The organism is Variovorax sp. 22077, from assembly GCF_052044195.1.
GTDB lineage: Bacteria > Pseudomonadota > Gammaproteobacteria > Burkholderiales > Burkholderiaceae_C > Variovorax > Variovorax atrisoli.
In genome coordinates this window covers 1-109,297 of the sequence record NZ_JBQEQC010000017.1, presented here as the reverse complement: position 1 = coordinate 109,297, position 109,297 = coordinate 1, and the positions used below count along the sequence as shown (strand labels likewise).

Genomic DNA, 109,297 nt, shown 5'->3' with positions numbered 1-109,297 from the left:
GGCGTTGGACGACAAGCTCCAGCAGTTGAACGACCACTACAGCGGCAAGAACCCCCTGCCGCCCGAACAGTCTCTGGAGCTGAAAAGACGGACATCCTTCCTGCAGGATGTGTATATGCCCGGGCCGCGCTGGGAGAACAGCACTTCCGGCGCAGAGAGCGCCTGGCTGAGCGAACAGAACCTGCGCTTCGGCAACTCGCTGGGCATCGCCTTGCTGGGCCCTCTCTTCGGTGCCCCTGGCGCCGCCACGCGTGTGCTCGGCGGGTCGGAACAGCAGGTTGCAGCGGCCAATCAGTTCGGGGCCAGCGCGTTCGACATGGCAACCGCGCATGTGGGCCTCGGCGGTGGCAAGCGCGCGCCCGAGCCACTCCCGCGGCCTGGCGAATCGATGCGCGGGGCGCCGCTGGAGCCGGTCAGCCGAACTGTGGAGGGCAAGCCGCGCGGGCCCGTGCAAGAGCCCGTGCCGAGCAAGACCTCGGGCGCGCGCGAAGGCACAGTGGTCACGCGTCGTCCCATGTCTCCGCAGGAGCGCGCACAAAGACTGGAAGAGCTGGCCAAGGACCCCGCACAAGGAGGCAAGGCCACAGCCAAGACACGCCGGGAAGCGGAGGTTGGACTTTCAATGGAAGAGCAAGGCAAGCTGCCAGGCCCCATCACGCGCGACCCCACCGGGGCATCGGAGTTCATCGACGCCTCGGGCCAAAAGTGGGATGTGAAGGGCTGGAACTCCCAATACGCCCCGCGTGGCTACAACACACCCGATGCGATGGCGCTGATCCAGAAAGAAATGGGCGTCGGCGAGAACGTCATCGTCGACACGCTGAAGATGTCACCACAACACATCGGCGAACTGCAGACTGCGGTGGGTAATGCAGGCCTCAACAATCGAGTTATCTTCCACTAATCATGCAAGAGAAAGTCTCCCAAGCGGAAGTCATCGCGAACCTGGCCGCCCAGGCAGAAGGCGAGAGCGTTGATCTAAGTCATTCAGATCTGTCCGCCATCACGTGGGAGGGCCTCGATGCTTCGGGCGCGACCATAGCGATGTCTCTGTTTCGGGGCGCCCGCTTTGCAGCGCCCCAGGCGCTGAATGGCTGCACTTGGATCGGTGATCGCTTGGAGAACTGCCGTTTCGAGTCCGTCGACATGACGAAGGCCGAATTGCTGGACTGCGAGTTCGAAAACTGCTTCCTTAAATCGCCTCGCCTGTTCAGGGTCGATCTCTCGGGCACGGTGTTCTCGGCTTGCCATCTCATCGACGTCGATTTTTCGCAGGCGGCCATGATTCGGACCCGCTTCACACAGTGCACCTTCACCAACGTGCGGCTGACCGATGATCTTGTGGTTTCCGGCAGCGGCAACTTCGAGTTCGGGCCCGACGGCACCGCTCTTTCCTCGCCACCCCCAGAATGGACAGTAGATGCTCGCACTTGAGGCTGGCTCGGCCGACAGCTTCGCTTTTGAGCGCGAGTCGAGATTCGAGAGTCTGGTAGGCAATTGACCGTCCGGCTGAGCGATTTTCCGGAAGAGCCGATGTACACGCTCCTGCTAGATGCGCAGCCGCTCACAAGCTTCGACGACTGGCCCCCTGGAGAGTGGGCTGAACAATCCGGACGGCCTCAGGCACTCCTGTCCGGATCCGGATAGACCAACGGCCCCAGCACCCCGCGATTGAACGGTTTCCACTGCCCCTCCGGCTGCGCCAGCCGGTCGGCCACCGCATAGAGCACCGCCGGATGCGCGCCCAGCCCCAGGTGGCTGGCGATGACTTCGATGTTCTCCGACTGCGGGCCGGTCTTCTCGATGCTGCAGCGCCATGCGACGACGCCATCTGTGCGGCTGAAGATCGAGGTGGTGGGCACGGGCGGCGTGGGCTGCACGAACTTCATGCGGCGCGGGTCGTGCGAACTCTGGCCGCTCACGCCTTCGTACACGCGCCATGCGTTGGTGGCGCGCGGGCTGCCCGAGAAGGGGCTGCCCAGGGTGATGACGTCGCGGATCATGTGCGAGTAGGACGAGGCCAGCATGCGTGCATACACGCCGCCGAGGCTCCAGCCGATGATGCTGACCTTCTGGCCGCTCTCGTCGTGCAGCTTCTTCAGCAACTCGACCATGCCCTGCTCCACGCCGTCGCGCGGGCCGAAGTTGCGTCCCTGGCCCCATCCGTGGGCGTCGTAGCCGCGGCTGCACAGGTAGCGGCGCAGCAGCAGCGTGGAGCCGTCGCCGGCCACCAGGCCCGGCAGCACCAGCACCGGGTGCCCGTCGCCGCGCGGCGTGAGCTGCAGCAGCGGCCACATGGCGATGCCTGCACCCGTCTCCCACAGCGCGCGGCCCTCGGCCAGCAGCAGCAGGCGCGACGGCGGGGTGAGGTCTTCCTTGGCGTAGGTGGCGGTTGCGCTGGTCATGTCGGATGGCTCCTTTGTGCTTCTTGTATCTGCTTCAGAACGAGGGTGAGGCCTGCAGGGCGAATGGCCCGTCGGACGTCACCGGCATTTATCCGAGGTATTTGGCCCGCAGGTAATCGAGGTAAGCCCTCGATTCGCCGGAAACATAGGGGGAAACCAGCGTGAGCGTGTAGAAAGCCGCAAGGCCGGGGTCGGCCTGCGCCAGCGCCTCGCGCCCCGGCACCAGCCGCTCGAAGGAGAGCCAGCAGGTGGTGGTGAAGACCATCTGCAGCGCCAGGATGCGGGCCTGCTCGGCGCTGGTCTCGATCACGCCCGAGGCCACGAGGCTCTCGCACAGGGTCTGCGCGGCCAGCAGATTCTGCGCGGTGAGGGCCTGCGCACGCTGTCCCAGCGAGGGGTACTCGCTGGCCAGGAAGGCCATGTCGCGGTAGATGAATCGATATTCGTCGATGGCCTCGAAGCGCAGGTGCAGCGCCAGCCAGAGGTCGTCGATGGCCGCGATGGAGGCCGATGAGCCGTTCAGGGCCTCCAGCCGCTGCTCGAAGCGCCTGAACAGCCATTCGACGATCAGCTGCTTGGCCTTGAAGTGGTAGTGCAGGTTGCCCGGGCTGATCCCCAGTTCCGCGGCGATCTTGTGGGTCGACACGGCCGCGAGGCCTTGCGCGTTGAACAGCGCGAGGCTGGCCTGCAGGATGCGGTCGCGCGTGGTGTTGGAGCTGGCCACAAGCGGCTTGCTGCGTTGCCTGCCGTTCAGCGCTTGCCGCGCCCGCGGGATGTGCCTGCGCCTGCGCCGGCTTCGAGCTGCGCCACGCGCTCGCGCAGCTGCGCCACTTCGTCGCGCAGGGCCTGCACCTCGGCGGCGTCGGGCATGCCCAGGCGCTGCAGCGCGGTGGCAACGCGCTGGTCGAACACGTCCTCGAACTTGCGGATGCCGAAGCTGTCGAGGCCCAGGCCCGGCACCTTGCCCTGGCCGATGCCGAGCAGGCCTTCGATCACGTTGGCCTGGCGCTTGGCGACGTCGTTGCGCACGTTGTCCAGCGCCTTGAGGCCGGCGCGCAGCAGGCCTTCGGCCTTGCCGGTCCGCTCCTCGGGTTCGTGCTGCCCCCTGGGCGCGGCCTTGCGGGCCGCAGTCTTCTTCGCGGCTGCGGGAGCCTTGGCCTTCCTTGCTGCAGGCGCCGCCCTCTTCTTCGACTTTGCGGTTTCGTCAGGACGGGTGGCCATTCGGTGGTGCTCCAGATGCCGGAAGAGAAATGAAAAGGGGCGCCATGCGCCCCGGGGATCAGACCGCCTTGCGGGCGGCAGGGCGGCGAACCGGCTTCTTGGCGGTGGCGGCGGCCTTGGCCTTCACCGTGCGCACCGGCTTGGCGGCTTCTTCTTCGCTGCCGCTCACGCGGGCTTCGATCTGCTTCGTGCCGGCGGCGATGCGGTCGGCGATCTGCACCGACACGGTGGCCAGCGGCTGGTTCAGGGCGCCCAGGGCGTTGATCACCGAGGTGGCGACCGGCGATTCGACGCGGGCCACGCGGTCGGCGACGGCTTCGATGCCGCTGGTGGTGCCGGCGGCGACGCGGTCCATCACCGAGACGATGCGGCCGGTGTCGATATCCACGCGGTTGGCCAGGAAGCCGTTGATCTTCTCCTGCGCGCCGATCAGGTTGGCCTTGACCTGCTCGCTCACCAGCGGGAGCTTGCGGCTACCGAGGAAGTCGCTGTAGCGCGAAGCGGCGCCGCCCAGCAGGCGGTGAACGCCGGCGCGGTAGGCGCCGACCAGGGTCTTGCCCGCGTCGTTGTACTGGCCGACGACGTGGACGGCTGCGGAAGCGATGGAGGTTTGCGTGGACATGATGGAGATTTCCTTGAAGTTGATGGGCTTCGCGAAGGAAACAGGAGCTGGATCAGTCGCGATGGGCCTATCTTCTTCCAGGGGGCCTAGGCCTGGAAAACTAGAACGGTCGGAAAACTAGTCCAACTGCCCCAATTTTCTTTCCGGGCCCGCCCCCTTGTGCGGGTCAGGCCGCCGCGGCCCTGGGCGAGGCGCTCGAGGACCGCTTGGCCGGGGCGGCCTTGCGGGCCGGGGCCTTTGGCGCGGCTTTCCTTGCGGCGGTTTTCGCGGGTGCCTTGGCCGCCACCTTCGCGGCGGCCTTCACCGGCGCTTTCGCTGCAGCCTTCTTCGCAGCGACCTTGACCGGAGCCTTCTTGCGCGCTGCCGGCTTCTTCCTCGCGACTGCCGCAGGCTTCGCTTCGGTTTCGGTTTCGGTTTCGGTTTCGGTTTCGGCTTCGGCCTCGTCCGAAGGCTCCGCCACCGTCTTCGGCGGCACCGGAGCGGGTGCGGCGCCGGCGACGGCCGGATGCTTCTGCGTCAGCTCCATCAGCAGCTTGTGCTCGGCCAGCATGTAGTCGCCGATCTCGGTGATGTCGGGCACGGCGCGGCGGCAGGCGATCAGGCCGTAGTCCATGCGGCCGTTGTAGCTCTGCACCGTCACGTTGAGGGCGGTGCCGTGGCTGGCGATGGACACCGGGTAGTAGCAGGTGACCAGTGCACCCGCGAAGTACATCGGGAAGGGCGCGCCCGCCACGTTGGAGATGGCGACGTTGGCCGCCGGCGGCAGCAGGTTGACGATGCCCGAGCGCCCCACCATCGAGGCGATGCCCGACACCAGCCAGGGCGCCGCGAAGGTCGGGAAGTCATCGAGGATCACCGCCTTGAAGCGGTTCATCGTCGACTTGGAGCTGGTCGACGAGGCGTTGATGGCCTTCAGCCGCTGGACCGGGTCGGTGATGTCGCTGGCCAGGCTCACGAGGATCATGCTGGCCTGGTTGTTCGCCGTGTCGTCGCCCGCCTCGCGCAGGCTCACCGGCACGCCGGCCACCAGGGGCTTGGCCGGCAGCTCGTTGTTGTCGGCCAGGTAGTGGCGCAGCGCGCCCGACACAGTGGCCAGCACCACGTCGTTGAGCGACACGCCGAAGTGCTTGGCGATGTACTTGGTCTCGGCCAGCGAGATGGTGCGCCCGGCAAAGGTGCGCTGGTTGGTGATCGACACGTTGAGCGAGGTGCGCGGCGCGAAGAGGTTGAACTTCTTCGGCGCGGCGGCCGCGTCCTTCTCGGCCGCCTTCTCGTCGGGCCTGGCGATGCCGCTGATGGCCCGCGCGATGGCCGGCGCCATCTTGAAGAGCTTCACGTACTGCTGCGCGGTGTTGCGCAGCGCCGCCGTCGCAAGCTCGGCCATGCCCAGCTGGTAGTTGTTGCCGCGCGGGCGCGAGCGCGGCGGCTTCACCACGCGGCCGGTGGGCTCCAGGTCGAAGATGGCCTTGCCCACTTCCACCCCGGCCTGCCCGTCGATGCCCGCGTGGTGCACCTTGGTGTAGAGCGCCACCTGGCCGCTCTTGAGGCCGTCGATGATGTAGAACTCCCACATCGGGCGGCTGCGGTCGATCAGCGACGAATGCAGCCGCGCCACGTACTGCTGCAACTGCCGGTTGGTTCCGGGCTTGGGCAGCGTGATGTGTCGCACGTGGTAGTCGAGGTCGATGTCGTTGTCTTCCACCCAGACCGGGTTGGTCATGTCGAAGGGCATCAGCGCGAGCTTGCGCGTGAACACGTCGGCCAGGTGGATGCGGCTGGCCATGAACTTCTTGGCGTCCTCGTAGAAGTCGCCCGCGTAGCCCTTCGGAAGGTCGAGCACGTTGAGCGAACCCACGTGCATCGGCATTTCCGGCGTTTCCAGGTGCAGGAAGGTGGCATCAAGACCGCTCAGGTGTTTCATGTGTAGTGTCTCCTCGGTGGGGCATGAGCCGTCTGGCAGGATACCGTGGGCATCGCGTTCCCGGGCCCTCGCTTATTCAGTGTTTCCACCGAGGCAGGGCGCCGGCGCGACAGGGGTTTGCCCCAGTAATCCGAAAGTGCGGCATCCCAAAGCCCCCGCAACAACTGCTCACATGGCGCCATGTCCTTCCATGTCTTTCATGGGGCCTCCGTACACTGGGGCCATGACATCCAGCCTCCCCATGCAACAGGACGACGACAACCTCTGGCTAGAGGACATCGACGGAGAGAAACAACTGGCCTGGGCGCGCGCCGAGAACGCCGTCACCGTGCAGGCGTACGCGCAGTCGCCCGCGTTCGAGGCGCTCCAGCAGGGCATCCTCGAGGTGCTCGACTCCGACGAGCGCATTCCGATGGTCTACAAGATCGGCCCGCGCTTCTTCTACAACTTCTGGCGCGACAAGGCGCATCCGAAGGGCGTCTGGCGGCGCACCACGCTCGACGAGTACCGCAAGCCGCAGCCCGAATGGGAGACCGTGCTCGACCTCGACGCGCTGGCCGCGGCCGACGGCGAGAACTGGGTCTGGCACGGCGCCGACTGCCTGCAGCCCGAGTACAGGCGCTGCCTGATCTCGCTGTCGCGCGGCGGCGCCGACGCCGACGTGGTGCGCGAGTTCGACCTGGAGACGAAGCAGTTCGTCAAGGGCGGCTTCTCGCTCCCGGAGGCCAAGAACCACGTGGGCTGGAAGGACATCGACCACCTCTACGTGGCCACCGACTTCGGCCCTGGCTCCATGACCAGCTCCAGCTACCCGCGCATCGTCAAGCAGTGGCGGCGCGGCACGCCGCTGGAGAGTGCGGTGACGGTGTACGAGGGCCTGCACGAGGACATGTCCGTGAGCGCCTGGCGCGACAACACGCCCGGCTTCGAGCGCGACTTCGTCTCGCGGCAGATGGACTTCTACGAGAGCGAGACCTGGCTGCGCGGCGCCGACGGCAAGCTGGTGAAGATCGACGTGCCCGACGACTGCGACACCGACATCACGCGCGAGTGGCTGCTCGTCGAGCCGCGCGAGGACTGGACCGTGGGCGGCACCACCACCTACAGGGCGGGCTCGCTGCTGGCCGCGAAGTTCGACGACTACATGGCCGGCAGCCGCACGCTCACGGTGCTGTTCGAGCCCGACGACACCACCGCGCTCGACGACTACTCGTGGACGCGCAACCACCTGATCGTCAACGTGATGCACGACGTGGTGAACCGCCTCGAGGTGCTCACGCCGCCCGCCGACGGCAAGGGCCCATGGAAGCGCGAGGGCCTGGGCGGCGCGCCCGAGCTCTCGACCATCGCGGCCGGCGGCATCGACGAGGACGAGAACGACGACTACTTCCTCACGGTCAGCGGCTTCCTGCAGCCGACCACGCTCTACATCGGCACCGTCGGGCAGGGAGAGCCACAGGTGCTGAAGGACAGCCCCTCGTTCTTCGACGCCTCGCGCCATCGCGTGAGCCAGCACTTCGCCACCTCGAAGGACGGCACGCGCGTGCCCTACTTCGAGATCGCCCCCAAGGACCTGAAAGCCGACGGCACCAACCCCACGCTGCAGTACGCCTACGGCGGCTTCGAGGTGCCCTTGCAGCCTGCCTACAGCGGCAGCATCGGCCGCGCATGGCTGGACCAGGGCGGCGTGTACGTCGTCGCCAACATCCGCGGCGGCGGCGAGTACGGCCCGCGCTGGCACCAGGCCGCGCTGCAGGAGAACCGGCTGCGCACCTGCGAGGACTTCGCGGCGGTCTCCGAGGACCTGATCGCGCGCAAGCTCACCTCGCCCGCGCACCTGGGCGCCATGGGCGGCAGCAACGGCGGGCTGCTGATGGGCAACATGCTCACGCTGTACCCGCACCTGTACGGCGCCATCGTGAGCGAGGTCGCGCTGCTGGACATGCGCCGCTACACGCACCTGTCGGCCGGCGCCTCGTGGATCGCGGAATACGGCGACCCCGACCAGCCGCAGGAGTGGGAGTTCATCCGCACCTTCTCGCCCTACGAGAACGCGAAGCCGGGGCTGGCCTGTCCGCCCGTGCTCTTCACCACCTCCACCCGCGACGACCGCGTGGGGCCGGTGCATGCGCGCAAGATGCACGCGAAGATGAAGGCACTGGGCTACGACAGCAGCTTCTACGAGAACCTGGAAGGCGGCCACAGCGCGGCCACCGACAACAGGGAGTCGGCCTTCATGGATGCGCTGGGCTACGCCTACCTGTGGCGGCACCTGAGGAGTTGAGATGAGCAATGCCAACGTCACCCTCGAACTGATCGGCGCACCCACCGACGTCGGCGCCAGCGTCCGCGGTGCGGGCATGGGCCCCGACGCGCTGCGCGTGGCGGGGCTGCCGGAGGCGCTCGCGCGGCAGGGCTATGCGGTCGTCGACCGGGGCAACCTCGCGGGGCCGGCCACGCCCTGGACGCAGCCGCCGAGCGGGCTGCGTCATCTCGACGAGGTGATCGCCTGGAACCGCTCGGTCTACGAGGCCATCGACACGGCGCTGGGTGCCGGCCGCGTGCCGCTGATGATGGGCGGCGACCACTGCCTGGCCATCGGCTCGATCAGCGCGGTGGCATGGCATGCGCGCAAGCGGGGCAAGAAGCTGCGCGTGCTGTGGCTCGATGCGCACTCCGACGTCAACACCGAGGCCTCCAGCCCCAGCGGCAACCTGCACGGCATGCCGGTGTCGTGCCTGCTGGGGCACGGACCCTCGGCGCTCACCGGCTGGAGCGGCGAGCGCGCGGCGCTGCAGCACGACGCGATCCGCTTCATCGGCATCCGCAGCGTGGACGGCGACGAGAAGGAAGCCATCCGCACGCTGGGCCTGAACGTGTTCGACATGCGCCACATCGACGAGCACGGCATGCGCACCACCATGACCGAGGCGCTGCAGGATGTCGACGAAGACACCCACCTGCACGTGAGCTTCGACCTCGACTGCCTCGACCCCGCCGACGCGCCCGGCGTGGGCACCGGCGTGCGCGGCGGCCCCACCTACCGCGAGATGCAGCTGTGCATGGAAATGATCGCCGACACCCGCCGGCTCGGCTCGCTCGACGTGGTGGAGCTGAACCCGGCGCTCGACGTGCGCAACCAGACCGCCGAGGTGGCCGTGGAACTCATCGAGAGCCTGTTCGGCAAGTCGACGCTGGTGAGGTAGGAAGAACTCCCCCAGGCTTCGCGCACTTCGGGTCGTTTGTCCTTCCCCTCGCCGGGGGCGACACCCGCGGACCGGCAGAACCGGTTGCGCGGTGTCTCGCTAACGCGCTCTCCCGAGCCCAGGGGAAATCGATCAGGGCCGCTCGACCTGCGCCGCCTTGGCGCGCGTGCTGTAGCCCTGGTAGGCCGGCAGCGCGATGGCCGCGAGGATGCCGAGCACGGTGATCACCGGCAGCAGCCACGCGCCGATCAGCACGCCGATGCCGTTGGGCGGCGGCGGCGCGCCGAAGCGGTTGCGGCCCTTGGTGCCGGGCTTGAAGACCCAGATCAGCGCGACGAAGGGGATCAGCGCCAGGAACAGCATCCAGCCCGACCAGTCCATGTCGTGCGAACGCTGGATGCCGGTCAGCACGTAGAAGACCAGGTACGGGATGGCGAGCACGAAGGTCAGCCCGCCGATCACGCCCTCGGAGCGCGCAAGGCCGGTGAAGCCGAGCACGCCACCCATCACGGCTGCCGCGATGATGAAGATGATGTACGAATAAAGCGTGTACGCCAGGAAGCGCGCCCGGCCGATGCGGCCCTTGGCGGACCACAGCTTGACGGGCTGCACGGCGCCGGATTCGCCCTCGTACACGTCGGCCACCGCGGAGCGCGGCGCGGCGTAAGGATTGGGGTTGGTGAAATCTGTCGTCATGTGTTTCTCTCTCCTCTGCTTTGATTTGTGAAGCGCCCATTGTGGGCAAAGACCTTTACAAAAGGCCAGCCCTTTTGACGGCGTGGTAGCGATTCACCAGCGCCACCGCGAGGTCGGCCGGCTCCACGTCGACCGACAGCGGATCGTTGCCCACCACGCGCGCGAAGGCGTCGCGGCGCGACTGATCGAACAGGTGCGCCGCGGCCACGTCGACCGCGTCGCGCGCATGCACCAGCGGCTGGCTGGCGATGCGCCCGATCACCCGCTCGCGCAGGCTCGCGACCAGCACGAGGTGCTTGCGGCGCAGCAGCTTGATGGCAGGGCGCAGCTCGGCGGCGTCTTCGTCGCGGAAGTTGGTCAGCACGATGACCAGCGCGCGCCGCTTCTGCACGCGCAGCAGTTCCTGCGCGGCCAGGAGGTAGTCGGAATGGGTGGCGCCGGGCTGGATGTCGTGCAGCCGGTTCATCAGCGCGTTGAGCGTGGCGCTGCCCTTGCGAGGGGCGAAGTCGCGCCGCTCTTGCGGCGGGCAGCCGAAGGTCATGGCGCCGACCTCGTCGCCCTCCTTCAGCGCGACGTAGCTCAGCAGCATCAGCGCGTTGAGGGCCTCGTCGAAGTGGCTGGTGCCGACGTTGCCGTCGGCGCCGCCGGCCTGCTGCGCCGGCGCGCCCTCGTCGGCGCGCATGCGGCGGCCGCAGTCGAGCAGGAACAGCACGCACTGGTCGCGGTCGTCCTGGAACTCGCGCACGATGGGCCGGCGCTGGCGCTGGGTCGCCTTCCAGTCGATGTGGCGCAGCGAGTCGCCGGTCTTGTAGTCGGCGAGCTGGCGGAAGTCGGTGCCCAGCCCGCGCTGCGCATAGGTCTTGATGCCGATCTGCGCGAGCCGCCGGTCGCCCGAGAGCCACGCGTAGCGTGCCAGCGCCGCGAAGTTGGGATACACCCGCAGCCGGCGCGGCTCGCCGAGCGTCTGCCGCACCTCGAAGCAGCCGAGGCGGGTGCGCCAGCGCAGCTGGGTGGCCCCGAACCGAGCCACGCCGCGCTGCGTGGCGGTGGCCGTGTAGCGGATCGCGACGCGCGAGAGCGCCGGCACCGTGTGCTCCTGCGGCAGGCCCTCGAAGGCGAAGTGCGTGTCGAGCTCGTCGAACACCGACACCCGCCAGGCCTGCGCACCTTCGTTCACCAGCGTGAGGGTGAGCACCGTGGGCACGCCCAGCGAGAACGCGCCGGGCAGGTTGCGCTCGATGCGCAGCGGCGCGGCGCGCCACAGCCGCAGGCTCTGCCAGAGATCGAAGCCCGCCAGCACGAGGCCCAGCGCCAGCAGCACGCCCGCCGCGAGGGCGACGTATTCCAGCGGCGCGCCCAGCAGCAGCGCCGCCGCGGCGGCAGCGCTCAGGCCAGCCAGCGCCAGCACGGGCGCCCGCGCAGGAATTGGCAGCAGACGCATCAACAGAGCACCGTCCCTTCGGGAAACACCGCGGAACCGGCTTCGCCGGGCCGCGGGTGTCGCCGCCGGCATGGGGTTGGCGCAGGGACGCGAAGGGCGCGAAGCCTGGGGGCGAACGTCATAGCCGTGGTGCTTCGACGCTGTCGCGCGCGGCGCGCAGCAGGGTGTCGACGCTCAGGCCTTCGAGCTGCGCGTCGGGCGAGATCATCACGCGGTGCCGCAGCGCGGGCAGCGCCTGGCGCGCCACGTCGTCGGGCGTGATGAAGTCGCGCCCTGCCATCAGCGCGGCGGCGCGGGCGGCGCGCACCAGCGCCATGGTGCCGCGCGGGCCGGCGCCCGACGACAGCCCCGGCCAGTCGCGCGTGGCGCGCGCGATGCGCACCGCGTAGTCGATCACGCGCTCGTCGGCCTGCACCAGGCAGGCCAGCCGCTGCAGTTCGAGCACCTGCGCCTCGTCGAGGCAGGGGCGCACCGCCTCCAACGGGAACTGGTTGCCCGCGCGCTGCCGCGTGGTGAGCTGCACGATGGCGTTCTCCTCGCTGTGGCTCGGAAAGCCGATGTCGATCTTCAGCAGGAAGCGGTCGAGCTGCGCCTCGGGCAGCGGATAGGTGCCCTCGGTGTCGATCGGGTTCTGCGTGGCCATCACCATGAAGGGCCGCGGCAGCGCCATGGCCTTGCCTTCGAGCGTGACCTGGTACTCCTGCATGACTTCGAGCAGCGCGCTCTGCGTCTTGGCCGGCGCGCGGTTGATCTCGTCGGCCAGCAGCAGGTTGGTGAACACCGGGCCCTGGTGCACGCGCAGGGTGCCGAGGCTGCCGTCGCCGCGCGAGGCGATGTCGAGCACGGCGTGGCCGGTGACGTCCGAGGGCATCAGGTCGGGCGTGAACTGCACACGCGAATAGCGCAGCGTCATGGCCTGCGCCAGCGCCCGTGCGAGCAGGGTCTTGCCGAGCCCCGGCACGCCCTCGATCAGCACGTGGCCCGAGGCCACCAGCGCCACCAGCGTCTGGTCGACCGCCTCGAGCTGGCCGACCACGGCCTGGCCGACCTCGGCGCGCAGCGTCTGCAGCCACTGGGCAGCACGCGTCAGTTCTTCGGGTTGGATGGCTTGCATGGGCGTCTCTCGGTTCAGGATGAGGAGGAAGAAGAAGGTGACGAAGAAGAAGAGGCAGGCCGGGGCGTGAACGGCCCGTTCGCGTCGAGCCGGCGGCGCGCGGTCTCGAGCACCTCCAGGTCGATCGCCATGGCGCCGGCATGGCGGGAGCGGGCCTCGTCCATCGCGCGGGCGAGCATCGCCGCCTCCAGCCCCGTCGCCTGCGCGATGGCGGCTGCTCGCGCCACCGCGTCGCGACGCGCGTAGCCGCGCAGCTGGCGGCGGGCGGATTCGTCGAGCGCGCGCAGTTGCGCCACGTGCAGCGCAGCCGCGCCGTGCGCGTGCAGGAAGCCGGCGGTGCCGCGCACCTGCTCGGCCATGGAGCGCCGGTGCGTTCCCGCCGAAGGCGCGAGCGGCCCGAAGCGCACCGCCGCGCGCCACAGCGCAGCCGCCAGCGCCAGCAGGCCGAGCACCAGCGCCACCCAGCCTTTCTGCCAGAGCCACAGCAGGAAGGGCTCGCGCGCCTCGTCGGCGACGAACCAGATCTCGGCGCCGCCGCGCGCCTGCACGGCAGCGGCGGCGAACAGTGCGTTGTCGCCGCGCAGGATGCCGTCGTTGTGCCACACGCCCCAGGGCAGCACGGTGACGGAGCCGCGGCCGACGGCCACGCGGATCGCCTCGGTGCCGCGCGAGCCGGCCACCGTCCACAGCGCGGGGGGCTGCCTGTCGGCGGGCCGGTAGCGCGAGGGCGACCACCAGGTGCACAGCCGGTAGCCGCGCCCGCCCGCGAAGCTCGCAGGCACGGTCGCGGGTTCGGTCACGATGCGGCAGTCCGCGTCCTTGGCGGACGGATCGGGGATGCGCGGGAGGCCGGATCTCTTTTTCTTCTTCGGCTCGGACGCCTCGTCGTTCTTCGCATCGTTCTTCTCGTCGGACGCGGGCGGCTTCTCGCGCACCAATGGCAGCCAGTCCTCGAGCTGGTCTCCGCCGACGAGGTAGCCCGGCATCACGAGGTGCCCGCCCTGCTCGACCCACTGGCGCAGGCGCTTGCCGCGCTCGGGGAACATGTCCCAGTGGCTGGAGCCGAGCACCAGCCGCGCCTGCGCGGGCGGCATGGCGTCGAGGCCGTCGCGCTTGACCACCTTCATGCCGAGCTCGCGCAGCAGCACCTGCGCGCCGTAGAAGCGGTTGGTCTTGGCCTCGCCGCTCGCGGGGGTCGACACCTCGGTGTCGGCCCATTCGGTGGCGTTGACCAGCCAGAAGCCGGCCAGCGCCAGCACGAGCACCACGAGGATGCGGACCACCCAGGCGTTCATGCGGCCGCGCCCTTCATCAGGCCGTCGTCCTGCCCGGCGACGGCTGGCCTGGCGGGCAGTTGCGCGTCGAACTCGCCGCACAGCGCGAGCACCTGCGCGGTGGACGGCAGCCGGCCGCCGTAGGCCGCCAGCTGCCAGGCCTCGACCAGCCGCACGAAGAAGGCCTGCGCCTGCGGCGACAGCCGGGTCGCGGCGAGCGCCACGCATTCGCCCTCGGTGCTCGCGGCGCGCACCGGCACCGCATGCGCATGCACGAGCCGCGACAGCGCCCCGCGGTACAGCAGCGACAGCGCGGGCCGGTGCTGGCCGCGCTGCCAGAGGGCGGCGGCGGCATTGCCGATGTCGTCGGGCAGGCTTTCGGGGCGGATGTCGAGGCTGCCCACGTGGCTCGGCAGCTGAGCCTTGCCGGGCCGCGTGCCGCCGGCGCGCACGCGCACCCAGCGATGCAGGCGCACGACCAGCCAGGCCAGCGCCAGCGCGGCCAGCCCCCAGATCAGCCAGCGCGCACCCTCGGCCACCGCGCGCACGAAGTCGCGCAGCCAGCCGAGGCTGTCGGCCTTGTGCTCGGGCTCTTCCTCTTCGTCGTCACGCTCCTTGAAGCGCAGCTTCTTCTCGGTCCTGGTGCCGGGCATGTTCGGATCGGCGCGGACCTTGTCGGCCGCGGCCTTCACCTGCTCGCGCGTCAATGGTGTCTCGGCCGCGGAAACAGGCAACGACACCACGCACCCAGCCAGGAGCAGAGCAACCAGCACCCTCATTCCAGGGATACCGTGGAACCGGCTTTGCCGGGCCACAGGTATCGCCCCCTGCAAGGGGGTTGGCGAAGCGACACGAAGTGCGCGAAGCCTGGGGGTGAGCTCCAAGCCCACGCGGAACCGGCTTCGCCGGGCCGCCGGTATCGCCCCCTGCAAGGGGGTTGGCGCAGCGACACGAAGTGCGCGAAGCCTGGGGGTGTCATCGAAATCCACGACGGAACTCCTGCTCGATGTCCCAGGCTTCGAGCTCGACCCGGCGGTTGAGATACATCGCGAAACCCGCCGCCACGTAGAACGGCTCCAGCACGCCGACGACCAGCGCGTAGGCGCCGGCCGCAAGCAGGCTCTGCGCCAGCGAATCGGACTGCGTGAACCACGCGAAGAGGTCGCTGGCGCTGCCTTCGGGCGCGAACCAGAACAGCAGCGACAGCAGGCAGATGTCGAGCGCCATCTCGACGTTGGCGAACACCAGCTGCATGCCGGTGGCGGCGCCGCGCCGTCCGTACAGCAGCTGCGTGCGCCGCTTGCTCCGGGCGCTGCCGCGCTGGCCTTCGAGCTGCTCGATGGCCTGGGTGAACGAGCGCCAGGGCGAGAAGCGCCGCCACAGCAATGTGCGCAGCAGCTGTCCGCCCCACACGGCGCGGCGATTGGCCCAGAGGTCGGACCAGCGCGTCTCCTGCCCGAACACGGCGCGCGAATGGACGAACAGCAGGCTGCGGTCGAGCCAGGGCTTCAGCCAGAAGATCAGCAGGCCGGGCAGCCAGCCTGCGATCTCGACCGTGCAGAGGGCCAGCAGCACCGTGACGACGTAAACCGGCAGGAAGGTGCGCCACACCGATCGCGCATGGCTGCGCACCAGCTGCGCGCCGAGGTCGGCGGCCTCGGCCATGGGCCGCGGCCTCAGCGCGATCGCGAGGCCGTCAACCTGCATGCGCTTCTCCCGCCTCGTCGCTGGCACGCGGCCTGCCCTGCCAGCCCAGGTAGGCCAGCACCAGCAGCCAGCAGGCGCCGCCCACGCCGTACTTCACGGCCGGCGCGATCCAGCGCGCCGACGACCAGAAGGCCTCGATGGCCGCGGCGATCAGCAGCAGCCCGACCACCCCGTAGACGATCACCACCGCATGCCGCGCCGCCAGCCGCAGCGCCTCCAGCCGCGTGTGCCGTCCGGGCGCCACCCACGAATAGCCCAGCCGCAGGCCCGCCGCGCCTGCCAGCACGATCGCGGTGAGCTCGAAGGCCGAGTGCGTGACGACGAAGGACAGGAAGTTCTCGGCATGCCCCGCCGCAATGAGGTAGCCGCCCACCGCCCCGATCTGCACGCCGTTGAACAGCACCACCGCGGCGCTGCCGATGCCGGCGAAGATGCCGGCCGCGAAGCAGCGGAACCCGATGCCGATGTTGTTCATGATGTAGTAGCCGAACATCTGCCAGTCGTCGCCCGCGCTGCGCGTGCGGCCGAGCGACTCGGCACCGTCGCCGTACATGGAATCGAACTGCTGCACCGAGCTGGCGTCGAGCAGGTGCAGGATGAAGCCCGGGTCGCGCCAGGCCGCCCAGCCCGCCATCAGCAGCGGCAGCACGAACATCAGCGCCGACACCAGCAGGTAGAAGCGGTGCGCGCGCACCGCCTCGGGAAAGTCGACCAGCGCGAGCCGCGCGAAACGCGCGAGACCGTAGTCGTGGCGGCGGTAGATCAGCCGGTGCGCGCTTTGCGTGAGGCCCTCGAGGCGCTGCGTGAGGTGGATCGGATAGGCGCGCGCCTGCGCCAGCGCGAGGTGCTCGCACACGCGGCGGTACAGCGTGGCGAGCCGGGCTCCGTCGAACTTGCGCCTGGTCTCGGCCGTACGGATGACGGCCTCGAGCTCGGCCCACAGTGGCGCGTAGGCGGCTTCGAAATCGAGCGGCGTCATCGCACCGCCCTTTCCTGCGCATCGACATTGCCACCTGCGGCGGCACCGGCGCGCCGGCCCAGCACCCACTGCGCCACGCCGAGCAGGCGCTGCGAGGCCGGGGCGCCCGTGGTGTCGGGGCCCAGCACCGGCTCGGCGATGCGGGCCAGTTCGTCGAAGCGCTCGGGCGTGAGGCGCGTGGCGCGCCCGGCCCACGAGACGATGGCCATCTGCTCGCGCGCCGACAGCGGCCGCGCGGGCGCCTGCGGTTCGGCCGGCGGCAGGCTGCCATGCAGGCTCACCTGGTCGCTGAACACCACCAGCGTGCCGGCGGCCAGGTCGCCCAGGCGCTTGCTGTCGTGGCGCCACAGCATTGACACGATGCCCGCGCCGTAGAAGGAAGGAACGAAGTCGGCCGCGCGCAGCAGGTTGCGCGTGAGCGCGGCGGCGGGCGTGACGGGCAGGCCCGAATCCATCACCACGCGCAGGCCCATCACGCGCTTGCCGGGCGTGGCCGCCGCGCGCGTGAGCTCGAAGACCACCGGGTAGAACCACTCCAGGCAGAAGTAGGCGATCAGCAGGATGCCGAAGCCCATCTTGCCGAGCATGCCGACGGCGATGGAGATCGCGACGAAGATGCCGAGCCGGATCGCGAAGTCGATCAGGTAGGCCAGCCCGCGCGCGACCAGCCCGGCCGGGCGAAGCGAGAGCGCGATGCCTTCGGGGGTCTCGGCGGTGTAGAGCGTGTCGAGGCGCACTGTGGTCGCGCCGGCTCAGGCTTGCAGCACGACGGTGTCGGCGATCTGGTCGTGCAGGCAGCGGCGCGACGCGCGGAAGATGAAGAGGCAGTCGATCAGCACGTAGATCGGGCCGAGCAGCGGCCAGATGCTGGTGAAGAACAACGGGCCGTCGCGCAGCGCGAGGATGCGGCCGATCTGCGCACGCGAGCCGTCGGGCCGCGCGATGCGGATCTTGAAAAGCGCCTTGCCGATGGTCTGGCCGCGGGTGGCCAGCAGGTAGCCGTGCAGCACGAGGTAGAGGACGACGCCGGAAGCCGCGCTGGAGATGCGCGGCTCCCATATGCCGAGGCCGTCGTCTTCCCAGAGGTTGATGGGCGTGAATGTCGCCAGGAGCCAGATCGCCGCGATGGAGATGCCCGCATCGAGCATCGCCGAGAGGAAGCGCGTGCCACGCGATGCGAGTTCGCCCGACTGGCCTCCGCCCGGCTGCACCACGTCTTCCACATGGGATTGCGGAGGCGCGTAGCGCGCGTCCTGCGACTGATCGTCCATGCCCGTCCCTCTCCGAAACGAATGAATTTTCGGAAGATTCTAGGACCTTCGATGTCGGCGCCGGCCGGCGGACTACGTCGGCTGGCGTGCGGCGATGACCGCCTGCAGGCGCCGCAGGTCGTCGAGCAGCAGGTTCAGCGGCGCGGCCAGCAGCGCGTTCGACGCCTCGTGCCGCGATGAAGCCTGCGCGGCGTAGCGGGCCAGCTCGCCCAGGTCGGGCGGGGCGGACTGGCCCGCGAGCGCGTCGGCCATGCCGGCGATGGCCGCACCTGCTGCCTGGGCCGCTTCAGCTTGCGCCGCGGGGGCGAGCCGCAACACGCGGTCGAGCACCGTGGCGTCCTGGAAGATGCGCGCCGCCAGCCTGGCCTTGTCGTGATAGCGGCCGCCGGTGCCGCCGCGGCGCCACCACCGGGCCTCCAGGTCGGCGCTGCCGGCCAGCGCACTCAGGCGGCCCAGCGACGCGCGCGTGCCTGCCTGGACGCGCTCGATCTCCGCAGCGTCGCTCGGCCGCCGCGATGCGGACATGCGCCTGCCGATGCCGCGCAGCAGCGCCGCACAGCCCTCGTCGAAGCGCATGCCTGCGTGGTACTCCGACATCACCGTCGCGACCGCCAGCGCCACCCCCACGCCGATGCCGATCTGCACCATGCGCAGCATCGCCACCTGGAGCGGCGAATGGCCCGGAATGCCGCCGGCAGACAGGATGATCAGCGCCGCCACCGGCGCGCTGCGCATGCCCGGCACCGAGGCGCTGGCAAACGCGAGCAGCACGACGAAGGCCAGCGTGGTCGCAATCGGCGGTGCCCCGTGATGCTGCAGATAGACGCCTGCCATGCCGGCCAGCGCGCCGGCGGCGGTGCCGCGCACGCGGTCCCAGCCTGCATCGAGCGTGGAGCCGGCGCTCGGGCGCATGACGATCAGCACGCTCATCACGGCCCAGAAGCTCTCGGGCAGTTGCATCGCCGTGGCCACGCCCCAGGCGATGGCCACCGCCGCCGCGAGCTGCGCCCCGGGGCGCCAGCGGCCGTGGCGCCAGGGCTCGGCCAGGCGTTGCAGCGCGCGCGAGCCGCTCATGATCCGGGCAGCTTCGCGCCGCCGTCGACACCGGCGAGTCGGGCGGCGATGCCGTCGATCAGCCCGCAGGCTTCGAGCAGCAGGGCGCGCTGACGTTCATCGAGCAAGGCGCCTATGGCCTCGGCCAGCGCCGCCTCGCGCGTGCGCATGATCGCCTTCAGCCGGCGCGTGCCATCGGCGGTTAGAGACAGCAGCCACTGCCGCCCGTCGCCCGGATGCGGCGCGCGGCCGATCCAGCCCTCGGCCTCCAGTTCGGCCAGCAGCCTTGTCAGCGACTGGAGCTTGACGCGCTCCAGTCCAGCCAGCGTCGTGGGCGTGCAAGGGCCGTGCTGATGGAGCTGGCCCAGCACGCTGAGCTTGGCCACGCTGGGGCTGTCCGCCGCGGCGCTGCCGCTTCGCAGCTGGCGGGCGAGCAGCGACACCGCGCTGCGAAGGCGAGAGGCGCATTGCGCCAGGTCCGGGATGTTGGAAGCCATGCCCGGAATTGTAAGACGCGTCTTGGTATCTGGAGCTTCAGCCCCGGTTGGGGGACGAAGTCACGGGATAGGTGACGGCCGGTGCCGGATCGGAGGCAGGTGCCGTTGCCGGGGCCGTCAATGGCGCGGGCGCCGCGGCCGGAGAGGCGATCGGCGATGCGACCGGCGACTGCTCGGGCTTCGCCGCGGCCGCCTCGTCCTGCGCTTCCGGGCCTTCGAGGAAGCGGTCGAGCAGCGCGAAGAAGCGGTCGTAGAAGCGCTCGTCGGTCAGCGTCTCGCTGGCCACCTTCACCATCGCGTCGTCGCTGCTGGCGAAAGGCAGCGAGAGAGAGCCGATCGCGCCCACGCCGAGGCTCGCCGAGTTGTTCACCTTCTTGAGCCCGTAGCGGTCCTGCAGGGCGGTGGCGAAGGCCACGGTGCTCCTGCCCGCCTTGCCGCTGCGGGTGCTTTCGCGCGCGCAGACCACGCGGAACTCGACCTCCACATGCACCTCGGCGGCCGGCTGGAAGCTCTTGCGCCCGGTCACGAGGTCGGCGTTGGCCGCCGTGATCATGTAGCCCTGGCTCAACAGGGCACGACGCGCGGCCTCGCAGGTCTCGGCCTCGGTGGCCTCGTAGTCGCGGGTATGGGTGTTGGTGGAACTGAAGGCCTCGGGCTCGTAGCTGACCTGTCGGGAGGCGCTGCCGCAGCCGGCGAGCAGGAGAGCGGCGGACAACAGGCCCGCGGCGAGAACCGATGTACGGACCGAGGCAGGGACGGCGAACAGGGAATTGGAGTGCATGGACGGCATGAAGCGGCGAATGCTAACCGGCGGCCTTGCCGGCAAGCCTTCGAGCGCGCCCGTGCAGCGGCGTTCCCGCCGCGATGCCGAAATTTTCAGGACCAGGGCAGCACGTGATGGGCGCGCACCCGCGTCTGCGCGATCAGCCGCGCGTTCGGCGCGTCGGTGCTCTCCACCCAGGCGCGCGCCTCTTCGGCGCTGCGGCCGAACTGCTGGTGGCGGCGAACCAGCCGCTCCTCGCGCACCGCATCGTCGATGTCCACGTACCAGACCTCGTCGAGCATCGCCGCCGCGCCGGCCCATGGGCCGACGTCGTGCAGCAGGTAGTTGCCCTCGGTGATGACGAGCTGCGTCGACGGCAACACCGCGATCGCGCCGGCGATCGGCTCCTCGATCTCGCGGCGGAACTCGGGCGCGTAGACGATTCCGCCGTCGGGCCGCTGCTCGCGCAGCCGCCGCAGCAGCGCGACGTAGCCGGCGCTGTCGAAGGTGTCGGGCGCGCCCTTGCGTGCGGCGCGGCCGAGCCGTTGCAGTTCGACGTTGGCAAGGTGGAAGCCGTCCATCGGGACCACCTGGGCACGCTGCGCCCCCACCGCCTGCAGCAGCGCAGCCGCGAGCGTCGACTTGCCCGCGCCGGGCGCACCGACGAGCCCCAGCAGCCTGCGCTGCCCGCTGGCCATCAAGGCCTGCAGGCGGGCCGCGCTTTCGGGCGGGAGTGGAGGAAGCGGAGGAAAGGTCTGCGCGGGGGTGGTGGTCATCCCCCGAGCGTAGCTTTTCCTTGGGTCAAAAAAGCATCAGGGGTACAGGCCGCGTTCCTGGCGGGCCATCAGGATGCGCTCGCAGGCCACCGCGTACGTCGCGGTGCGCAGCGTGATCTTGTGCTTGTCGGCCGTGTCCCAGATCTGGTTGAGCGCGTTCATCATGATGCGGTCGAGGCGCACGTTGATCTCGTCCTCGTCCCAGAAGAAGGACGAGAAGTCCTGCACCCATTCGAAGTAGCTCACGGTCACGCCGCCGGCGTTGCAGATCACGTCGGGCACCACCAGCACGCCGCGCTCGGCGAGGATGTCGTCGGCCTGCGGCACGGTGGGGCCGTTGGCGCCTTCGAGCACCAGCTTGGCGGTGGTCTTCTGCGCGCGCTCGGCGGTGAGCTGGCCTTCGAGGGCGGCCGGAATGAGGATGTCGCAGGGCGTGTTCCAGAAATCCTCGTTCGGCACGATGTCGCCGCCGGCCTTGAAGCCGACCACGCCGTCGGTGCGCGAGATGGGCACGAGCTTGGCGAGGTCGAGGCCGTTGGTGTTGACGATGGTGCCGGTGTGGTCCTGCACGGCGACGATCTTGGCGCCGGCTTCGGCGAAGAGTTCGGCCGCGACGGAGCCCACGTTGCCGAAGCCCTGCACGGCGATGCGCGCACCGCGCAGGTCGATGCCGAGGCGTCGCGCGGCTTCGCGGCCGGTGACGAACACGCCGCGGCCGGTGGCCTTCACGCGGCCCAGCGAGCCGCCCAGGTGCAGGGGCTTGCCGGTGACGACGCCGGTGGCGGTGCCGCCGACGTTCATCGAGTAGGTGTCCATCATCCACGCCATGATCTGAGCGTTGGTGTTGACGTCGGGCGCGGGGATGTCGGTGTGCGGGCCGATGATGATGCCGATCTCGCTGGTGTAGCGGCGAGTGACTTTCTCGAGTTCCTGCGGCGAGAGCTTCTTCGGGTCGACGCGGATGCCGCCCTTGGCGCCGCCGTACGGCAGGTTCACGGCGGCCGTCTTGATGGTCATCCAGGCCGACAGGGCCATGACTTCCTCGAGGGTGACGTCGGGGTGGAAGCGGATGCCGCCCTTGCCCGGGCCGCGGCTCATGTTGTGCTGCACGCGGTAGCCCTCGAAGTGGGCGATGCTGCCGTCGTCCATTTCGATCGGCACGTCGACGATGAGCGCGCGCTTGGGGCGCTTGAGGGTTTCGACCCAGCGGGCCAGCGGGCCGAGGTACGGCACGACGCGATCGACCTGCGAGAGATAGGTGCCCCACGGGCTGTTGGCTGTAGGACTGACGAAGGAGAGTTGTTCGCTCATAGGGGTTCCCTTGTTGGTTTGTGAGGGTGGCCGCAACGATAGACCTCCGCCGCACGTTGCGCCATGGCTTATGCGCGCCGCGGAGGCGGTTATGCAAGAGAGGTTGGCAGGCCTGCGATGCCGACATTGCGTCGATGTCATCGCGGCGAGCGCGGGCTGACTGTTTCGCTTCCTAGATTGGCTGGGTCGGCGCCATTTCCGGCGACGGCGAACAACCGATCAGGAGATACCGACCATGCCGCATCGCACGCTTCTTGTTTCTTCCGCTCTTCTCGCAGCCGCGCTGATTCCTTTGGCAGCGTCCGCCGCCGGCGAGTACCACTTCGCGCCTACAGAGGCCGGCGTCACGCGCCACCCCGATCACGCGAGGCAGGACCCGTCGCGCGACAGGGTCGTGGCCGAGCTGGAGACGGCGCAGAAGCAACCCGCATGGAACAGCGCGAGCCGCGGCGCGCCCTGGCCCGCGGCACGCACCGGCCAGCCCGCCACGCGCGACGCGGTGGAGGCCGATGCCATCAAGGCGATGCGGGCGGGAGCGATCCCCTCGGGCGAGCGATAGGTGCGCGCCTCTTCACCGGAGATGACAGAAACGTCATCGACGGGTTATCGCCCTCACAGGTCCGCTTTTTAGAGTCGGATCACCAGGCAAACAACCAACGTCACATATCAAGGAGTCACCAAGCAATGAGCAAGCAAGCATCCGCCACCCGCTTCATCGGCACCGCCGCCCTCGCCGCGCTGCTGGGCACCATCGCAGCGCCCAGCTTCGCCGGCAACTACGCCGAGGGCGATCCGCGTCCCGTGCCGCTGGTTTCGTCGACCACGCGCGCTGCCGTGACCGCCGATGCGATGCAATGGCTGAAGACCGCGCCCACGCAGGGCTACAGCAGCAGCTACGAACAGCAGGCGGTGGCGGTCTCGGCCAACTCCCGCGCCGCAGTGGCTGCCGACACGCAGCTGTGGATCCGCTCGGGCCTGGCGGCCCAGCAGAACAGCGAGGCCGGCGCCGACACGATGAAGCCCGGCTACCGCGAGGCCGCGGCCGAGTACGCACGGCTGCGCGCGAGCCCCGCCTACGGCGCGCTGGTCGACCAGCTCAGGAACCAGCAGGCTGCCGCCCAGCCGCAGACACGGCTTCGCTGACCGAAAGGAACGCGCCGGCCCCCCTTGCGCTGCCTGGGGGCAAGCAAGGGTAGGCCGACGGCAGTTCCTTGGTTCTATCTCCTACGACCTGATGTCATAGGCCGCATCTTTTGCCACGATTCGATGCCCGAGCCGGATAATCCTCCGATGCTCGACCTGGACCGCATCGATCTCCGCCTGCTGAAAATCCTTCAGGAGGACGGCCGCATCACCAACCTCAAGCTGGCCGAAGCGGTGGCGCTCTCGCCCACTGCCGTGCTCGCGCGCGTGCAGCGGCTCACGCGCGACGGCTTCATCCAGGGCTACGAGGCGCGGCTCGATCCGCACAAGCTGGGCCGCGGCTTCACCGTCTTCGTCGAGGTGCTGCTCGACCGCACCACCCCCAACGTGTTCGACCAGTTCAAGGCCGCCGTGCAGGTGCGCGACGAGATCATGGAATGCCACATGGTCGCCGGCGGCTTCGACTACCTGCTCAAGACCCGCATGGCCGACATGGCTGCCTACCGCGAGTTCGCCGGCACGGTGCTGTGGCAGCTGCCGGGCGTGCGCGAGACGCGGACCTATGCGGTGATGGAAGAAGTGAAGAACAGCGCTCGGCTGCCGCTGGGGGTCTGAGGCAAGCCCGTCAGGCCGGCTTGGCGTAGTTGCGGCCGCCGAAGATCGCCGTGCCCACGCGCACCATCGTGCTGCCGGCGCTGATGGCTGCCTCGAGGTCCGCGCTCATGCCCAGCGACAGGGTATCGAGCGCGATGCCCGCGTCGCGGATCGACTGGTACACCGCATGCGCGCGCAGGCACAGCTCGCGCTGCGCTTCGAAGCCGGTGGCCGGCTCGGGAATCGCCATGAGCCCGCGCAGCCGGAGTTGTGGCAAAGCCGCCACAGCGCGCGCCAGCGCCAGCGCCTCTTCAGGAGGCACGCCGGACTTGTTCGCGCCGCCGTCCACATTAACCTGAAGGCATACATCCAGCGGCGGCAGGTGCGGCGGGCGCTGGGCCGAAAGACGCTCGGCGATCTTCAATCTGTCGATGCTGTGGACCCAGTCGAAGTGCTCGGCCACCGGCCGCGTCTTGTTGCTCTGCAGGGGCCCGATGCAGTGCCATTCGAGGGAGGAACGCAGGTCGGCGAGGGCTTCGATCTTGTCCAGCCCTTCCTGCACGTAGTTCTCGCCGAAGGCCGACTGGCCCGCCGCGTGCGCCTCGCGCACCGCATCCGGTCCGAAGGTCTTGGACACCGCCAGCAGGCGTACGCCGGCCGGGTCGCGGCCGGCCGTTACACATGCCTTCGCGATCCGGTCGTTTACTTGCTGGAGGTCGTCGCCAATCATCGTCATAATCGTCCAAAATCGTATCAAAACGTCACGAAACCCGAGCCGAGGAGCCCCGTGGACATCACCCAACTGCTGGCGTTCAGCGTCAAGAACAAAGCCTCCGACCTGCACCTTTCCGCGGGCCTGCCGCCGATGATCCGCGTCAACGGCGACGTGCGCCGCATCAACGTCGATGCGCTCGACCACAAGGGCGTGCACGCCATGGTGTACGACATCATGAGCGACACGCACCGCAAGCACTATGAAGAGTTCCTGGAGGTCGACTTCTCCTTCGAGATCGACGGCCTCGCGCGCTTCCGCGTGAACGCCTTCAACCAGGCGCGCGGCGCGGCCGCCGTGTTCCGGACCATTCCCTCGAAGATCCTCACGCTCGAGCAGCTCAACGCGCCCAAGATTTTCGGCGAACTGGCGCTCAAGCCGCGCGGGCTGGTGCTGGTGACGGGCCCCACGGGTTCGGGCAAGTCGACCACGCTGGCGGCGATGATCAACTACCTCAACGAGAACGAGTACGGCCACATCCTCACGGTGGAAGACCCGATCGAATTCGTGCACGAGTCGAAGAAGTGCCTGATCAACCAGCGCGAGGTGGGGCCGATGACGCTGTCGTTCTCCAACGCCCTGCGCTCCGCCCTGCGCGAAGACCCCGACGCCATCCTGGTGGGCGAGCTGCGCGACCTGGAGACCATCCGCCTGGCGATGACCGCGGCGGAGACGGGCCACCTGGTGTTCGGCACGCTGCACACCTCGTCGGCCGCCAAGACCATCGACCGGATCATCGACGTGTTCCCGGGCGAGGAGAAGGAAATGATCCGCGCCATGCTCTCGGAGTCGCTGCAGGCCGTGATCTCGCAGACGCTGTGCAAGACCAAGGACGGCCAGAGCCGCGTGGCGGCGCACGAGATCATGCTGGGCACCCCGGCCATCCGCAACCTGATCCGCGAGGCCAAGGTGGCGCAGATGTACTCCACCATCCAGACCGGCCAGGGCTCGGGCATGCAGACGCTCGACCAGAACCTGACGGAACTGGTGCGCCGCAATACCATCTCGGCAGCGGAAGCCCGCAGCAAGGCGAAGATTCCCGAGAACTTCCCCGGCTAGCCATGGGGCGCCACGGCTTTTCACTTCGCTGCGCTGCGCGCACCGCCTCCTCCCGTGGGGAAGGCGCGGCCGCCTTGGGAAGGCCCGGCGGTCGGCCGCCAGCAGGTTCTATCTAAACAGATCAAGGAGCGCTCTCATGGAACGCGATCAAGCCAGCCAGTTCATCAACGACCTGCTCAAGCTCATGGTGAGCCGCAATGGCAGCGACCTGTTCATCACGGCCGACTTTCCGCCGGCCATCAAGGTCGACGGCAAGGTCACCAAGGTCTCGCAGCAGGCGCTGGGCGCGCCGCACACGCTGGCGCTGACCCGCTCGATCATGAACGACCGCCAGACGGCCGAGTTCGAGCGCACCAAGGAATGCAACTTCGCGATCTCGCCCACCGGCATCGGCCGCTTCCGCGTGAACGCGTTCGTGCAGCAGGGCAAGGTCGGCATGGTGCTGCGGACCATTCCCGCGAAGCTGCCGACCATCGATGGCCTGGGCATGCCGCAGGTGCTGAAGGACGTCTCGATGACCAAGCGCGGCCTGTGCATCCTGGTGGGCGCCACGGGCTCGGGCAAGTCGACCACGCTGGCGGCCATGATCGACTGGCGCAACGAGAACTCCTTCGGCCACATCGTGACGGTGGAGGACCCGGTCGAGTTCGTGCATCCGCACAAGAACTGCGTGGTAACGCAGCGCGAGGTGGGCATCGACACCGACAGCTGGGAAGCCGCGCTGAAGAACACGCTGCGCCAGGCGCCCGACGTGATCCTGATGGGCGAAATCCGTGACCGCGAGACCATGGAGCACGCGGTGGCCTTCGCCGAGACCGGCCACCTGTGCATGGCCACGCTGCACGCCAACAGCGCCAACCAGGCGCTGGACCGGATCATCAACTTCTTCCCCGAAGAGCGCCGCGCCCAGCTGCTGATGGACCTGTCGCTGAACCTGCGCTCGCTGATCTCGCAGCGCCTGGTGCCGACCGAAGACGGCCTGGGCCGCGTGGCCGCGGTGGAGGTGCTGCTGAACACGCCGTTGATTTCCGACCTGATCTTCAAGGGCGAGGTGGGCGAGATCAAGGAGATCATGCGCAAGAGCCGCAACCTCGGCATGCAGACCTTCGACCAGGCGCTGTTCGACCTGTTCGAGAGCCACTCGATCAGCTTCGAGGACGCCATCCGCAACGCCGACTCGGCCAACGACCTGCGCCTGCAGATCAAGCTCAACAGCCAGCGTGCACGCAGCACCGACCTGGCTGCGGGCACGGAGCACTTCGCGATCGTCTAGGGCTGCGCGCGGTTCACGGCGCCGCCAACCGAGGACGGCGCAGGTAGCCGTAGAGCAAGGCGACCACTTCATCGACGAATTGGGGTCGCTCGAGTACTGCGGGATCGTGCGACGTCGCCTCATGGATGACCGCATGCGCGGCGACCAGCCCGATCCGGATCGCCACGCGCAAATCGGGAACGTGGCGCGCGTACGGCTCCAGAGCCTTTCGCAGTTGCTCGACCCGGTCTTCGTTGTCGATTTCACATCGCACCGACCTCGGCAACTCGTCGGCGATGGCCCGATGCACTGCGGGAGCGATCCGGTGTTCGTCGACCATGGCCTGAACGAGCAACACGAGAGCTTCGCGCAAGGTGCGCTGGGCGGGTAGCTGTACGAGGGCTTGCGCCAACTTGCTCTGGGTCTGGAGGATGTGACGCCGCTGCAGCTCCGCGACGATCGCCTCCTTGTTCGGGAAGTACTGGTAGAGCGAGCTGATGTTCACGCCGGCGCGTTCCGCGACCGCGTTCGTGGTCAGTCTCTCCCATCCGAAATTCACCAGAATGTAAGCCGCCGCTTGGGTAATGGCGTCGACGGTCAGATGCGAGCGCTGCTGGCGCGGGAGTTTCCTGGGTTCGGTGGCCTTGCGGGCGGCTCTCATCTGGCGGCTCCGGAATGCAAGTATCGAAAAACAAAGCATGAGCTTACTATTTGCTCATGAAGACGCAAAGCAGTCCGTCGCTCTGGACGGCATTTCTTGAAATCAACCACCGCCGTCGCGCCATCCGCGATTTCGACAGAACCGCGGTCCTGGCCGATGACGAAGTCCGCGAGATCCTCACGGAGGCTGCGCGTGCGCCCTCGAGCGGCAATCTGCAGCCGTACCGCTTCCACTGGGTTCGAGACCCGGACATGAGGGCGCGCCTGGCCGCCGCGTGCAACGGCCAGCGCGCCGCAGCGTCGGCTGCCGCGCTGATCGTCGTCGCCGCCAGCCCGCAGATTGCACTCAGCACGGCTTCACAGCAACTCGCCCACGTCTCGGCCGACAGCGAGTTGCCGGAGCGAGCGAAGGACTACCATCGAAAACAATTGAGGATGTTCCGCCGCGTTCTCGGAACGGGCTCCTGGGCTCCCTGGACACTTCTTACGTCGCTCGCCGCCCTGATTCGACCGGCGCTTTCTCTGCTGCCCGTGGGCCACCTGGGGGGACGCGGCTGGGTCGCGCGGAATTCCGCGTACGCAGCACAGACACTCATGCTCGCGGCCGCCGCCAAGGGCATCGATTCATGCCCCATGGAAGGGTTCTCGGCCCCGAAGGTCGTCGATCTTCTCGGTCTCCCCCGGGGGACGGTCATCCCCGTGGTCATCGCGTTGGGATACCGGGCAAGCAACGCCCGCGTCGAACAGCAATGGCGGCGGGCCTCGGCCGAGGCTGTCGTCGAGCACTGAATCCATCGCGGGGACAAACCCCGAGTACGGCGTCGGCGAGGTCGTTGTGGCCGCTAAGGCACCAGCGGCGACGATGGGAATCTAGTCGATCGTCTTCTGCCACGCAGCGAACACCCCCGCCGCCAGCGCAATCACCGCCATCGCGGTGAAGCCGTCCAGCGAGGCCATGAAGGTGGCCTGCTGTTCCAGCGTGCGCCAAAGCGTGCCCAGCGCCATCGCGTGGGCCTCGCTCGCCGATTGCCCCGCCGCGGCGAAGCCGTGGGTCAGGGAATCGAGCGCCTGCATGAAGCTCGCGTTCGCGGCATTGGCCGATTCGCTCAGCCGCACCTCGTGAAGCGCCAGCCGGTGCTGCTGGAGCGCGATCACGGTCGAGGTCGCGAACGAGATCGCGAGCTGGCGCACCAGGTTCTTCAGCCGATAGCCGTGCGCGAACTCCTCCGCGGCGAAGGGCCTGAAGGTGAGGTTGGCAACGGGCAGCACGACAAAGAGCATCAGCAACCCGCGCAGCAGCAGCGGCACCAGCAGGGCCTCGCGCCCGGCCTGCGGCGTGATGCGCGAGAGCATCCACGCCGCCAGCGCCGCGATGCCGAAACCGACGACGATGAGCCACTTCTTGCGAGCCAGCCGCGCGGAGTACTTGAGGTAGACGAAGACCAGCAGCCCCGTCGCGAACGAAGCCGCCCCGGTGAAGTAGCCGGTGTTGCCCACGGTGAAGCCGAGCCCGCCCTCCATCATGCGCGGCAGCAGGTAGCTGAAGCCGGTCGAGAGGTAGTAATAGACAACGTAGAGCGCCAGCCCCACGCGGAACGACGCGTTGCGCAATGCATGCAGGCGCACCAGCGGCGCCGGATGCCGCCACTGCTGCCAGCCGAACCACGCGAGCCCCGCCACGCCGGCGATGGCAAGTCCGACGAGAGCGGGCGAGCCGGCGAAGAGCTCGAAGTGCGAGCGCGTCAGCACCACCTGCAGCGCAGCCTGCGCGAGTGCGAACACCAGGTAGGCGAGGTAGTGCGGTTCGGTGCGCTCGTGCGGCTCGACGTCGCCGATGTCGGGCAGCGTCCACAGCACGAGCAGTCCGATGAGCGCTGCCGCCGGCGCAGTGCTTGCGAACAGCCAGCGCCAGTCGAAGTTGGCGACCAGGAAGGCACCCGCGACGGGCGCCAGCGCGCCGCCGAAGACGATCAGCACCATGAACGCCTTCAGCGCCTTGGCGCGGCGCGCGGCCGGAATGCCGATCTGGATCAGGATGCGGCAGGCGCCCAGCATCGGCCCGACGAAGTAGCCCTGCAGGGCACGCGCGAGCGTGAGCTGCATCGAGCTGTCGCACAGCGCCGCGGCCGCGCCGCCGGCAGCGAAGGCGAACATGCACACGGCGAGGTAGCGCCTGTAGCCCAGCCGCTCGATCCACGCATGCTGGTGCAGGATGCCCAGCACGGCGCCCAGCGCGTAGGCGCTGGAGGCCCACACGAGCTCGTCGGGCGACGCATTCACGCCCCCGGCGATGTAGCTGGCGAAGAAGGCGAAGAGCGCGTTGTCGAAATAGTCGATGGCCGTGACGAGGCCGATGGCCCAGGGCAGCAGCGCGACCGCGGCGGTGCTGCCGCGCGAGGGCCACGCCAGGGCCGGGGTGCTCATGGCGCGGGCCGCTCCCTGCGGCGCTGCTCGAGCGCCTCTTCGAGCGGCTCGCCCGCAAGGCGGCGCTCCACGTAGTCCAGGTCGCGCTTGAGCTGCGCCTGCAGCACCGCGGCTTCCTTGAGCTCGCGCCGAACCTGCGCCACGCGCGCATCAAGCGTCGCGAGCTGGCCCGTGAGCGTTTCGCGCAGCGTCTTGAGCGAAGCGTTCGACAACCGCGGGCGGCCGCCTTCGGCCGGCGCTTCCATCGGCTGCTGCAGCATCGCTGTGATGGCCGTGAGCGAGAAGCCCAGCGATCGCATGCGCAGCACGCGCGCGAGCTTGTCGAGGTCGGCCTGCTCGTAGAGGCGGTAGCCGCCTTCGCTGCGCATCGGCACCACGAGACCCAGCTCCTCGTAGTACTTGAGCGTACGCGGCGTGACGCCGAGCCGCGCCGCGGCATCGCGCACGGTGATGTTGCTGGCGGGGGTCTGGTCGGTCATGATGGGTCGATCCTAGCCAAACCTGTACGTTCACGTACAGGTTGGCCGGGGATCCCACCTCTCGTGGAATGGCTTTAAGCTGTGGCCCCATGAGCAGCATCAACCCCCGCACCTACGAATCCATCCCCGCGCAGACAGTGGCCTTCCTCGGCCTCGGCGTCATGGGCGGCCCGATGGCCGGCCACCTGGCCAAGGCCGGCCACCGCGTCACGGTCTACAACCGCACCGCCGCCAAGGCGCAGGCCTGGGCCGACGAATTCGGCCCGCCCGGCCGCCATGCAGCCACTCCGCGCGAAGCGGGGGATGGCGCCGACATCGTGTTCTGCTGCGTCGGCAACGACGACGACCTGCGCTCGGTGGTCCTGGGCGACGACGGCGCCTTCGCCGGCATGAAGAAGGGCGCTGTGCTGGTCGACCACACCACTGCCTCGGCCGACGTGGCGCGTGAACTCTCGAAGGCCGCGCAGGCGCTGGGCCTGCATTTCATCGACGCCCCCGTCTCGGGCGGCCAGGCCGGCGCGCAGAACGGTGCGCTCACCGTGATGTGCGGCGGCGACGCGGCAGTCTTCGAGCGTATCAAGCCGGTGGCCATGGCGTTCTCGCGCGCGGTCACGCTGCTGGGCGAAAGCGGCGCCGGCCAGCTCGCAAAGATGGTGAACCAGATCGCCATCGCGGGCCTGGTGCAGGGCCTGTCGGAAGCCATCGCCTTCGGACAGCGCGCGGGGCTCGACATGGAAGCCGTGCTCGGCGTCATCAGCAAGGGCGCGGCCCAGAGCTGGCAGATGGAGAACCGCGGCAAGACCATGATCGAAGGCAAGTTCGACTACGGCTTCGCGGTCGACTGGATGCGCAAGGACCTGGGCCTGGTGCTCGACGAGGCCAAGCGCAACGGCGCACGCGTGCCGGTGACGGCGCTGGTCGACCAGTTCTATGCCGACGTGCAGCAGGCCGGCGGCCGACGCTGGGACACGTCGAGCCTCATCACGCGGCTGAAGTGACCGCCTGAAGAAGCAAAAAAGCCCGCGGATGCGGGCTTTTTCATGGGTGGTGGACGGTGCCTCTTTCTCAGCGCACCGGAGAAGTCGTCACCCCGTTCGAGGACGGTGTGGACGACGAGCCCGCCGGGGGCAGCGGGTCCATCGGCGGCAGCGGCACGCGCGAGCCGGACGACGACGGCGCGGACGGCGTGGCCGAGGTGACCGGCGCCGGACCCGTGCCGCCGCGCTGCGCCGCGGCCTGGTTCGCGGCCTGGCTGGCGGCCAGGTCGGCCTCGCTCACGACCTCGACCATGCGCACCACCTTGACCACGCCCGAGACGCCGCGCGCGATCTCGGTCGCGCGGTCGGTCTCGCGGCGCGTGGCGATGCCCATCAGGTAGACCACGCCGCGCTCGGTCACCACCTTGAAGGAGTTCGCGAAGATGTCCTTGGCGTCCAGCAGCGAGGCCTTCACCTTGCCGGTGATGTAGAGGTCGTTCGAGCGGTCCTGGAAGGTGCTCGAGGAGCCGACGGTCAGTTCGTTGACCACCGAGCGCACGTTCGCGATGCGGCCCACCTCTTCCTCGACGCGGCGGCGGTCGGCATCGCTGCCGACGGCGCCGGTCAGCAGCACCTGACGGTTGTAGCTGGTGACGCTCACGTACATCTGGTCGTTGGCGATGTCGCGCACGCGGGCCGCGGCGCGCAGCTCGATGCCCTGGTCGTCGAGCTGTGCGCCCGAGCTGCGGCGGTCGGTGGCCACCATGCCCACGCCCACCACGGCCGCGCCGCCCACGACGAGCGGCACGCAGGCGGAAAGGCTCGTGACCAGTGCGGCGCCCAGTGTCAGGGCGAGTGCGAAACGTTGGGTCGATGTCGTCGTCATGGTCTTGAAGGTCATGAGGAAGCTTCCTGTTCTCCGAGTAGCTGGGCGTCCACGCCGTCGCAAAGGCAGTGCAGTGCGATCTGGTGGATCTCGTGGATGCGCGCCGCACGCTCGTGCGGCACGCTGATCTGTACGTCCGTCTCGCGCAGTGCGCGGCCGATGGTGCTGCCTGCACCCGATGCCGCGTTGCCCAGCAGCGCGACGACGGTCATGTCGCGCTCGTGCGCAGCGGCCACTGCCGCGAGCACCGATGCCGACTGGCCGCTGATGCTCAGGGCGAGCAGCACGTCGCCGGCCTGGCCGAGCGCGCGCACCTGGCGGGCGAAGCGGTCGGCATCCGGAGCGTCGGGGCCGTCGGCGGCGGGGTCGGTGGCATCGCCGGGCAGCGCGATGGCGCCGAGCTCGGGCCGCTCGCGTTCGAATCGGCCCACGAACTGCGCGGCGAACTGGGCCGCCAGCAGGCCGGAGACGCCGGCGCCGCATGCGAGCACCTTGCCGCCGCTGGTCACGCAGGCCAGCAGGGCCTGCATCGCTTGGGAGATGGGTTTGCTGAGTACCGGCCCGGTCTGGTACTTGAGGTCGGCACTGTCGATGAAGTGCTGCTGAATCCGTTGCTCGAGCATGGGGCGGGATGATAACTGGGGGCTGTGAAACAAGACGTTCGAGTGTGGAGCCTGCATTGCGGCTTCAGTTCCCTCGGACGGCGCATCAGCCGGCATCGAAGGCCGCCTGCAGCCAGGTGATCCGGTCCTCCACCAGCACCACGTCGAAGCGGCACGGCGGCACGGTGCGCAGCCGGCTCAGGTAGTGCTGCGCGGCGAACACGATGCGCCGCTGCTTCAGCCCCGTGATGCTGCCGCCCGCGCCGCCGTGCGTGCCGGAACTGCGATGGCGCACCTCCACGAACACCAGCGTGCCCGTGGGAGACGGGCGCGGATCGCGCATGATCAGGTCGATCTCGCCGCCGCCGCGCCCGGGCGTCCGATAATTGCGGGCGAGCAGCACGAGGCCCGCGTCCCGCAGGTGGTCGAGCGCGGCGTCTTCCGCCGCATCGCCCCGATGCTTCGTTGTGGTGTCGGTCTTCATGGCCCTCCCTGGCCGGCTCTCGAGAGTCTTCTTTTTCCTGCTGCCTGTTCGTTCCGACGGAGAAACCCCTTGGCTTCACTCGCTCCCGCCTCTTTCGGCGCAGCCCTCGCGGCCGCTCATGATGCCGCGGGTGCGCAGCATTATCCGCAGGGCACGCTCTACGTCGTCGCCACGCCCATCGGCAACCTGGCCGACATCACACTGCGCGCCCTGCACGTGCTGCAGCTGGTCGACGCCGTCGCCTGCGAGGACACCCGCCATACGCAGAGCCTGCTGCGCGCCTACGGCATCGACCGGCCCGGCTCGCAGCTGCTGGCGGTGCACCAGCACAACGAGGCCGAGGCGGCACAGGCGGTTGTCGCGCGGCTCGCGCAGGGCGAGCGCATCGCCTACGTCAGCGACGCCGGCACGCCCGGCGTGAGCGACCCCGGCGCACGGCTCGCGGCCGCGGTGCGCGCCGCCGGACAGCGCGTGCTGCCGCTGCCGGGCGCCAGCAGCGTGACCACGCTGGTCGGCGCGGCGGGGCTGGTGGCCGAGGGCGGAAACGACGGCAACGCCAGCAGCGCTTTCGTCTTCGCGGGCTTCCTGCCGAGCAAGGCCGGCGAGCGCGATGCGGCCGTGCAGGTGCTGTCGCAGGAACCGCGCGCGGTCGTGCTGCTGGAGGCCCCGCACCGCATCGAGAACCTCGCACGCGCCCTGTCCACGCTGGGCGAACGCCGCGTCACCGTGGGCCGCGAGCTCACCAAGCAGTTCGAGGAAATCGCCACCGTCGCCGCGGGCGCGCTGCCCGACTGGTTCGCCGCCGACCGCGACCGCACGCGCGGCGAGTTCGCACTGGTGCTGCATCCCGTGGCCGTGAGCGGCGACGGCGGGGCCGAAGGCGAGCGCGTGCTGCGCCTGCTGCTGGCGGAGCTGCCCGTGAAGACGGCCGTGAAGCTTGCCGCCGAGATCACCGGCGCCCCGCGCAACACGCTGTACGACACCGCCCTGCGCATCCGCGACGAGGCGGAGCAGCAGGACTAGCCCGCCGGCGGAAGAAGAAACTCCGGCGGCACAGCCGCCGTCAGCCAGACGCCGTTCTCCGCGCAATGGAAGACGCGGCCCAGCGCATGCATGCGGCCCGCATCGACGGTGAGCACATGCGCCTTGCCGTGGCGCTGCCCCACCTGCACGGCAGTGGCTTCGTCGGCGGACAGGTGCACATGCTGCCGCGAGCCAGGCAGCAGGCCTCGGACGCGGATGGACGCCAGGAACCGCGTGGCCGTGCCATGGAAAAGAATCGGCGGCGGCTCGACCGGCTCGAAGCTGCGGTTCACCTGCGGCGTGGAATGACCCTGCAGCGCGCGGATGCGCAGCCCGTCGGCCGACAGCTCGTAGCGCTTCTTCGTGCCCGAATCGACCACCTGTGCAACCTCTGCCGCCGTCAGCACCCGCCCTGCGGCCACCGCCCCCGCCACCAACGCATCGATTCCGGCCCAGCCCTGCGCATCGAGCCTCAGTCCGATGGACTCCGGCGCGTGCCGCAATACGTAGGCGATGAACTTGCTGGTGTCTTCGGGCCTCGTCATCGGGTCTTCCAGTGATCTGCGTACGCCAGCAGTGCGTCCATCACCCGCTGCACGTGCGCGGCCGGCGGCCGGTCGGCCGCGTGGAACACGTGATAGTCGATCGACGGATAGCCCTGCAGCGGAATCGCCACCAGGCCATGGGGAATGTGGCAGCAGGCATTCACCACCGTCAGGCCGAAGCCCAGCTGGGCGAAGCGCAGCATCAGCTCCCACCCATTGGCTTCGAGCGACGGCTGCAACTGCACCGACTCGGCCTGCAGCAGCCGGCCAAGCAACTCACGGTGCGGTCTTCCTGCCGGCGGCACGATCAGCGACGCGCCCTTGAGGTCGCGCAGGCGCACCGACTTGCGCGCGGCCAGAGGATGCGTGCGCGGCACGACCAGCACCTGCCCCACGGTCGTCAGCCGCATGGCGCTCAGGCCGGCGGGCACGGTGCCGAGCGGCGCGATGCCCAGGTGCGCCTGCCCCGAGCGCACCGCCTGGATGGATTCGTCGCGATCGCGCGTGAGCAGCTGCAGATGAGGTGAGGCACCCGCGCCGGAGAAGCGCGAGAGCGCCCTGCCGAGCAGGTAGAGGTAGGCGCCCTCGCCGGCCGCCAGGGTGACCACCGCCGCGTCATCTCCCTGCGCCAGGCCCTTCACGAAGCGCTGGTTCAACGCGAGCAGCTCCCGCGCGTGTCGCGCGACCTGCTCGCCGGTAGCGGTGAGTTCGAGAGCGCCGCCCACCCGCACATAGAGCTTCGCATCGAGCTGCTCCGAGAGCTTGCGCACCTTGGCGTGCAGCGCCGGCTGGCTGATGTGCAGAAGGCGCGCCGACTCGCTGAAGTTCAGCGTGTCGGCGAACACGGCGAAAGACTGCAGCGCGTCGAGATTGGTGCGGGGGATGTCCATCTGGTTGCCTGTCGCTATCCATTTTATGGATAGCTTATCCAGTATCAGTAGTTCCTGATGATGACCTTCGTTCCTACGATCCGCCTGCTCGACGAAAGACTCGACAGCAACAAAGCAAGGAAGGAACACGAAATGAAGAACACATCCGCATCGGAACTCCCCCGTCTCGGCATCGACATCGGCCGCGTGCTCATCGCGGCCGAAGGCACCGACGGCGCGGACACCTCGTTCATCGGCGGCTCGCTGCAAGACGCGCTGGACACACCGCCGTACGAAGGCATGTTCGAGGCGGTCGCGCCGCTCGCCGACAGGTTCGAAGGCCGCGTCTGGCTGGTGTCGAAGTGCGGACCGAGCGTGCAGGCCAAGAGCCGCGCCTGGCTGCAGCATCACCGCTTCTTCGAGCGCACGGGCGTGCCGCCCGCGAACCTGCGCTTCTGCCTTCAGCGCCCGCAGAAGGCCGACCACTGCCGTGAACTGCGCATCACCCACTTCATCGACGACCGCAGCGACGTGCTGCGCCACCTCGAGGGCATCGTGCCGAACCGGTATCTGTTCGGTCCGCAGCGCAAGCCGGTGACGGTGGAAGGGCTCGTGCTGCTGCCGGCGTGGAAGGACGCCGCCGCACTCGTCGGTTGACCGATCGGCCAGCGGGTGCGCCGAATGCCTGTGTCGCTAGCCGTCCAGCTCGGCGTAGCGCCTGAAGATGCCGTCCTCGTTGAACGCGATGCGGCGCGGGCTCTGCAGATAGGCCTGCACGCGCTGGCGGCGCCGGACATTGGCATGCAGTTTCTCGACCGCGGGCGTCGCGGCCAGTGCACGGGCCGTGGCCTTCGGAAAGGCATATCGCAAGCCGTCCACGAGCTGGAACAGCGACAGATCCGCATAGGTCAGCGTGTCGCCCACCAGATGCTGCGTACCGGCGGGATTGCGCTGGAGCACCCGCTCGAACCAGTGAAGGAATTTCGGAATGCGCTCTTCACGGAAGGCCCGCGCGCGCAGCATCGCCGCATCGCGCTGCTCGTCGTAATAAGCGCCCACAGAGATCGGATGATGCGTGTCATGCGCCTCCGCCACCGCGTCGGCGATCGTGAGCTGGATCTGGTGCGTCCACAACCCGTCGGATTCGCCCACACCCGACAGACCCAGCCGCGGCCCGAGATAGAGCAGGATCGCGGCCGTCTGCCCGACCACGATGTCGCCATCGACGAGAAATGGCGGCGCAAACGCGGGACGAGCGCTGTCGGGATCGCCCAACCGCTCGCCAAGAGCGGATTCACCACCGCCTTCGGCTTCGGGCAACCGCGCTACATCGACATAGTCCGCACCGGCGGCCTCGAGCGCGAGCCGAACGAATTCACCGCGGCCCTGGATGGTGGGCCAGTAATGGAGTTGGTAGGGCATACGGAGATGGTGGCATGGGTGCAGCGATTTGCGAAGTCTCAGGCGGCGCGAAAAAAATGAGCCTACGGCGCACGCGTAACAGGCGGCAAGAGCACGCAGAACGCATCTTCAATGTCGTGAGCGGATGGCGACGCACCATCCGACCTCATGTCGAAGGTCTTTATCTTTTTTCTATTGGTCACGAAGTTCATCATTCTCGGGCCATTTTTACTGGAATACACCATGATTCCATCCAACCCCTCGTCAACTTCTCTTTCGGCATCCCTGAAAGACTTCAGAAAGCGATTCAGCTGTCGAAGAGATACTCGATCCCTTTCCAAAAAAGCTCTCTTGACCAGATCATCGGTTATTCCAGCAGGACGTTTTTTCATGTAGAGCGTCGACCCCCATTCACGCCAATGGACACCACACTCCGCATCGACCCTTCTTGATTCCACGAATTCCTTGATCACCTTATTGACAACCTCTCGATGCGGGCTCTCATCCAAGTTGACCCAAACGACAAGTCTATCGTCTCTATAACCGGCAAAGGATCTCAAGGAAAATCCATAGAGAAGAAAAGCAGCAAGAAGCGAAATAAATAGTTTATCTAAAGAAAAACAAGGCATCGACCACCCTTTCAAGAAATATCTTCACTCAAGCTTCCACTCTTCTTTCCGGCAGCATCCGGGGGAATGCCCAAGATCAGATTCAACGACACAACGCTCGCTTCGTCCAAACCTGGATCGGCTATATCCTTCTTCGCCTGTTCGTAGTAAGAAATGGGGACGAAATACTTCAAATAACTCGAGCTCCCGCCTCTCTTGATTTCCATTTTTCCGTTTTTATTCCTCACCTTCACTGGGGTTCGCAACTCTCTGGCAAAAACAGAAAATCTGATCTGGTTGCGCTGGTTGCCTCCAAGAAGAATCAAATCCTCATCGCCGCTTTTCGCATAAACAAACCCGACGTGCCGACCATGGCCCTGTTTCGAAGTGACCATAGCGATGGCTCCGTATATTGGCCTCTCCAATTCGACAAACAGCGGGTTTCTGACTTTAGGTAGCGTCTTCTCCGAATTTTCTCTTGGCCCGTCGACTTCGTAGAACCCATGCGCGCGGGCTTTCGCCACCTTGCGATTGGGAAAACCAGCGTTCTCGATTGGATATTTCGCCTGCATCAGGCACCAGTTCACAAAGGCGGCGCACCACGCATTGCTGTTGCCGTACATGGCCTTGAGTCCGTCATCTACCTCGACGTGGTAATTGATCTTGTCTTGGAGCGTGAGCTCGAGTTCTCCCTGCCTGAGCTTCGCTTCCGCAACGGCAATGGGCATCCAGGGAACACGCCCTGGCACCGGATTGATCAACGCCAGAACCTTCCCCGTCCCCTCCTTCGATCGCTCCGAATCCGATGACCTGATTCCGGAAGGAATGGGCGGCGGTGGAGGAGAAACCGCCCTTCGCGTCGATGGCACTGCCGGCACTATCGGTGCCTCCGAGGTCGGTGGCTTGGCGGCAACTGCGGCAGGAGGAGCCGTCGAAGGTTTGTGATCTGGCTTCGTCTTGCCGCTCCCCGCAATCAACAGCACCTCACCCGGATAGATCCTGTCGCGCTCCAGCTCGTTGTCATCCCTGATGGCTTCCACGCTGGTGCGATACAGCTGCGCGATCTTCCAGAGACTGTCGCCCGGCTGCACGACATAGCTCATGGGCTTTCTCTGCCCATGGGTCGAACTGTTGATCTTTTCCGAGCCGGCGACGCCCTTCCACCTCTTGAATTTCGCCAGAAGGTTGAAATCCTTTCCGACGTCGCCCTGGATGGCTCCAACCGTCACGGCCTTCCTGCTCTTCGGATCCATCACCTTGACGTGCACGGTCGACTTGTCGGCGGGGTGAATCACGGGAGGAAATCGCCCTGCGGCATCGGACTTGACGACTTCCTCCCTGTCGCCTCTTTGCAGAATGATCTCCGTGCCTGGCAACGGCTGGCTGCCATCGGTCGCGTTGATCCTGCTCACGGCAACCCAGGTTTCCTTCCGCGTGTCGGCGTTCGCGTGGTAGCCCTCGATCTCGGCGATGCTGTTCACGATCTTTTCGAGTTCGGCGTCACTGCACTCGCCGATCTTTCTGGCAGCCGGGATGCCGCTGGTCTTGAGCAGATCGCGTATGTATTTCTCCGTGTCGTTTTCCTTCTTCGGGGCGTAGACGGGAACGGCTTCGGAGATCGTCCTGTCGCCATGCAGGCGCTTCAGGTTCGCCTTCAGTTCCTCCCGGCCGGCGCCTTCATCGGGAAAGATCAGGAAGGTCCTGCCCGATCTGGTGGTGGCGAATCCGATGTAGCCCTTTGCTTTCCTGGGCACCGGCACGCCGTCGACCTTCCGAGCGGTCAAGTCGCCGGGGTTGTTGATGCGCCAGGGCAGCGTTCCGCCCGAGCGCAGCAGGTGGCGGCCGTCTTCGCAGATGAACTCGGCGACTTCGATGTTGGGGTGGTAGGTGGCGGATATCAGTCTGGGCATGCTGGTGTTTCCCTTGCTCAAGCCAATCCGTTCAGATGGGCTTCGACGGCGGACTCGGAAAGAAAGTGGCCGGGGTCTAAAGCACCCGCAGCAGACGCATACTTGGCGTCTTCCGCTCCCGGCGATCCGGTCTCGCCGTCGTCATCTGTTCGGTCATCGTCTTCCGCGCCGCCAGGCTCGCTGCGGATCGTCGGAACGGGCGTCCAGTCCCACGCTTCCTCTCCAACTACCAGAACTGCCTCGTCCGGCGTTTCGAACGCGACGCGGGGCAATCGCCCGTCGTCGGGAATGACGCCTTCGGCCAGCGTCCGGCGCTTCTCGTCGAGGATCCTGTAGGGCAGCCCCGACATGCCGACGTGCTTGAATATCTCGTCGCTGCCAAGGGGCGCGAAGCGCACGCTGTACTTGTCGTCGTGGCTCACGCCTTCCATGCGCCGGCGCTTGGCCATGTCCATCGGCCCTGCATAGCTGTGGGTGGCCGCGTGCTCGCGCCAAAGTCCCTGGGTGCCGTGGACGATGCCCGAGGCACTCCACCTGGAAAAGCTGCCACCGCCGTTGACGACGATCTCGTCCCTGGCGGTGATGCTGATCCTGTCGGACTCCAGCTTGATGTCGAGCCTGGCCAGCAGGTTGATGCTGTTCTGCAGCGCGACGATGTCGATGCCGGCCGTGGCTGCCGTCAGGCGGATCGCCTTGTATGCGAAGAGGCGCACAGCCTCCTTCACGCTCACCAGAAAGCTCCTGCCGGCGCTGATGCTGGTGTGCGCGCCGCTGCTCAGCGCGTTGTGCGTGATGCTTGCGATGTGGGTGGCACCTGCCGCCGTGCTCTGGATGCCGGCCGCACTGGCAAGCACGAGATGCGGTTCGCAGAGTTCAGGAAAACCTCCCTGCCGCGAAGCTCGGCCCTTGATCGCATCGTTCTGTTCCCTGAGGGCCTCGGTGACCGCGTCCTGGTCGCCCGCCTCGTGCGCCTTCGCCTCCTGCGCAGTCTGGCTCTGGCGTTCATGCAGGTCGCGCGCGGCCGCCAGTCGTGCAACTGTTTCCCCAAGATCGGTGATGTGCGCATCGGCTCCGGGCCTCGGCTCGGTGCTGAGCAGCAAGCCCATTGCGGCGCGCACCGCGGCATGGCCATCGGTACGCAGCTCGGCGCCCTCACCCCGGTCGTCCTTGCGGCCTGCCGTGCCGTCGATGCGCCCGATGTGGCCGAGGCTCAGGCTGCTGCAGAGATGGTCGCTCTTGAGCTGCGCCTGGATCTTTCCGGGCAGATCGTCCAGCACCAGGTGGTTGCCGCGCGATCCGCCTAGTGCGCCCGCGTTCAATTCACGGCTGCGGAGGCCCGAGAGGTTGCTCTGCTCGGGCAGCCGCCATGCGGGCATGTTCTCGGCATTGAACACACGGCCGGTGATGATGGGACAGTCCGGGTCGCCGCCGAGGAAATCGACGACCACTTCCTGGCCGACGCGCGGCAGCGCAGCCGCCCCGAAAGTCTCTCCGGCCCAGGCCATGGACACGCGGATCCAGCAGCTGGAGTTCTCGTTGCGCTGCCCGACACGGTCCCAGTGGAACTGCACCTTCACGCGGCCGTACTGGTCGACCCAGATCTCCTCGTTCTTCGGCCCGACGACGATGGCAGTCTGGGGTCCGCGGGTGCGGGGCTTCGGAGTGATGCGCGGCGGGCGCCACGCATGGCTCACGGGCTGCGCATCGAAGCCGAAGCGCTGGACGGAGCCTTCGCCGGCATCGGCGCCCTCGGTGGCCCGGAGGTTCTCCTGCAATACGTAGTCGACGGCAACCACGAGGTGCTTGCGGTTCTGATCGTCCCTCGGGTGGCCCGCCAGCTCGAAGATGCAGCCCGGCGCAAGTTCTCGCCTGTTGGAGCGACCGCTGGCAACGCTGCCGCCGCTCAGTTGCTCTTCGACGCGCGTGCGTGCATATGCTTCGCCATCGTCGTAGTGCCTGTAGCCACCGGGCCATTCGTACAGCTCGAGGTCGTCGTGCGCGTGGCCGCAGCGCATCTCGCGTCGGCTGGAGAGATCCGCCTTTGGCTTGAGAGGGTCGTAGTCGTTGGTGAAGTGCAGGCCGGAGCGGACCTCTTCTCTCGTGCGCCATTCGTAGACGCGTTCGTTCCCCGTCACCCCACCCCCGGTCATTCCCGCCTTCTCCAGCGGATGAAACCGCACCGTCTCTCCTCCAGGCATCGGATCGTGCGAGCTCAGCACGTCGTCCGCGAACACCAGCACCTGCCGCTGCGCCTCGTGCCGGAAGTAGTAGTAGATGCCTTCCAGCTCGCACAGCCGAGAGACGAAGGAGAAGTCGCTCTCGCCGTACTGCACGCAGTACTCCCAGGTGCGGTACTCGCGGGCCAGCCGCTTCTCCATGGCGTAGCCGTAGGCTTCGAGCACGTCGGCGACGATGTCCGGAACGGTCCTGCCCTGGAAGATGCGGAAGTCGCTTCGCCGCGTCGCGAGACACAGCCACGGGCGCAGCCTCATGCGGTAGAAGCTGTGCCGTGCGTCCTCTGCGGCCAGCCCGAAGGACGCGACGACACCGCCCAGGTAGCGCGTGCCGCCGCTCTCGGTCTGCATCGCCACGGTGGCGGTCTTGCCGAGCAGCGCCTTCGGATCGATGCCGTTGCTGCTGCCGAGCAGTTCCACCTCGAAGTCGTGGAGCTGGCTCAGTGCCTCGCGGCCGGTCAGCCGGTGGAACTGAAGCGCTTCCCCCAAGGGGGTATGAATGGAAACCCGGCGCCTCATAGCACCGCCGCACACGCAACGGCGCACGACACCGGGCGAACATGCCGGCGCGTGCCATCGAAGATGGACATGGATCCTCCCTGAAATCATTCATTGCCGCTCTGGCCGGCGGCATGTTTCGTCGGAGTATCCAAGCGCTCGGCGTCTTTCGTTCGACGCCGGCGAATGCGTCAGCGGAACCGTGAACGAATGCGCGCAGCGGCGACGGTGCCTCTGCCTGCGCCGGCGCGCAGATGTCGATTGTTCACAAGCCGCGTGAGCTTCGGCCGATGCGCATCACGCGTTCGCGAACCTGTCCGCATAGGCGCGGAACATCGCGTTGCGCTCGTCGAGTGCCTCCTGCGTTGCGGGCACCATGATCGGCGCGCCTTCGCTCGCGAATGCCTGGCACTGTTCGACGTACGGCCGAAGCTTCTCGTGATAGACCGGCGACGCCGCCGCCATGTCGCCACCGTGCTCGGTCCACGTGGTCGCCAGGAGCTCCGCCGAGACCATCGCCAGCGTGGTGCCCATGCCCGACAGCAGCGCTGCGCAGTGCCCCGCATCGCCGATGACCGCGACCTTGCCCTTGATCCAGCCCGGCATGCGCGTCTGGCTCACCGAGTCGAAGTAGAAGCCCTTGGCATCGGGGTCGATGAAGGCCTCGCGCATCGCAGGCACCTGCCAGGCATCCACGCGGGAGAGGAACTGGTCGAGCAGCCTGCGCTGTGCATCGAGGTCGCGGTAGTCGTAGTCGATCTCGGGGCTGGCGACGATCATCATCCCCTGCGGCCCGTCGCCGGCGTCGCGCACGGCGACGGTGAGGCCGGGCACGTTGAGCATCGCGCGTCGCCATTGCCGGCCTGGCGGTAGATCGACGAGCGCGACGTAGTGGCCGAAGTGCCGCACATAGTCCTTCTCCGGCCCGAAGGCCAGCCTGCGCACGTTGGAGTGCAGGCCGTCGGCGCCCACCACAAGGTCGTAGCGGCCCGTCGCGCCATCGGTGAAACCGACGTCCACTCCGCCCGCGCGATCGTCGAGCGAAGCGATCGAAGTCCTGAAGCGGAACTCCACGCCCGACGGAATGGCGTCCAGCAGGATCCGGTTGAGGCGGTCGCGGGTGATCTCGATGTCCTCGTCGGTCTCGTTGGCGAACCAGCGCAGGTCGAGCGTGGCGACCTGGTTTCCGCTGCCGTCGAGCACCGGCGCCGGCTCGATGGTGGCGACCTTCTCCTCGGCGATCCTCTGCAGGATGCCCATGCGCTGCGCGGTGCCGAGCGCGCGGCCGCGAACGTCGATGGGCGCGCCGCCCGGGCGCAGCCCGTCGGCGCGCTCGACCACGGTGACCCGGTGGCCCAGGCTGGCGAACCAATAGGCGGCCGACAGGCCGGCCATGCTGGCGCCGGAAACGAGTACGTCCATGGGCTGATCCTCCTTCTGCGGCTACAGCTTGAATGCCCGGGCCATCTGGATCACCGCCTGCTTGTCGAAGGCGTTGATCTCGTCGATCAGCTCGTTGGTGAAAAGCCGGTTCGGGTCGCCGAGTTCGCTGGCGAGCTTCGGGTTCTTGCTGGCTTCGGCGGCCATGTCGACGTTGGCCTTCCATTCGGCCGGCGACGACGCGCCCATGCGCTGGTCGGGATCGTCGGGGCGGCGCATCCAGCTGTTCTTGCGGTCCTTGAGGATGAAGGCGAGCTCCTTGCGTGCGTCGTCCTCGCTGCGGCCCTTGGGCCGGCTCTCGGGATAGACCGCCCAGTGCAGGTCGATCGCTGCTTCGAGGTTCGCATTCGAGAACAGGGTCGACTTCGCGATGCCCTGGAACAGCGCCACCAGCGACTTGCGGTCGTCCTTGAGCATCTTGCGCGGCACGCACATCCAGCCCGAGCCCACCTGCGCGAACCTGGGCGTGAGCGGCACGTAGCGCAGCTTCGTCCCCACCAGCTCGATGCGGGCTGCTGCCGTGTCGAAGGCCACCATCGCGTCCACGCGGTCGTTGTCTATCGCCGCGCCGGCGGGCGCGCCGTCGCCGATGGCGATGTACTCGCAGCCGTCGTCCTTCAGGCCCAGCTCGGCCAGCATGGTCCTGGTGATGACGATGCCGGTGTCGCCCTGGCTGCGCACGCCGATGCGCTTGCCCGCGAGGTCGGCGGCCGACTTGATCGGGCTGCCGGGCTTCACCACGATGACGTTCGCATTGCGCGGCAGCCACTTGTAGACGCTCACCAGGTCGAGCGACGGGTCCTTCGCCATGGCGGGCAGCAGGATGCCCGGCACCGCCGGCCCGAAGTCCACGTGGCCGGCGCGCAGGCTCTGCAGCGCCTGCGTCATGCTGGACATGTTGACGTACTCCACGTCCACGCCGCCGGGCTTGTAGAAGTTCAGCTTCGGGTGCTGGCCCGCGGTGCAGAAGCACTGCTGCGGGTCGTTCACCGCCGCGGTGTTCGCCACCTTCATCACCCGCACACTCTGCGCCAGCGCCGGCAGGCTCCCGGCCAGGCCGAGGGCACCGAGGCCCAGGCCGAAATCACGTCGCGTCAACATGGCTCGCTCCTTCATACGGAAAAACAGGAATCCTGAATTGCGGGGATGCGGCGTTCAGACGTTCACCGTCCGCTGCGAGGTGTCCGCCGGCATCCAGTGCAGCACGCGGCGCTGGATGCGGCGCAGCAGGTCGGTCATCACGATGCCGATCACCGAGAGCACCACGCACACCGCGAAGCTGCCGCCGGTGTCGGCCTGCGCCTCCATCTGCAGGATGAGCACGCCCAGCCCCGCCTGCGCGCCGACGAACTCGCCCACCACCGCGCCGACCACGCTGAAGGCAGCGGCCATGTTCAAACCCGCGAAGATGTAGGGCAGCGAGCTCGGAAACTTGGCCTTGCGGAAGATCTGCCACTGCGTCGCCGAGAGCGAGCGCAGCAGGTCGATGCGGTCGGGGTCCACCGCCTTGAAGCCCGCGATGCTGGTCACCAGCACGGGGAAGAAGGTGAGCAGGCAGATGATCATCACCTTCGAGCCGATGCCGAAGCCCAGCCACACCACGATGATCGGCGCGACCGCCACCTTGGGCACGCTCTGCAGCGCGGCGACGTAGGGCTCCAGCAGCGCCTCGACCCTCGGCATCTGCGACACCACGATGCCGATCGCGAGGCCGACGCCGCTGCCGACGAGAAAGCCCAGCAGTATCTCGGTCACGGTCACGCCGCCGTGGTACCAGAAGCCATCCTTCGCGAGCGGTCCGGTGGCGAGGCCGCGCCACAGCGCGACCAGGATGTCGCTCACCGGCGGCACGAGGTGCTGCGGGACCTTGAAGAGCCGCACCCCCGCTTCCCACGAACCGAGCAGCGCGGCAAGCAGCAGGATCGACTGCACCCGCGTCGAGGCGAGCGGATTGGCGCGGCGGCGCGGCCTGGGGCTCGCGGCAGGGGCCGGCGCACGGTCGCCGGATAGCGCAGGAGAGTCGGACTTGGCGAGCATGGCGGTAGTCATCTGGTGGCCTCTTTGAATCGAACGGAATCAGTCGAACGAAGCCGCATGCGAGAAGCGCTCGCGGATCGACGCGGATGCGGCAGCGAAGTCGGGGTGCGACATCACGTCCATCGAGCGCGGGCGCGGCAGGTCCACGGGCAGCACGCGCTCGAGCGTGCCGGGGCGCGGCGACATCACGAACACCCGGTCGCCGAGGAACACCGCCTCGGGAATCGAGTGCGTGATCAGCACCACCGTCTTGCCGCTTTCCATCCAGATGCGCTGCAGCTCCAGGTTCATGCGCTCGCGCGTCATCGCGTCGAGCGCGCCGAAGGGCTCGTCCATCAGCAGGATCTTGGGGTCGTGCAGCAGCGCCCGCGCGATGGAGGCGCGCTGCTGCATGCCGCCGCTGAGCTGGCGCGGCAGCTTGTGCTCGAAACCTTCGAGCCGGACCATCTGCAGCAGCTGCATCGCCCGCTCGCGCGCCTGCTTCGCGGGAATGCCCAGCACCTCGGCGGGCAGCATCACGTTCTCGAGGATGGTTCGCCACGGCAGCAGGATCGAACTCTGGAACACCACGCCCACGTCGCGCCGCGTGCCGTGGATCGGCTGGCCGTCGAGCAGCACGCGGCCGATGCCGTAGTCGAGCAGGCCCGCGAGGATGCGCAGCAGCGTGCTCTTGCCGCAGCCGCTGGGCCCGACGATGGTCACGAAGCTGCCCTGCTCGATGCTGCAGTCGATGTCTTTCAGCGCGAGCACGCCTTCGCCGCCGTCGCCGAAGTGCTTGGACAGCCCTTCGATGCGGATGTAGTCGGCGCGGCTGCGCGTGCGGTCGTGGTTCGGGCTCATGGCCTGGCTCCTTCGGGTTTCAGTTCTTGAGGAAGCGCACGATGTGCTGCGCCAGCATCTGCGGCGCCTGCATCGCGGTGACGTGGCCGATGCCGGGCAGCAGCACCGCATCGGCGCCGCGGATGCGGCCGGCCATCGAGAGCGTCACGCTTGCGGGCACCACGCGGTCGAGCTCGCCGGCCAGCACCAGCGTGGGCGCGACGATGTCGGCCACACCCCTCTCGATGGCGGTCAGCGCGGTCGCCATCCGCCGAGCGGAACGCGCCGAGCCGGGCCGTGCGCTCGCAAAGATGCGCCGCAGTTCGGGCCGCTGCTGCAGGAAGGCTTCGGGAAAGAACCATGTCGCCAGCTCTTCCGCGGTGGCCGGCAGCCCGCTGCGCAGCTCGGCCAGGCGCTTCGCGTCGGGGCACAGTTCTTCGTAGGGCCTCGGCAGCGGCCAGGTGCTGCCGAGCACGAGGTGGTCGACCGAGCGCGGATGAAGCAGCGCCAGTGCCTGCGCGACGCGCCCGCCGAAGGACGAGCCGAACACGTGCGCGCGCTTGAAGCCCAGCGCCTTGATGAGCCGCTGTGCATCGTCGGCAAGATCGGCCAGGGTCGATGGGCGCTGCGGCCCCTCGGTCTCGCCGCAGTCGCGCTGGTCGTAGGCGATCACGGTGAAGTGCTTCGACAGATGCGGCACCAGCGCCGAGAACATCTGGCGCGAAGCTTCGGCGCCATGCATGAGCAGCAGCGGCGGGCCTTCGCCCTCGCGCTCGAAGGCGACGCGCAGTTCGCCGGCCTGCACGAAGCCGGTCATGCCGCGCCCCCTTCCTCGCCTTGGCGTTCTTCCTGGTCCATCCAGAAAGTCATCTCGATCTTCAGGCCGCGCGGATCGTGCAGAAAGAGCTGGTGGATCGCCCAGCCCGGGATCGGCGCCTCGGCGAACGCTACGCCCTGTGCATGAAGGTGCGCGCGCATCTCGGCAAGCCCATGGGAGCGGAACGAGATGTGGTCGACGTGGCCGGTGACGGGCTCGACAGGCTCGTCGGGCGTCGAGAGATGCGCGTAGAGGTGCACGATCGGCTGGCCGTCCGCGTACAGCCAGGCGCCGGGCGCGGGAATCTCCGGCCGCGCGCCGACGGTGAGGCGCATCACGCGGGTGTAGAAGTCCAGCAGCGGCGGCAGCTCGTGCGGCGCGCAGCGGATCGTGAAGTGGTGCAGGGCGGTCACAGGCATGGCGTTTCCTCGAAGCTGTAGGCCAGTCGGGGCGCGACGGGCACCCAGCGCGCGGCAGCGAGCGCCAGCATGCGGATGCCCAGCACCTCCTGCGGCAGCCAGTGCTCGCGCGTGCCGAAGACGTTGAAGGTGGCGAAGCAGGTCCGCCCCTGCATCAGCGGCACGTTGACCACGCTGCGCAGGCGGTATTCGCGCATCTGCTCGAAGTCGTCGAAGTTGCTCGCGAGCACGTGCTCGCCCTCGCCGACGAACACGCGGCCGCGCACGAAGAGGCATTCGCTCCACGGCGTGAGCGTCTTGCGCTTCGCGCCGTTCACCGGAAAGCTCGACGCCTCCGACGAATAGAAGCGGCGCAGCAGGACCTGGCCCGCGGCGTCGCCATCGGTCGTCACGTTCTGCTGGATGCTGAAGATGCTGCCGGGCGCGACCTGCAGCCGGCGCTGATCGATCAGCCGCATCGCCTCGCCGGCGTCCTGCGCCTCGGCCAGCGAGTCCAGGAAGGCGGCCGTGATGGCGGTGCCGGCAGCGACGGTGGAGGTTGTTTTCAGTGCAGTGGTCGGGTCCATGGGAAAAGTCTAGGACCCTCGATTCACCAAAGTGAAATAATTTCTGATAGCTCGATAACCGTGGAGTTATGGCCTTGCCCACCGCCCGCGACCCCGCCGCCGAACTGCAGCGCGCGCTGCTCTCCCGCCTCAAGCTGCGCCAGCTTTCGCTGCTGCAGGCCATCGACCGGCACCGCACGCTCGGCCGCGTCGCCGCCGAGATGCAGCTGAGCCAGCCGGCGATCACCAAGGCGCTGCACGAGGTGGAAGACATCTTCGGCAGCACACTTTTCGAGCGGACCAGCAGGGGGCTGGTGCCCACGGCCGCGGGCGAGGCAGTGCTGCGCTACGCGCGGCGCTGGCTCGCCGAACTCGAGGCGACCGCGCGCGTGCTCACCTCGCTCGAGGCGGGGCGCGCCGGCCGCCTTCGGCTGGGCTTCACCCAGCAGGTGCCCCAGCAGCTGATGTCGGCCGCCCTCACGCACCTGCTCGACCGCACGCCGCGCATTTCGGTGATGGCGCGCGAAGGCACCACCGACGAGCTGGTCGCAAGCCTCATCGCGCGCGAGCTCGACTGCGCCATCGGCCGCTCCTACGACGGCGACGCGACCGGGCTGGTGCAGGAGGCGATCCACGAGCAGGAGCCCTGCCTCGTGGTCGGCGCGAAGAACGTGCGGCGTCTCTCGCGCGGCCCGCTGGACTGGGCCCGGCTCGCGCAGCTCGACTGGATCCTGCCGCCGCCGAACACGCCGATGCGCAGGACCTACAACGCGATCTTCGTCGGCGCGGGCGTGCAGCCGCCGCTGCCGATCCTGGAGACCACCTCGATCCGCAGCATCGAGACGGCGCTGCGCCAGGAGCCCAACGCGATCACCATCTTCGCGCGCGACGTGGTCGCCGGAATGGAAGGCGCGGGTCACCTGGCGGCGCTGCCCCACCGGCTGAGCTGGAAACTGCCGCCGGTGAGCTTCTTCACGCTGAAGGAACTGGAAGCGCACCCGACCGTGCAATCGCTGCGCGCCGCGGTGGTCGAGACCGCGCGGCGCATGAAGCGCGCGGCGGGCTGAGCGCCGGACACCGTCGCCGTTGAACACGGCGACTCGGCTTCGCCTGTCTCGCCTTTCTTCTCTACTTTCTTTCTTATTTAAAGATAGTAGTAGTAGTAGATAAGGGTAAACCCTGTCTGTGGAAAGTACCGCTTTTTCCTTGCGCGACAAGGACTTGCAGTCCCCGTACCGCTGTGAGCGCGTGTGCTTCGGTGCTGCATCGGAAAAGGGAACAACATCCGGCAAGCGGCTGCGACTGTGGATAACGCATGACTTGTGCCGGGACTGTCCCCAGGTTTTCTGTCGGCGGCGCCCATCGCCCGGATCGCGCAGGCTGCGCGAACGAGGAGCCGGAAAACAAAAAAGCCGGACACATGGGAATGTGTCCGGCTTGGTGTCTGGTCCCGCCGCCAGGAATCGAACCTGGATCTCAGCCTTCGGAGGGCCGAATTCTATCCGTTGAAATACAGCGAGGAATTGGGTCCGGCTTGCACCGGAGTCCGACATTATCGCCTATCAGGCGGCGGCTGCTTCCGCCTCGGCCGCGACGGGGGCAGCCGGCTGCGGCCGGGCGAACCCGAGACCCGCCAGATAGACCCTGAAGGTGCGCCTTCCGGTGGGCACGAGGTCGAAGGCCTCGGGGTCGAGCAGCCAGTTCTGGATGAGGCCGCTGATCAGCGCATGCAGCCCCTGCGCCGCCACGTGGCCCGGCACCGGCAGCTTGATGCGGCCACGCCGCGCGGCCAGGCGCAGCGCCTTCTCGAAATCGGTCACGCAGGCGTTGCGCGCGTCCAGGTGGCGCTGCTGCACCGAGGCCATGTCGTGCGTGTACTCGACCTTGTGGGTGGCGACGTCGAACACGCGGCGCACCTGTGGGTCGGTGGTCATGAGGGTGAGCGCGTGGACCATGCCCTCCTCGATCTCGGCCAGCGGATCGTCGACGCCAGGCGCGGCGGCCGCCCTCGGCGCGGCCTCCAGCGGCAGGATGACGCGCTCCATCATCGCGTTGAAGAGGTCGGCCTTGTCCTTGAAGTGCCAGTAGATCGCGCCGCGCGTCGCGCCGGCCTGCTGCGCGATCTGCTGCAGCGTGGTCTGCGAAACACCTTGCGCCTGAAACAGCAGCTCCGCGGCATCGAGCAACCGATGCCGCGTGGCCAATGCTTCTTCCTTCGTACGACGTGCCACCAAGTCTCCTGATTTGTAAAGACAACGCCCTCTATGTATCGTGGGGCCATTGCTCGGCCTGTCACTATACATCCATGAATGTATGTAAACTAGCCGGCTTCCCCGATGGCCTCCCTGGCTGTACAGGTTTCCGGTTCACGCCGCGAACGCGCCATCTCCCGTCTTCGCTTCAAAGGAATCGCATGCCCCTCCTGCATGTTTCGCGCCCATCGTCCTTTTCGCCGCGCCTCGCGACCGTGGCGGCCGTCGTCCTGCTGGTCCTTGCGGGCTGTGGCAAGAGCGATGCGCCCGCAGGCGCGGGCGCCGGAGGCGGCGGCGGTCATCCGGCTCCCGAAGTCGGCGTGATCGTTGCCACGCCGACCGACGTCGGCCTCGTCACCGAACTGCCCGGCCGCCTCGAGGCCTCCCGCGTCGCCCAGGTCCGCGCCCGCGCATCGGGCATCCTGCTGAAGCGCGAATTCCGCGAAGGCAGCGACGTGAAGGCCGGCCAGCTGCTGTTCCGCATCGACCCGGCACCGCTGGTGGCCGCGACCCAGAACGCGCAGGCCACGCTGGCGCGCGCCGAAGCCAACGCGGTGCAGGCCAGGGCCCTGGCCGAGCGCTACAAGCCGCTGGTCGAGGCCAATGCCGTGAGCAAGCAGGAATACGCGACCGCCGTGGCCTCCGCCAAGCAGGCCGAGGCCGACGTGGCATCGGGCCGCGCGGCGCTGCAGACCGCCAAGATCAACCAGAGCTATGCCGACGTGACCTCGCCCATCGCGGGCCGCATCGGCCGCGCCCTCGTGACCGAAGGCGCTCTGGTGGGCCAGGGCGACGCCACCGAGCTCGCCGTGGTGCAGCAGATCAATCCGCTGTACGTGAACTTCACGCAGTCGGCCTCCGACGCGATGAAGCTGCGCCGCGCCGTGGCCGCCGGCCAGTACAAGCGCGCGAGCGGCGAGGAAGCCGCGACCATCCGCGTGGTGCTCGAAGACGGCACCGACTATCCGCTCGAAGGCAAGCTGCTCTTCTCCGACCTCACGGTCGACTCCACCACCGGCCAGGTCACGCTGCGCGCCGAGGTGCCCAATCCCAAGGGCGAGCTGCTGCCCGGCCTGTACGTGCGCGTGAAGCTCGAGCAGGCCCAGGCCACCAACGCGATCACGGTGCCGCAGCAGGCCGTCACGCGCACGCAGCAGGGCGACACGGTGTCGGTGGTCGACAAGGACGGCAAGATCAGCAAGCGCACCGTCAAGATCAGCGCCGCCAAGGACAACCAGTGGGTGGTGCTCGACGGCCTGAAGGCCGGCGAACAGGTGATGGTCGACGGCTTTCAGAAGCTGCAGATGATGCCGCCGGGCACGCCCGTGAAGGCCGTCCCGTGGACCAAGCCGAACCCCAACGGCGGCGCAGCCAAGCCCGCCGCCGAGGTAGCCGCGCCCGCGGCAGCCGCCTCCGCCGAGAAGGCTCCGGCCGACAAGGCCCCGGCCGAGAAGAAGTAATCAGGAGCGCGCCCGCAAATGGCCAAATTCTTTATCGACCGACCGATCTTCGCCTGGGTGATCGCACTGTTCATCCTGGTGGTGGGCGGCGTGTCAATCACCCAGCTGCCGATCTCGCAGTACCCGCCGGTGGCGCCGCCCGCCATCGTGATCAACGTCGCCTACCCCGGCGCCTCGGCGCAGACGCTCGAGGACAGCGTGCTGTCCGTCATCGAGCGCGAGATGAACGGCTCGCCGGGCCTGATCTACATGGAATCGGTGGCCCAGGCCGACGGCACCGGCTCCATCACGATCAGCTTCGAGCCCGGCACCAACGACGACCTCGCGCAGGTGGACGTGCAGAACCGGCTGTCGCGCGCGACGCCGCGCCTGCCCTCCGCCGTGACGCAGCAGGGCGTGCGCGTGGACAAGTCGCGCAACAACTTCCTGATGTTCGTGATGCTGTCCTCGGACAACCCGAACTTCGACCCGGTTGCGCTCGGCGACTATGCCGCGCGCAACGTCGTGCCCGAGTTGCAGCGCGTGGTCGGCGTGGGCCAGGCGCAACTCTTCGGCTCCGAGAACGCGATGCGCGTGTGGATCGACCCGGCCAAGCTGCAGGGCTTCAACCTGTCGGCCACCGACGTCAACAACGCCATCCGCGCGCAGAACGCGCAGGTGTCCTCGGGCACGCTGGGCGACCTGCCCAACATTCCCGGCCAGGCCATCGCGGCCACGGTGACGGTGAACGGGCAGCTGGTCAACGTCGAGCAGTTCAAGAACATCGTGCTGCGCGCCAACACCGACGGTTCGACCGTGCGGCTGAAGGACGTGGCGCGCGTGGAACTCGGCGGCCAGTCGTACGCCACCTCGGCGCGCCTGAACGGTGTGCCCGCCGTCGGCGTCGGCGTGCAGCCCACGCCCAACGGCAACGCGCTGCAGTCGGCCAAGGCGATCCGCGCCAAGATGGCCGAGCTCGAGCGCTACTTCCCGCAGGGCGTGAAGTGGGCCATTCCGTACGACAGCTCGCGCTTCGTGCAGATCTCGATCAGCGAAGTGGTCAAGACCCTGCTGGAAGCCGTGGCGCTGGTGTTCCTCGTGATGTTCCTCTTCCTGCAGAACTGGCGCTACACGATCATCCCGACCATCGTGGTGCCGGTGGCGCTGCTGGGTACCTTCGCCTCGCTGCTGGCGCTGGGCTTCTCGATCAACGTGCTGACCATGTTCGGCATGGTGCTGGTGATCGGCATCGTGGTGGACGACGCCATCGTGGTGGTGGAGAACGTCGAGCGCATCATGAGCGAAGAGGGGCTCTCGCCGCTGGAGGCCACGCGCAAGGCGATGCGCCAGATCTCGGGCGCCATCATCGGCGTGACCGTGGTGCTCGTCTCGGTGTTCGTGCCGCTGGCCTTCTTCGCGGGCTCCACCGGCAACATCTACCGCCAGTTCTCGGCGGTGATGGTGGCCTCGATCGCCTTCTCGGCCTTCATGGCGCTGTCGCTCACGCCGGCGCTGTGCGCCACGCTGCTCAAGCCGGTGGAAGCGGGCCATCACCATGAGAAGACCGGCTTCTTCGGCTGGTTCAACCGCGGCTTCGCCCGCACCGCCAAGGGCTACGAAGGCTTCGTCGCGCGCATCCTGCGCCGTGCCGCACGCTACCTCGTGATCTACGTGGCGATCATCGCCGCGGTGGTGTTCACCTACACCCGCCTGCCGAGCTCGTTCCTGCCTCAGGAGGACCAGGGCAACATCATCGTGAACGTGCAGCTGCCGCCGGGTGCGACGCAGGAGCGCGCGCTGTCGGTCATGCAGCAGGTCGAAGGCTTCATCCTGAAGCAGCCCGAGGTGCAGAGCATGGTGGGCGTGATGGGCTTCAGCTTCTCGGGCCAGGGCCAGAACGCGGGCCTCGCCTTCGTGACGCTGAAGGACTGGGAAGAGCGCAAGGACCCGGCCCACTCGGCCAGCGCGCTCGCCGGCCGTGCCTTCGGTGCGCTCTCGGGCATCCGCGACGCCTTCATCTACCCGCTGAGCCCGCCGCCCATTCCCGAACTGGGCAACGCCAGCGGCTTCAGCTTCCGCCTGCAGGACCGTGCCGGCGCCGGCCACGACGCGCTGATCGCCGCACGCAACCAGCTGCTGGGCATGGCCTCGCAGAGCAAGGTGCTGGCGCAGGTCCGTCCCGACGGCCTGGAAGACGCGCCGCAGCTGCAGATCGACATCGACCGCGACAAGGCCAACGCGCTGGGCGTGAGCTTCGACGCGATCAACGCGACGCTGTCGACCGCTCTGGGTTCGAGCTACATCAACGACTTCCCGAACCGCGGCCGCCTGCAGCGCGTAGTGGTGCAGGCCGACGCTCCGGCGCGGATGCAGCCCGACGACCTGCTCAAGCTGAACGCCAGCAACACGCAGGGCCAGCCGGTGCCGCTGTCGGCCTTCGCGACCACCAAGTGGGTCACGGGCGCCACGCAGACGGTGCGCTACAACGGCTATCCGGCCATCCGCATCAGCGGCGACGCGGCACCGGGCTACAGCACCGGCGCGGCGATGGCCGAGATGGAGAAGCTCGCATCGCAGCTGCCCGCCGGCTTCGGCTACGAATGGACCGGCCAGTCGCGCGAGGAAAAGCTCGCCGGCTCGCAGGCCATCATCCTGTACGGCTTCGCGATCCTGGCGGTGTTCCTCTGCCTGGCCGCGCTGTACGAGAGCTGGTCGATCCCGCTGTCGGTGATCCTGGTGGTGCCCCTGGGCGTGCTGGGCGTGCTGCTGGCGACGATGCTGCGTGCGTATTCGAACGACGTGTACTTCCAGGTGGGCCTGATCACGATCATCGGCCTGTCGGCGAAGAACGCGATCCTGATCATCGAGTTCGCGAAGGACCTGCAGGCGCAGGGCAAGGGCGTCATCGAGTCGGCCCTGGCCGCCGCCCACCTGCGCTTCCGCCCGATCATCATGACCTCGCTGGCCTTCGGCCTGGGCGTGGTGCCGCTGGCGATCGCCTCGGGCGCCGGCTCCGCCAGCCAGCGTGCCATCGGCACCGGCGTGCTCGGCGGCATGCTGACGGGCACCGCGCTGGCCGTGATCTTCGTGCCGGTGTTCTTCGTGGTGGTTCGCAGCCTGTTCAAGGGCAGCAAGCGCCAGCAAGAAGCCGACAAGCGGCATGCCGAAGCCGCCGGCATCGGCCCGGAGGAAACCAAGCATGACTGAACTCGGGCGCACCCCCAGGCTTCGCGCACTGCGTGTCGCTTCGCCAACCCCCTTGCAGGGGGCGACACCTGCGGCCCGGCAGAGCCGGTTCCGCGGTGTTTCCCGAACAGGCCGCGCAGTGCGTGCAGCGCGAACGGCCATGGAGTCGCAATGACAATGACGAAATTCATTCCCACAGCCCTGGCGGCGGCGATGCTGCTGGCCGGCTGCTCGCTGATCCCGACCTACGAGCGCCCTGCGGCGCCGGTGCCGACCACCTACCCGGGCGACCCGTCGCAGCCGCCGGGCCAGGCCGCAGCCAACCTGCCGTGGCAGGACTTCTTCACCGACCCGCGCCTGGCGGGCCTGATCCGCACGGCGCTCGCGAACAACCGCGACCTGCGCGTGTCGGTGCTCAACATCGAGCAGGCGCGCGCGCAGTTCCAGATCGAGCGCTCGAACCTGTTCCCCGCGCTCGGCCTGACGGGCACGGGCTCGCGCTCGAGCCCCAACGCCTACCAGGCGATCGACCCGAGCCAGGGCAGCGTGGCCTCGCAATACAGCGTCAACTTCGGCTTCACCTCGTGGGAGATCGACTTCTTCGGCCGCATCCGCGCACTGAAGGACCAGGCGCTGGCGCAGTACCTCGCCACGGACGAGACCCGCAAGGCGGTGCAGATCAGCCTGATCGCGTCGGTCGCCAACGGCTGGCTCACGTTGCTGGCCGACGACGAACTGCTGGAGATCACGCGGCAGACGATGGTCACGCGCGAGGAATCGGTACGCCTCACGAAGATGCGCTTCGACAACGGCGTGTCCTCCGAGCTCGACTTCCAGGCCGCGAACTCGCTGCTGGAAACGGCTCGCGCCTCCTATGCGCAGCAGCAGCGCACCCGCTCGCAGGACGAGAACGCCCTCGCCCTGCTGCTGGGCGCGCCGGTGCCTGCAGATGCACTGGCGGGTGGCGCCAGGGGCCTCGACGGCATCAAGCCGATGCCCGACGTGCCGGCCGGCCTGCCCTCCGACCTGCTGGCCGAGCGGCCCGACATCCGCTCGGCGGAGCAGCAGCTGATCGCGGCCAATGCCAACATCGGCGCGGCGCGCGCGAACTTCTTCCCGCGCGTGTCGCTGACCAGCTCGATCGGCACCGCGAGCAGCGAGTTCTCGGGCCTGTTCGACCGCGGCTCCAAGGCATGGTCCTTCGCGCCCACGGTGACGCTGCCGATCTTCGACGCAGGCCGCAACATCGCCACGCTCGACTCGGCCAAGGCCGGGCGCGAGATCGCGGTGGCGCAGTACGAGAAGTCGATCCAGACGGCATTCCGCGAAGTGGCCGACGCGCTCGCAGGCCGCGCCACGCTCGGCGAGCAGGTTCGCGCGCAGCGTGCGCAGGCCGATGCGGAGGCGGTGCGCTTCAAGCTCTCCGACCTGCGCTATCGCAACGGCATCGCCAGCGCGCTCGACCTGCTCGACGCGCAGCGCTCGCTGTTCACCGCGCAGCAGTCGGCGGTGACGACGCGCCTGCTGCAACTGCAGAACCAGGTCACGCTCTACAAGACGCTGGGCGGCGGCTGGGCCACGCGCGAAGGCGACGGCGGCAAGGGCTGAGCCTCGAGGGCGTCTCGAAGCCCCGGCAGGGGCCGAGACGCCAAGGCGTCCCATAAGGGAGGTCCCTTGCCCCTGTCGGCGGGGGCTCTCTCTATAATCGCCGGTTGGTTAGGAAAAGCCCCCCGACGAGCCCCCGATAATTGAGGACGCGAATGAGCGCAGACCCGCATTACCAGGCCACAGAAGAAGCCCACACCGGGCCGATCAAGAACCCGAAGCAACTGCTGCTCGCGGTATTTTTTTCCTTCATTGCCCCGATCCTGATCATCATGGGTCTTGTCTCCTACGTGGCCTCGGGCAACAAGCCCGCAGGTACCGCGCAAGGCGACAACATGGCGCTCTACGGCGTGACCAAGGAAGCGCGCGACCGCGAAGTGGCCGAGCGCCTCAAGAAGGTCGGCACCATCGAGATCCGTGACGCCAACCGTCCACTGGCCACCGGCGAGGCCGTGTTCAAGGCCCAGTGCGTCGCCTGCCACGGCGCTCCCGGCATTCCCGGCGCGCCCCACCTGAACGACGCCGCAGCCTGGGGCCCGCGCATCGGCCAGGGCTACCCGACGCTCCTCGAACATGCACTTAAGGGCAAGGGCGCCATGCCTCCGCAGGGCGGCGGCGACTTCGAAGACCTCGAAGTGGGCCGTGCCGTGGTCTACATGGCCAATGCCGGCGGCGCCAAGTTCTCCGTGCCCGATCGCCCCGCTGCTGCGGCCGGGGCGCCGGCCGAAGGTGCTTCCGGCGCAGCGCCTGCCGAAGGCGCTGCGGGTGCGGCTCCTGCTGCTGCAGCGGCGGCGAGCGCCCCAGCCAAGTAAGCGTTTTCCCTGATCTCCTCATGAAAGAACAAAGCCGGCCCAGCGCCGGCTTTGTTCTTTCTGCATTCGGCCTCAGGCGTGCGAGGCGGCTGCGTGGCGCTCGGCCGGGCTCAGCACGTGGCCGAAGCGCAGGGGCAGTTCGCTTGCCTGCACCGGCTCGGGCGTCCAGATGCCGCGCTCGATGGCCTCTGCGGCGATGCCCACGTCCTGCGTGTGCACGAGCCCGAGCCCCATCGGCGATGCCAGATAGAGCCTGCCGTCCTCGTCGAGCAGGCAACCCGACACCTTGGCTGCCGCGCCCGTGTGGGCCGTGACGGTGAAGCCGCCGCCATCCGCCTCCTCGGCAACGCGCCACACGAGGGGCGCGGCCTCCAGTTCCACGTACACGCGCTGCGGGCCATTCTGGAAGAACCACTGGCCCTCGTCGTCGTGCTCGTAGTTGCGGTGGATGAATTCGATCAGCTTGTCGTGCCGCAGCATCGAGCCCTTGGCGGTGCGGAACGGGCCCTGGGCCTGGGTGCGGTCGTCGCGCATGTACCAGTTGCCGCGCGCGTCGAGGCCGAGCCAGCCGTAGCAGTGCGGCACGTTGGGCCACTTGGCCAATGCTTGCTTGACGATGTCATCCATGACGTCATTCTCTTCCTGGCGGCAAGCCCCCACCGTCAGCGGAAGCGCCGCCGTGCAGCTGCAGCCAGCCGCCGACCTGTTCCGGCATGCCCCGCACATGACCCGGCGGCAGCCCCATCGGAAAGCCGACGTGCCCGCCGTGTTCGGGCTGCCACAGCGTGACGTACGAGCCGACCTCGCCGGGCTTCGGCAGGCTGCAGGCCGGAATGAAGGGGTCGTTGCGCGCGTTCACCACGAGGGCCGGCACCCGGATCGAGGCAAGGTGCGGCTTCGCCGAGCCCCGCGCCCAGTAGTCGTCGGCATCGCGAAAGCCGTGCAGCGGCGCGGTGAAGACGTTGTCGAACTCGTAGAGGTTGCGCGTCGACACCAGCCGCTCGCGGTCGAACAGGCCCGGAAACTGCGCCAGCTTGGCCAGCGCCTTGGGCTTCATGGTCGAGAGGAACATGCGCGTGTAGACCAGCCTGTTGAAGCCCTTGCCGATGGCCTCACCGCCCGCGGCGAGGTCGAGCGGCGCGCAGACCGAGGCGACGGCACTCACCACGCCGGAGGCGGTCTCGCCGGCTTCGCAAGCCCATCGCATCAGCGCATTGCCGCCCAGAGACACGCCCGCCGCCAGCACCGGCCCGCCGCCCTTGCTCGCGTGCTGCTCGCGCATGCGCGCGAGGATCCAGCCGATCTCCTCGAAGTCGCCCGAGTGGTAGGCGCGCGGCGCGAGGTTCATCTCGCCGCTGCAGCCGCGGAAATGGGGCACCGCGAAGGCCATGCCGCGCGAGGCCGCGAAGGCGGCGAAGGCCTCTGCGTAGTGGCTTCGCGAGGAGCCTTCGAGCCCGTGGAACAGCACCAGCAGCGGCCTCGCCCCGGGCATCGCGGCGTCGACGAAATCGACGTCGATGAAGTCGGTGCCGTCGGGGGTCGACCAGCGCTCTCGGCGGTAGACCGGCGCCGGCCCGTCGAAGCGGCGGGCGTAGAGCGCGGGCCAGATGGTCTGCAGGTTGCCGCCGGGCAGCCAGCGCGGCGCGGCGTAGCCCATCGCCTCGAGGGAAGAAGTTCCGGCCGCGGCGGCCGGGGAGAAGGAAGCGACCGGGGAGAGCATCGATCGATCGTCAATCAATGCAGGACCTGGGGCGGATCGTTCGCGTCGTCCGGCTCGCGCGCGGTGCCGGGGCTCGCATGGTGCGCCACCATGCGCCAGCCCTGCGCGGTCTTGTGATAGACGTTGGTGGCCAGCACGAAGGCATGGCGCGGGCCCTCGGCGGTGAGCACCTCGATGCGCTCCAGCACGTTGTGCACGGCGCTCGCGAGCGACTCGATCTTGCGCACCCGCGCCGGCATCGCATGGATCGCGCCGTTGCCGAACATCTGCTCGAAGGCCGCGCGGATCGCCACGGCCCCCACCAGCCTCGGGCCGCCGGGGTGCACGCAGAACACCTCGTCCTCGTCGGCCCAGCAGGCCATCAGCGCATCGATGTCGCCGCGCTGCAGCGCTTCGTAGAAAGCCGTCTCGACGTCGTCGGCGGTGCCGCCGATGGCCGCTGCGGCACGGAGTGGGGTCTTGGGCATGGCGTGATTTTGCCCCGCCCTCCGTGACGCGGGCACTGCACCGCTTTGGTCCTTGCCGCACCGGCTGGCCGCACTTCGGGCGGATCGCATGCTCCGTTTTGGACCAAATGGTCAAACCCGGAACGCCTGTTTTTCGCAAGTCTTTGATTTGAAAGGATTTATCCAACTGGCACGCCGCATGCATGGAGCCTCCCGAACCCGCAACAGGAGCCCTTCCAATGAACGTCGGCATCTTCATTCCCATCGGCAACAACGGCTGGCTGCTTTCCGAGAACGCACCGCAGTACAAGCCCAGCTTCGAGCTCAACAAGGAGATCACGCTGAAGGCGGAGCGCTACGGCGTCGACTTCGCGCTGTCCATGATCAAGCTGCGTGGCTTCGGCGGCAAGACGGAGTTCTGGGACCACAACCTGGAGTCCTTCACGCTCATGGCCGGCCTCGCCGCGGTCACCAGCAGGATCAAGCTCTTCGCCACTGCCGCCTCGCTGGTGATGCCCCCGGCCATCGTGGCGCGCATGGCCTCCACCATCGACTCGATCTCCAACGGCCGCTTCGGCCTGAACCTCGTCACCGGCTGGCAGCGGCCCGAGTACTCGCAGATGGGCATGTGGCCCGGCGACCAGTTCTTCGGCACGCGCTACCAATACCTGTCCGAATACATCCAGGTGCTGCGCGACCTCTGGGGCAAGGGCTCGTCCGACTTCAAGGGCGACCACTTCAAGATGGACGACTGCCGCCTCAGCCCCCGCCCGCAGGCCGACATGAAGGTGATATGCGCCGGCCAGAGCGACGCAGGCATGGAGTTCTCGGCCAGGTACGCCGACTACAACTTCTGCTTCGGCAAGGGTGTGAACACGCCCAAGGCCTTCGCGCCCGCGGCCGACAAGCTCATCGAGGCCACCGCGAAGACCGGCCGCAAGGTCACCACCTACGTGCTGATGATGGTGATCGCCGACGAGACCGACGAAGCCGCGCGCGCCAAGTGGGAGCACTACAAGGCCGGCGCCGACCACGAGGCCATCGCGTGGCTGGGCCAGCAGGGCGCGGCCGACACCAAGTCGGGCGCCGACACCAACGTGCGCCAGATGGCCGACCCGACCTCCGCCGTGAACATCAACATGGGCACGCTGGTCGGCTCCTACGCGAGCGTCGCGCGCATGCTCGACGAAGTGGCCGAGGTGCCCGGCACCGAAGGCGTGCTGCTGACCTTCGACGACTTCGTGCAGGGCGTCGAGGCCTTCGGCGAGCGCATCCAGCCGCTGATGAAGAGCCGCGCGCACGTGCACAGCCCCGTGCCCTCGCAGGTCGAACCCGAACGCCTCGCGGCCTGAGCGGAAGGAGCGCCACGTGACCACTCCCGCACGCAACACCACCCTCACCTCGAACACGCCCGTCGGCGCGCCGCGCGCGCCCGGTGCACCCGCGCCGCTGATACTGCCCGCGCGGCCCGAACCACTGGCGCTGCACGCGAGCGACTCGGCGCTGATCGTCGTCGACATGCAGAACGCCTACGCCTCCATCGGCGGTTACGTCGATTCGGCCGGCTTCGACATCTCCGGCGCGCAGGGCACCATCGCCGGCATCGTGCGCGCCATCGCGGCGGCGCGCGCGGCGGGCATGCTGGTCGTGTTCCTGCAGAACGGCTGGGACGCGAACTACGTGGAAGCCGGCGGTCCCGGTTCGCCCAACTGGCACAAGTCGAACGCGCTCAAGACCATGCGCGCCAGGCCCGAGCTGCAGGGCAAGTTCCTCGCCAAGGGCGGCTGGGACTACGAGCTCATCGAGGAGATGAAGCCACAGCCCGGCGACATCGTCGTGCCGAAGACGCGCTACAGCGGCTTCTTCAACAGCACCCTCGACAGCACCCTGCGCTCGCGCGGCATCCGCCACCTGGTGTTCACCGGCATCGCCACCAACGTGTGCGTCGAATCGACGCTGCGCGACGCCTTCCATCTCGAATACTTCGCCGTGATGCTGGAAGACGCCACGCACGAGCTCGGCGGACCCGCCATCCAGAAGGCATCGGTCTACAACGTGGAGACCTTCTTCGGCTGGGTGTCCACGACGGAGCACTTCTGCAGCACCTTCGCGCCCTCCCTCGGTACCCAGGCCGCTCAAGCCGACCAGGCCGCCAAGGCCGAAGCGGCCGTCGCCTGATTTCCCCTTCCCTCCCTCTTCGACAAGGACCCTCCACCATGCCCAAGCAAGCCATCATTCCTCCCGGCACCGGCGTTCCCATCGCTCCCTTCGTTCCCGGCACGCTCGCCGACGGCGTGCTCTACGTGTCGGGCACGCTGCCCTTCGACAAGGACAACAACGTGGTGCACGTCGGCGACGCGAGCGCGCAGGCCAGGCACGTGCTGACGACCATCAAGGGCGTGGTCGAGGCCGCCGGCGGCACCATGGACGACGTGACCTTCAACCAGATCATGCTCAAGGACTGGGCCGACTACGCGAAGATCAACGCGGTGTACGCCGAGTTCTTCCCCGGCACCAAGCCCGCGCGCTACTGCATCCAGTGCGGCCTGGTGAAGCCCGACGCGCTGGTCGAGATCGCGTCGATCGCGCACGTGGGCAAGAAGGCCTGAGCTTCATGAGCGCGCTGCACTACGAGGTGCACGGGCCGTCCGATGCAGCGGCCACGGTGCTGCTGTCGTCGGGCCTCGGCGGCTCGGCCGGCTTCTGGCAGCCGCAGCTCGGCGCGCTGACCGCCGCCGGCTACCGCGTCATCGCCTACGACCAGCGCGGCACCGGCCGCAGCCCCGCCGCGCTGCCCGAGGCCTACGCCATCGCGGACATGGCCCGCGACGTGATTGAGATACTCGACGCGACGAACACCGCGCGGTGCCATTTCGCCGGCCATGCGCTCGGCGGCCTCGTCGGACTGCAGCTTGCGCTCGATGCGCCTTCGCGCATCGCGAGCCTCGCGCTCGTCAACGCGTGGTCGAAGCCCAATCCGCATTCGGCGCGCTGCTTCGATGCGCGGCTCGCGCTGCTCGGCGCATGCGGCCCGCGCGCATACGTCGAGGCGCAGCCGATCTTTCTCTACCCCGCCGCCTGGGCCGCCGAGAACGCGCAGCGCGTGGCCGACGAAGTCGATCACGCCTTCGCGCACTTCCCGGGCGAATCCAACATGCGGGCTCGCATCGCCGCGCTGCGCGCCTTCGACATCGACGCCAGCCTCGCCGACATCGCCGCGCCCGCATTGATCGCCGCGGCCAGGGACGACACGCTCGTGCCCTGGACCTGCTCGCAGCGCCTGGCCGATGGCCTGCGCGACGTCACGCTCGACTTCATGCCGCACGGCGGCCATGCCCACAGCGTGACAGAGGCCGACACCTTCAACCGCAGCCTGCTCGACTTTCTCTCGCGGGTCAGCGCACCCGCCGTTCCAGCATGACCCTCAAGAACACCCTCGACGACGCCGCGCTGTCGCTGCTCTTCACCGGCGCGCGCACCCACAACGGCTGGACCGACGAGCCCGTCACCGACGCGCAGCTCGTGCAGATCTACGCGCTCGCGAGCCTCGGCCCCACATCGGCCAACTGCTCCCCCGCGCGCTTCGTCTTCGTGCGCACGCCCGAAGGCAAGGAGCGCCTCGCGCCGGCGCTCTCCAAGGGCAACCTCGAAAAGACCATGACCGCGCCCGTCACCGTCATCGCCGCGTGGGACCGCAAGTTCTACGACAGGCTGCCCACGCTGTTCCCGCACGCCGACGCGCGCAGCTGGTTCACCGGCAGCCCCGAGGCCGCGCACGAGACTGCCTTCCGCAACGCCAGCCTGCAGGCGGGCTACCTGCTGCTCGCGGCGCGCGCGGTCGGGCTCGATGCGGGCCCGATGTCGGGCTTCGACAAGGCGAAGGTCGACGCGGCCTTCTTCGAGGGCACCGACTGGACCGTCAACTTCCTCATCAACCTCGGCCATGGCGACACGTCGAAGCTGTTCGGCCGCCTGCCGCGGCTGGCCTTCGACGAGGCCTGCCTGCTGGCCTGAAGGAGTCACGCGAGATGCTGCACAACGCCATGGCCTCGAACCCTGCTTCATCGTCACCCAACCCAGCCCTGCTTCCGCAGGGCCTGCAGAAGGCCGACTACCGCAACGCGATGGCGCGGCTGGGCGCGGCGGTGAACATCATCACCACCGACGGCCCCGCAGGCCGCGCGGGCTTCACCGCATCGGCCGTGTGCAGCGTGACCGACGAGCCGCCGACGCTGCTGGTGTGCCTCAACCGTTCGGCCTCGGTGTACCCGGCGTTCAAGGCCAACGGCGTGCTGTGCGTCAATGTGCTGGCGGCCGGACACCAGTCGCTGTCCACGCTCTTCGGCGGCAAGACGCCGATGGACGAGCGCTTCGCCGCAGCCCGCTGGAGCAGCAAGACCACCGGCTCGCCGGTGCTCGACGATGCGGCCGTGTCCTTCGACTGCCGCGTGGTGCACGCGACGAGCGCAGGCACGCACGATGTCCTGTTCTGCGAGGCCGTCTCGATCGCCATCGGCGGTGCGGCGCAGGGCCTCATCTACTTCGATCGCCGGTATCACGAGATCGCTGCACCGCCGCAGCACTGACCCGCTTTATCCCCTCTCCCCTCGGGGAGAGGGTTAGGGTGAGGGGCAACGGCGCTCGCAAGAACAGCAGTGACTTTCAGGCCGCCACCCTCACCCCAGCCCTCTCCCAAGGGGAGAGGGAGCTGGCCTCAGCGCGGCACGATGCCCTGCAGCACGATGCGCTGAACGTTCTCCACCGCACGCTCGAAGAAAGCTTCGTCTTCCAGCGTATGCCCCGACAGCGCCTGCACCTGCACGCCGAAGTCCGCGTAGTGCTGCGTCATTGCCCACAGCGCGAAGATCAGGTGGTGCGGATCGACCGGCGCCAGCTTGCCCGCATCGATCCATGCGCGGATCACTTCCGATTTCTTCTCCACCAGCGTGCGCAGTTCGCGATCGAGTTCGTCGCGCAGCAGCGGTGCGCCCTGGATCATCTCCAGGCAGAAGAGCCGCGACGCATCGGGCCGGTCGCGCGAGATCACCAGCTTGCGGCGGATGTAGCCGCCGATGGCCTCGACCGGGTCCTGCTCGGCGCTGAAGCCGCGCAGCGGTTCGAGCCACAGCGCGAGCAGGTCGCGCAGCACGTTGACGTAGAGCTCTTCCTTGTTCGCGAAGTAGTAGAGCAGGTTGCTCTTCGACACATCGGCGCGCGCGGCCACCTGGTCGATGGAGGTGCCATGCAGGCCGAAGCGCGAGAACAGCCCCAGCGCCGCGCCGAGGATCGCGCTGCGCTTGTCCTCGATCTGGCGCAGCCTGCGGTTCACCGCGGACGCGCTGCGCACCGCAGGCTTCGCGCGCTTGCGTGCGGGACTCTCCTTGCTGGCGCTCGCGGCCAGTGCTTTGGTCTTCGGCATCTTCCCTCGATCCTCCCTCGTTCGTTCGTTCGATCGGTCGGTCCTGCCTCGGCAGGCGTTACGGCGCACCACTGTAAGGCCGTGGTGCATCGCCTTGCGCCGCGACCGCCTTCGCGGCACGGCAATTCGCACCATGCTGACGCGACGGATGGGTTTTGTCCATTTGGTCCAACTGGCACAGACGTTGCATGGCGAAAGGCATGCCAAGCAAGAGGAACCTGCCATGACCCTGCTTTCCGTACCCATCATCGATCTCGCGCCCTACTTCGCCGGCACCGCCGAAGGCAAGGCGGAGGTAGCGAAGAAAGTCGACGAGGCCTGCCGCAGCATCGGCTTCCTCGTCATCACCAACCACGGCATCTCGCCCGAGCTGATCTCGCGCGTGTCGTCGCTCTCGCGCAAGTTCTTCGACATGCCGCTGGGCGAGAAGCGCAAGGTCGATCGTCCGCGCGAAGACGCTGTGCGCGGCTACAGCGCGGTGGGCGAGGAAGGCCTCTCCTACAGCCTGGAGGAAGCGGCACCGGGCGACCTGAAGGAGTCGTTCTCCATCGGCCCCTCGAACGTGCCGGACGACGACTACCACCGCGGCCCCGCCGCAGGCCCGCACTTCGAGCCCAACAGCTGGCCGCCGCTCGAGGGCTTCAAGGAGGCCTACGAGCAGTACTTCGAGGCGATGAGCGATCTCTCGCGCTCGCTGATGCGCGTCTTCGCGCTCGGCCTCTCGCTGCCCGAGACCTTCTTCGACGACAAGATCGACAAGCACATCAGCATGTTCCGCGTGCTGAGCTACCCGCCCCAGCGCGAGCAGCCGCTGCCCGGACAGCTGCGCGCGGGCGCGCACAGCGACTACGGCAGCCTCACCATCGTGCTGCCCGACGACAAGGGCCTGCAGGTGTTCAACAAGGCCGGCCAGTGGGTGGACGTGCCGCAGGTCGAGGGCGGCCTGGTGGTCAACATCGCCGACCTCATGATGCAGTGGACCAACGACCAGTGGGTGTCGACGCTGCACCGCGTGATCAACCCGCCCTTCGAGGTGGCGAGCACCAACCGCCGCCAGTCGCTGGTGTTCTTCCACCAGCCCAACTACGACGCGATGGTCGAGTGCCTGCCGAGCTGCCTCGCGCCGGGCGAGCAGCCGAAGTACGCGCCCATCTCATCGGGCGACCACCTCACCTCCAAGTTCGTCAAGCAGACGACCTTCGGCGGCACCAAGGTCGCGGCCTGATTCCTCGGAGGCGCCCGGATCACATGGCCCACCTGTCCTACGTCAACGTCTTCGCGAAGGACGTGGTCGCGCTCAGCGGCTTCTACCAGCGCGTGTTCGGCTTCAAGGAGATCGAGGCGATCCGCTCGCCCATCTTCCGCGGGCTGGACACCGGCAAGTCGAGCCTCGGCTTCAACGCGCTCGATGCCTACGAGCTGCTGCACCTGAGCGAGTTCTCCGACACGCGCGGCGTGAAGTTCCTGCTGAACATCGACGTCGACAGCCAGGCCGACGTCGACCGCATGGTGCCCGTCGCGCTCGAGGCCGGCGCCACGCTCGTGAAAGCGCCCTACGTCACCTACTACAACTGGTACCAGTCGGTGCTGCTCGATCCCGAGGGCAACGTGTTCCGCATCAATTTCATGATGTAGCGGCGCGCGGCCCTCGCCTCTCTTCTCTCGCTTCTGCTTTTCCCTCCCCCGTCTTCACGCTCCTCACGAAAGGTTGCTCCATGCCGCGCATTTCCTCCAACGGCCCGGCCCTCGGCCTGGCACTGACGCTCGCAGCCTGCGGCGCCTCGTTCTCGCTGCCGGCCGCCGCCGACGGCTTCACGCTGAAGGACAAGCCGAAGATCGCGATGCTCTACTTCGGCCCCAAGAACGACGGCGGCTGGACGCAGGCCTTCGACGAGGCCCGCGTGAAGATCGAGAAGGAGATCGGCCAGAAGATCCAGTTCGTGGAGAACGTGCCCGAGGACGCGTCGGCCATCAAGCCCGCGGCCGAGAAATTCATCCAGCGCGGCGCCAACATCGTGATCGGCACCGCCTTCGGCTACTCCGACAGCTTCAAGGACCTGGCCGCCAAGTACCCCGACGTGGCCTTCCTCAACGGCTCTGGCACCACCAACGGCAGCAACCTCGAGTCGTTCTACGGCCGCACCTACGAGAGCCAGTACCTCTGCGGCATGGCCGCCGGTGCCGCATCGAAGACCGGCAAGCTCGGCTTCGTCGCGGCCAACCCCTTCGGCGTGGTGAACTGGACCATCAACGCCTTCGCGCTCGGTGCGCAGAAGATGAACCCCAACGCCACCGTCAATGTGATCTACACCGGCGCGTGGAACGACCCGGTGAAGGAGCGCGCCGCCGCCGCCGCGCTCATCGACCAGGGCGCCGACGTGATCGGCCAGCACGTGGACAGCCCCACGCCGCAGATCGTCGCGCAGGAGCGCGGCGTGTACGGCACCGGCCACCACCGCGACCTGCGCCAGTTCGCGCCCAAGGCAACGCTGTGCTCCTCCGTGTGGGTGTGGGACCGCTTCCTGACGCCGGAGCTCAAGAAGATCATGGCCGGCGGCTGGAAGCCTGCGCAGTACGGCGCCTTCATCGAGATGAAGGACGGCGGCACCGACATCGCCGGCTTCGGCCCGGCCGTGCCCAAGGACAAGGCAGCCCTCATCACCGCCGAGCGCGACGCGATCATGAAGGGCAAGCAGATCTACGCCGGCCCGCTCGCCGACCGCGACGGCAAGGAGCGCGTGGCCAAGGGCGCCGTTCTTTCGGACGCCGACCTCTGGAAGATGGACTGGTTCGTCAAGGGCGTGGTCACGCAGAAGTAGGCCCGCAGACAAAGCAAGGCCGCACATGCCCAACGCGCTCGAACTCACCGGCATCCGCAAGTCCTTCGACGGCTTCGCGGCACTGACCGACGCCCACTTCGCAGCGCGCTGGGGCGAGGTGCACGCGCTGCTCGGCGAGAACGGCGCAGGCAAGTCGTCGCTGATGAACATCGCGGCCGGGCTCTACGCGCCCGAAGCCGGGCAGCTGCTGGTGGACGACAACGCGGTGCGATTCGCCGGGCCGCGGGATGCGGCGAAGCACCGCATCGGCATGGTCCACCAGCATTTCAAGCTGGTGCGGCCTTTCACGGTGGCACAGAACATCCTGCTCACCGCGCCGCCGCCGGCGGAGTTCCAGAGCCATGGCGAGCGGCTGCGCGAGATCACGCGCGACATCCGCAACAAGGCCGCGGAGCTGGGCTTCGACATCGATCCGTCGAAGCGCGTCGATGCGCTGTCGGTCGCCGAGCAGCAGCGCGTGGAGATCCTCAAGGTGCTGCTGGCGGGCGCGCGCATCCTGATCCTGGACGAGCCGACGGCCGTGCTGACCGACCAGGAGGCTGCGCGCCTGCTGCAGACGGTGCAGGGCCTGGCGCGCAAGGGCTCGGCGGTGGTGCTGGTCACGCACAAGATGGCCGACGTGAAGACCTACGCCGACCGCGTGACGGTGATGCGCGGCGGCCGCACGGTGGCCACGCTGAAGCCGGATGAAGCGTCGGTGGCCGAGCTGGTGAAGCTCACCGTGGGCGAATCGATCGCCGCGCAGGGCTTCCAGCCCTCGGCGGCGCCTCGCGGGCCGGTGCGCCTTTCGGTGCGCGGGCTGCGCACGCCGGCCTCGCCCGAGGGCCGCCGCGTGCTCGACGGCGTGGACCTCGAACTGCATGCCGGCGAGATCTACGGCCTCGCCGGCGTGGGCGGCAACGGACAGGGCGAGCTGGCGGGCGCGATCATGGGCCTGGACGGCGAACCCACCGAAGGCGAGATGCGGCTCGAAGGCCATGGCGACCTGAAGACCATGCCCGCCTCGGTGCGCCGGAGCATCGGCATCGCAGCCATTCCCGCCGACCGCTACGGGCTCGCGCTCGCGGGCGGCCTCTCGGTGGCCGAGAACTACGCCATCGGCCGCGTGCACACCGGCCGCTACGGCCCCGTGTGGCGCCTGCGCCGCGGCCGCATCCAGAGCGACACGCAGGAAGCGGTGCGCGCCTTCGATGTGCAGGGCGTGCGCTCGGTCGCGCAGAAGGCGGCGCTGCTCTCGGGCGGCAACGCGCAGAAGCTGGTTCTGGCGCGCGAGTTCGGCAAGTCGCCCACGCTGGTGCTCGCGCACAGCCCGAGCCGCGGGCTCGACGTGCGCGCCAGCGCCGAGGTGCACGCCAGGCTGCGCGCTGCACGCGACAGCGGCGCGGCGGTGCTGCTCATCAGCGAGGACCTCGACGAGGTGCTGCAGCTCGCCGACCGCGTCGGCGTGATGACGCGCGGTCGTATCGCCGGCGAGTTCGCGCAGCCCGCGGACCGGCAGGCCATCGGACAGGCGATGGTGGACCATGGCTGACGCATCCCTCATGGCCGACATGGCAGCTCCCTCTTCCACATCCTCCACGGCTTCCAAGGCATCTGCTGCCGTCGCGCACGAGGTGCCGCGCACGGTGCAGCCCGTGCAACCGCTGGCACGCCGCCGCTACGCGCTCGAGATCCGCCAGCACATGCCGTGGCGCTGGCAGGCGCTGATCCTTGCGGCCGCGCTGCTCGCGGGCTTCGCGATCTCGGCGGCGATCCTCATCGCGGCGGGCGTACCCGCCGACGAGCTCGCCAACGAGTTCGTGACGCAGACCTTCTTCGACGGCCAGAACTTCCGCGCCGTGCTCTTCCAGGCCGCGCCGATGATCCTCGTCGGCCTCGCGGGCTGCGTCGCCTTCCGTGCGCGTTTCTGGAACCTCGGGCTCGAAGGCCAGATGATCTGGGGCGCCATCGGCGCGACCACCATCTCGATGTGGCAGATCGGCCCCGAGAGCCTGCGCCTGCCGCTCATGTTCGCCGCTGCCATCGGCTGCGGGCTGATGTGGGTGCTGGGGCCCGCGTGGCTCAAGCTCAAGCTCGGCGTGAACGAGATCATCTCCACGCTGATGCTCAACTACATGGCAGCCAACTTCCTGCTGCACCTGGTCTACGGCAGCTGGAAGGACCCGAAGGACAACTTCCCCTACTCGCCGCAGTTCCGCGCCTTCGAGCGGCTGCCCGAGCTGGGCGCGGGCATCGGCAGCTCGATCCTGCTGGCGGGCGTCGTCGCGCTGCTGGCGTGGTGGCTCGCGAGCGTGAGCCGCATGGGCCTGTACCTGCGCTTCGTCGACGCCAACCCGCGCATGGCGCACGCCAGCGGCGTGCCTGTGCGGCGCACCATCTACGGCGCGGTGCTGCTGTCGGGTGCGATGGCCGGGCTCGCGGGCTTCGCGGTGGCAGCGGGGCAGGAAGGCCGCCTCACGCAGGCCTTCTACCAGGGCTACGGCTTCTCGGGCATCCTCATCGCCTTCCTCGCGCGCAACAACCCGCTGGCGGCCACGGTGGTGGCGCTGCTGGTGGCGGCGCTCTTCGTCACCGGGCGCAGCCTGCAGGTGTTCTACCAGGTGCCGTTCTCGATGGTGCAGCTGATCCAGGCGGTGATCGTGGTGTGCGTGGCGTCGAGCGACTTCTTCATCCGCCACCGGCTGCGCCGCGTGGGCGGGGAGGCCGTGCAATGAACGGCGGCATCGTCCTCAACTGGCTCGCGAGCACGCCGGACTTCGCGGTGCCCTATGCGCTCGCCGCGCTCGGTCTCATCATCTGCGAGCGCGCGGGTGTGCTCGCACTCGGCGCCGAGGGACTGATGCTGGTCGGCGCGCTGGCCGGCATCGGCGCGCAGATCGTGATCGGCCAGCCGGCCGTGTCGCTGGTGCTCGCGATGCTGGCTGCCAGCGTGGTGTCGGTGCTGTTCGCGGTGATGGTGATCTGGCTGCGCGTGAACCAGGTGATCGCCGGGCTCGCGCTGGTGTTCTTCTGCCAGGGGCTCACCGCGCTGGTGGGCTCGATGGCCGAGTGGACCAACCATGCGACCGAAGGCATCGGCACGATGGGCCTGTGGCCGCTGTCGATGCTGGCCGGCGTGGGCCGGATCTTCGAGCAGAACGCGATGGTGTGGCTCACGCTGCCGATCTTCGGCGCGGTGGCGTGGTTCTTCGCGCGCAGCTCGGCCGGCCTGCGGCTGCGCGCGGTGGGCGAGAACCCGCAGGCGGCCGACGCGGCGGGCATCCGCGTGACGGCATGGCGCTTCGCGGCGGTGCTCGCGGGCTCGGCGCTGGTGGGGCTGGCGGGTGCCTACATCTCGGTGGTCAGCACCAAGCTGTGGATCGCCGGCATGACCGGCGGCCGCGGCTGGATCGCCGTGGGCCTCGTGATCTTCGCGCGCTGGTCGCCGTGGAAGGCGCTCGTCGGCGCGCTGCTCTTCGGCTGCATCGAGGCGCTGATTCCCCAGCTGGCCGCCGCCGGCGTGCAGCTGCCGCAGTACTTCGTGATGATGACGCCGTATGCGGTGACGCTCGGCGTGATGGTGTGGGTCGCGCTCTCGCGGCGCGGCGCCGATGAAGAGCCCGGCGCGCTGGGCCAACCCTACGTGAGAGAAGAGCGCCGATGAAGGCCTGGGTCTACAACGAAGAGCGCGAGCTCGACGCGGCGAAGTTCGCCGACTACCTCAATCCCGTCACCACCGCTGTCGTCTCCATCGACATGCACCGCGGCCACCTCGACGACAGCCCCGACTGCCCCTGCCCCGCGCCGCGTGCGCGCGACGTGGTGGCGCCCATCGACGGCTTCCACGACACGGTGCGCGCGCTGGGCGTGCGCATCGTGCACGTCAGGTCGGTGCTGCGGCCCGGCGGGGTGGACGACATCAACGGCATTCCGTCGGCATGGCGGCGCACCTTCCCGCTGCACGTGGGCGAGATCCCGAACGCCGACGCGCACGCCATCGAAGGCTCGAGGTGGACCGAGTGGGTCACGCGCGTGGAGCCCGGCGACATGCGCGTGGACGGCAAGCGCCGGCTCTCGGCCTTCTATCCGACCGACCTCGACTTCCTGCTGCGCAACCAGCGCATCGAGACCGTGGTGCTCGACGGCGGCTTCACCGACTGCTGCGTGCTCAACACCGCCTTCGACGCCAGCAACCGCAACTACCGCGTGATCGTGCTGCGCGACCTGGTGCGCGGCACCGACGCGCACCTGGAGGGCGCGGCGCTGGCGATGGTGTCGCTGCACCTGGGGCTGGTGATGGACTCGCGCGAGCTGCTCGACCAATGGGGCGGCGCGCCCTGCCATGGCTCTTCTCCTTCTCCATCCCTTTCCTGAGATCCGACGCCCGATGCCGAACTCCATTCCCCTCGTCGACCTCGGCGGCAACCTCGACCCGAGCACCCCCGCGGCCAAGACTTCCGCCTTGCAGCTGCACGAAGCGCTGAGCACCATCGGCTTCGCCTACATCTCGGGCCACACCGTGCGGCGCGCCACGCGGGACGCGGCCTTCGCGGCTTCGCGCGAATTCCACGCCTCCACGCTCGAGCAGAAGCGCTCGCTCGCGATCAACGCCTTTCATCGTGGCTACATGGGCATGGCCACCTCGACCATCGTGACCTCGTCGGTGGCCAAGGTCACGCGGCCCAACATGAGCGAATCGCTGATGCTCATGCACGAGCTGCCGCCCGACGACCCGGGCCTGCTCGCCGGCCTGCCGATGCAGGGCCCGAACCAGTGGCCCGGGTGGCTGCCGGGCTTCAAGCCCGCGATGACCGCGTACGTGAGCGAAGTGGACGCGCTGGGCCGCTACATCGTGCGCCTGATCGCCATGAGCCTCGGCCTGGAGGCGCACGCGCTCGACCACCATTTCGAGCGCCCGACCACATTCCTGCGCGCGCTTCACTATCCGCCGCAGCCGCCCGTGGAGGACGACCAGATGGGCTCGGCGCCGCACACCGACTACGGAATCATCACGCTGCTCGCGCAGGACGATTCCGGAGGCCTGCAGGTGCGTCCGCGCGGCGGCGACTGGATCGAGGCGCCGCCGATTCCCGACACCTACGTGCTGAACGTCGGCGACATGCTGGCACGCTGGACCAACGACCGCTTCGTGTCCACGCCGCACCGGGTCATCAACCGCTCGGGAGGCGACCGCTACTCGCTGCCCTACTTCCTAGACCCCGGAATGGACGCGCTGATCGAGTGCCTGCCCACCTGCACCGACGCGCAGCATCCCCCGCGCTACGAGCCCGTCACCTACGGTGAGTACCTGCTCGAGCGCCTCGACAAGAACTACGCCTACCGCAAGCAGGCCAACGCCTGAGCGGCCTCTTCTTCCATCTTCCCCAGGACCTCCACCATGAAAAACTTCTCCCGCCGCGACTGCCTGCAAGCCATGGCGGCTGCGGCCGGCACGTCCGCACTCGCGATGCCCGGCATGTCTCTCGCCGCGCAGAGTCTCGTCGTCAACACCTACGGCGGGCGCTGGGAGAAATTCTGGCGCTCCGACCTGATGCCGATGTTCACGAAGTCGGCCGGCGTGGACACCACGCTCGACGTGGGCCTGGGCAAGAACTTCGTCGCCAACCTGCGCGCGGCAGGTGCCGCGAAGCCGCCCTACAGCATCCTGATGGTCAACGAGAACATCGCGAGCCTGGTGCGCGCCGAAGGCTACTTCGAGCCCATTCCCGCGGCCAAGGTGCCCAACCTCGCGAACGCGTACCCCATCCTGCGCAACCCGGACGACAACGGGGTGCGCGGCATCGTCTCGACCATCGGCATCGGCTATCGCAAGGACCTGGTGAAGACGCCGCCCAAGTCGTGGTCGGACCTGTGGAGCAACCCCGAGTTCAAGGGCAAGATCGGCCTCTACCAGATCGGCAACACGGCCGCGATGCTGTTCCTGCTGATGACGGCCAAGCTCTACGGCGGCTCTCAGGACGCGATCGACCGCGCCTTCGTCGAGATCAAGAAGCTGCTGCCGTTCACGCAGGCGGACTGGAGCGGAACGCTTTCGACCATGCTCACGCGCGGCGACGTGACGGTGGCGGTGATCGACTTCCCCGAGATCGTGGCGCTGCAGAAGAAGGGCGTGCCGGTGGAGATGGTCGTGCCCACCGAAGGCGTGCTGGCCTTCGAGCAGTCGTTCAACGTGCTGAAGAATGCGCCGGCCAAGGAAGAGGCCTACAAGTATCTCGACTTCATCCTGCGCGCCGACGTGCAGGAGATGATGGCCAAGGAATTCTTCACCTCGCCGACCAATGTGCGCTCCAGGCTGTCGCCCGAGCTCGCCAAGGACGTGCCGGTGAGCGGTGAGCGCATGAAGTCGATCTTCCAGTTCGACTGGACCAAGGTCAATCCGCAGGTCGCGGCCATCACCGACCGCTGGAACCGGGAGATGAAGTGAGCGCGTCCGCCCCCACCCGCACGGCGACCGGCCGGCGCACCACGCGGGTGTCGCTCGACGGCCTGCGCAAGCGCTTCGACAACGCGCCGGCACCGGCCATTGCGCACCTCGACCTGAAGACCGAGGAAGGCGAGTTCATCTCGCTGCTGGGCCCGAGCGGCTGCGGCAAGACCACCACGCTGCGCTGCGTGGCCGGGTTCGAGTTTCCCGACGAAGGCCGCGTGCGCCTGAACGACGAGGACATCACCGACCTGCCGCCGGAGAAGCGCGACATCGGCATGGTGTTCCAGAACTACGCGCTGTTCCCGCACCTCACGGTGTGGCGCAACCTCGCGTTCGGCCTGGAGATGCGGGGCATCGGCAAGGCCGAGTGCAAGCGCCGAATCGACGACGTGCTCGCGATGGTGCAGCTCACCGCCATGGCCGAGCGCTACCCGCGCCAGCTCTCGGGCGGCCAGCAGCAGCGCGTGGCGCTGGCACGCGCGCTGGTCATCGAGCCGCGGCTCCTGTTGCTCGACGAACCGCTCGCCAACCTGGACGCGGTGCTGCGCGAAGACATGCGCGTGTTCATCCGCGAGTTGCAGAAGCGCGTGGGCATCACCACCCTGTATGTCACGCACGACCAGTCGGAGGCGATGGTGATGTCCGACCGCGTGGCGGTGATGCTCGGCGGCCGGCTGCTGCAGTTCGACGTGCCCGAGGCGATCTACATGCGTCCGCGCAGCGTGGAGGTGGCGCGCTTCATCGGCCGCTCGAACCTCATCGAAGGCCGCGTCGAAGGGCTCACCGACGAACCCGGCCCGTACCCGACCTACCGCGTGAGCACGGCGCTCGGCAGCGTGCCGGCAAGCCACGACCAGCCGCTGGCGACGGGCCAGCCGGTGCACGTGACGATCCGTCCGGAGGCCATCCGCTGGCGCAACGACGGCCCCTACGCCGGGCTGGTGCAGTCGGCCTATTTCCTCGGCAGCACGGTGGAGCACATGGTGCAGTGCGCCGGCGGCCAGAGCCTGCTGGTGCAGACCTCGCCAGGCCAGCGCGCAGAGGCCGGAGCCGAGGCGGCCTTCGCCTTCGACCCGGGCCACGCCTGGATCATCGCGGCTGCGCCATGAATGCCGTGATGACGGCCGAGGCACCGGTGCACGGCGCCGACCGGCTCCATGGACGCAGGGCACGCAAGGGACGCCCGGGCCGGGGCGCGTTCTGGCTGATCGCTCCCGCGCTGGTGCTGATCGGCGTCTTCCTGGTGCTGCCGTACCTCAACATCATCAGCATGAGCCTGCGGCCCACCGCCGTGGGCGCGCCCTATGGCGCGGGCTTCACGCTCGCCAACTACGCCAACGCGCTGGGCGACGGCTACATCCTCGGGGTGCTGGCCGACACGCTGCTGCTCGGCGTCACCACGGTGCCGATCTGCCTGCTGCTGGGCTACCCCGTCGCCTACCACCTCGCACGCACGCGTTCGCGCTGGGGCGGCCTGCTGTACGTGCTGGTGCTGTCGCCATTGCTGGTGGGCGTGGTGGTGCGCAGCTTCGGCTGGCTGATCCTGCTGTCGGGCAACGGTGTCATCAACCGGGCGTTGATCGATCTCGGGCTGATATCGACGGCCCTGCAGCTCATGAACAACCGGCTGGGCGTGACGATCGCGCTGGTGCACGTGTTCCTGCCCTTCATGATCCTGCCGCTGGTGGGTGTGATCCAGAGCATCGATCCGACGCTCGAACAGGCGGCGCGCTCGCTCGGAGCCTCCCGGCTGAAGGTGTTCTGGCGGCTCGTTCTGCCGATGTCGTGGCCCGGCATACAGGCCGGCACCATCCTCGTTTTCGTGCTCACGCTCAGCGCCTACGTGACGCCGGTGATGCTCGGCGGCGCCCAGGTCAAGACGATGTCGGTGCTGGTGGTGCAGAACCTGATCGACAACTTCCAGTGGCCCGCCGGCGCGGCGCAAGCACTGGTGCTGTCGGCCTGCGGCATGGTGGCCGTGTGGCTGTACGCCCGCCTCACCGGGCGCTTCATGAAAGGCCTGCAATGACGATGAAGCGCAAGCCACTGGCCGCGCGTGCGGCCGATGCCATTGGGCTGGCCTACGTCGGCGCGGTCTACGTGTTCCTGCTGCTGCCGATCGCGGTGATCGTGCTGATGTCCCTCAACGCGGGCGAGTTCCTCACCTTCCCGCCGCAGGGGATCTCGCTGCGCTGGTTCGGCGCGCTCTTCGCCAACGAAGCCTTCATGCGCGCCATCGGCACCTCGCTGCAGGTGGCGGCCATCGCGACGGTGTGCTCGAGCGTCATCGGCGTGGCCGGCGCGCTCTACGTGGTGCGCCATGCCACGCGGCTGCGCGAGGGCCTGCGCATGATGCTGATGCTCCCGCTGATGCTGCCCGAGATCCTCACGGCGATCGCGCTGCTGTTCTTCCTGTACGCGAGCGGCATCGGCACGCGCACGATGTTCGGGCTGGTGGTGGGGCACGTGCTGGTCACGCTGCCCTATGTGTTCACCAACGTGGCGTCGGCGCTCTACAACCAGGACGGCACGCTGGAGCAGGCCGCGCGCAGCCTGGGCGCATCGCCGTGGCGCGCCTTCGTGCGCGTGACGCTGCCGCTGATCAAGCCGGGCATCATCACGGGCGCGCTGTTCGCGTTCGTGATCTCGTTCGACCTGTTCAACATGTCGCTGCTGCTCAAGGGCATCGGCATGACGACGCTGCCGCTGCAGCTGTTCGACTACCTGCGCTGGGACTTCGACCCGACGGCCGCAGCCGTGTCGACGGTGAGCATCGTGGTCACGCTGGTGGCGGTGATCTGCGTCGATCGCACCGTGGGGCTGCGCTCGCTGCGCTTCGGCTGAGGCCTAGGGCCGGAGCCACGCGCGCGCTGCGCCCTCCATGTCGCCCTGCGACGCGCGCCACACCATCTCGGGCGCGGCCACGTGCACGCCGGGCGGCGCGATGCGCAGCGTCACGTCGACCAGCTCGGCCACCTTGGCCGCGCGCACCGGCTGCTCGCTGCTGGGCACCATGAAGCGCACCACCGACAGCATCCAGGCAGCGACGCGCTCGAAGGGGTTGGCGAGCTTCGCATTCGCCGGCTTGCGCGCCGAGCGCACGAGGATCACGCGCTCGAAGCCGCAGGCCACCACCGCCTGCTCGTCGAGGCTGGCCAGGCCGCGCTTGAGCGCCTCGGGCAGCCGGCCCTGGTCGTGCGGCAGCACGATGGCCAGCGTCTGCACGCCGCACGAGCGCAGCCAGCGGGCCAGCTCGGGCAGGTCGGAGGGCTCGGGCACCCACAGCGCGCGCTCGCGGTCGTGGTATAGGCGCGGCGGGTCGAAGGCGATGATGGCGGTGTGGGCCGAGGTCGGCGGCCACTGCGCAATGGGCAGACCGGGGCTCAGGTAGGTCTCGACGCCGCGCAGCCCGTCGCGGATCGGCTCCTTCGCGAGCACGCGGGTGTGCGCATGGCGGTGGCTGCCCGCCAGCCGGCGCAGCAGCTCGGCACCCAGCGCACCGGTCGCTCCCGCGATCAGCAGCGTGCCGAAGGCGGAGGAGGCAACGGGCAATACCGCACGGTTGGCGGCTTGCAGGGCTTGCAGCGGATCAAGGGCCATGGAGCCGCCTATGCTACCTTCCGCATCTTCTGCGGAGGTAATGCAAATGATGATGAAGCGCTGGTTCCTGATCCTTGCGGCGGTCGTTTCCCTGAGCGGCTGCGGCTACAACCAGTTCCAGTCCCTCGACGAGGCCAGCAAGTCGGCCTGGAGCGAGGTCCTCAACCAGTACCAGCGCCGCGCCGACCTCGTGCCGAACATCGTGGCCACCGTCAAGGGCGAGGCCAGCTTCGAGCAGGACACGCTCACCAAGGTGGTCGAGGCGCGCGCCAAGGCCACCTCGATCCAGGTGACGCCCGAGACGCTCAACAACCCCGAGGCCTTCAACAAGTTCCAGCAGGCGCAGGGCGAACTGTCCTCGGCGCTGTCGCGGCTGATGGTGGTGTCGGAACGCTACCCCGACCTGAAGGCCAACCAGGCCTTCCGCGACCTGCGCGTGACGCTGGAAGGCACCGAGAACCGCATCACCGTGGCGCGCAACCGCTACATCGAGAGCGTGCAGGAGTACAACGTGCTCGCGCGCAGCTTCCCGACCAACCTCACGGCGAAGATCTTCGGCTATGCGCCGAAACCAAACTTCTCGGTGCAGAACGAGGCGCAGATCTCGACCCCGCCCACGGTCGACTTCAGCCCGAATAAAAAGTAACTCCCCCAGGCTTCGTGCACTTCGTGTCACTTCGCCAACCCCCTCGCCGGGGGCAACACCGGCGGACCGGCAAAGCCGGATCCGCGGTGTTCCTGGAATGGGGCGCGCGCTTGCTGGCGGCGCTGGTCGCGGGCTGGATGCTGCTGGCGGCAGGTGGTGCGCTGGCGCAGAGCCTGCTGCCGATTCCCGCGCTCACGGCGCGCGTGATCGACCAGACCGGCACGCTCGACAGCGCGCAGCGCAACGGCCTGGAGACCAAGCTCGCGGCCTTCGAGCAGCGCAAGGGCTCGCAGATCGTGGTGCTGATGGTGCCGACCACCGCGCCCGAGGACATCGCCAGCTACACGCAGCGCCTGGGCGACGCCTGGAAGGTCGGCCGCAAGGACGTCGGCGACGGCCTGCTGGTGGTGGTGGCCAAGGACGACCGCAAGATGCGCATCGCGACGGCCAAGGCGCTCGAAGGCGCGGTGCCCGATCTCGCGGCCGCGCGCATCATCGACGAGGAGATGAAGCCGCGCTTTCGCAACGGCGACTTCGCGGGCGGGCTCAACGCGGCGGTGGACCGGCTCATCGGGCTGGTCGACGGCGAGCCGCTGCCCGAGCCCTCGCGCAACTCCGGCGGCAGTGGCAACGAGGGTTTCGACTGGGAGAACCTCGCGATCTTCCTGTTCGTGGGCGTCTTCGTCGGCGCGCCGATCGCGCGCGCCGTCCTCGGCAAGAAGCTGGGCACGATGGTCGTGGGCGGCGGCGTCGGGGTGGTCGTGTTCTTCATCACCACCAGCATCGTCATCGCGGTGATCGCGGGCTTCGTGGCGCTCATCGTGTCGCTGGTCGCGGGCACGGGAAGGCCTGGCGGCGGTGTAGGTGGCGGCTGGAGTTCCGGCGGGGGTGGCTGGAGCAGTGGCCGTGGCGGCGGAGGCGGTGGTTTCAGCTCCGGCGGCGGCGGCAATTTCGGCGGCGGCGGCGCGTCGGGGGACTGGTGAACACGATGCGGACCACGAACACCGAACCGAACGACGCGGGCCTCTTCGCGAAGCTGGGCCGCATCTGGCGCCACCGCTGGATCGACGAATCCGAGGTCCGGCGCACGCTTCCTCCGGCTGCGCTGGAGCGCCTTGCGCACCGCGTGACGGCGAGCGAGCGGCGCCACAGCGGCGAGATCCGCATCTGCGTCGAGGCCGGCCTGCCGATGTCGTACCTGTGGCGCCACGCGCCGCCGCGCGAGCGTGCCGTGACGCTGTTCGGCAAGCTGCGCGTATGGGACACGGCACACAACAACGGCGTGCTCATCTACCTGCTGCTGGCCGAACACGCCATCGAGATCGTGGCCGACCGCGGCATCGACGCGCACGTGGACGACGCCGAATGGGCCGCGATGGCACAGCGCATGAGCGCCGCCTTCCGCGAGGGCCGCTTCGAGGACGGGCTCACGCAGGCGCTGGAAGAGATCTCCGCGGTGCTGGTGGAACACTTCCCGCTGGCCGAAGGCGAGCTCGACGTGAACGAGCTGCCCGACGAGCCGGTCGTGCTCTGACCTTCTTCCTCCCTCCCCCTCTGGGGGAGGGCGGGGGTGGGGGCACGCGGCGTCCGCACTGGGCGCCCTGCCTGCCCCCATCCCAGCCTTCCCCCAGAGGGGGAAGGAGCAAAAGTCACTCTTGGACAGGCAGCGCCCAGACGGCATCGCCGCCCACCGCATGAAAGCGCCGCCCCGGCGCCGATTCCATCAGCCACCCGCCCGTGAACTCGCCGAAGGCCGGCAGCACGGCCTGCTGCCCGTCGCTTGCGAAGCAGGGCAGCCGCACGCTGTCGCGGCCCCGGCCGTGGAGCCTGCAGACGGGATGCAGATGCCCGGCGAGCACGAAGTGCGTGGCATGCGTCTGCGGGTGGTGGCAGCAGGCGAAGGGGCCCAGCAGGAAGGGCTCGTCGACCACCTCGATGCCGAGTTCCGGCGGCGGATCGCCGGCGCGGCTGTCGTGGTTGCCGCGCACCAGGGTCATGGCGACGGCCGCATGGCGCGCACGCCAGGGCCCGACGGCGGCGAGCACCGTGCGCGCCTGCGCCGCGTGGAGAAAGTCGCCCAGGAACACGATGCGGCCGGGCGCATGCCTTTCGATCAGCGCGTCGAGCCGCGCGAGGTTCTGCTGCGTGGTGCCGCCGGGCACCGGCTGGCCGAGCGCGCGGTAGGTCGCGGCCTTGCCCAGGTGCAGGTCGGCCACGAAGAGCACCCGCTGGCCGGGCCACCAGAGCGCCCGCTGGGGCAGCAGGTGCAGCAGTTCGCCCGCCCAGTGGACGACGAGCGGCGAGGTGGATGTATCTGTATCTGGAGATCTCACCCGGCCAGTGTCGCAAAACCTGCGATTGCCTTGCAAAGGCCCTCCAGAGCCCCCATCTGCCTGCAATGACCGAATCCCCACCGCTGCACATCGTCTGTCCGCACTGCCACACGACCAACCGCGTCCGCGCGGCGCAGCTGGGCAGCGCGCCTGACTGCGGCAGCTGCCACCGCCCGCTGTTCACCGGCCATTCGACGGCATTGGCGGACGCCGCCACCTTCGAGCGCCACATCTCCCGCAACGAGATCCCGGTGCTGGTCGATTTCTGGGCGCCCTGGTGCGGCCCCTGCCGGCAGATGGCGCCGGCCTACGAACAGGCGGCCGCCCAGCTGGAGCCCCACGTGCGGCTGGCCAAGGTCGACACCGAGGCGGTGCCCGCCCTGGGCGCTCGCTTCAACATCCGCAGCATCCCGACGCTGGCGCTGTTCCGCGGCGGCCGCGAGGTGGCGCGGCAGGCCGGCGCGATGGGCGCAGCGGACATCGTGCGCTGGGTGAAGGCGCACGGCGCGGGCTGAACCTCGCATCAGAGCGGCGGCAGCGGCCTTGAGGGCCGCGACGGCCGCCTGCGGTCGCGCCGCTGGCCCACCGGCTTCGGCGGCTTGCCCGGTCCTTCCTGCCCGAAGGCGAGCGTCCCCTTCACCCGCTCCACGCCGCCTGCCGTGACCACACCGCCCGCGGCCTTCTCGAGCTGCTCGACCATGCGCGCGATGCGGTCGGCCACGTTCTCGTTCGACAGCTTCTCGCGGAACAGCTCCACCATCAGCGGAAACGAGAACGGCGTGGGCCGCACGAGCGGCTTCAGCACCAGCCGCTGCGTGGTGATGCGCTCGAGGCTTGCGCGCAGGCGGCCGATCTCGAGCTCCTGCGCCAGCAGCTCCTGCTCGGCCTGCAACAGCAGCCTGTTGCCGGGGTCGTACTTGCGGAACACCTCCCAGAAGAGCGACGACGAAGCCTGCAGCTGCTTGCTGCTGCGCTTCTCGCCCGGATAGCCCTGGTAGATGAGGCCCGAGACGCGCGCGATCTCGCGAAAGCGCCGCTGCGCCAGTTCGCCCGCGTTGAGCGATGCCAGCACCTCGTGCAGCAGCGCCGCGCGCTGGTCTTCGCCCTCGCCCTGCGGCAGCGTCAGCACCTGCGGCAGCAGCGCCGGCCAGTCGACCTCGGTCGCGCTCAGCAGCTCGAAGCCGTAGTCGTTGACCGCGATCGAGAAGGTGCGGGCCTCGTGCTGCGCGACGCGCCACGCCAGGAGGCTCGCGAGCCCGAGGTGCACATGCCGGCCCGCGAAGGGGTAGAGGAACAGGTGCGAGCCCTCGCGCGTGCTCAGCGTTTCGGCCAGGAGCGTCTGCGGCGTGGGCAGCGCCGACCACTGCTGCTGAATCTCCAGCAGCGGGCGCACGCACTGCAGCTCGGGAGAGTCGTAGCGCCCTTCGCCGGCCTGTGCGAGCTGCTGCACCACCGCGTCTGCCAGCGTGTTCGACAGCGGCATGCGCCCGCCGCCCCAGCGCGGCACCGCAGCCCGCTTGCCGCTGGCGCGCCGCACCCAGGCCGTCATGTCGTGGATGCGCACGAGTTCGAGCAGGCGGCCGCCGAACAGGAAGCAGTCGCCAGGCTTCATGCGCGCGACGAAGCTCTCCTCCACGCTGCCGATCTTCGAGCCGCCGAGGTACTGCACCGAGATGCTCGCGTCGCTCACGATGGTGCCGATGTTCATGCGGTGCCGCCGCGCCAGGCGCGCATCCGGCACGCGCCACACGCCCTCGGCATCGGGCACCACGCGCTTGTAGTCCGGGTAGGCCGCGAGCGACGGTCCGCCCTGCGCCACGAACTCCAGGCACCACTGCCAGTTCTCGCGAGAGAGGTTCTCGTAGGCGGCCGTTCCCCGAACCTCCTCGTACAGGTCGTCGGGCACGAAGCCGCCGCCCAGCGCCACCGTCACCAGGTGCTGCACCAGCACGTCGAGCGGCTGCTCGGGCGAATGGCGCGCCTCGATGTGCCCGGCCGCGATGGCGGTGCGCGCGGCCGAGCCTTCCACCATCTCCACGCTGTGCGTGGGCACGAGCGTGATGCGCGACGGCCGCCCCGGCGCATGGCCCGACCGGCCCGCGCGCTGCAGAAGCCGCGCCACGCCCTTGGGCGAGCCGATCTGCAGCACGCGCTCCACCGGCAGGAAGTCCACACCCAGGTCGAGGCTGGAGGTGCAGACCACAGCCTTCAGCTCGCCGCTCTTCAGGCCCAGCTCTACCCACTCGCGCACCTCGCGGTCGAGCGAGCCGTGATGCAGCGCGATGAGGCCCGCCCACTCCGGCCTGGCCTCCAACATCGCCTGGTACCAGATCTCCGCCTGCGAGCGCGTGTTGGTGAAGACCAGCGTGGTGCTGCTCGCTGCGATCTCCTCGATCACCTGCGGCAGCATCGTGAGGCCCAGGTGCCCGCCCCATGGAAAGCGCTCGGCCACGCCGGGCAGCAGCGAATCGATGACGAGCTTCTTCGGCACCTGGCCCTGCACGAGCACGCCGTCCTCATGGCCCAGCAGCGCATGCATCGCCTCGTGCAGGTTGCCCAGCGTGGCCGACATGCCCCAGACCGCGAGACCCGGGTTCCAGCGCCGCAGCCGCGCGAGCGCAAGCTGCACCTGCACGCCGCGCTTGTTGCCCAGCAGCTCGTGCCACTCGTCGACCACCGCCATGCGCACATGCCCGAGCACCTCGCGTGCATCGGCGCGCGCGAGCAGCAGCGAAAGGCTCTCGGGCGTGGTGACGAGCACCGTGGGCAGGCGCTGGTTCTGCGCGCTGCGCTCGGCCGACGTGGTGTCGCCGCTGCGCGCACCGGCGCTCCATGGATGCACCCGGGCGCCCAGGGCTTCGAGCGGCTGCTGCAGGGCCCTCAGCGTGTCGGCCGCCAGCGCGCGCATCGGCGTGAGCCACAGCACGGTGAGCGGATCGGCAACGGACCGGGCGTTCGGCCGCGCATCCGACAGCTCATTCGCCGACGCGGCCGTCTTGCGCGCCCGCACGAAGGCCTGCAACGCACCGAGCCACACTGCATAGGTCTTGCCCGCACCGGTGGTGGCATGCAGCATGCCCGACCTGCCATCGGCGATCGCCTTCCAGACCTCGCGCTGGAACTTGAAGGGCTTCCATCCGCGCTCGGCGAACCATGCATCGAGGGCGGCCTTGACTGCCTTGCTCCTTCCCCCTTCGGGGGAAAGTCGGGATGGGGGCAGGCGGCCGTCGACGGGCAGCGCCTTCTCGATACGCCGCGTGCCCCCACCCCTGCCCTCCCCCCGAAGGGGAGGGAGTGAAGACGGGGCTTCTGGATCGCTGCTCATTCGGGCAACAACGCCGCCAGCGTCTGAAGCGTGTCGGCCTCTTCCACCGGCTTGTCCTCGCGCCAGCGCAGCATGCGCGGAAAGCGCACCGCGATGCCGCTCTTGTGCCGCGTGCTGCGCGCGATGCCTTCGAAGCCGAGTTCGAACACCAGCGTGGGCTTCACGCTCTTCACCGGGCCGAAGCTCTCCACGGTGGTCTTGCGGATGATCGCGTCCACGCGCGCCATCTCGGCATCGGTGAGGCCCGAGTAGGCCTTGGCGAAGGGCACGAGCCTGCGGTCTTCCTGCCCGGGCGGGCCGTCCCACACCGCGAAGGTGTAGTCGCTGAAGAGGCTGGCGCGCCGGCCGTGGCCGCGCTGCGCGTAGATCAGCACCGCGTCGACGCTCAGCGGATCGATCTTCCACTTCCACCACACGCCCACGTCCTTGGTGCGGCCCACGCCGTACTGCGCGTCGCGGCGCTTGAGCATCATCCCTTCCACGCCCATGGCGCGCGCCGCCTCGCGCTGCCGCGCGAGGTCGGGCCAGTCGGCCCCGGCGAGCATCGGGCTGGGCAGCAGCGAGGGGTGGTCCATGCGCCCGACCAGTTCGTCGAGCAGCACGCGGCGCTCCGACTGGGGCAGCGCGCGCAGGTCGCGCCCCTCCCATTCGAGGATGTCGTAGACCAGCAGCACAACCGGTATGTCGCGCAGCAGCTTGGCGCCGAGCGTCTTGCGGCCGATGCGCTTCTGCAGCTCGGCGAAGGGCTGCACGCGGCCCTCGCGCCAGACGACGATCTCGCCGTCGAGCACCGTGCCGTCGGGCAGCGCCTCGCCGAGCGCGGCGAGTTCGGGGAAGCGCTCGGTCACCAGTTCCTCGCCGCGCGACCACACCCACACCGTGCCCGCGCGCGTCACCAGTTGCGCGCGGATGCCGTCCCACTTCCATTCGACGATCCAGTCCGAGGGCGGCCCCAGCACCGCGTCGAACTGCTCCAGCGGCAGGTTGAAGGGATGCGCAAGGAAGAAGGGATAGGGCTGGCCGCTGGTCTTCTGCTCCTGCTCGGTGCCCGACTCGGGCGCGATGAGCGACTGGTAGTCGGCGGCCCGCGGCCTTCCTCCGATGTGCGTGTAGCCCATGAGCCGCTGCGCCACGCGCTTGGCGTCGATGCCGCCCACGGCCGCGAGCGCCTGCGTGACCTGCAGCTTCGACACGCCGACGCGGAACGCGCCGGTGATGAGCTTGAAGTACACCAGCCGCTCCTCGGGCGCGAGCTGCCGCCACTGCGCACGCAGGCGGTCGGCAAGCTCGTCGGGCGCGTTCTTCGCGGCGTCGCGCAGCGGCAGCAGGTGCTGCTCGACCCATGCGGCAAGGCCCAGGTCGTGCGCGTCGGTGGGTGGCGGCAGCAGCAGCGCGATGGTCTCGGCCAGGTCGCCCACCGCGTCGTAGCTCTCGTCGAACAGCCACTCGGGCAGGCCCGCCGCCTCCTGCGCGAGCAGCCGCAGCAGCTTGACGGGCACCAGCTGGCGCGGCTTGCCGCCCGCGAGGAAATAGACGGCCCAGGCCGCATCCGCCGGGTCGGCCTCGCGCAGGTAGCGCTGCAATGCGGCCTGCTTGGCGAGGTTCGACGTGCTGGCGTCGAGCTCGTGGTACAGCGCGGCGAAGGCCTTCACTGCATCTCTCCTTCCCCCTCTGAGGGAAGGTTGGGATGGGGGCTCTCGGCCTCCCCGTCGAGCGCCGCCTGCCCTCTCCCCTGCCCGCCCCCAGAGGAGGAGGAGGAGGGAGTCTCCTGATCATCTTCATCGCCGTACTCGGTCCTGAAGGACTGCGCATCGAGCCCGTTCTCGGTGAGCCACCGCACCATCACCTGCACGCTGCCATGCGTGACGAACACACGCTCGGCCCCGGTGCCGGCGATGGCCTGCTGCAGGCCGGGCCAGTCGGCGTGGTCGGACATCACGAAGCCCCGGTCCACGCCGCGCCGCCTGCGCGCGCCGCGCAGCTGCATCCAGCCGCTGGCGAAGGCGTCGGCGTAGTTGCCGAAGCGCTTCATCCATGGCGAGCCCTGCGCGGAAGGAGGCGCGAGCACCAGCGCGCGCTTCAGCAGTGCGGCATCGACGCCTTCGTCTCCCACGCGCAAGGTGGGCGGCAATGCGACGCCGGCCGCCCGGTAGACGGCATTGAGCGGCTCCACCGCGCCGTGCACGACGATGGGTCCGATGCTCGCGTCCACGCCGTGCAGGATGCGCTGCGCCTTGCCGAAGGCATAGCAGAACAGCACCGAGGCGCGGCCGGCTTCGGCGTTGGCGCGCCACCATGCGTCGATCTGCGCGAACAGCACCGGCTGCGTGGGCCAGCGGTAGACCGGCAGGCCGAAGGTCGATTCGGTGATGAAGGTGTCGCAGGGCACCGGCTCGAACGGCGGGCAGGTGCCGTCGGGCTCGGTCTTGTAGTCGCCCGAGGCCACCCACACGCGCCCGCCGTGCTCGAGCCGCACCTGCGCCGAGCCCAGCACATGGCCCGCCGGATGCAGCGAGACGCGCACGCCGTGGTGCTCGATCACCTCGCCGTAGGGCAGCGTCTGCAGCGCGATGTCGCGGCCCAGGCGCGCGCGCAGCGTGCCGGCGCTGTCGGTGTGCGCGAGGTAGTGCCCGTGCCCGGCTCGCGCGTGGTCGGAATGCGCATGCGTGATGACGGCGCGCGCCACCGGCCGCCACGGGTCGATGTAGAAATCGCCGGGCGGGCAGTACAGGCCCTCGGGCCTGGCGACGACGAGGAGGTCTTCTTCCTGCTTTGCGGGAGGCATGGCCCGCCATCGTAGGCGCTGGCGGGCTTCTGCGCCGCCGTGCGCCGGGCGCAAAGCGTTGTGGGCGGGCGCCTACCCGCCGGCCCGACCCGGAACGCTAGGGGCGCCTGGGGCCGTTCTTCATCATGTCGAGCACGTTCATCTTCATGCCGTTGGGCATGACCATGTCGCCCGGCTTCTGGTCGGCCTTGCAGGGGCCGAGCCACCTGGCCTCCATGGCGCTCGTTCCTTCGGCGCGGCCCATCAGCGGCGGGCTGTAGGTGGACTTGCTCTCCATGCGGTAGGCGGTCTGGAAGTCACCGCTGATCACGGCGTGCGAGGTGGCCACCGTGTTGCCGATCTTGCAGACCGAGTCCATGACCAGCTTGCCGCCGTCCGAGCTCAGCGCCTGCTTCGAGCACATGTCCTTGCCCATGCCCTGGCCCATGTCGCGCAGCGCCTTGTCGGTGGCGGCGTCGATGCACTGCTGCACCGTGTGGGCGCCGCCGGGGCCGGCGGCCTTGCCCGCGGCTTCGCCGGCCTGGGTCCGAATCTCCCAGAGGCCGGGCTTGCGCGAGGGAAAGTCGAGCGCCCACGCGGGCGCAGCGACGAAGCCGGCGGCCAGGAAGGCCGCGATGCAGGCCCCGATGTCGGCTTCGACGGCGCACAGGCGAATCTTCATGGCGGTCTCCGGTTCCTTCGAGTGGCGAAGCCCGGGTTGTACCGTGCGCACCGCCGCGCCGGAATACCGCGATCGGCCTACGCCGGTGCGGCCGCCGCGGCGCGCTCACGCGTGGCGAGGCCGAAAGCCACGCCCAGCGCCAGGCCGCCCAGCACGTCGATCAGCACGTGCTGGCGCACCGCCATCGTCGAATAGACGATGCCCACGGCCCAGGCCACGTTGATGGCGCGCAGCCAGGCCGGCGCTCCCACCGCCCGCAGCTGGCGCGCCAGCACCACGCAGGTGAACACCGAGAACGACACGTGCAGCGACGGAAAGGCATTGCCCGCCGAGTCGACCATCTTGAGGAACTGCAGCGACGTGCCGGGCGTGGTCTCGACCGCGAAGTTGGGAATCGCCGTGGGCAGGAACCAGAACACGAGCAGCGCCAGCAGCGTCATCGCCGCGCAGCCCAGCGAGAAGCCGACGAGCTCGCGCATGTCCCGGGCCAGCAGCACCGGCAGCGCGATGTAGCCCCACAGCGAGAGATACACCGGCAGCAGCCATGGCCAGAAGGCGATGAGCCCGTCGATGGGCGTGAGGGGCAGCACCCAGGCCTGGCCCGCGTTCCTCATGATCCAGAAGTACAGCGGGAAGAAGCCGAGCGTGGCGACGGTGTTGCCGACCAGCTTCAGCGGGAACAGCGTGATGCAGCGCCTCCACAGGCCCGCGAGCCATGGCGGCAGCATCGATGGAGGCGATGCTGCAGAAGACGACGAAGAAGAGGTGGAGGACGTGGCGTCGGACGCGGGAGGTGTCATGGAAGCCCGGGCAGCGCGCCGCGCGCTACCAGGGCGTCCACTTTAATTCGCTTTTCGCCGAAGCCACCGTGCGTTCGATGAAGCGCACGCCGCGCGCGCCGTCCTCCACGCGCGGGTAGTCGGCCGCCAGCGGATCGGCCGGCTGGCCCGCGATCCTGGCGCGGATGTCCGCCGCCACGCCCGCGTACACGTTCGCGAAGGCCTCGATGAAGCCTTCCGGGTGCCCCGCCGGCAGCCGGCTCGCGCGCTTGGCGGATTCGCACAGCCATGGCGCGCCGCGCGTGAGCACCTGCAGCGGTCCGTCGTGCGGCAGGTGCACCAGCCGGCTCGGCTGCTCCTGGTGCCATTCGAGCGTGCCCAGCGTGCCCGACACGCGCAGGCGCAGGTCGTTCTCCAGGCCGGTGTTGATCTGCGAGGCCACCAGCACGCCACGCGCGCCGCCCTCGAAGCGCAGCAGCAGGCTGCCGTCGTCGTCGAGCATGCGTCCCGGCACCAGCGCGCCGAGGTCGGCGCACAGGCTCTCGATGCGCAGGCCGGTCACGGTGGCCACCAGGTTCTCGGCATGCGAGCCGATGTCGCCGATGGCGCCCGCAGCGCCGCTGCGTGCGGGGTCGGTGCGCCAGTCGGCCTGCTTGTTGCCGCCGCCGGCTTCGACATGGCTCGCGAGCCAGCCCTGGTTGTATTCGACGACGACCTTGCGCACCTCGCCGATCAGGCCCGAGCGCACCATCTCGCGCGCCTGCCGGACCATCGGGTAGCCGGTGTAGTTGTAGGTGACGCCGAAGACCGTGCCCTTCTCCGCGACGGTGGCGACCAGCGCGTCGGCCTGCTCGCGCGTGTGCACCAGCGGCTTGTCGCACACCACGTGGAAGCCCGCTTCGGCGAAGGCCTGAGCCACCGGAAAGTGCACGTGGTTGGGCGTGACGATCGACACGAAGTCGATGCGCTCGCCCTCGGGCCGCCTCAGCTCGTCGGCCAGGAGCGCCTGCCAGTCGCCGTGGTTGCGCCCGTCGGCCAGGCCGAGGTCGCGGCCCGAGGCGCGCGCCTTCTCGGGGCTGGACGAGAGCGCGCCCGCGACGAGCTCGATCTGCCCGTCGAGCGCCATGGCCTTGCGGTGCACGGCGCCGATGAAGGCGTCGCGGCCGCCGCCGACCATGGCGTAGCGCAGTTTGCGAGGAGGTGTGTCTGTCATCGATCGTCTCGGCGTTTCCGGAAACTCTTCCCTCTCCCCTTGGGGAGAGGGCTAGGGTGAGGGTGGCGGCACTTGCGCACGCACCGTTTTCGCCGGCACCGCTGGCCCTCACCCCAACCCTCTCCCCCAGGGGGAGAGGGAGCAAGGCGGGCCTGCCGCTTCAGAACATCAGAACGGCGAATTGGGGTGGTAGAAGTCCTTGGCGTTTTCCTTGGTGATGAGCACCGAAGGAATGATCGTGGTCGCCGGCAGCTTCTCGCCCTTCAGCCGCGCCTCGGCCGTGAGCTTGATCGCGTCGTAGATGAACTTGGGCGAGTAGCTCACGTCGGCCGTGATGCGCGGGTCCTTGCCGTCCATGATGGTCTTGACCATGCCTTTGGCGCCCGCGCCGCCGAAGATGATCTTGATGTCGTCGCGCTTGGCCTGCTCGACGGCCTTGAGCACGCCCACGGCCATGTCGTCGTCGGCGGCCCAGATGGCGTCGATGTTCTTGAAGCGCGTGAGGTAGTCCTGCGTGACCTTGAAGGCGTCGTCGCGGTTCCAGTTGGCGTACTTGGCATCGAGCAGCTTGATGTCGGGGCTGCTCTTGAGCACCGCGTTGAAGGCGTCCATGCGCTCGTTGTCCAGCGTGGTCGCGATGCCGCGCAGCGCCACCACGTTGCCCTTGCCGTTGAGCTGCTTCACGATGTATTCGGCCGGGATCTTGCCGAAGGCGGTGTTGTCGCCGGCCACGTACGCATCCTGCGCGCTGGTGTCGGTGAGGCCGCGGTCCACCACCGTCACGTAGGCGCCCTTGGCCTTGACCTGGGCCACCGGCTTGGTCAGCGCGGCCGACTCGAAGGGGAACACGACCAGCGCGTTGATCTTGGTGACCGTCGAGAGGTCCTGCAGCTGGTTGGCCTGCTCGGGCGCGTTGGCTGCCGTCTTGATGGTGATCTTCAGGTCCTTGTGTTCCTTCTCCAGGTCCTTCTTCGCCTGGTTGGCCCAGTAGTTGATGCCGCCCATGAAGCTGTGCGTGGCCGCGGGAATCGAAACGCCGAGGTTGACCTTCTCCGCGGCGAGCGCGGGCAGGCTGGCGAACGCTGCGGCGGCAACCGCCGTGAGAGCGAGGCGTCGGGTGAAAGTCGTCATGCTGGATGTCTCCTTGTGGTTGATGAGGGAACGGGAACGGAAAACTGAGCCGATGACCGGTTCGCGCCACGCCGCGGAACCGGCTTCGACGGGCCGCCGGTGTTGCTCCTGTCGAGGGGGCGGCGCAGCGGCACGAAACGCGCGAAGCCTTGGGGAGAGTTCATCTCCTGCCTCTTTGGAGGAACGCCACGATGATGATCACGAAGCCCTGCACCGCCGCGTTGAGGTACACGCTGATGATGCTGGTGAGGTTCAGGATGTTGCTGATGACCGAGAGCAGGATTGCGCCCACCACCGTGCCGGTGATGCTGCCCGCGCCGCCCTTGAGCGCCGTGCCGCCGACGATCACCGCCGCAATGGCTTCCAGCTCCCACAGCAGGCCGGTGGTCGGCGAGGCCGAGCCCAGCCGCGGCACGTACAGCAGCGTCGCGATGCCCACGCACACGCCGAGCAGCACGTAGGTGAGGATCTTCACGCGGTCGACGTCCACCGCCGCGTAGCGCGCCACCTGCTCGTTCGAGCCGATGGCCTGCACGTAGCGGCCGTAGGCCGTGCGGTTGAGGATGAGGCCGCCCACGACGGCGACGATCACGAACACCCACACCGGCACCGGGATGCCGGCGAGGCTCGCGTAGTACACGGGCGCGTAGAGATCGGACAGGTCGTTGTCGAGCGTGAGCGCGCCGCCGTCGGCGAAGTACGTGAGGTATGCGCGGAAGATGCCCAGCGTGCCCAGCGTCACGATGAAGGGTTCGATGCGCCCCTTGGTGATGAGCAGCCCGTGCGCCAGCCCGAACACCGCGCCGAGCACCACCGCGAGCACCGCGCCCATCACCACCGCCAGCAGCGGCGAGCCCGAGGCCGGCCCGGCCCAGTTGATGAACATGATCACGCTGCCGGCGATCAGCGCCGCCATCGAACCCACCGACAGGTCGATGCCGCCCGAGATGATCACGAAGCACATGCCCACCGCGATGATGCCGATGAAGGCCGTGCGCGTGAGCACGTTCATCGCGTTGTCGAGGGTCGCGAAGTCGCCGTTCAGCAGCGTGCCGGCGATGCACAGCAGCACCAGCCCGATGACGGGGCCGAGCCCGTGCAGGCGCTCGGTCCAGCGCGGCTTCGCCTCGCTGCGGTGCGTGGTTTCGGCGGAATCGGTAGGGGAAGCCATGTCTTATCGATTCGTTGGGGCATGCAATTGCGACTCGGCAGCGAGCGCAGCGAAGCTCGATCGGGGAACACCGCGGAACCGGCTTTGCCGGGCCGCGGGTGTTGCCCCCTGCAAGGGGGTTGGCGTAGCGACACGAAGTGCGCGCAGCCTGGGGGTTAGCTCATCTGGTTCCGGTGGCATGAGCGATCAGCTCCTCTTCTGTCAGATGGTCGGCGTCGAGCGTGGCGACGATGCGGCCCGCGCGCATCACTGCGACGCGGTGGCACAGGCCGATCAGCTCCATCAGCTCCGACGAGACGACGATCACCGCGAGCCCTTCGCGGGCGAGTCGCTGGATCAGGAAATAGATGTCGCGCTTGGCGCCCACGTCGACGCCGCGCGTGGGCTCGTCGAGCACCACCACCTTCGGCCTGGGCTGCAGCACCTTGGCGAGCGCGAGCTTCTGCTGGTTGCCGCCCGACAGGGACGAGGCCTTCACGTCGAGCGAACCGGTGCGGATGCCGTAGTCCTTCACCGCCTCGGCCAGCGCACCGCGCTCGGCCTCCGGCCTGAGCCAGGGTTGCGCGTAGCGCTCCAGCGCCATCAGTGTGAGGTTCTGGCGCAGGCCGAAGTCGACGTGCAGGCCCTTGCCCTTGCGGTCTTCGCTCAGGTAGGTGAGGCCGTGCCGCGCCGCATCGCGCGGGTTGCGCCAGCCCTTGCCGTGCGCGACGGGCTTGCCAAGCATCTCGACGCTGCCGCCGCTGGCGGGCCGCAGGCCGAGCAGGCCCTCGAAAAGTTCGGTGCGGCCGGCGCCGACGAGGCCCGCGAAGCCGAGGATCTCGCCGGGGCACACCTCGAAGCTCGCGTCCTGCGCCCAGCCCGGCACGCTGAAGCCCTGCACGCGCATGGCGGGTGCGCTTGCGGTGGTCACCGGGTCGCGCGGCGGATAGAGGTCGGCCAGCTCGCGGCCCACCATCAGGTTGGCCATCTGCTGGCGCGTGACCTCGGCCGTCGGCGCGCGCGCGACGAAACGGCCGTCGCGCATGACGATGACATCGTCGGTCACCTGCTCCACCTCGTCGAGCTTGTGCGAGATGTAGACGATGGTCACGCCGTCGGCGCGCAGCTGGGCGATGAGCCTGAACAGGCGCTCCGTCTCGCCGGTCGTGAGCGTGGCGGTGGGCTCGTCCATCACGAGCAGGCGGGCACGGCGCGCGATGGCCTTCGCGATCTCGACGAGCTGCTTCTCCGCGACGATGAGCCTGCGCACCTTGGTACGCGGGTCGATGTTCAGGCCGACCGCCGCGAGCGCGGCGGCGGCATCGCGCTCCATGGCGGCGTCGTCGAGCAGCCAGCCCTTCGAGGAAGCGCCGGGCCGCCCCAAGCTTCCTTGCTCCCCTCGGGGGACGGACGGCGCGAAGCGACGGCCCAGGGGCCACATCTTCTTCTCGTGACCGAGGAAGATGTTCTGGGCCACGTTCAGGTCCTCGGCGAGGTTGAACTCCTGGTGGATCAGCACGATGCCCAGCGCCTCGGCATCGCGCGAACTCGCGAACTGCTGCGGCTGCCCGTTGATCTTCAGCGTGCCGCCGCTGGGCGACTCGTAGCCCGCGAGGATCTTCATCAACGTGGACTTGCCCGCGCCGTTCTCGCCGAGCAGGCCGTAGACGCGGCCGGGTGCGAGCGCGAAGCTCACGCCGTGCAGCACCTGCACCGGACCGAAGGCCTTCACGATGCCGTCGAACTCGACGGCGACGCTGCCCTTGTCCGTCGCCTGGCTGGCGGCCGTGTCCATCATGGCGCCACCCCTCGGGCCTTCAGGGTTTCCTGCATCGCGAGCACCCCGGCGCCGATCACGCCGCCCTGCATGCCCAGCGGCGTGTACTGGATTTCCAGGTGCCGCGTCGAAAGCGCCAGCGAGCGCTGGTACACGCTCTGCCGCACGGCAGCCAGGAACAGCGGCCCGATGCGCGTGATGCCGCCGCCGATGAACACATGCGAGGGATTGAAGAAGTTGACGACCGACGCGAGCATCTGCCCGATCAGGCTGCCCGCGCGCTGGATGATCGCGTTGGCGGCCGTGTCGCCGCCCCGGCTGGCCTGGCCCACGTCGATCGCGTCGATGCGGCCGTGCTGGCGCAGCACCTCGGCCAGCGCGGCGCTCTCACCCGCTTCCGCGGCCTGCACCGCCATGCGCGTGATCGCCGGGCCGGCGGCCATCGCCTCGACGCAGCCAAGGTTGCCGCAATGGCAGCGCGGACCCTCCTGGTCGACGCAGATGTGGCCCACGTCGCCGGCCGAACCGGCGGCGCCGCGGTACACCTCGCCGTGGCACACGATGCCGCAGCCGATGCCGGTGCCGATCTTGATGACGAGGAAGTTCTGCAGCGAGCGCCTGAGGCGCCACAGTTCGCCGAGCGCCATCAGGTTCACGTCGTTGTCGACGAAGACGGGAGCGGCGTAGTCCTCGCGCAGGTAGTCGCGGATCGAGAAGCTGTCCCAGGCGGGCATCAGCGGCGGATTGACGAGCTGGCCGATCTCGAAGTTGACCGGGCCGGGCACGCCGATGCCGATGCCGAGCACGTCCTTCGCGGTGTGGCCGCAGCGCGCCAACAGCTCGCGCATCAGCACGCGCACTCGGGCCAGCACGACCGCCGGCCCTTCGCGCACATCGGCAGGTTCGTCGTGCTGGGCGAGCACGCTGAGGTCGGGGCGCAGCACGGCCACGTCGAGGCTGGTGGCGCCGATGTCGACGCCGATGAGCACGCCGAGCCCGGCATGCAACTGGAGGTTTTCGGGGCGGCGCCCGCCCGAGGAGCGCTGCAGGCCGGCCTCGGCGAGCAGGCCCTGGTCGACGAGACCGGCGATCAGCCCGTTGGCCTTGCTCTTGGAAAAGCCCAGCTGCTCCGCCATGGCATGGCGCGAACCGCCGGCCGACCAGAAGGTCGTTTCCAGCAAACGCATCTCGTCCGCAGTGATGCCACTCCAGGGTGCCACGCGCCTTGTCTCCAGTGTTCTTGTCTTGCGCCAACGGCCATGCCGCCGGGCGAAGGCGAATACTAGGTGGCAGGCTTCAGCCGGACAAGGCCAAACTTCGACCTTATTAAGGTCAAAGACGGTTGATTTCGAAGGATCGCAGGACGAAAAAAAGCCGCCTCGAGGGCGGCTCTCTTGTGCTCCAGCGAAGGAGCTTACTTCTTCTGACGGTACTTGCGCAGCGCCGCGATCTGGGCGGCCATCACGGCCAGCTCGGACTGGGCCATCGCGATGTCGATGTCACTCTTCGCGTTCTTCAGCGCTTCTTCGGCCGCGGCCTTGGCCTGGTTGGCCTTCTCGTCGTCGAGATCCTTGCCGCGGATCGCGGTGTCGGACAGCACGGTGACGGCGTTCGGCTGCACTTCGAGGATGCCGCCAGCCACGAAGACGAACTCTTCCTTGCCGTCGGCGGTTTCGATGCGCACGGCGCCGGGGCGGATGCGCGTGATCAGCGGGGTGTGGCGCGGGAAGATGCCGAGCTCACCGGCTTCACCGGGCAGCGCGACGAACTTGGCTTCGCCCGAGAAGATCGACTCTTCCGCGCTGACCACGTCCACATGAATGGTGCCTGCCATGGTGATTCCTTCTTAAGCGACCTTCTTGGCCTTCTCGAACGCTTCGTCGATGGTGCCGACCATGTAGAACGCCTGCTCGGGCAGGTGGTCGGCTTCGCCGTTCACGATCATCTTGAAGCCGCGGATGGTTTCGGCCAGCGGCACGTACTTGCCGGGCGAGCCCGTGAACACTTCGGCCACGTGGAACGGCTGCGACAGGAAACGCTGGATCTTGCGGGCACGGGCCACGGCCAGCTTGTCTTCCGGAGCCAGTTCGTCCATGCCCAGAATGGCGATGATGTCGCGCAGTTCCTTGTAGCGCTGCAGCGTGCCTTGCACGGCGCGGGCCACGTTGTAGTGCTCTTCGCCGACCACGTTCGGGTCGAGCTGGCGCGAGGTCGAGTCCAGCGGGTCCACGGCGGGGTAGATACCCAGCGAAGCGATGTCACGCGACAGCACCACGGTGGAGTCCAGGTGGGCGAAGGTGGTGGCGGGCGACGGGTCGGTCAAGTCGTCGGCAGGCACGTACACGGCCTGGATCGAGGTGATCGAGCCGACCTTGGTCGACGTGATCCGCTCCTGCAGGCGGCCCATTTCCTCGGCCAGCGTCGGCTGGTAGCCCACGGCGGAAGGCATGCGGCCCAGCAGAGCCGACACTTCGGTACCGGCCAGCGTGTAGCGGTAGATGTTGTCCACGAAGAACAGAACGTCACGGCCTTCGTCGCGGAACGACTCGGCGATGGTCAGGCCGGTCAGCGCCACGCGCAGACGGTTGCCCGGGGGTTCGTTCATCTGGCCGTAGACCATGGACACCTTCGAGTCCTCGAGCTTCTCGAGGTTCACGACGCCCGAATCGGCCATCTCGTGATAAAAGTCGTTGCCTTCGCGGGTACGTTCGCCCACGCCTGCGAACACCGACAGACCCGAGTGAGCCTTGGCGATGTTGTTGATGAGTTCCATCATGTTCACGGTCTTGCCCACGCCGGCGCCGCCGAACAGACCCACCTTGCCGCCCTTGGCGAACGGGCAGACCAGGTCGATCACCTTGATGCCGGTTTCCAGCAGGTCCTGCGAGGGCGACAGTTCGTCGTATGCGGGAGCCTTGCGGTGGATCGAAGCGGTGAGCTCCTGGCCCACGTCGCCGCGCTCGTCGATCGGACGGCCGAGCACGTCCATGATGCGGCCGAGGGTGGCCTTGCCGACCGGCACGGTGATGGGAGCGCCGGTGTTGGTCACGATCAGGCCGCGACGCAGACCGTCGGACGAGCCCAGTGCAATGGTGCGCACCACGCCGTCGCCGAGCTGCTGCTGAACTTCGAGGGTCAGCCCGCCGCCTTCGAACTTCAAGGCGTCGTAGACCTTGGGCATCTGGTCACGCGGGAACTCCACGTCGACCACGGCGCCGATACATTGGACAATTTTTCCTTCAGCCATGGCGTTTCCTTCTGGATGGATCTCAATAAATTTGCGACAGGTTCTTGCAGAAGCGTCCTGCTGCCAAAACGGGCCGCTTGTGCAAGAAAGCCGGACGGGCCGGCATCCTTGAATTTCTCTTTGCCTTGCAGTCTTCGCTGTCTAGTTCTTCATCAGCACTTCATGGCCGTCGCCTGAGCGGCGAAGGCGTCCGAAGCGGCCTTGCAGGCCTGGCCCAGGGCGGCCTTGTCGGCGCCCATCGAAGCCCAGGTGGCCTTCGTCTGATCGAGGCTTGCCTTCATGGCGTCGGCAGCTGCACCGCTTTGCGAAGCGACGCAGGTCTGGACCTTCGCCAGGTAGTCGTTGCATTCCTGCGGCAGGTCGGCGGAGGCCGTCGGCGCTGCGGCGGGAGCTGCCGCCGGCGCTGCTGCAGGAGCAGGCGCGGGAGCCGGAGCGGGCGCAGCAGGTGCAGCGGCGGGAGCAGCCGGTGCAGGTGCAGGCGCCTCTTCCTTCTTGGAACAGGCGGTCAGTGCGGCGGCAACGGCCACCAGAGCAAGCATCTTCTTCATTTTGCGCAGAGTCCCCTAAATAAAGGCCTTGGGTTACCGGGGACGCGAAACGCCCCCGATCAGCAACGCGGCCTGTTGCATTGCTTCAATCAAACGCCTGCGGCAGCGGCCGCGCCGGACACGATTTCCGACAGTTCCTTCGTGATGCCGGCCTGGCGGGTCTTGTTGTAGACCAGCTTCAGCTCGTTGATCACGTTGCCTGCGTTGTCGGTCGCGGCCTTCATGGCCACCATGCGCGCCGAGTGCTCGGACGCCATGTTCTCGGCCACGGCCTGGTAGACCAGCGATTCCACGTAGCGCACCAGCAGCTCGTCGATCACGCTCTGTGCATCCGGCTCGTAGATGTAGTCCCACGAGTGATGCGCCGGATCGGCCTGCAGCGTCTCGGCCTTCAGCGGCAGCAGCTGCTCCACCATCGGCTCCTGCTTGATGGTGTTGATGAACTTCGTGTAGCACAGGTACACCGCCGACAGCTTGCCTTCGGCGTAGGCGTCCAGCAGCGTCTTGACCGGCCCGATGAGCTTGTCCAGATGCGGCGTGTCGCCCAGCTGCGTCACATGGGCCACCACGCGCGCACCGATGCGGTTCAGGAAACCCAGCCCCTTGTTGCCGATGGCGACCGACTCGACCACGTTGCCCGCTGCTTGCGCTTCGCGCAGCTTGCCGGTGACGGCACGCAGCAGGTTGGTGTTCAAGCCGCCGCACAGGCCCTTGTCGCTGGTCACGATGATGAAGCCGACGCCCTTGGCGTCGCTCGTCTTCATGAAAGCGTGGGTGTACTCCGGGTTCGCCTTGCCGAGGTTGGCTGCGATGTTGCGGATCTTTTCGCTGTAGGGGCGAGCGGCGCGCATGCGATCCTGCGCCTTGCGCATCTTGGAAACCGAGACCATTTCCATGGCCTTGGTGATCTTCTTGGTGTTTTCCACCGATTTGATCTTGCCGCGGATTTCCTTACCAGCTGCCATGAGAGCTCCTTCTTGCGTCGGTCAAGGCGTCGATCAGGCGAACGACTTCTTGAACGCGGTGACGGCTGCCAGCAGTTCGGCTTCCGATTCCTTGTCCAGAGCCTTGGCCTTCTCGATCTTGTCGAGCAGCGCGGCGTGGCTGGACTTCAGGAACTGGTGCAGGCCGTGCTCGAAAGGCAGCACCTGCTTGATCTCGAGGTCGTCCATGAAGCCCTTGTTCACGGCGAACAGCGACGCACCCATCAGCGAGATCGGCAGCGGGCTGTATTGCGGCTGCTTCAGCAGTTCGGTCACGCGGGCACCGCGGTCGAGCTGCTTGCGGGTGGCTTCGTCGAGGTCGGAAGCGAACTGCGCGAACGCAGCCAGTTCACGGTACTGGGCCAGGTCGGTACGGATACCGCCCGACAGGCTCTTGATGATCTTCGTCTGGGCCGACGAACCCACGCGCGACACCGAGATACCGGCGTTGATGGCGGGGCGGATACCTGCGTTGAACAGGTTGGTTTCCAGGAAGATCTGGCCGTCGGTGATCGAGATCACGTTGGTCGGAACGAAGGCGGACACGTCGCCGGCCTGCGTTTCGATGATCGGCAGCGCGGTCAGCGAACCGGTCTTGCCCTTGACTTCACCCTTGGTGAAGGCTTCGACGTAGTCGGCGTTCACGCGGGCTGCGCGCTCGAGCAGACGGCTGTGGAGGTAGAACACGTCGCCGGGGTAGGCTTCGCGGCCCGGGGGACGGCGCAGCAGCAGCGACACCTGGCGGTAGGCGACGGCCTGCTTCGACAGGTCGTCATAGACGATCAGCGCGTCTTCGCCGCGGTCGCGGAAGTATTCGCCCATCGTGCAGCCCGAGTAGGCCGCGACGTATTGCATGGCTGCCGATTCGGAAGCGGATGCCGCGACCACGATCGTGTAGTCCATGGCGCCAGCTTGTTCCAGCGCGCGCACCACGTTCTTGATCGACGAAGCCTTCTGGCCGATCGCGACGTAGACGCAGGTCATGTTCTGACCCTTCTGGTTGATGATCGCGTCGATCGCCACGGCCGTCTTGCCGGTCTGGCGGTCGCCGATGATCAGCTCGCGCTGGCCGCGGCCCACGGGCACCATCGAGTCGATGGACTTCAGGCCGGTCTGCATCGGCTGGTCGACCGACTTGCGGGCGATCACGCCCGGTGCGACCTTCTCGATCACGTCCGTCATCTTGGCGTTGACCGGACCCTTGCCGTCGATCGGCTGGCCCAGGGCGTTCACCACGCGGCCGACGAGCTCGGGGCCCACCGGCACTTCCAGGATGCGGCCCGTGCACTTGACGGTGTCGCCTTCGGAGATGTGCTCGTACTCGCCCAGAATCACGGCGCCCACCGAGTCGCGCTCGAGGTTCAGTGCCAGGCCGAACGACGGGACGCCGTCGGCAGTGGCGGGGAACTCCAGCATTTCGCCCTGCATCGCGTCGGACAGGCCGTGGATGCGCACGATGCCGTCGGTCACCGACACCACGGTGCCTTCGTTGCGGATGTTGGCGCTGACCCCGAGGCCCTCGATGCGGCTCTTGATCAGCTCGGAAATTTCTGCGGGATTGAGTTGCATGACTCTTTCCTTCTTTCTTTGTAAGGGGCCGGGAGCCTTCAGGCCACCAGCGCAACTTTCATTTGTTCAAGGCGCGCTTTGACGGAGGTGTCGAGCACCTCGTCGCCGACCACCACACGGATGCCGCCGATCAGTTCAGGCTCTTGGCGAACCGTGACCTGGAGCTTGCGACCGAAGCGCTTCTCGAGCGCGGCAGACACATTGGCCAATGCAGCGTCCTCGATCGGGAAGGCGCTGTAGACCACTGCGTCGGACGAGCCGCTTTGCGCATTGGCGAGTGCCCGGAACTGCTTCGCAATTTCCGGCAGCACCGAAAAGCGCCCGTTCTCGAGGAGTGCGGACAGGAAGTTCTGGGCAGGAGCGGCCAGCGGTGCACCGAATGCACCGGCGACCACGCCGATCACCTGTTCGGCCGTGGCCTTGGGGTTGTCGGCGAACTGCTGGAGCTCCGGATTGGCCGCGATGGCGGCAATCTTTTCGAGCCAGGCGCTGGTTCCGGCCACGTCGGACGACGATGCCTTGAAGAGCGCCTCGGCGTAGGGGCGTGCGATGGTGGCGAGTTCTGCCATGGCTTCTATCAGAGTTCGGTCTGCAGACGGGCGAGCAAATCGGCGTGAACGCCCGCATTCACTTCCTTGCGCAGGATCTGCTCTGCGCCCTTGACTGCCAGTGCCGCCACCTGCTCGCGCAGGGCTTCACGGGCCTTCAGTGCCTGCTGTTCGGCTTCAGCGCGTGCGGCTGCAACGATCTTGTTGCCTTCCTCGGTCGCGCGGGCCTTGGCCTCTTCAACGATGGCCTGGGCGCGACGTTCGGCGTCGGCAAGACGTTGTGCGGACTCGTTGCGGGCCTGGCCCAGCTCGGCTTCCACGCGCTTGTTGGCGGCGGACAGCTCGGACTTGGCCTTGTCGGCTGCAGCGAGGCCTTCGGCGATCTTCGCAGCGCGTTCGTCAAGCGCCTTCGCGATCGGCGGCCACACGTACTTCATCGTGAACCCGACCAGGATCAGGAACACGATCATCTGAACGATCAGGGTACCGGTAATGCTCACTTTTCACCCTCTCTATGGGATTGAATCGAAGCCATTCGCTAGCAGGGCCAGGGAACGACGACGCAGGTCCGACGAGAAAGACTTACTTCGGCAGGTTGGCGATTTGCGACAGGAACGGGTTGGCCGTTGCGAACCACAGGGCGATACCGGTGCCGATAATGAACGCGGCGTCGATCAGGCCGGCCAGCAGGAACATCTTGGTTTGGAGTTCACCCATGAGTTCGGGCTGACGTGCGGCCGACTCGAGGTACTTGCTGCCCATGATGCCGATGCCGATACATGCGCCCACAGCGCCCAGACCGATGATCAGGCCGGCGGCCAGTGCAACAAAGCTAATAACTTCCATGATGACTCCTAGAGGACTTTGGTTGAAGAGAAAAACAAAAACAAGAACGAAAGCAACTGATCAGTGGTGATCGTGGGCCTGGCCGATGTAGACCAGCGCCAGCATCATGAACACGAAGGCCTGCAACGTGATGATCAGGATGTGGAAGATGGCCCAGGCCGTGCCCGCGATGATGTGGCCGATGGCCAGGCCGATGCCGGTGGCCGACAGCGACCAGGCACCACCCATCAGGGCGATCAGCAGGAAGATCAGTTCGCCGGCGTACATGTTGCCGAACAGCCGCATGCCGTGCGAGACGGTCTTGGCGACGAACTCGATCAGCTGCATGGCGAAGTTGAAGGGGTACAGCGCCCAGTGGTTGCCGAAGGGTGCGGTGAACAGCTCGTGCACCCAGCCGCCCAGGCCCTTGATCTTGACGTTGTAGTAGAGACAGACCAGCAGCACGGCGACCGACATGCCCATCGTCACCGAGAGGTCGGCGGTGGGCACGACGCGCAGGTAGGCGTGGTGCGGGTCTTCACCGGCGAGGTGGAAGATCTTGGCCCAGATCGCCGGGAACAAATCGACCGGGAACAGGTCCATTGCGTTCAGCAGGAAGATCCACACGAAGATCGTGAGCGCCAGCGGGGCCACGAACTTGCGGCTGGTGGCGTTGTGGACGATGCCCTTGGCCTGCTGGTCGACCATTTCGACGAGCAGTTCGACAGCCGCTTGAAAACGGCCAGGAACACCCGAAGTGGCCTTGCGGGCAGCCAGCCAGAGCAGCCAGCAACCCAGGATGCCGAGCGTGATCGAGAAGAAGAGAGAGTCGAAGTTGAAAACCGAGAAGTCGGCCACACCTCCAGGCTTGGAGCTTTGCAGGTGCGTCAAATGGTGAATGATGTATTCACCAGCGGTCTGACCATGTTCCGCAGCGTTTTCAGCAGCCATTCGGTTACTCGTCTCTCAGTTTCCGGCGCCGGGGCGAGAACATCACCGCCAACCAGGCCGCCTTCATTGTCACCACCAGGCCGACCAGCATTGCTGGCCAGCTCAGCGCCGTAATCAGCCTCGGCGCGGCGATCAGCATCGCCACGGACAAGGCCATCTTGACCATTTCCCACAGGAAGAATCCGAACACCGCAGTGCCCGGATTCAGGGAGGAAAACCGGCCGGTCAGCCCCCGCGCGAAAACCGCCGACGGGACAACCACCGCGATCGCGCCGTAAGCGGCGGACCACCCCAGATTTTGCCTCCCCGTCAGTCCCCAGGCAGCCAGAGCCACCACCAGACCGACAACCAACTGACCCGCGATCACCCGCCACGGGGAGATCGATGGGTTCTTTGCTCGCAGCTCACGCGCCTCGTCGGCGGTCAGCGGCTTGAATTCTGCGTCGAGGCCTTCAGGGGCCTCCGAGTCATGACGGGCGATTGTTTTCATTTCGAATGAAGCCCGGATGACGACCCAGAATTTCTACAAAGCCATTGATTATAAGTAAAAACCCAGCCTGTCCCGCCACCTGTGGTGTCGCACACGCAAAACGGCGCCGCATTCCCTGACCGGAGCCCGACGTGTCGTGCGCAACCATAATTCCGGCATGCACCCTATCACCGACGCCCTCCCTGCCACGCTTTGTTACCTCGATGGCGAATACACCGCACTGCGCGACGCGAAGATCAGCGTCCTCGACCGCGGCTTCATTTTCGGCGACGGTGTGTACGAATACGTCCCCGTCTACCTCGGACAGCCCTTCTGTTTCGAGGAGCACATGGCCCGCCTCGACCGCTCCCTCGCCGAGCTTCAGATCGAGAACCCGCTGTCGCTCGCACAGTGGCGCGAGATCGTGATGCGCCTGGTGGCACCCGCTGGCGAGGCGCCGCAGTCGGTGTACTTCCAGGTGACGCGCGGCGTGGCGCCGCGCGACCATGCGATGGTGCGCGGCCTGCGCCCCACGGTGTTCGTGATGGTGAACCCGCTGCCGCCCATCTCCGACGCCGTCCGCGCCAAGGGCGTGGCCTGCGTCACCGCGGCCGACTTCCGCTGGCAGAAGGCGCACATCAAGAGCACCAGCCTGCTGGGCGCCGTGCTCGCGCGTCAGATCAGCGTGGAGGCCGGCGCAGCCGAGACCATCATGTTCCGCGATGGCTGGCTCAGCGAGGCTTCGTCGAGCAACGTGTGGATCGTGAAGGACGGCAAGCTGATGGGCCCGCCCAAGAACAACCTCGTGCTCACCGGCATCCGCTACGGCCTCTTCGAGCGCCTGAGCAGGACGCTCGGCATTCCGTTCGAGCTGCGCCCCATCTCGCGCGAGGAAGTGTTCGCCGCCGACGAAGTACTGATCTCCTCGGCCAGCAAGGAGCTGCTGCCGGTCGTCACGCTCGACGGCAGGCCTATTGGCAATGGCCGCCCCGGCCCCATCTACGAGAGCTTGTACCAGGCCTACCAGGAGGCCAAGGTACACAACGCGCGCAAGCAGCAAGAGCAGAAACACGGAGCCCCGGCATGACCGACAGCAACACCCCCGCCACCGAAACCACCTCGATCCCCGATCCGCGCAAGGAATCGCTGATCGAGTACCCCTCGCAGTTCCCGATCAAGGTGATGGGCGCCAAGGTCGACGGGTTCGTGCACGCCGTCACGCAGATCGCCGAACGCTTCGACCCGACCTTCGACGCCACCACCGTCGAGCTGCGCGACAGCAAGGCCGGCAACTACCTCGGCGTGACCATCACCGTCACGGCCACCAGCCGCGAGCAGCTCGACGACCTGTATCGCGCGCTGTCCTCGCACCCGATGGTCAAGGTCGTGCTTTGAGCTGCAAGCCGTTCGCGCGGCAGGCCACGCAATGACAGACACAGCCGCCATCGCCGTTCCGGCCGTCGAGCCGGTCGCGCTGGGCCGCGTCGACTACGCCGACACCTTCGCGGCGATGAAGCAGTTCACGCTCGAGCGCACGCCCGAGACGCCCGATGCGCTATGGATTTGCGAGCACGACCCTGTCTTCACGCAAGGCATTGCGGGCAAGCAGGACCACATCCTGAACCCCGGCGCCATCCCCGTCGTGCAGACCGACCGGGGCGGCCAGGTCACCTTCCACGGCCCCGGCCAGGTGGTGGCCTATCCGCTGATCGACCTGCGGCGCGCGGGCTACTTCGTCAAGGAGTACGTCTACCGCATCGAGGAATCGGTGCTGCGCACGCTGGCGCACTTCGGCGTCACGGGCCACCGCGTGGCGGGTGCGCCGGGCATCTACGTGCGGCTGGACGACCCGTTCTCGCACGCGGCGCTGACCGGCCCCATGCCCGCGGCCGACCCGTTCCGCGGGCTCGGCAAGATCGCGGCGCTGGGCATCAAGGTGAGCCGGCACGCCACCTATCACGGTGTGGCGCTCAACGTGCGGATGGACCTCGAACCCTTCTCGCGCATCAACCCTTGCGGCTACGCGGGGCTGCAGACGGTCGATCTTTCTACAATCGGCATCCAAACCACATGGGAAGAAGCCGCCTCGGTGCTGGGCCAGAAGCTCTGCACCTTCCTGGCGCCTTGACACACCAATGAGCACCACCGAAGTCGTCCCCGCACCCGTAGTGAGAGAGGCCCAGAGCGCCGAAACCTACAACCCCCTGGCCAAGCAGAAGGCAGCGGCCAAGCTGTCACGCATTCCCGTCAAGGTGGTGCAAAGCGGCGAAGTGCTCAAGAAGCCCGACTGGATCCGCGTCAAGGCCGGCAGCCCCACCACCCGCTTCTACGAGATCAAGCAGATCCTGCGCGAGAGCAACCTGCACACCGTCTGCGAAGAGGCTTCCTGCCCCAACATCGGCGAATGCTTCGGCAAGGGCACGGCCACCTTCATGATCATGGGCGACAAGTGCACGCGCCGCTGCCCGTTCTGCGACGTGGGCCACGGCCGCCCCGATCCGCTCGACAAGGACGAGCCGATCAACCTCGCGAAGACCATCGCCAAGCTGCGCCTGAAGTACGTGGTGATCACCAGCGTCGACCGCGACGACCTGCGCGACGGCGGCAGCCAGCACTTCGTCGACTGCATCAGGAACATCCGCGAGCTCTCGCCCACCACGCAGATCGAGATCCTCGTGCCCGACTTCCGCGGCCGCGACGACCGCGCCCTCGAGATCCTCAAGGCCGCGCCGCCGGACGTGATGAACCACAACCTGGAAACCGCGCCGCGCCTCTACAAGGAAGCGCGCCCCGGCAGCGACTACCAGTTCAGCCTGAACCTGCTCAAGAAGTTCAAGGCGCTGCACCCCAACGTGCCGACCAAGAGCGGCATCATGGTCGGCCTGGGCGAGACTGACGAAGAAATCCTGCAGGTCATGCGCGACATGCGCGCCCACGACATCGACATGCTGACCATCGGCCAGTACCTGTCGCCGTCGGGCTCGCACCTGCCGGTGCGCCGCTACGTGCACCCCGACACCTTCAAGATGTTCGAGGAAGAAGCCTACAAGATGGGCTTCAGCCACGCGGCGGTGGGTGCGATGGTGCGGTCGAGCTATCACGCGGACCAGCAGGCGCACGCCGCGGGCGTCTGAAGAAGAGGGGCTCCAGGAGCCGATGAATCGGTTCCTGCCGCTGGCCCTTCGACCCTTCGAAATACCTGCAAGGCAGGCGGTACGCCGGTGCACGGCGTCAAGCGCTGCCCGACTCACCCGCGCGTCGCGTTCTCCTTCATCTTCGCCAGCGCGATGGCGATCGCGGCGCCGCCCAGCGTCTTGATCAGCCCCGAGTGCTGCGCATAGAACTGGCTCACCTCGTCGATCACGCCCGCGTGCTGCTGCTCGGCGTGCGTGGCGATCTCGGTCACCTGCGCGGGCGAGAGCTGCGAGGCCTGGTCGGGCGTGATCTGCGTCTGGCCCGGCTGCAGCATGCGCCCGAGCACGCCGCCCGCCAGCGCCGAGGCGGCCGCCGGCCCGAGCGTGGCCAGGATCTGGTTGAGCACGCCCGCCTGCTGGGCCGGCGAGGACTGGCCGAAGAGCTGGCCCACGGTGTCGCCGAAAGGCGGCGTCTGGTCCGAGCGCATCGCGGCGGCGAGCCCTGCGCCCAATTCGCCGGGCGAGGCATGCTGCGCGACCTGGTCGAGGTGGGCCTCGGCGTTGTTGTTGCCGATGGCCTGCTGGAGGATGTCGAGTAAGCCCATGGAGAACTCCTTGTCTGTGGTGAAGGCGGGAGCGCCCGCCTCAGCGGCTCACGAGGTGCCAGACCCCGAGCAGCACGGCTGCGCCGACCACCGAGGCGATGAAGCCGGCTCCCGCGCCCGCTGAATACCAGCCCATGGCCTGCCCCGCATAGGTGGCGACCAGCGAGCCCGCGATGCCGAGCACCGCCGTGAGGATGAACCCCATCGAGTTGTTGCCTGGCAGCACGGCGCGGGCCAGGAGGCCGGCGATGAAGCCGATCAGAATCGTCCAGATGATGTGCACGGTACCTCCCTGTTGGTGACAGCAAGCGCCGCCGCTGCTCGGCGGACAGCGCCCAAGGATCGTGTTCCCGCGTTCCTGAGCGCCAACTGACGGCGCGCCGTCCTGCAGCCGCGCGGTCGCCAAGGCGCTGGCTGGAAGCGGGAGCATTTCGCTATCCTGCCGGCTGGCCAAGAAGAAGGAAGAGATGACTTTGCAAACGCACCCTGACGTCCAAGCCGCCATGGAACGCAGTTTCGGCGCCATTGCCGACCTGGTCCGCCTCCACGCACGACACACGCCCGACCACGCTGCGCTGTCGGACGCGAACCGCACGCTGGACTACCGCGCGCTCGACGCGCTGATGGACCGCGTCGCGGCCAGCCTGCAGCGCGACGGGCTCAAGGCCGGCGACGCGATCGCGATCTGCGCCTCGTCGTCGGTGAACTACGCGGCCGTGTTCCTGGGCGCGCTGCGCGCGGGTGTCGCGGTGGCGCCGCTGGCCCCCGGCTCCGCACCCGCGAGCCTGGCGCGCATGATCGAGGATGCCGATGCGCGCATCCTCTTCAGCGACGCATCGGCCGCCGAGGTGATCGGCCCCGCGAAGGAAGGCGGCATCGCGCGCGTGGCGCTCGACGGTTCGCAGGTCGGCCGCGGCATCGACGAATGGCTGGCGCCTGCCGGTGCGCGGCCCGAGCCCGTCGATGTGCAGCCGGGCTGGGCCTTCAACATCATCTATTCGTCGGGCACCACGGGCGAGCCCAAGGGCATCGTGCAGGGCCATGGCATGCGCTGGGCCCACGTGCAGCGCGGCGCGAAGTACGAGTACGGGCCCGACTCGGTCACGCTGCTGTCGACGCCGCTGTACTCCAACACCACGCTGGTGGTGTTCTTCCCCACGCTGGCCTTCGGCGGCTGCGTGGTGTTGATGCCCAAGTTCGACGCGCTGGGCTACCTGCAGCTGGCGCAGCAGCGCCGCGTGACGCACACCATGCTCGTGCCGGTGCAGTACCAGCGGCTGATGGCGCATCCGCGCTTCGACGAGCACGACCTGTCTTCGTACAGGCACAAGTTCAGCACCAGCGCGCCCTTCGGCGCCGCGCTGAAGGCCGACGTGCTCAGGCGCTGGCCCGGCGGGCTGGTCGAGTTCTACGGCATGACCGAGGGCGGCGGCACCTGCATCCTGGAGGCGCACCTGAATCCCACGAAGCTGCACACCGTGGGCCGGCCCGCCGAGGGCAGCGACATCCGCCTGATCGACGAGGAAGGCAACGAGCTGCCGCGCGGCGACACCGAGGTGGCCGGCGAAGTGGTGGGCCACTCGGCCGGCATGATGACCGGCTACCACCGCCAGCCCGCGAAGACGCGCGAGGCCGAGTGGTTCGATGCCACCGGCAAGCGCTTCATCCGCACCGGCGACGTGGGCCGCTTCGATGCCGACGGCTTCCTGACGCTGTTCGACCGCAAGAAGGACATGATCATCAGCGGCGGCTTCAACATCTACCCGAGCGACCTCGAGGCCGTGCTGCGCGGCCATTCGGCGGTGGCCGACGTGGCTGTCGTGGGCGTGCCTTCGGAGCAGTGGGGCGAGACGCCCGCCGCCTTCGTGGTGCGCCGCGAGGGCGACGCCACGAGCGAAGGGGAGTTGCTGCAGTGGGCCAATGCCCAGGTCGGCAAGACACAGCGCCTGGCGCGCCTCGCCTTCATCGACGAGCTGCCGCGCAGCGCGATCGGCAAGGTGCTCAAGCGCGAGCTGCGTGAACTCGCCGTCCGCTGACACCGGCGCGGCCGCAGCGCCCGACCACGGCGGCGGCGGCAACGGCCTGCTGTGGGTGCTGGTCGCCGTGGCGGTGCTGTTC

113 protein-coding genes and 1 tRNA gene (1 of these 114 cut by a window edge) are annotated in these 109,297 nt (G+C 68.2%); 46 read left to right on the top strand and 68 right to left on the bottom strand.

Features of this window, described 5'->3' with window-relative positions; translation table 11 throughout:
• Positions 1–904: the 3' portion of a hypothetical protein gene (locus tag ACTJLF_RS23185; RefSeq protein WP_440883982.1), read on the top strand. 338 nt of this gene lie to the left of the window's left edge; only the last 904 of its 1,242 coding nucleotides appear in the window; the start codon falls outside the window, past its left edge; its stop codon occupies positions 902–904.
• 2 nt (positions 905–906) lie between these two features.
• A complete protein-coding gene (locus ACTJLF_RS23180; protein ID WP_019657539.1) occupies positions 907–1,434 on the top strand; it encodes a pentapeptide repeat-containing protein in 528 nt (175 codons plus the stop codon).
• 185 nt (positions 1,435–1,619) lie between these two features.
• Here the strand turns inward: ACTJLF_RS23180 and ACTJLF_RS23175 are convergent, their stop codons facing one another.
• The 5 genes from ACTJLF_RS23175 to ACTJLF_RS23155 form a co-directional block, all read right to left on the bottom strand.
• Entirely contained in the window at positions 1,620–2,405 is a 786-nt protein-coding gene (locus ACTJLF_RS23175) for an esterase/lipase family protein (RefSeq protein WP_126185880.1), read from the bottom strand.
• 88 nt (positions 2,406–2,493) lie between these two features.
• Positions 2,494–3,129: a TetR/AcrR family transcriptional regulator gene (locus ACTJLF_RS23170; protein WP_126185881.1), complete on the bottom strand. Its 636-nt coding sequence runs from the start codon at positions 3,127–3,129 to the stop codon at positions 2,494–2,496.
• A 26-nt stretch (positions 3,130–3,155) separates the two neighbouring features.
• Entirely contained in the window at positions 3,156–3,626 is a 471-nt protein-coding gene (locus ACTJLF_RS23165; protein WP_132755248.1) for a phasin family protein, read from the bottom strand.
• Between the two features lie 58 nt (positions 3,627–3,684).
• Complete coding sequence (locus ACTJLF_RS23160) at positions 3,685–4,248, bottom strand: hypothetical protein (RefSeq protein WP_207902273.1); 564 nt, start codon at positions 4,246–4,248, stop codon at positions 3,685–3,687.
• Between the two features lie 166 nt (positions 4,249–4,414).
• Positions 4,415–6,169 (bottom strand): WS/DGAT/MGAT family O-acyltransferase, encoded by a 1,755-nt coding sequence (locus tag ACTJLF_RS23155; protein ID WP_132802334.1) that lies wholly within the window; start codon positions 6,167–6,169, stop codon positions 4,415–4,417.
• Positions 6,170–6,392: 223 nt separating this feature from the next.
• Here ACTJLF_RS23155 and ACTJLF_RS23150 point away from each other — a divergent pair, with 223 nt between their 5' ends.
• Both ACTJLF_RS23150 and rocF read left to right on the top strand, forming a co-directional pair.
• The gene (locus ACTJLF_RS23150; RefSeq protein ID WP_440883981.1) at positions 6,393–8,453 is read left to right on the top strand and encodes a prolyl oligopeptidase family serine peptidase; all 2,061 of its coding nucleotides are present in this window, start codon (positions 6,393–6,395) and stop codon (positions 8,451–8,453) included.
• Between the two features lies 1 nt (position 8,454).
• Positions 8,455–9,375, top strand: coding sequence for an arginase (gene rocF, locus ACTJLF_RS23145; RefSeq protein ID WP_440883980.1), 921 nt, complete (start codon positions 8,455–8,457; stop codon positions 9,373–9,375).
• Between the two features lie 132 nt (positions 9,376–9,507).
• Here the strand turns inward: rocF and ACTJLF_RS23140 are convergent, their stop codons facing one another.
• The 14 genes from ACTJLF_RS23140 to ACTJLF_RS23075 all read right to left on the bottom strand — a co-directional run bounded on the left by ACTJLF_RS23140 (position 9,508) and on the right by ACTJLF_RS23075 (position 22,257).
• On the bottom strand, positions 9,508–10,071 hold the full coding sequence (locus ACTJLF_RS23140; RefSeq protein WP_019657547.1) for a DUF805 domain-containing protein: 564 nt from the start codon (positions 10,069–10,071) through the stop codon (positions 9,508–9,510).
• A 55-nt stretch (positions 10,072–10,126) separates the two neighbouring features.
• Positions 10,127–11,512 (bottom strand): DUF58 domain-containing protein, encoded by a 1,386-nt coding sequence (locus tag ACTJLF_RS23135; protein WP_440883979.1) that lies wholly within the window; start codon positions 11,510–11,512, stop codon positions 10,127–10,129.
• A gap of 118 nt (positions 11,513–11,630) precedes the next feature.
• Positions 11,631–12,626: an AAA family ATPase gene (locus ACTJLF_RS23130; RefSeq protein ID WP_019657549.1), complete on the bottom strand. Its 996-nt coding sequence runs from the start codon at positions 12,624–12,626 to the stop codon at positions 11,631–11,633.
• Positions 12,627–12,640: 14 nt separating this feature from the next.
• Positions 12,641–13,921, bottom strand: a complete 1,281-nt coding sequence (locus tag ACTJLF_RS23125) for a DUF4350 domain-containing protein (protein ID WP_440883978.1) — start codon at positions 13,919–13,921, stop codon at positions 12,641–12,643.
• Positions 13,918–14,607: a DUF4129 domain-containing protein gene (locus tag ACTJLF_RS23120; protein ID WP_184607363.1), complete on the bottom strand. Its 690-nt coding sequence runs from the start codon at positions 14,605–14,607 to the stop codon at positions 13,918–13,920. The genes ACTJLF_RS23125 and ACTJLF_RS23120 overlap by 4 nt, the downstream gene beginning before the upstream one ends.
• Positions 14,608–14,875: 268 nt before the next feature.
• Positions 14,876–15,607, bottom strand: a complete 732-nt coding sequence (locus tag ACTJLF_RS23115) for a hypothetical protein (RefSeq protein WP_132755235.1) — start codon at positions 15,605–15,607, stop codon at positions 14,876–14,878.
• On the bottom strand, positions 15,597–16,586 hold the full coding sequence (locus tag ACTJLF_RS23110; RefSeq protein ID WP_132755233.1) for a stage II sporulation protein M: 990 nt from the start codon (positions 16,584–16,586) through the stop codon (positions 15,597–15,599). The genes ACTJLF_RS23115 and ACTJLF_RS23110 overlap by 11 nt, the downstream gene beginning before the upstream one ends.
• A complete protein-coding gene (locus ACTJLF_RS23105; RefSeq protein ID WP_126185890.1) occupies positions 16,583–17,323 on the bottom strand; it encodes an RDD family protein in 741 nt (246 codons plus the stop codon). The genes ACTJLF_RS23110 and ACTJLF_RS23105 overlap by 4 nt, the downstream gene beginning before the upstream one ends.
• A 15-nt stretch (positions 17,324–17,338) precedes the next feature.
• Positions 17,339–17,857, bottom strand: coding sequence for an RDD family protein (locus ACTJLF_RS23100; RefSeq protein ID WP_354426181.1), 519 nt, complete (start codon positions 17,855–17,857; stop codon positions 17,339–17,341).
• 72 nt (positions 17,858–17,929) lie between these two features.
• Entirely contained in the window at positions 17,930–18,931 is a 1,002-nt protein-coding gene (locus tag ACTJLF_RS23095; protein ID WP_440883977.1) for an FUSC family protein, read from the bottom strand.
• Positions 18,928–19,407 carry a MarR family winged helix-turn-helix transcriptional regulator gene (locus ACTJLF_RS23090; protein WP_440883976.1) on the bottom strand — a complete coding sequence of 160 codons (480 nt, stop codon included), beginning with the start codon at positions 19,405–19,407 and terminating at the stop codon, positions 18,928–18,930. The genes ACTJLF_RS23095 and ACTJLF_RS23090 overlap by 4 nt, the downstream gene beginning before the upstream one ends.
• Positions 19,408–19,444: 37 nt before the next feature.
• Entirely contained in the window at positions 19,445–20,197 is a 753-nt protein-coding gene (locus ACTJLF_RS23085) for a DUF2242 domain-containing protein (RefSeq protein WP_184607311.1), read from the bottom strand.
• An 86-nt stretch (positions 20,198–20,283) separates the two neighbouring features.
• Positions 20,284–20,946, bottom strand: a complete 663-nt coding sequence (locus ACTJLF_RS23080) for a nucleoside/nucleotide kinase family protein (protein ID WP_145761599.1) — start codon at positions 20,944–20,946, stop codon at positions 20,284–20,286.
• Between the two features lie 36 nt (positions 20,947–20,982).
• Positions 20,983–22,257 (bottom strand): Glu/Leu/Phe/Val family dehydrogenase, encoded by a 1,275-nt coding sequence (locus ACTJLF_RS23075; RefSeq protein WP_019657561.1) that lies wholly within the window; start codon positions 22,255–22,257, stop codon positions 20,983–20,985.
• Between the two features lie 235 nt (positions 22,258–22,492).
• Here ACTJLF_RS23075 and ACTJLF_RS23070 point away from each other — a divergent pair, with 235 nt between their 5' ends.
• The 3 genes from ACTJLF_RS23070 to ACTJLF_RS23060 all read left to right on the top strand — a co-directional run bounded on the left by ACTJLF_RS23070 (position 22,493) and on the right by ACTJLF_RS23060 (position 24,015).
• Positions 22,493–22,816, top strand: coding sequence for a DUF4148 domain-containing protein (locus tag ACTJLF_RS23070; RefSeq protein ID WP_354325258.1), 324 nt, complete (start codon positions 22,493–22,495; stop codon positions 22,814–22,816).
• A 125-nt stretch (positions 22,817–22,941) separates the two neighbouring features.
• The gene (locus ACTJLF_RS23065; RefSeq protein ID WP_019657563.1) at positions 22,942–23,400 is read left to right on the top strand and encodes a hypothetical protein; all 459 of its coding nucleotides are present in this window, start codon (positions 22,942–22,944) and stop codon (positions 23,398–23,400) included.
• A gap of 147 nt (positions 23,401–23,547) precedes the next feature.
• Positions 23,548–24,015: an Lrp/AsnC ligand binding domain-containing protein gene (locus ACTJLF_RS23060; RefSeq protein WP_019657564.1), complete on the top strand. Its 468-nt coding sequence runs from the start codon at positions 23,548–23,550 to the stop codon at positions 24,013–24,015.
• Between the two features lie 10 nt (positions 24,016–24,025).
• Here the strand turns inward: ACTJLF_RS23060 and ACTJLF_RS23055 are convergent, their stop codons facing one another.
• On the bottom strand, positions 24,026–24,730 hold the full coding sequence (locus ACTJLF_RS23055; RefSeq protein WP_145761596.1) for a YggS family pyridoxal phosphate-dependent enzyme: 705 nt from the start codon (positions 24,728–24,730) through the stop codon (positions 24,026–24,028).
• Between the two features lie 51 nt (positions 24,731–24,781).
• On the opposite strand from ACTJLF_RS23055, the gene ACTJLF_RS23050 reads away from it, so the two are divergent.
• Positions 24,782–25,825, top strand: coding sequence for a type IV pilus twitching motility protein PilT (locus tag ACTJLF_RS23050; protein ID WP_019657566.1), 1,044 nt, complete (start codon positions 24,782–24,784; stop codon positions 25,823–25,825).
• A gap of 136 nt (positions 25,826–25,961) precedes the next feature.
• Positions 25,962–27,098, top strand: a complete 1,137-nt coding sequence (locus ACTJLF_RS23045) for a PilT/PilU family type 4a pilus ATPase (RefSeq protein ID WP_019657567.1) — start codon at positions 25,962–25,964, stop codon at positions 27,096–27,098.
• A 13-nt stretch (positions 27,099–27,111) separates the two neighbouring features.
• Here the strand turns inward: ACTJLF_RS23045 and ACTJLF_RS23040 are convergent, their stop codons facing one another.
• The gene (locus ACTJLF_RS23040; RefSeq protein WP_240650190.1) at positions 27,112–27,738 is read right to left on the bottom strand and encodes a TetR/AcrR family transcriptional regulator; all 627 of its coding nucleotides are present in this window, start codon (positions 27,736–27,738) and stop codon (positions 27,112–27,114) included.
• 56 nt (positions 27,739–27,794) lie between these two features.
• Between ACTJLF_RS23040 and ACTJLF_RS23035 the strand changes: the two genes are divergently transcribed.
• Positions 27,795–28,526: a nitroreductase family protein gene (locus tag ACTJLF_RS23035; RefSeq protein WP_440883975.1), complete on the top strand. Its 732-nt coding sequence runs from the start codon at positions 27,795–27,797 to the stop codon at positions 28,524–28,526.
• 81 nt (positions 28,527–28,607) lie between these two features.
• Here ACTJLF_RS23035 and ACTJLF_RS23030 read toward each other — a convergent pair whose 3' ends face one another.
• Both ACTJLF_RS23030 and ACTJLF_RS23025 read right to left on the bottom strand, forming a co-directional pair.
• Positions 28,608–30,161: an MFS transporter gene (locus ACTJLF_RS23030; RefSeq protein WP_440883974.1), complete on the bottom strand. Its 1,554-nt coding sequence runs from the start codon at positions 30,159–30,161 to the stop codon at positions 28,608–28,610.
• Positions 30,158–30,640: a MerR family transcriptional regulator gene (locus ACTJLF_RS23025; RefSeq protein ID WP_440883973.1), complete on the bottom strand. Its 483-nt coding sequence runs from the start codon at positions 30,638–30,640 to the stop codon at positions 30,158–30,160. The genes ACTJLF_RS23030 and ACTJLF_RS23025 overlap by 4 nt, the downstream gene beginning before the upstream one ends.
• A gap of 89 nt (positions 30,641–30,729) precedes the next feature.
• Between ACTJLF_RS23025 and ACTJLF_RS23020 the strand changes: the two genes are divergently transcribed.
• Entirely contained in the window at positions 30,730–31,638 is a 909-nt protein-coding gene (locus tag ACTJLF_RS23020) for an NAD(P)-dependent oxidoreductase (RefSeq protein ID WP_440883972.1), read from the top strand.
• A gap of 67 nt (positions 31,639–31,705) precedes the next feature.
• Here the strand turns inward: ACTJLF_RS23020 and ACTJLF_RS23015 are convergent, their stop codons facing one another.
• From ACTJLF_RS23015 to ACTJLF_RS23005, 3 genes are all read right to left on the bottom strand, one after another.
• Positions 31,706–32,518 carry a BON domain-containing protein gene (locus tag ACTJLF_RS23015; protein WP_132755216.1) on the bottom strand — a complete coding sequence of 271 codons (813 nt, stop codon included), beginning with the start codon at positions 32,516–32,518 and terminating at the stop codon, positions 31,706–31,708.
• Positions 32,515–33,126 (bottom strand): SIS domain-containing protein, encoded by a 612-nt coding sequence (locus ACTJLF_RS23010; RefSeq protein ID WP_019657574.1) that lies wholly within the window; start codon positions 33,124–33,126, stop codon positions 32,515–32,517. Before ACTJLF_RS23010 ends, ACTJLF_RS23015 begins: the two co-directional genes overlap by 4 nt.
• Before the next feature lie 85 nt (positions 33,127–33,211).
• Positions 33,212–33,589, bottom strand: coding sequence for a YraN family protein (locus ACTJLF_RS23005; RefSeq protein WP_019657575.1), 378 nt, complete (start codon positions 33,587–33,589; stop codon positions 33,212–33,214).
• Between the two features lie 69 nt (positions 33,590–33,658).
• On the opposite strand from ACTJLF_RS23005, the gene rsmI reads away from it, so the two are divergent.
• Entirely contained in the window at positions 33,659–34,612 is a 954-nt protein-coding gene (gene rsmI, locus ACTJLF_RS23000) for a 16S rRNA (cytidine(1402)-2'-O)-methyltransferase (RefSeq protein ID WP_440883971.1), read from the top strand.
• Here rsmI and ACTJLF_RS22995 read toward each other — a convergent pair.
• The gene (locus ACTJLF_RS22995) at positions 34,609–35,157 is read right to left on the bottom strand and encodes an RNA 2'-phosphotransferase (RefSeq protein WP_440883970.1); all 549 of its coding nucleotides are present in this window, start codon (positions 35,155–35,157) and stop codon (positions 34,609–34,611) included. The two genes, rsmI and ACTJLF_RS22995, sit on opposite strands and share 4 nt — an antisense overlap.
• Positions 35,154–36,047, bottom strand: a complete 894-nt coding sequence (locus ACTJLF_RS22990) for a LysR family transcriptional regulator (protein WP_440883969.1) — start codon at positions 36,045–36,047, stop codon at positions 35,154–35,156. Before ACTJLF_RS22990 ends, ACTJLF_RS22995 begins: the two co-directional genes overlap by 4 nt.
• 132 nt (positions 36,048–36,179) lie before the next feature.
• Here ACTJLF_RS22990 and ACTJLF_RS22985 point away from each other — a divergent pair, with 132 nt between their 5' ends.
• The gene (locus ACTJLF_RS22985; RefSeq protein WP_440883968.1) at positions 36,180–36,683 is read left to right on the top strand and encodes a hypothetical protein; all 504 of its coding nucleotides are present in this window, start codon (positions 36,180–36,182) and stop codon (positions 36,681–36,683) included.
• Between the two features lie 36 nt (positions 36,684–36,719).
• Here the strand turns inward: ACTJLF_RS22985 and ACTJLF_RS22980 are convergent, their stop codons facing one another.
• On the bottom strand, positions 36,720–37,448 hold the full coding sequence (locus tag ACTJLF_RS22980; RefSeq protein ID WP_440883967.1) for a glutathione S-transferase: 729 nt from the start codon (positions 37,446–37,448) through the stop codon (positions 36,720–36,722).
• Between the two features lie 14 nt (positions 37,449–37,462).
• Here ACTJLF_RS22980 and ACTJLF_RS22975 point away from each other — a divergent pair, with 14 nt between their 5' ends.
• Positions 37,463–37,879 carry a hypothetical protein gene (locus ACTJLF_RS22975; RefSeq protein ID WP_440883966.1) on the top strand — a complete coding sequence of 139 codons (417 nt, stop codon included), beginning with the start codon at positions 37,463–37,465 and terminating at the stop codon, positions 37,877–37,879.
• A 188-nt stretch (positions 37,880–38,067) separates the two neighbouring features.
• On the opposite strand, the gene ACTJLF_RS22970 is transcribed toward ACTJLF_RS22975, so the two are convergent.
• The 9 genes from ACTJLF_RS22970 to ACTJLF_RS22930 all read right to left on the bottom strand — a co-directional run bounded on the left by ACTJLF_RS22970 (position 38,068) and on the right by ACTJLF_RS22930 (position 48,775).
• The gene (locus tag ACTJLF_RS22970) at positions 38,068–39,945 is read right to left on the bottom strand and encodes a LysM peptidoglycan-binding domain-containing protein (protein ID WP_132755204.1); all 1,878 of its coding nucleotides are present in this window, start codon (positions 39,943–39,945) and stop codon (positions 38,068–38,070) included.
• A 17-nt stretch (positions 39,946–39,962) separates the two neighbouring features.
• On the bottom strand, positions 39,963–42,698 hold the full coding sequence (locus ACTJLF_RS22965; protein WP_440883965.1) for a type VI secretion system Vgr family protein: 2,736 nt from the start codon (positions 42,696–42,698) through the stop codon (positions 39,963–39,965).
• Positions 42,699–42,974: 276 nt separating this feature from the next.
• A complete protein-coding gene (locus ACTJLF_RS22960; protein WP_440883964.1) occupies positions 42,975–44,099 on the bottom strand; it encodes an FAD-dependent monooxygenase in 1,125 nt (374 codons plus the stop codon).
• A gap of 21 nt (positions 44,100–44,120) precedes the next feature.
• On the bottom strand, positions 44,121–45,218 hold the full coding sequence (locus ACTJLF_RS22955; protein WP_165924627.1) for an ABC transporter substrate-binding protein: 1,098 nt from the start codon (positions 45,216–45,218) through the stop codon (positions 44,121–44,123).
• A 54-nt stretch (positions 45,219–45,272) separates the two neighbouring features.
• Entirely contained in the window at positions 45,273–46,166 is an 894-nt protein-coding gene (locus ACTJLF_RS22950; protein WP_145761583.1) for an ABC transporter permease, read from the bottom strand.
• Between the two features lie 27 nt (positions 46,167–46,193).
• Entirely contained in the window at positions 46,194–46,994 is an 801-nt protein-coding gene (locus tag ACTJLF_RS22945) for an ABC transporter ATP-binding protein (protein WP_440883963.1), read from the bottom strand.
• A gap of 19 nt (positions 46,995–47,013) precedes the next feature.
• Positions 47,014–47,790: an alpha/beta fold hydrolase gene (locus ACTJLF_RS22940; protein ID WP_019657587.1), complete on the bottom strand. Its 777-nt coding sequence runs from the start codon at positions 47,788–47,790 to the stop codon at positions 47,014–47,016.
• Positions 47,787–48,209 carry a VOC family protein gene (locus ACTJLF_RS22935; protein WP_132755193.1) on the bottom strand — a complete coding sequence of 141 codons (423 nt, stop codon included), beginning with the start codon at positions 48,207–48,209 and terminating at the stop codon, positions 47,787–47,789. Before ACTJLF_RS22935 ends, ACTJLF_RS22940 begins: the two co-directional genes overlap by 4 nt.
• On the bottom strand, positions 48,200–48,775 hold the full coding sequence (locus ACTJLF_RS22930; protein WP_126185915.1) for a GAF domain-containing protein: 576 nt from the start codon (positions 48,773–48,775) through the stop codon (positions 48,200–48,202). The genes ACTJLF_RS22935 and ACTJLF_RS22930 overlap by 10 nt, the downstream gene beginning before the upstream one ends.
• 74 nt (positions 48,776–48,849) lie before the next feature.
• Between ACTJLF_RS22930 and ACTJLF_RS22925 the strand changes: the two genes are divergently transcribed.
• On the top strand, positions 48,850–49,821 hold the full coding sequence (locus ACTJLF_RS22925; RefSeq protein WP_440883962.1) for a LysR family transcriptional regulator: 972 nt from the start codon (positions 48,850–48,852) through the stop codon (positions 49,819–49,821).
• Between the two features lie 378 nt (positions 49,822–50,199).
• Here the strand turns inward: ACTJLF_RS22925 and ACTJLF_RS22920 are convergent.
• Both ACTJLF_RS22920 and ACTJLF_RS22915 read right to left on the bottom strand, forming a co-directional pair.
• A tRNA-Arg gene (locus ACTJLF_RS22920) sits at positions 50,200–50,274 on the bottom strand.
• Positions 50,275–50,316: 42 nt separating this feature from the next.
• Positions 50,317–50,988: a TetR family transcriptional regulator gene (locus ACTJLF_RS22915; protein WP_019657591.1), complete on the bottom strand. Its 672-nt coding sequence runs from the start codon at positions 50,986–50,988 to the stop codon at positions 50,317–50,319.
• A 179-nt stretch (positions 50,989–51,167) separates the two neighbouring features.
• Between ACTJLF_RS22915 and ACTJLF_RS22910 the strand changes: the two genes are divergently transcribed.
• The 4 genes from ACTJLF_RS22910 (at position 51,168) to ACTJLF_RS22895 (ending at position 58,048) form a co-directional block, all read left to right on the top strand.
• Entirely contained in the window at positions 51,168–52,466 is a 1,299-nt protein-coding gene (locus ACTJLF_RS22910; RefSeq protein WP_440883961.1) for an efflux RND transporter periplasmic adaptor subunit, read from the top strand.
• 18 nt (positions 52,467–52,484) lie between these two features.
• Positions 52,485–55,652, top strand: a complete 3,168-nt coding sequence (locus ACTJLF_RS22905) for an efflux RND transporter permease subunit (RefSeq protein WP_019657593.1) — start codon at positions 52,485–52,487, stop codon at positions 55,650–55,652.
• Positions 55,653–55,808: 156 nt separating this feature from the next.
• Complete coding sequence (locus ACTJLF_RS22900) at positions 55,809–57,239, top strand: efflux transporter outer membrane subunit (protein WP_019657594.1); 1,431 nt, start codon at positions 55,809–55,811, stop codon at positions 57,237–57,239.
• A 152-nt stretch (positions 57,240–57,391) separates the two neighbouring features.
• A complete protein-coding gene (locus ACTJLF_RS22895) occupies positions 57,392–58,048 on the top strand; it encodes a c-type cytochrome (protein ID WP_132755187.1) in 657 nt (218 codons plus the stop codon).
• 72 nt (positions 58,049–58,120) lie between these two features.
• Here ACTJLF_RS22895 and ACTJLF_RS22890 read toward each other — a convergent pair whose 3' ends face one another.
• The 3 genes from ACTJLF_RS22890 to ACTJLF_RS22880 all read right to left on the bottom strand — a co-directional run bounded on the left by ACTJLF_RS22890 (position 58,121) and on the right by ACTJLF_RS22880 (position 60,235).
• Positions 58,121–58,675: a DUF2946 family protein gene (locus tag ACTJLF_RS22890; protein ID WP_132755185.1), complete on the bottom strand. Its 555-nt coding sequence runs from the start codon at positions 58,673–58,675 to the stop codon at positions 58,121–58,123.
• A gap of 4 nt (positions 58,676–58,679) precedes the next feature.
• Positions 58,680–59,705 (bottom strand): YheT family hydrolase, encoded by a 1,026-nt coding sequence (locus ACTJLF_RS22885; RefSeq protein ID WP_132755310.1) that lies wholly within the window; start codon positions 59,703–59,705, stop codon positions 58,680–58,682.
• A gap of 77 nt (positions 59,706–59,782) precedes the next feature.
• Positions 59,783–60,235, bottom strand: a complete 453-nt coding sequence (locus tag ACTJLF_RS22880) for a YybH family protein (protein WP_019657598.1) — start codon at positions 60,233–60,235, stop codon at positions 59,783–59,785.
• Positions 60,236–60,453: 218 nt separating this feature from the next.
• Between ACTJLF_RS22880 and rutA the strand changes: the two genes are divergently transcribed.
• The 6 genes from rutA to rutF are packed head-to-tail and all read left to right on the top strand — an operon-like array spanning position 60,454 to position 64,800.
• A complete protein-coding gene (gene rutA, locus ACTJLF_RS22875; protein WP_132755183.1) occupies positions 60,454–61,566 on the top strand; it encodes a pyrimidine utilization protein A in 1,113 nt (370 codons plus the stop codon).
• 16 nt (positions 61,567–61,582) lie between these two features.
• Entirely contained in the window at positions 61,583–62,392 is an 810-nt protein-coding gene (gene rutB, locus ACTJLF_RS22870) for a pyrimidine utilization protein B (RefSeq protein ID WP_019657600.1), read from the top strand.
• Positions 62,393–62,430: 38 nt separating this feature from the next.
• Entirely contained in the window at positions 62,431–62,823 is a 393-nt protein-coding gene (gene rutC, locus ACTJLF_RS22865) for a pyrimidine utilization protein C (RefSeq protein WP_019657601.1), read from the top strand.
• Positions 62,824–62,828: 5 nt separating this feature from the next.
• A complete protein-coding gene (rutD, locus tag ACTJLF_RS22860) occupies positions 62,829–63,635 on the top strand; it encodes a pyrimidine utilization protein D (RefSeq protein ID WP_440883960.1) in 807 nt (268 codons plus the stop codon).
• Positions 63,632–64,228: a malonic semialdehyde reductase gene (locus tag ACTJLF_RS22855; protein ID WP_440883959.1), complete on the top strand. Its 597-nt coding sequence runs from the start codon at positions 63,632–63,634 to the stop codon at positions 64,226–64,228. Before rutD ends, ACTJLF_RS22855 begins: the two co-directional genes overlap by 4 nt.
• A 14-nt stretch (positions 64,229–64,242) precedes the next feature.
• On the top strand, positions 64,243–64,800 hold the full coding sequence (rutF, locus tag ACTJLF_RS22850; RefSeq protein WP_019657604.1) for an NADH-dependent FMN reductase RutF: 558 nt from the start codon (positions 64,243–64,245) through the stop codon (positions 64,798–64,800).
• A gap of 128 nt (positions 64,801–64,928) precedes the next feature.
• On the opposite strand, the gene rutR is transcribed toward rutF, so the two are convergent.
• The gene (rutR, locus tag ACTJLF_RS22845) at positions 64,929–65,633 is read right to left on the bottom strand and encodes an HTH-type transcriptional regulator RutR (RefSeq protein ID WP_126185923.1); all 705 of its coding nucleotides are present in this window, start codon (positions 65,631–65,633) and stop codon (positions 64,929–64,931) included.
• Between the two features lie 223 nt (positions 65,634–65,856).
• Here rutR and ACTJLF_RS22840 point away from each other — a divergent pair, with 223 nt between their 5' ends.
• The 12 genes from ACTJLF_RS22840 to ACTJLF_RS22785 all read left to right on the top strand — a co-directional run bounded on the left by ACTJLF_RS22840 (position 65,857) and on the right by ACTJLF_RS22785 (position 77,744).
• The gene (locus ACTJLF_RS22840; protein ID WP_020723346.1) at positions 65,857–66,858 is read left to right on the top strand and encodes an isopenicillin N synthase family dioxygenase; all 1,002 of its coding nucleotides are present in this window, start codon (positions 65,857–65,859) and stop codon (positions 66,856–66,858) included.
• 23 nt (positions 66,859–66,881) lie between these two features.
• Positions 66,882–67,268 carry a VOC family protein gene (locus ACTJLF_RS22835; RefSeq protein ID WP_019657607.1) on the top strand — a complete coding sequence of 129 codons (387 nt, stop codon included), beginning with the start codon at positions 66,882–66,884 and terminating at the stop codon, positions 67,266–67,268.
• An 80-nt stretch (positions 67,269–67,348) separates the two neighbouring features.
• A complete protein-coding gene (locus ACTJLF_RS22830) occupies positions 67,349–68,452 on the top strand; it encodes a BMP family ABC transporter substrate-binding protein (protein ID WP_019657608.1) in 1,104 nt (367 codons plus the stop codon).
• 25 nt (positions 68,453–68,477) lie between these two features.
• Positions 68,478–70,004 carry an ABC transporter ATP-binding protein gene (locus ACTJLF_RS22825; RefSeq protein WP_145761576.1) on the top strand — a complete coding sequence of 509 codons (1,527 nt, stop codon included), beginning with the start codon at positions 68,478–68,480 and terminating at the stop codon, positions 70,002–70,004.
• Positions 69,997–71,187 (top strand): ABC transporter permease, encoded by a 1,191-nt coding sequence (locus ACTJLF_RS22820; RefSeq protein ID WP_440883958.1) that lies wholly within the window; start codon positions 69,997–69,999, stop codon positions 71,185–71,187. Before ACTJLF_RS22825 ends, ACTJLF_RS22820 begins: the two co-directional genes overlap by 8 nt.
• The gene (locus ACTJLF_RS22815; RefSeq protein ID WP_354325217.1) at positions 71,184–72,116 is read left to right on the top strand and encodes an ABC transporter permease; all 933 of its coding nucleotides are present in this window, start codon (positions 71,184–71,186) and stop codon (positions 72,114–72,116) included. The genes ACTJLF_RS22820 and ACTJLF_RS22815 overlap by 4 nt, the downstream gene beginning before the upstream one ends.
• Positions 72,113–72,826 (top strand): cysteine hydrolase family protein, encoded by a 714-nt coding sequence (locus ACTJLF_RS22810; protein ID WP_440883957.1) that lies wholly within the window; start codon positions 72,113–72,115, stop codon positions 72,824–72,826. Before ACTJLF_RS22815 ends, ACTJLF_RS22810 begins: the two co-directional genes overlap by 4 nt.
• A 13-nt stretch (positions 72,827–72,839) precedes the next feature.
• On the top strand, positions 72,840–73,814 hold the full coding sequence (locus ACTJLF_RS22805; protein ID WP_184607337.1) for an isopenicillin N synthase family dioxygenase: 975 nt from the start codon (positions 72,840–72,842) through the stop codon (positions 73,812–73,814).
• 36 nt (positions 73,815–73,850) lie between these two features.
• Positions 73,851–74,897, top strand: coding sequence for an ABC transporter substrate-binding protein (locus ACTJLF_RS22800; protein ID WP_440883956.1), 1,047 nt, complete (start codon positions 73,851–73,853; stop codon positions 74,895–74,897).
• Positions 74,894–76,009 carry an ABC transporter ATP-binding protein gene (locus ACTJLF_RS22795; protein ID WP_019657615.1) on the top strand — a complete coding sequence of 372 codons (1,116 nt, stop codon included), beginning with the start codon at positions 74,894–74,896 and terminating at the stop codon, positions 76,007–76,009. Before ACTJLF_RS22800 ends, ACTJLF_RS22795 begins: the two co-directional genes overlap by 4 nt.
• Positions 76,006–76,929: an ABC transporter permease gene (locus tag ACTJLF_RS22790; RefSeq protein WP_440883955.1), complete on the top strand. Its 924-nt coding sequence runs from the start codon at positions 76,006–76,008 to the stop codon at positions 76,927–76,929. The genes ACTJLF_RS22795 and ACTJLF_RS22790 overlap by 4 nt, the downstream gene beginning before the upstream one ends.
• Positions 76,930–76,931: 2 nt before the next feature.
• Positions 76,932–77,744, top strand: coding sequence for an ABC transporter permease (locus ACTJLF_RS22785; RefSeq protein ID WP_157773815.1), 813 nt, complete (start codon positions 76,932–76,934; stop codon positions 77,742–77,744).
• A 3-nt stretch (positions 77,745–77,747) separates the two neighbouring features.
• Here ACTJLF_RS22785 and ACTJLF_RS22780 read toward each other — a convergent pair whose 3' ends face one another.
• Positions 77,748–78,500 carry a hypothetical protein gene (locus ACTJLF_RS22780; protein ID WP_019657618.1) on the bottom strand — a complete coding sequence of 251 codons (753 nt, stop codon included), beginning with the start codon at positions 78,498–78,500 and terminating at the stop codon, positions 77,748–77,750.
• Positions 78,501–78,546: 46 nt separating this feature from the next.
• On the opposite strand from ACTJLF_RS22780, the gene ACTJLF_RS22775 reads away from it, so the two are divergent.
• The 3 genes from ACTJLF_RS22775 (at position 78,547) to ACTJLF_RS22765 (ending at position 80,680) form a co-directional block, all read left to right on the top strand.
• The gene (locus ACTJLF_RS22775) at positions 78,547–79,146 is read left to right on the top strand and encodes a LemA family protein (protein WP_019657619.1); all 600 of its coding nucleotides are present in this window, start codon (positions 78,547–78,549) and stop codon (positions 79,144–79,146) included.
• A 137-nt stretch (positions 79,147–79,283) separates the two neighbouring features.
• Positions 79,284–80,129, top strand: a complete 846-nt coding sequence (locus tag ACTJLF_RS22770) for a TPM domain-containing protein (protein WP_145761631.1) — start codon at positions 79,284–79,286, stop codon at positions 80,127–80,129.
• A 5-nt stretch (positions 80,130–80,134) separates the two neighbouring features.
• Positions 80,135–80,680 carry a TPM domain-containing protein gene (locus ACTJLF_RS22765; RefSeq protein WP_145761572.1) on the top strand — a complete coding sequence of 182 codons (546 nt, stop codon included), beginning with the start codon at positions 80,135–80,137 and terminating at the stop codon, positions 80,678–80,680.
• A gap of 115 nt (positions 80,681–80,795) precedes the next feature.
• Here ACTJLF_RS22765 and pdeM read toward each other — a convergent pair whose 3' ends face one another.
• Entirely contained in the window at positions 80,796–81,479 is a 684-nt protein-coding gene (gene pdeM / locus ACTJLF_RS22760; RefSeq protein WP_126185930.1) for a ligase-associated DNA damage response endonuclease PdeM, read from the bottom strand.
• 65 nt (positions 81,480–81,544) lie between these two features.
• On the opposite strand from pdeM, the gene trxC reads away from it, so the two are divergent.
• Positions 81,545–81,994, top strand: coding sequence for a thioredoxin TrxC (gene trxC / locus ACTJLF_RS22755; protein ID WP_019657623.1), 450 nt, complete (start codon positions 81,545–81,547; stop codon positions 81,992–81,994).
• Between the two features lie 8 nt (positions 81,995–82,002).
• Here trxC and ACTJLF_RS22750 read toward each other — a convergent pair whose 3' ends face one another.
• The 20 genes from ACTJLF_RS22750 to ACTJLF_RS22655 form a co-directional block, all read right to left on the bottom strand.
• On the bottom strand, positions 82,003–84,804 hold the full coding sequence (locus ACTJLF_RS22750; protein WP_440883954.1) for a ligase-associated DNA damage response DEXH box helicase: 2,802 nt from the start codon (positions 84,802–84,804) through the stop codon (positions 82,003–82,005).
• The gene (locus ACTJLF_RS22745) at positions 84,801–86,456 is read right to left on the bottom strand and encodes an ATP-dependent DNA ligase (protein ID WP_126185933.1); all 1,656 of its coding nucleotides are present in this window, start codon (positions 86,454–86,456) and stop codon (positions 84,801–84,803) included. The genes ACTJLF_RS22750 and ACTJLF_RS22745 overlap by 4 nt, the downstream gene beginning before the upstream one ends.
• Positions 86,453–87,589, bottom strand: coding sequence for a ligase-associated DNA damage response exonuclease (locus tag ACTJLF_RS22740; protein ID WP_132755159.1), 1,137 nt, complete (start codon positions 87,587–87,589; stop codon positions 86,453–86,455). Before ACTJLF_RS22740 ends, ACTJLF_RS22745 begins: the two co-directional genes overlap by 4 nt.
• 97 nt (positions 87,590–87,686) lie before the next feature.
• Positions 87,687–88,250 (bottom strand): DUF3617 domain-containing protein, encoded by a 564-nt coding sequence (locus ACTJLF_RS22735; RefSeq protein WP_440883953.1) that lies wholly within the window; start codon positions 88,248–88,250, stop codon positions 87,687–87,689.
• A gap of 77 nt (positions 88,251–88,327) precedes the next feature.
• Entirely contained in the window at positions 88,328–89,050 is a 723-nt protein-coding gene (locus ACTJLF_RS22730; RefSeq protein WP_440883952.1) for a phosphatase PAP2 family protein, read from the bottom strand.
• 25 nt (positions 89,051–89,075) lie between these two features.
• Complete coding sequence (locus ACTJLF_RS22725; RefSeq protein WP_440883951.1) at positions 89,076–90,242, bottom strand: Gfo/Idh/MocA family protein; 1,167 nt, start codon at positions 90,240–90,242, stop codon at positions 89,076–89,078.
• A 168-nt stretch (positions 90,243–90,410) separates the two neighbouring features.
• Positions 90,411–91,373, bottom strand: coding sequence for a substrate-binding domain-containing protein (locus ACTJLF_RS22720; protein WP_019657630.1), 963 nt, complete (start codon positions 91,371–91,373; stop codon positions 90,411–90,413).
• 160 nt (positions 91,374–91,533) lie between these two features.
• Positions 91,534–92,544: an ABC transporter permease gene (locus ACTJLF_RS22715; RefSeq protein ID WP_019657631.1), complete on the bottom strand. Its 1,011-nt coding sequence runs from the start codon at positions 92,542–92,544 to the stop codon at positions 91,534–91,536.
• 160 nt (positions 92,545–92,704) lie between these two features.
• Positions 92,705–94,318, bottom strand: a complete 1,614-nt coding sequence (locus ACTJLF_RS22710) for a sugar ABC transporter ATP-binding protein (protein ID WP_440883997.1) — start codon at positions 94,316–94,318, stop codon at positions 92,705–92,707.
• On the bottom strand, positions 94,318–95,487 hold the full coding sequence (locus ACTJLF_RS22705) for an ROK family protein (RefSeq protein WP_440883996.1): 1,170 nt from the start codon (positions 95,485–95,487) through the stop codon (positions 94,318–94,320). Before ACTJLF_RS22705 ends, ACTJLF_RS22710 begins: the two co-directional genes overlap by 1 nt.
• A gap of 227 nt (positions 95,488–95,714) precedes the next feature.
• A complete protein-coding gene (locus ACTJLF_RS22700) occupies positions 95,715–96,134 on the bottom strand; it encodes a F0F1 ATP synthase subunit epsilon (RefSeq protein ID WP_019657634.1) in 420 nt (139 codons plus the stop codon).
• Between the two features lie 12 nt (positions 96,135–96,146).
• On the bottom strand, positions 96,147–97,547 hold the full coding sequence (atpD, locus tag ACTJLF_RS22695; RefSeq protein WP_019657635.1) for a F0F1 ATP synthase subunit beta: 1,401 nt from the start codon (positions 97,545–97,547) through the stop codon (positions 96,147–96,149).
• A 152-nt stretch (positions 97,548–97,699) separates the two neighbouring features.
• Positions 97,700–98,095 (bottom strand): hypothetical protein, encoded by a 396-nt coding sequence (locus ACTJLF_RS22690; RefSeq protein WP_019657636.1) that lies wholly within the window; start codon positions 98,093–98,095, stop codon positions 97,700–97,702.
• 89 nt (positions 98,096–98,184) lie between these two features.
• Positions 98,185–99,060, bottom strand: a complete 876-nt coding sequence (gene atpG, locus ACTJLF_RS22685) for a F0F1 ATP synthase subunit gamma (protein WP_019657637.1) — start codon at positions 99,058–99,060, stop codon at positions 98,185–98,187.
• A 33-nt stretch (positions 99,061–99,093) separates the two neighbouring features.
• Positions 99,094–100,647, bottom strand: coding sequence for a F0F1 ATP synthase subunit alpha (gene atpA / locus ACTJLF_RS22680; RefSeq protein ID WP_019657638.1), 1,554 nt, complete (start codon positions 100,645–100,647; stop codon positions 99,094–99,096).
• Between the two features lie 38 nt (positions 100,648–100,685).
• Positions 100,686–101,216: a F0F1 ATP synthase subunit delta gene (locus tag ACTJLF_RS22675; RefSeq protein WP_019657639.1), complete on the bottom strand. Its 531-nt coding sequence runs from the start codon at positions 101,214–101,216 to the stop codon at positions 100,686–100,688.
• A gap of 8 nt (positions 101,217–101,224) precedes the next feature.
• Positions 101,225–101,695 (bottom strand): F0F1 ATP synthase subunit B, encoded by a 471-nt coding sequence (locus tag ACTJLF_RS22670; RefSeq protein WP_019657640.1) that lies wholly within the window; start codon positions 101,693–101,695, stop codon positions 101,225–101,227.
• An 82-nt stretch (positions 101,696–101,777) separates the two neighbouring features.
• Positions 101,778–102,041, bottom strand: a complete 264-nt coding sequence (atpE, locus tag ACTJLF_RS22665) for a F0F1 ATP synthase subunit C (RefSeq protein ID WP_019657641.1) — start codon at positions 102,039–102,041, stop codon at positions 101,778–101,780.
• Between the two features lie 60 nt (positions 102,042–102,101).
• A complete protein-coding gene (gene atpB / locus ACTJLF_RS22660; protein WP_019657642.1) occupies positions 102,102–102,971 on the bottom strand; it encodes a F0F1 ATP synthase subunit A in 870 nt (289 codons plus the stop codon).
• 4 nt (positions 102,972–102,975) lie between these two features.
• The gene (locus ACTJLF_RS22655) at positions 102,976–103,461 is read right to left on the bottom strand and encodes an ATP synthase subunit I (protein WP_132755155.1); all 486 of its coding nucleotides are present in this window, start codon (positions 103,459–103,461) and stop codon (positions 102,976–102,978) included.
• A 157-nt stretch (positions 103,462–103,618) separates the two neighbouring features.
• On the opposite strand from ACTJLF_RS22655, the gene ACTJLF_RS22650 reads away from it, so the two are divergent.
• From ACTJLF_RS22650 to lipA, 4 genes are read left to right on the top strand one after another with little or no spacing between them, the layout of a single operon-like run.
• Positions 103,619–104,527 (top strand): D-amino acid aminotransferase, encoded by a 909-nt coding sequence (locus ACTJLF_RS22650; protein WP_440883950.1) that lies wholly within the window; start codon positions 103,619–103,621, stop codon positions 104,525–104,527.
• Positions 104,524–104,835, top strand: a complete 312-nt coding sequence (locus tag ACTJLF_RS22645) for a YbeD family protein (protein ID WP_019657645.1) — start codon at positions 104,524–104,526, stop codon at positions 104,833–104,835. The genes ACTJLF_RS22650 and ACTJLF_RS22645 overlap by 4 nt, the downstream gene beginning before the upstream one ends.
• Before the next feature lie 31 nt (positions 104,836–104,866).
• A complete protein-coding gene (gene lipB, locus ACTJLF_RS22640) occupies positions 104,867–105,568 on the top strand; it encodes a lipoyl(octanoyl) transferase LipB (RefSeq protein ID WP_126185938.1) in 702 nt (233 codons plus the stop codon).
• A 7-nt stretch (positions 105,569–105,575) separates the two neighbouring features.
• Positions 105,576–106,574, top strand: a complete 999-nt coding sequence (gene lipA, locus ACTJLF_RS22635; protein WP_145761563.1) for a lipoyl synthase — start codon at positions 105,576–105,578, stop codon at positions 106,572–106,574.
• A 113-nt stretch (positions 106,575–106,687) separates the two neighbouring features.
• Here the strand turns inward: lipA and ACTJLF_RS22630 are convergent, their stop codons facing one another.
• Both ACTJLF_RS22630 and ACTJLF_RS22625 read right to left on the bottom strand, forming a co-directional pair.
• Positions 106,688–107,179: a hypothetical protein gene (locus ACTJLF_RS22630; protein WP_019657652.1), complete on the bottom strand. Its 492-nt coding sequence runs from the start codon at positions 107,177–107,179 to the stop codon at positions 106,688–106,690.
• A 40-nt stretch (positions 107,180–107,219) separates the two neighbouring features.
• On the bottom strand, positions 107,220–107,462 hold the full coding sequence (locus ACTJLF_RS22625; RefSeq protein WP_019657653.1) for a GlsB/YeaQ/YmgE family stress response membrane protein: 243 nt from the start codon (positions 107,460–107,462) through the stop codon (positions 107,220–107,222).
• Between the two features lie 220 nt (positions 107,463–107,682).
• On the opposite strand from ACTJLF_RS22625, the gene ACTJLF_RS22620 reads away from it, so the two are divergent.
• Positions 107,683–109,215: a class I adenylate-forming enzyme family protein gene (locus tag ACTJLF_RS22620; protein WP_132755143.1), complete on the top strand. Its 1,533-nt coding sequence runs from the start codon at positions 107,683–107,685 to the stop codon at positions 109,213–109,215.
• Positions 109,216–109,297 lie beyond the last annotated feature (82 nt).

Bases quoted from the DNA above. Each gene is read 5' to 3' on its own strand.
- ACTJLF_RS23180 (WP_019657539.1), top strand. From the start codon at position 907: ATGCAAGAGAAAGTCTCCCAAGCGGAAGTCATCGCGAACCTGGCCGCC.
- ACTJLF_RS23175 (WP_126185880.1), bottom strand. From the start codon at position 2,405: ATGACCAGCGCAACCGCCACCTACGCCAAGGAAGACCTCACCCCGCCG.
- ACTJLF_RS23165 (WP_132755248.1), bottom strand. From the start codon at position 3,626: ATGGCCACCCGTCCTGACGAAACCGCAAAGTCGAAGAAGAGGGCGGCG.
- ACTJLF_RS23160 (WP_207902273.1), bottom strand. From the start codon at position 4,248: ATGTCCACGCAAACCTCCATCGCTTCCGCAGCCGTCCACGTCGTCGGC.
- ACTJLF_RS23155 (WP_132802334.1), bottom strand. From the start codon at position 6,169: ATGAAACACCTGAGCGGTCTTGATGCCACCTTCCTGCACCTGGAAACG.
- ACTJLF_RS23150 (WP_440883981.1), top strand. From the start codon at position 6,393: ATGACATCCAGCCTCCCCATGCAACAGGACGACGACAACCTCTGGCTA.
- rocF (WP_440883980.1), top strand. From the start codon at position 8,455: ATGAGCAATGCCAACGTCACCCTCGAACTGATCGGCGCACCCACCGAC.
- ACTJLF_RS23140 (WP_019657547.1), bottom strand. From the start codon at position 10,071: ATGACGACAGATTTCACCAACCCCAATCCTTACGCCGCGCCGCGCTCC.
- ACTJLF_RS23135 (WP_440883979.1), bottom strand. From the start codon at position 11,512: ATGCGTCTGCTGCCAATTCCTGCGCGGGCGCCCGTGCTGGCGCTGGCT.
- ACTJLF_RS23130 (WP_019657549.1), bottom strand. From the start codon at position 12,626: ATGCAAGCCATCCAACCCGAAGAACTGACGCGTGCTGCCCAGTGGCTG.
- ACTJLF_RS23125 (WP_440883978.1), bottom strand. From the start codon at position 13,921: ATGAACGCCTGGGTGGTCCGCATCCTCGTGGTGCTCGTGCTGGCGCTG.
- ACTJLF_RS23115 (WP_132755235.1), bottom strand. From the start codon at position 15,607: ATGCAGGTTGACGGCCTCGCGATCGCGCTGAGGCCGCGGCCCATGGCC.
- ACTJLF_RS23110 (WP_132755233.1), bottom strand. From the start codon at position 16,586: ATGACGCCGCTCGATTTCGAAGCCGCCTACGCGCCACTGTGGGCCGAG.
- ACTJLF_RS23100 (WP_354426181.1), bottom strand. From the start codon at position 17,857: ATGGACGATCAGTCGCAGGACGCGCGCTACGCGCCTCCGCAATCCCAT.
- ACTJLF_RS23095 (WP_440883977.1), bottom strand. From the start codon at position 18,931: ATGAGCGGCTCGCGCGCGCTGCAACGCCTGGCCGAGCCCTGGCGCCAC.
- ACTJLF_RS23090 (WP_440883976.1), bottom strand. From the start codon at position 19,407: ATGGCTTCCAACATCCCGGACCTGGCGCAATGCGCCTCTCGCCTTCGC.
- ACTJLF_RS23085 (WP_184607311.1), bottom strand. From the start codon at position 20,197: ATGCCGTCCATGCACTCCAATTCCCTGTTCGCCGTCCCTGCCTCGGTC.
- ACTJLF_RS23080 (WP_145761599.1), bottom strand. From the start codon at position 20,946: ATGACCACCACCCCCGCGCAGACCTTTCCTCCGCTTCCTCCACTCCCG.
- ACTJLF_RS23075 (WP_019657561.1), bottom strand. From the start codon at position 22,257: ATGAGCGAACAACTCTCCTTCGTCAGTCCTACAGCCAACAGCCCGTGG.
- ACTJLF_RS23070 (WP_354325258.1), top strand. From the start codon at position 22,493: ATGCCGCATCGCACGCTTCTTGTTTCTTCCGCTCTTCTCGCAGCCGCG.
- ACTJLF_RS23065 (WP_019657563.1), top strand. From the start codon at position 22,942: ATGAGCAAGCAAGCATCCGCCACCCGCTTCATCGGCACCGCCGCCCTC.
- ACTJLF_RS23060 (WP_019657564.1), top strand. From the start codon at position 23,548: ATGCTCGACCTGGACCGCATCGATCTCCGCCTGCTGAAAATCCTTCAG.
- ACTJLF_RS23055 (WP_145761596.1), bottom strand. From the start codon at position 24,730: ATGACGATGATTGGCGACGACCTCCAGCAAGTAAACGACCGGATCGCG.
- ACTJLF_RS23045 (WP_019657567.1), top strand. From the start codon at position 25,962: ATGGAACGCGATCAAGCCAGCCAGTTCATCAACGACCTGCTCAAGCTC.
- ACTJLF_RS23040 (WP_240650190.1), bottom strand. From the start codon at position 27,738: ATGAGAGCCGCCCGCAAGGCCACCGAACCCAGGAAACTCCCGCGCCAG.
- ACTJLF_RS23035 (WP_440883975.1), top strand. From the start codon at position 27,795: ATGAAGACGCAAAGCAGTCCGTCGCTCTGGACGGCATTTCTTGAAATC.
- ACTJLF_RS23030 (WP_440883974.1), bottom strand. From the start codon at position 30,161: ATGAGCACCCCGGCCCTGGCGTGGCCCTCGCGCGGCAGCACCGCCGCG.
- ACTJLF_RS23025 (WP_440883973.1), bottom strand. From the start codon at position 30,640: ATGACCGACCAGACCCCCGCCAGCAACATCACCGTGCGCGATGCCGCG.
- ACTJLF_RS23020 (WP_440883972.1), top strand. From the start codon at position 30,730: ATGAGCAGCATCAACCCCCGCACCTACGAATCCATCCCCGCGCAGACA.
- ACTJLF_RS23015 (WP_132755216.1), bottom strand. From the start codon at position 32,518: ATGACCTTCAAGACCATGACGACGACATCGACCCAACGTTTCGCACTC.
- ACTJLF_RS23010 (WP_019657574.1), bottom strand. From the start codon at position 33,126: ATGCTCGAGCAACGGATTCAGCAGCACTTCATCGACAGTGCCGACCTC.
- ACTJLF_RS23005 (WP_019657575.1), bottom strand. From the start codon at position 33,589: ATGAAGACCGACACCACAACGAAGCATCGGGGCGATGCGGCGGAAGAC.
- ACTJLF_RS22995 (WP_440883970.1), bottom strand. From the start codon at position 35,157: ATGACGAGGCCCGAAGACACCAGCAAGTTCATCGCCTACGTATTGCGG.
- ACTJLF_RS22990 (WP_440883969.1), bottom strand. From the start codon at position 36,047: ATGGACATCCCCCGCACCAATCTCGACGCGCTGCAGTCTTTCGCCGTG.
- ACTJLF_RS22985 (WP_440883968.1), top strand. From the start codon at position 36,180: ATGAAGAACACATCCGCATCGGAACTCCCCCGTCTCGGCATCGACATC.
- ACTJLF_RS22980 (WP_440883967.1), bottom strand. From the start codon at position 37,448: ATGCCCTACCAACTCCATTACTGGCCCACCATCCAGGGCCGCGGTGAA.
- ACTJLF_RS22975 (WP_440883966.1), top strand. From the start codon at position 37,463: ATGGGTGCAGCGATTTGCGAAGTCTCAGGCGGCGCGAAAAAAATGAGC.
- ACTJLF_RS22970 (WP_132755204.1), bottom strand. From the start codon at position 39,945: ATGCCCAGACTGATATCCGCCACCTACCACCCCAACATCGAAGTCGCC.
- ACTJLF_RS22965 (WP_440883965.1), bottom strand. From the start codon at position 42,698: ATGAGGCGCCGGGTTTCCATTCATACCCCCTTGGGGGAAGCGCTTCAG.
- ACTJLF_RS22960 (WP_440883964.1), bottom strand. From the start codon at position 44,099: ATGGACGTACTCGTTTCCGGCGCCAGCATGGCCGGCCTGTCGGCCGCC.
- ACTJLF_RS22955 (WP_165924627.1), bottom strand. From the start codon at position 45,218: ATGTTGACGCGACGTGATTTCGGCCTGGGCCTCGGTGCCCTCGGCCTG.
- ACTJLF_RS22950 (WP_145761583.1), bottom strand. From the start codon at position 46,166: ATGACTACCGCCATGCTCGCCAAGTCCGACTCTCCTGCGCTATCCGGC.
- ACTJLF_RS22945 (WP_440883963.1), bottom strand. From the start codon at position 46,994: ATGAGCCCGAACCACGACCGCACGCGCAGCCGCGCCGACTACATCCGC.
- ACTJLF_RS22940 (WP_019657587.1), bottom strand. From the start codon at position 47,790: ATGACCGGCTTCGTGCAGGCCGGCGAACTGCGCGTCGCCTTCGAGCGC.
- ACTJLF_RS22935 (WP_132755193.1), bottom strand. From the start codon at position 48,209: ATGCCTGTGACCGCCCTGCACCACTTCACGATCCGCTGCGCGCCGCAC.
- ACTJLF_RS22930 (WP_126185915.1), bottom strand. From the start codon at position 48,775: ATGGACCCGACCACTGCACTGAAAACAACCTCCACCGTCGCTGCCGGC.
- ACTJLF_RS22910 (WP_440883961.1), top strand. From the start codon at position 51,168: ATGCCCCTCCTGCATGTTTCGCGCCCATCGTCCTTTTCGCCGCGCCTC.
- ACTJLF_RS22905 (WP_019657593.1), top strand. From the start codon at position 52,485: ATGGCCAAATTCTTTATCGACCGACCGATCTTCGCCTGGGTGATCGCA.
- ACTJLF_RS22900 (WP_019657594.1), top strand. From the start codon at position 55,809: ATGACGAAATTCATTCCCACAGCCCTGGCGGCGGCGATGCTGCTGGCC.
- ACTJLF_RS22895 (WP_132755187.1), top strand. From the start codon at position 57,392: ATGAGCGCAGACCCGCATTACCAGGCCACAGAAGAAGCCCACACCGGG.
- ACTJLF_RS22890 (WP_132755185.1), bottom strand. From the start codon at position 58,675: ATGGATGACATCGTCAAGCAAGCATTGGCCAAGTGGCCCAACGTGCCG.
- ACTJLF_RS22885 (WP_132755310.1), bottom strand. From the start codon at position 59,705: ATGGGCTACGCCGCGCCGCGCTGGCTGCCCGGCGGCAACCTGCAGACC.
- ACTJLF_RS22880 (WP_019657598.1), bottom strand. From the start codon at position 60,235: ATGCCCAAGACCCCACTCCGTGCCGCAGCGGCCATCGGCGGCACCGCC.
- rutA (WP_132755183.1), top strand. From the start codon at position 60,454: ATGAACGTCGGCATCTTCATTCCCATCGGCAACAACGGCTGGCTGCTT.
- rutC (WP_019657601.1), top strand. From the start codon at position 62,431: ATGCCCAAGCAAGCCATCATTCCTCCCGGCACCGGCGTTCCCATCGCT.
- rutD (WP_440883960.1), top strand. From the start codon at position 62,829: ATGAGCGCGCTGCACTACGAGGTGCACGGGCCGTCCGATGCAGCGGCC.
- ACTJLF_RS22855 (WP_440883959.1), top strand. From the start codon at position 63,632: ATGACCCTCAAGAACACCCTCGACGACGCCGCGCTGTCGCTGCTCTTC.
- rutF (WP_019657604.1), top strand. From the start codon at position 64,243: ATGCTGCACAACGCCATGGCCTCGAACCCTGCTTCATCGTCACCCAAC.
- rutR (WP_126185923.1), bottom strand. From the start codon at position 65,633: ATGCCGAAGACCAAAGCACTGGCCGCGAGCGCCAGCAAGGAGAGTCCC.
- ACTJLF_RS22840 (WP_020723346.1), top strand. From the start codon at position 65,857: ATGACCCTGCTTTCCGTACCCATCATCGATCTCGCGCCCTACTTCGCC.
- ACTJLF_RS22835 (WP_019657607.1), top strand. From the start codon at position 66,882: ATGGCCCACCTGTCCTACGTCAACGTCTTCGCGAAGGACGTGGTCGCG.
- ACTJLF_RS22830 (WP_019657608.1), top strand. From the start codon at position 67,349: ATGCCGCGCATTTCCTCCAACGGCCCGGCCCTCGGCCTGGCACTGACG.
- ACTJLF_RS22825 (WP_145761576.1), top strand. From the start codon at position 68,478: ATGCCCAACGCGCTCGAACTCACCGGCATCCGCAAGTCCTTCGACGGC.
- ACTJLF_RS22820 (WP_440883958.1), top strand. From the start codon at position 69,997: ATGGCTGACGCATCCCTCATGGCCGACATGGCAGCTCCCTCTTCCACA.
- ACTJLF_RS22815 (WP_354325217.1), top strand. From the start codon at position 71,184: ATGAACGGCGGCATCGTCCTCAACTGGCTCGCGAGCACGCCGGACTTC.
- ACTJLF_RS22810 (WP_440883957.1), top strand. From the start codon at position 72,113: ATGAAGGCCTGGGTCTACAACGAAGAGCGCGAGCTCGACGCGGCGAAG.
- ACTJLF_RS22805 (WP_184607337.1), top strand. From the start codon at position 72,840: ATGCCGAACTCCATTCCCCTCGTCGACCTCGGCGGCAACCTCGACCCG.
- ACTJLF_RS22800 (WP_440883956.1), top strand. From the start codon at position 73,851: ATGAAAAACTTCTCCCGCCGCGACTGCCTGCAAGCCATGGCGGCTGCG.
- ACTJLF_RS22790 (WP_440883955.1), top strand. From the start codon at position 76,006: ATGAATGCCGTGATGACGGCCGAGGCACCGGTGCACGGCGCCGACCGG.
- ACTJLF_RS22785 (WP_157773815.1), top strand. From the start codon at position 76,932: ATGAAGCGCAAGCCACTGGCCGCGCGTGCGGCCGATGCCATTGGGCTG.
- ACTJLF_RS22780 (WP_019657618.1), bottom strand. From the start codon at position 78,500: ATGGCCCTTGATCCGCTGCAAGCCCTGCAAGCCGCCAACCGTGCGGTA.
- ACTJLF_RS22775 (WP_019657619.1), top strand. From the start codon at position 78,547: ATGATGATGAAGCGCTGGTTCCTGATCCTTGCGGCGGTCGTTTCCCTG.
- ACTJLF_RS22770 (WP_145761631.1), top strand. From the start codon at position 79,284: ATGCTGCTGGCGGCAGGTGGTGCGCTGGCGCAGAGCCTGCTGCCGATT.
- ACTJLF_RS22765 (WP_145761572.1), top strand. From the start codon at position 80,135: ATGCGGACCACGAACACCGAACCGAACGACGCGGGCCTCTTCGCGAAG.
- trxC (WP_019657623.1), top strand. From the start codon at position 81,545: ATGACCGAATCCCCACCGCTGCACATCGTCTGTCCGCACTGCCACACG.
- ACTJLF_RS22750 (WP_440883954.1), bottom strand. From the start codon at position 84,804: ATGAGCAGCGATCCAGAAGCCCCGTCTTCACTCCCTCCCCTTCGGGGG.
- ACTJLF_RS22740 (WP_132755159.1), bottom strand. From the start codon at position 87,589: ATGCCTCCCGCAAAGCAGGAAGAAGACCTCCTCGTCGTCGCCAGGCCC.
- ACTJLF_RS22735 (WP_440883953.1), bottom strand. From the start codon at position 88,250: ATGAAGATTCGCCTGTGCGCCGTCGAAGCCGACATCGGGGCCTGCATC.
- ACTJLF_RS22730 (WP_440883952.1), bottom strand. From the start codon at position 89,050: ATGACACCTCCCGCGTCCGACGCCACGTCCTCCACCTCTTCTTCGTCG.
- ACTJLF_RS22725 (WP_440883951.1), bottom strand. From the start codon at position 90,242: ATGACAGACACACCTCCTCGCAAACTGCGCTACGCCATGGTCGGCGGC.
- ACTJLF_RS22720 (WP_019657630.1), bottom strand. From the start codon at position 91,373: ATGACGACTTTCACCCGACGCCTCGCTCTCACGGCGGTTGCCGCCGCA.
- ACTJLF_RS22715 (WP_019657631.1), bottom strand. From the start codon at position 92,544: ATGGCTTCCCCTACCGATTCCGCCGAAACCACGCACCGCAGCGAGGCG.
- ACTJLF_RS22710 (WP_440883997.1), bottom strand. From the start codon at position 94,318: ATGGACACGGCCGCCAGCCAGGCGACGGACAAGGGCAGCGTCGCCGTC.
- ACTJLF_RS22705 (WP_440883996.1), bottom strand. From the start codon at position 95,487: ATGCGTTTGCTGGAAACGACCTTCTGGTCGGCCGGCGGTTCGCGCCAT.
- ACTJLF_RS22700 (WP_019657634.1), bottom strand. From the start codon at position 96,134: ATGGCAGGCACCATTCATGTGGACGTGGTCAGCGCGGAAGAGTCGATC.
- atpD (WP_019657635.1), bottom strand. From the start codon at position 97,547: ATGGCTGAAGGAAAAATTGTCCAATGTATCGGCGCCGTGGTCGACGTG.
- ACTJLF_RS22690 (WP_019657636.1), bottom strand. From the start codon at position 98,095: ATGAAGAAGATGCTTGCTCTGGTGGCCGTTGCCGCCGCACTGACCGCC.
- atpG (WP_019657637.1), bottom strand. From the start codon at position 99,060: ATGGCAGCTGGTAAGGAAATCCGCGGCAAGATCAAATCGGTGGAAAAC.
- atpA (WP_019657638.1), bottom strand. From the start codon at position 100,647: ATGCAACTCAATCCCGCAGAAATTTCCGAGCTGATCAAGAGCCGCATC.
- ACTJLF_RS22675 (WP_019657639.1), bottom strand. From the start codon at position 101,216: ATGGCAGAACTCGCCACCATCGCACGCCCCTACGCCGAGGCGCTCTTC.
- atpE (WP_019657641.1), bottom strand. From the start codon at position 102,041: ATGGAAGTTATTAGCTTTGTTGCACTGGCCGCCGGCCTGATCATCGGT.
- atpB (WP_019657642.1), bottom strand. From the start codon at position 102,971: ATGGCTGCTGAAAACGCTGCGGAACATGGTCAGACCGCTGGTGAATAC.
- ACTJLF_RS22655 (WP_132755155.1), bottom strand. From the start codon at position 103,461: ATGAAAACAATCGCCCGTCATGACTCGGAGGCCCCTGAAGGCCTCGAC.
- ACTJLF_RS22650 (WP_440883950.1), top strand. From the start codon at position 103,619: ATGCACCCTATCACCGACGCCCTCCCTGCCACGCTTTGTTACCTCGAT.
- ACTJLF_RS22645 (WP_019657645.1), top strand. From the start codon at position 104,524: ATGACCGACAGCAACACCCCCGCCACCGAAACCACCTCGATCCCCGAT.
- lipB (WP_126185938.1), top strand. From the start codon at position 104,867: ATGACAGACACAGCCGCCATCGCCGTTCCGGCCGTCGAGCCGGTCGCG.
- lipA (WP_145761563.1), top strand. From the start codon at position 105,576: ATGAGCACCACCGAAGTCGTCCCCGCACCCGTAGTGAGAGAGGCCCAG.
- ACTJLF_RS22630 (WP_019657652.1), bottom strand. From the start codon at position 107,179: ATGGGCTTACTCGACATCCTCCAGCAGGCCATCGGCAACAACAACGCC.
- ACTJLF_RS22620 (WP_132755143.1), top strand. From the start codon at position 107,683: ATGGAACGCAGTTTCGGCGCCATTGCCGACCTGGTCCGCCTCCACGCA.